Source organism: Sorangium sp. So ce1014 (assembly GCF_051521505.1).
Classification (GTDB): domain Bacteria; phylum Myxococcota_A; class Polyangia; order Polyangiales; family Polyangiaceae; genus Sorangium.
In genome coordinates this window covers 6,094,900-6,210,242 of record NZ_CP150356.1, presented here as the reverse complement: position 1 = coordinate 6,210,242, position 115,343 = coordinate 6,094,900, and the positions used below count along the sequence as shown (strand labels likewise).

Below are 115,343 nucleotides of genomic sequence, written 5' to 3'. Positions count from 1 at the left end.
CAGAAGCCGAGGCAGCTCGCCGTGTCCGCGCAATCGGGGCAGCCGCAGCTCTCGGGGACCTGGGCGAGGATCGTGCACCGCCCGTCCGGGCTGCCGCCGAAGCAGCCGAAGCCGAGCGAGCCGCCGGCGCCGGCGACCGTCGCCGCCGTGGTCGTCGAGGTCGCGTCGGCCGCCGGGTTGCTCGAGCAGCCGCCGCTCACGGCGAACCCGACGACGAGGGAGGAGGTGAGGAGGGCAAGAAAGGCGCGCATGCCCGACAGCATCTCTCCCGCGAGCGCGTCACGTCAACACCGCGCGTCGTCAGGAGCGGTCAACGGAATGCAACGTCCCTGTCCGCCGTCTTCGCGCGGACGATGGCGCGCTCGCGGACAAGGAAATCGCGCACCGCAGCGTCGAGGCGCGGATGCGCGAGGTGGTGGGCGCTGTGGGTGATGCTCGGCGCGAATCCGCGTACGAGCTTGTGCGACCCGCCCGCGCCCGGCTCGAAGCGGCGCAGTCCCCGGGCGATGCAGTCCTCGACCGGATGATAATAGCAGACGTTGAAATGCAGGAAGGGGCGCTCCTCCGAAGCGCCCCAGTAACGGCCGTAGAGCGTCGTCGGCCCGGCGAGGTTGAGCGCGCCCGCGATGGGCCGTTTGCCGTCCCGCGCGAGGACGATCTCGACGCCTCCCCGGCCCCCGGCGCGCTCCCCGGAGGAGCGGAGCCGGGCCGCGATCTCCTCGAAGAAGGCGCGGTTCAGGTACTGCCGGCCCCAGGCGAACTTCTCCACCGTGGAGGCGTAGTAGCCGAACATCACGTCCACGATCTCGGGCGTGATCTCGGCGCCGCGCAGCGTCTCGATCGACAGGCCCTGCTTCGAGACCTCGCGCATCTCGCGCCGGATCTGGTGCCGCCTCTTCGCGTTGAAGCGCGCGAGGAAGTCGTCGAGCGTCCCATACCCCTCGTTCTCGAACTGGAACTGGATGCCGCAGCGGTGCGCCATCGCCGCGCCGGAGAGGGCGGCGGCCTCGTCCTCGGTCGGGAACAGGACGTGGGCGCCCGAGATGCGGCTCCGCGCGACGAGCTGGCGGAGCGTCTCGGCGAACACCTCGAGGAGCGCCGGCCGGTCCTCCGGGCGGCGCACGAGCAGGCGCGGCGACGTGGCGGGCGTGAACGGCACCGCCACGACGAGCTTCGGGTAGTACGGCGCGCCGAGCTGGTGGGACGCCGACGCCCAGCCTTGATCGAAGACGAACTCGCCCTCGCTGTTGTCCTTGAGGTACGCGGGCGCGGCGGCGAGCAGGACGCCCTCGGCCCGGAGCGTGATGTGGTGCGGCAGCCAGCCCGCCTCCTCGCCCACGCACCCCGTCCGCTCCAGCGCGTCGAACCACGCCCAGGAGAGGAACGGCGCCTCGCCCGCGCCGTCGAGCCCGTCCCACTCGCTCTCCGGGATCTCGCGGATGGCGCTGTGGACGTGCGCTTCAAGCTCCATGGTCGATCATCGCAGCGTGGGTCGCGCCGCCCGACCGGCCGGTGAGCTCCTGGATCGACCGCGCGCCGGAGCGCGCCACGAGGTCGGACAGCCCGCGCGCGATCGCGGCGGGGAGGAGGGGGCCGCCGTAGATGAAGCCGGTGTAGAGCTGCACGAGGTCGGCGCCCGCCTTGAGCTGGTCCATCGCGTGCTCGGCCGACTCGATGCCGCCGGCGCCGATCACCGTGACGCCGTTCCCGAGGCGCGCGCGGATCCGCCGCACCATCGCGAGCGAGCGCTGCCGGAGCGGCGGGCCGCTCAGCCCGCCCGCGCCCATCGCCTCGACGGCCGCCGCGCCCGTCGCGAGCCCGTCGCGCCGCACGGTGGTGTTCGTCGCGATGACGCCGGCGAGGCCGACCTCCTCGACGACGGCGAGCAGCGCCTCGAGCTCCTCGTCGCCGAGGTCCGGGGCGACCTTGATGAGCAGCGGCAGCGGCGCCCCGGCGCCGCGGTTCTCCCGCGCGATCGCCGAGAGGAGCGCCCGCGCGATCGCCGGCCCCTGCATGGCCCGGAGGTCCTTCGTGTTCGGCGACGAGACGTTGATCACGACGAAGTCGGCCGCGCGCCGCACCTCCCGGAAGCTCGCGAGGTAGTCCTCGATCGCGGGCTCGATCGGATCGAGCGGCGCGACGCGGGACTTGCCGATCGAGATGCCCACCGGCACGCCGACGGCCGCCGCGCCGCCGCGGCCCTGGAGCCGCTCGGTGACGCGCGCGGCGCCCTGGTTCGGGAACCCGAGCCGGTTGATGAGCGCCCGGTCGGCCGGCAGCCGGAAGAGGTTCGGCGGCGGGTTCTCGGCCTGGGGCTGCGCCGTGACGGTCCCGAGCTCGACGAAGCCGAAGCCCAGGGCGGCGAGCGCGCGCGCCCGGCGGGCGTCCTTGTCGAAGCCGCCCGCCAGGCCGAGCGGGGAGGGGAAGTCGAGCCCCAGGGCGCGCACAGCGATGCGCCCGTCGGGGGGCGCGAGGCGGGCGCGCACGAGGGCGCGGAGCGGGGCCGCGTGCTCGAGCGGGGCGAGCGCGAGCATGCCGAGCTCGTGCGCCAGGCGGGGCGGGAGCGCGAAGAGGAGCGGTCGGACGAGGCGGTACATCGGGGCGCGTCTCCGTTGCGTGCGCGGCGCCGGAGGGGCCGGCGCGCGGCGCGGCGGTGGGCGATACCACGACGCACCGGCCGCGTGTGCCGCCATCTGGGGAGGCGCGGGAGGCGCGCGAGGCGCGCGAGGGGACGCGACGCGGGCGCGGGCGCGATCCGGGCGAGCGCGCGCCGGGCGAGGCGCGTGCCGGCTCTGCTAGACTCGGCGCCCCCATGACGGCCCCCGAGATCCTCGATCGCCCAGGCGATCCCAAGCCATCGACCGACCTTGGCGAGCGCTTCGCGAAGAGCGCGGACGAGATGTCGGTGCTGCGAGAGCGCGGCGTCGCGGCCGCGCGCGACCTCTGCGCCTTCATCGATCGCGCGCCGACGCCGTACCACGCCGTCCGCGAGGTCGCCTCGCGGCTCGCGGGGGCCGGGTTCTCGGAGCTCGGGGAGCGCGACGCGTGGGCGATCGCTCCGGGCGATCGCCGCTTCGTCATCCGGGGCGGGTCGACGATCGTCGCGTTCGTCGCCGGGGTCGAGCACCCGGCGCTGGGCGGCTTCCGCATCCTCGGCGCGCACACCGACTCGCCGAACCTCCGGGTGAAGCCGAGCGCCGAGCTCTCGCGGAGCGGCTACCAGCAGCTCGGGGTCGAGGTCTACGGCGGCGTGCTGTACTCGACCTGGCTCGACCGCGATCTCAGCGTGGCCGGCCGCGTCCACCTCCGCAGGGACGGCCGGATCGAGCGCCACCTCGTCGACCTCGGCCGCCCCGTCGCGCGCATCCCGAACCTGGCGATCCACCTGAGCCGCGGGGTCAACTCCGAGGGGCTCGTGCTCAACGCGCAGAAGCACCTCGTCCCCGTGATCGGCCTCGGCCGGGAGGCCGATCTGCGCGCCCTGCTCGCGCGCGCGGTCGACGCGCCGCGCGACGCCATCCTCGGCTTCGATCTCTGCCTGTACGACACGCTCAAGGCGTCGCTCGGCGGGCTCGCCGACGAGTTCGTCTTTGCATCCCGGCTGGACAACCTCGCGAGCTGTCACGCCGCGACCACCGCGCTGATCGGCGCGGGCGCTGCTGGCGCGGCGACGCGGGTCGTCGCGCTCTACGACCACGAGGAGTGCGGCAGCCGGAGCGCGGTGGGGGCGGCGGGCAGCGTGCTGCGCGACGTGCTCGCGCGGATCGTCGACGCGTACCCGGCGCGCGAGCCGCAGGCGTTCGCCCGGGCGATGGCGGGCTCGCTGCTCCTCTCGGCGGACATGGCCCACGCGGTGCACCCGAACTACGCCGACCAGCACGAGCCGCGCCACGCCCCGCAGATCAACCGCGGGCTCGTCATCAAGTCGAACGCGAACCAGTCCTACGCCACCGACGGCGCGACGGCCGCCGCGCTCGAGGCGCTCTGCCACGACGCCGGCTACGCCCCGCAGCGCTTCGTCGTGCGCAGCGACCTCCCGTGCGGCAGCACGATCGGCCCGATCACCGCGGCCGCGCTCGGGATCGCCACGGCCGACGTCGGCGCCCCGATGCTGAGCATGCACTCCTGCCGCGAGATGGCCGGCACGCTCGACGTGCACCTCGCGATCGAGACCTACCGCCGCGCCCTCGCCTGAGCGCGGCGCCTAGCGGTTGTCCTGGGAGAGGAGCGTGAAGCCGATCAGCTTGTAGAGCAGGCGCGCGCCGACGTTGCCGTCCCAGTCGTCCTGGTCGTCCTTGGGGGCGACCTCGTTCAGGTCGAAGCCCACGATGCGCCGCCCGCTCTTGTGGATGCGCCCGATCAGCGCGACGGCCTGCTGGAACGACAGGCCTCCGGGCACGGGCGTGCCGGTGCTCGGGCACAGCGTCGGATCGAGCCCGTCGATGTCGAAGGTCACGTAGACGTCGTCCGGGAGATCCTCCACGATCGCGTCGGCGATCAGGTGGAACGGCTCCCCCTCGAAGAGCCGATCGGCGATCGCGGCGTCGACGTGGGCGACCACGCGTCCGTTCGACGCGCGGATGAACCTGAGCTCGTCCTCGCTCATGTCGCGCAGCCCGACCTGGACGATCCGCGAGATCTTCGGGTGGCGGGTCGCGACGTTGTGCATGATCGAAGCGTGGGAGTCGGTGAATCCCTCGTACGCGTCGCGCAGGTCGGCGTGCGCGTCGACGTGGAGGATCCCCATTCCGGGGTAACGCTCGGCGTGCGCCGCGATCGTGCCGTAGGGCGCGGAGTGGTCGCCGCCGACGACCCCGACGATCTTGCCCCGCTCCATCCATCGCATGGCGAGCTCGGCGACGCGCTCGTTCAGCCGGCGCGACAGCGCGTTGACCGCCGCGAGGCGCGCCTCGAGGTCCCGGTCGCCGGCGACCGCTCCCTGGGCCGTGATCACCGGCTCGGCCGCCGCGCACGCCTCGGCGTTCCAGCGCACGATGTCGGGGTCGACGTCGAGCATCGAGATGCCCTGCTCGTACGGCCTGCCCGTGTGCAGGTCGAAGAGGTCGACCTGCCGGCTGGCCCGCAGGATCGCCGACGGCCCCTTGGCGGCGCCGCGGCGGTAGGACACCGTCGGCTCCCAGGGCACCGGGATGAGGACCACCCGAGCGTCCTCGGCCGCGTGTGGCAGCCCGTAGATCCCGTGGCCAACCGCAGGACCGTTCGGATCGAAACCGAGAGGGGATGAGCTCACGCGGCCACGTTGGCGGTTCGCGACAAGGTCGTCAAGCGCGAGCCTCGCCCGCCAAACGCGCGGCGGAGCGCGGCGGAGCGCTCCGCCTCACGCTCCGCAGAGCACCCGCGGAGCGCCTTCCACACCCGGGCTCGCCGGCGCGAGGTGCGTAGAGGTGATCGCACCGAGCGCGGGACATCGTGGTGAAACACGGGTGTCGTGCGCGACGCCGCGAAGCGCCCGTCGGAATGCAACTTGGGGGCTTCCAGCACCGACGAAATGGGGTACGAAGGGTGCCCAGACGATGGATGACGGGCCTCCGCGCCCGTTCGGATCGGCCAGCGCCGCGGCGCGCTGCCGGTCGATCCGGCGCGCGGGCCCATCGCACCCTGAAGAACAGCCATGCTCCGGTACCGCGCCGATATCAAGACGCTCCTCTTCGTCGCGACGTATTTCGCCCTCGTGGCGGTGCAATGGGTCTACGCGCCGCGCCCGCTCTGGCTCGCGATTCCGCTCCTCGCGATGACCTGCGCGTTCTCGTTCCTCGGCGCTGTCGCGACTCACAACTCGGTCCATTGCCCCGTCTTCCGGCGGCGCTGGATGAACCGCGCGTTCCAGGTCGCGCTCACGCTCAGCTACGGGCACCCGGTCAGCGCCTACGTCCCCGGACACAACCTCAGCCACCACAAGTACACGCAGTCCCGGCGCGACGTGATGCGGACGACGAAGGTGCGCTATCGGTGGAACCTGCTGAACGGGCTCCTCTTCATGAGCCGCGTGGTCCGGGACATCCTGCCCGCCGACATGCGCTACTTCAAGGCGATGTACCGGCGCAACCCGCCGTGGTTCCGGCAGATGCTCCTCGAGTCGGCGGTGTTCCTCGGCGCGATGGGCGCCCTCCTCGCGCTCGACTGGCAGAAGTTCGTCCTCTACGTGCTGATCCCGCACCAGTACGCCGCGTGGGGGATCGTCACCATGAACTACCTCCAGCACGACGGCTGCGACGAGGACAGCCAGCACGACCACTCGCGCAACTTCGTCGGCCGGCTGGTCAACTGGTGGACGTACAACAACGGCTTCCACTCCATCCATCACATGGAGCCCGGCCTCCACTGGAGCCTCTTGCCGGCCGAGCACGCGAGGCGCGTGGCGCCGTTCATCCACCCGAACCTCGACCAGCCCTCGCTCCCCGCCTACCTGCTCCGCACCTTCGTCTGGCCCGGAAAGCGCCTGCGCTACGACGGCGCCCCGGTCGTGCTCCCGCAGGAAGAGCCTGACGAGGAGTGGATCCCCGGCCCGAAGGAGACGCCGGGCGACGTCTCGCTGGGCGCGATCGCGCCGAGCTGACGCCCGGTCTCCTGTCCTTCACGCGCAGGACACCCTGCGGCGTGGGCGAGGGCCGCGGTGACCGCGGCCTCGCCATCCCTGGATACGTTCGAAGAGGCACCTTGCGGCCACGACCGGGAGCCCCGGGTCGTGGACGGCGCAAGCGTGCAGGGCTGGCCCGGCGCCTCGGCACCGGGCTCTCGCCTCCCCCGGGTCAGCGCGGCTGATTCTCGCGCGGCTGGTCTCCCCGCGACTCGCCGCCCCGGCGACCGATCTCGGCCATGTGCTGGCGATCGCCGCTCACGGCCTCGCCCCCCTTGCGTCCGATCTCGGCCATGTGGGCCCGGTCCTGGCTCACGCGCTCGCCGCCCCGGCGCCCGATCTCGGCCATGTGCTTGCGGTTCTGGCTGACGACCTCACCGCCCTTCTTGCCGGCGGCGCGGGCCTCGTCGCGCGTGAACTCGTGGGCCGTGCCCTTCTCGTGGGCTGCCTTCCCGCCCTTGCTGGCGATCTTGCGCTGACGCTCCTCATCCATGGCGGCGAACCCACGCTGCTGCCGCTCAATTGCCCTCTGCGTCGCTGACGAAGGCGGGGGCTCGCTCGGCGAGGCCCCTTTCTCCTCCTGGTCCTCCTCACTCCTGGAAATCATCCCACGATCATCCATGCTCGCCATCATCCTCTCCTTACGGTTGGCTCGCTCGATTCAGGTCTCCGAACGGGGCCTGCGAGCCGGTCGGGGGCGGCGCTTTCCGTCCCCGGCCGGTCCGGGCGAGGCCGGCGATGTCCGCCCCCTCCCGGTATCGGTCAGGGATCCAGCGTTCGCCATCCCCTCCCGGTGCCGATCGGGAAGCGGCGTTCACCGCCTCCCTCCCAGCTGCGGAAAGGCCGACAGGCCCTTTCCGCGGGGGCCTGTTGTACCGGGCGGAACAACGTCAAGCGGGCTGAAGGTTGGGACGCGACGAATTGGGGGGAAGCTCACCAGAGATGCTTTTGGAAATCGAGGTGAGCCTGGAAATACCGAGAATGTCGTGCTCCCGCCGCGCGTCATGCCCTCTTGGCGAAGTCCCGCATGAACGCCGTGAGGCGCTCCACCGACTCGACAGAGACTGCGTTGTAGATCGAAACCCGGATACCCCCGGTCGACCTGTGTCCGGCGAGGCCCACCATACCCTCCTTTGCCGCCTCGGCGACGAAGCGTTTTTCCATCTCCTCGCTGGCCAGCCGGAACACCACGTTCATGAACGAACGGCTCTCCTTCTCGACCGGAGCCCGGAAAATCTCCGGATGTGCGTCGAGGGTTTCGTACAGCAGCTCACCCTTCTTGCGATTCCGTCGCTCGACCTCTTCGAGCCCACCGATCTCAAGCGTATACGCGAGCACGTTGCGCATGAGGTAGATTGCGAATGTCGGAGGTGTGTTGTAGAGCGAGTTGTTGGCTGCGTAAGTGGCATAACGGAAAATGACAGGAATGTCTTTTCGCCCGCTGTCAACGACGTCCTTCCGGGCGATCACGACCGTGATCCCGCTCGGCCCGATGTTCTTCTGGGCGCCGGCGTAAACCAGGGCAAACCTGGAGATATCCATCTTGCGCCACAGGATGTCGGACGACATATCGGCGACGAGCGGCACGTCGCCCGTTTCAGGCAGCCAGTGCCACTGCGTCCCGAACAGCGTGTTGTTCGTCGTCATGTGGACGTAGGCGGCGTCCGGATCGAGCGAGAGCTCGCTCTGGTGGGGGACGCGGGTGTAGCGCTTGTCGACGGCGGTGCTCGCGGCGACGCGGACGGTCCCGACGCGCTTCGCCTCGTCCAGGGCCTTCTCGGACCAGCCGCCGGTCAGGAGGTAGTCGGCGCTCCTGCCGGGCGGCAGGAGGTTCATCGGCACGACCGCGAACTGCATCGCCGCGCCGCCCTGCATGAACAGCACGTGGTAGTCGTCCGAGAGGCCGAGCAGCTGCCGGAGCAGCGAGATCGCCTCTTTGTGCACCGCCTCGAATGCCTTGCCGCGGTGGCTGTGCTCCATGATCGACATGCCCGTCCCCTCGAAGTCGAGGAGCTCGCGCTGAGCGCGCTCGAGGGCGGGAAGAGGGAGCCCGGCAGGGCCGGCGTTGAAGTTGTGGACGCGCGCCATGGTGCTTCTCCTGAGGTTCAAGTCGGCGGTTCCTGATGCCGCCGCCGCGGCCGTATACCACGGGGGACGCCGGCTCCGCCCGGGCGAGCCGAGCAAGGGCCCGGGCGCGGCGGCCAGGGCCGCGCCGAGCTCCGCGTCTCGACGCCTGCCCGGGGCCGCGATCTGGGCTAAATTCACCGCTCCGGAGGCGAACGATGCTGGTGACCCGCGAAGAGATGGTGTTCGATTTCCAGGGCGCCAAGCTCGATCCCGTCAAGGACAAGGACGTGATCGTCTGGGCCGTCCAGCAGTTCCTCTACGGAGAGATCACCGGCGTCCAGATCGGCCACTGGCTGTACAACGCCCCGGATCTGGAGTCCGCGCGCTTCCTCGCGCGCCAGGCCGTCGAGGAGTTCCAGCACGTCGGCAACTTCCTCCGCATCCTCGAGATCCTCGGCGCGCCGCCGGAGAAGGCCGCCTGGAGCGTGCGCTTCCTCGCGACCGGCCTCATGGGCGGCGACTGGTCCGAGCACGTCGCCCTCGAGATGGCGCTCGGCGAGGGCCTCGTCCTCCAGGCGTTCTACGCGATGATCGACACCGTGGACGAGCCGGAGATCGTCGCGATCCTGAAGCGCGGCGTGCGGCAGGAGGAGCGCCACGTCGACTTCGGCGAGCGGCAGACGAGGAAGGCGATCGCGGGCAGGCCCGCGCTCCGGCGGCGGCTGCTCGGCCTCGCGCTCGTGTCGCTCTGGGGCGTGTCGCGGCTCGACGCGTTCATGAAGAAGCGCCTGCCGAAGGACCACCCGGCGCTGAAGCGCCTGCCCGATCTGGTCCGTCACTCGGTGCGGATCGCGGAGCTCCGGCTGACGCGCATCGGCCTGACCGACGCGCCGATCTCGTCGATGTCGGCCGCCCGCAAGCTCGCGCTCGTGGCGGAGGCGTACGCGGGCAAGCTCGTGTTCGGGCTCGCGTCGTGGGTGCTCTCGGTGCTCCTCTTGCCGCTCCGGCTGCTCGGCCTCGCGGGGCCGAAGCGGCTGACGGACACGTACCTGAGCGATCCGCTCGTCGTGGGCGTCGGCCGGCTCGGCGCCGCGGCGGAGGACGACCCGAGCGACGCCGGCGAGCAGGCGGGTCCAGGCGGCTCCCCGGCGGGGCACGGCGCGGCGGCGCGGGCCTGAGCGCGAGGGAGCGCGGGTGATCGACGACGAGGACGAGCGAGCCGCCGGCGACGGGGCGCCCGGCGCAGCGGCGACCGCCGGCGCGACGCGGGGCTTCCTCCCCGCTTCCCGGGAGCTGCCGCTCTTCGCCGAGCTGCCCGAGCTCTCGGGGCGGATCCCGTGGCGTCCCCTCGCGCACGCGCCGACGCCGGTCGTCCCCTGCGCTGCGATCGAGGGCTACCTCGGCCGCGGGGGCGTCTGGGTCAAGCGCGACGACGTGATCTCGCCGCTCTACGGCGGCAACAAGGTGCGGCGCTTCGAGTTCTTGCTCGCCGACGCGGAGCGGCGCGGGGCGCGGACGCTCGTCACGGTCGGCGGGCTCGCGTCGACGCAGGTCATGGCCACGGCCCTCTTCGGTCGGGCGCTCGGCTTCGCCGTCACCGCGGTCCTGTTCGACCAGCCGATCACCCGGTTCGGCCGCAGCGCGCTCCTCGCCGACGCGGCCAGCGGCGCGGAGCTCGTCCACGGCGGCGGGTACGCGACCACCGCGCTCCGGGCGATCCGGGCGCTGCGCCGGGCCGAGCGGCCCTACTTCATCCTGCCCGGCGCCTCGGCCGCGCTCCCGTGCCTCGGCTATGTCGACGCCATGCTCGAGCTCGCCGAGCAGGTCCGGCGCGGCGAGGCGCCGCGTCCCGATCGCATCGTCGTCCCCTCGGGGACGGGCGGGACGCTGGCGGGGCTCGCGCTCGGCGCGGCGATGCTCGGCTGGCCGACCACGATCGTGGGCGTGCGCATCACCGAGCGCGTCGCCTCGAACCGCGCCGTCGTCCGGTACGAGATCCGCAACATGAAGCGCCTCCTCGCCCGGCGCGCGCCGCGCTTCACCGGGCGGCGGCTCCCGCCTGTCCGCTTTGCGATCGATCACCGCGCGATCGGCCCCGGCTACGGCGCGCCGACCCCCGCGTCGATCGCCGCGATCCCCGAGGTGGAGCGGCTGATCGGCGTGCCGGGGGAGGTCACGTACAGCGCCAAGGCGCTCGCCGCGCTGCGCGAGATCGGCCGGGAGCACCCGGGGGAGACGATCCTCCTCTGGCAGACGCTCTCGAGCGCGCGCCCGCCGCTCGCGGAGGGCGGCGCCGCGGCGCTTCCGCCCGCGTTCGCGAGGTGCTTCGAGGGGGACGTCGCGTACTGAGGCGCGGCGCGCGGCGGCGCGCGCCGGCTCACTTCACGTGCAGGCTGTTCACGAGCTTGTCGAAGTCGGCGCGCGCCGCGGTGACCGTCTTCTCGGGGCCGGTCATCTTGAAGAACCAGGGATCGCCGGAGGGCATCTCGGCGATGGCGCCGAGCATGGCGTAGCTCGACTTCGGATCCTGGGCGGGCATGCCGGGCATCCCGGAGCCGGCGAACGTCCCTTTGACCTCGACGACCGTGACCTTGATGTCCTTGACCTTGAGCTCGGTGCGCTTCGGAGAGTCGTCGCTCTTCTGGGAGAACTGGCCGACCCAGCGCGTGATGTTCGCGTCCACGCTGCCGCCGGCCTGGCTGATGCTGAGCTCGGCGTCCTCGGTGTCGCCCGCGGCGCGCTTGATCTTGTACGTGGCCTTGCGCATCGAGTTGGGGTTCGGCGCGCTCTCGAAGCTCGCGGGGGCGTCCCAGGCGAGCTCGCCCGCGGCCGCCTGCTGGCCGCCGGCGGGCGCCGGGGCGGGCGCCGCGGGCTTGCTTGTCGCCGGCGGCTCGGGCGCCGACGTGGCCGTCGGCTCGGGGGTCTTCGAGCACGCCGCGGCGAGCGCGGCGACGAGCGGCAGGACCATGGCGGAGCGGAGCTTGATCATCGTGGGGTGCCTCGGCGTGGGTTCGCCGCGACTGTAGTCGCCGCGCCCGGAGCCTCAAGCCGGATCGGATCTGCGAGGGCGCTTCCAGCGCTCCGGACGGAGGCGCTGTCGGTCGTGCAGCCGCGCGCGCCGCCGTGATACCACCAAAATTCATGGAGCCCACCTTCCGGCGCGCCTTCAACGCGGCCTTCGGCCCGTCGATCTACGCGGACATCCTGGGCCGCCTCGAGCGGCGGCTCGGCTGCTCGATCCCGTTCCGCGTCGCCGAGACGCCGCTGTTCCTGCCGGGCAGGCTGCGCGAGAACCTCGAGCGCTCCGCGACGGAGATCGTCCAGCAGATCTCGCGCCCGGCGCTCATCGAGCAGATGAAGCGGGCCATCCCCGCGCACCTCGACGTCCCCGGCATGGACGCGCTCCCCAACTGCGCGCAGGTGGACTTCGCGATCGTGCGCGGCCCGGACGGCGAGCTCGAGGGCAAGGTGGTCGAGCTGCAGGCGTTCCCGTCGCTGTACGCGCTCATGCTCGTGCAGACCGAGATCATGGCCGAGGTGCTCGCCGGGATGCCCGGGCTCGACCGTCGCTGGTCGTGCTGCTTCGGGGGCCGGAGCCGCGACGACGTCGTCGCGCAGCTGCGCCGCGCGATCCTCGCGGGCGAGCCCGAGGAGTCGGTGGTGCTGCTCGATCTCGCGCCGGAGCAGCAGAAGACCTACCCGGATTTCGTGGCGACGAAGCTCCTCGTCGGCGTCGACGCCGTCTGCCCGACGGCGCTCGTCCGGGAGAGAAACCGGCTGTTCCGCCGCGTGGACGGGCGGCTCGTCCCCGTCCGCCGGCTGTACAACCGCGTCGTGTTCGACGAGCTCGAGTCGAAGCGCGTCGAGCTCCCGTTCCGGTACGACGAGCCGCTCGACGTCACGTGGTGCTCGCACCCGAACTGGTACTGGACCTGGTCGAAGTACACGCTGCCTTACCTCGATCATCCGGCGGTCCCGCGGGCGCGGACCCTGAGCGCGCTCGACGGTGTGCCTCCGGATCTCGAGCGCTACGTGCTCAAGCCGCTGTTCTCCTTCGCGGGCTCCGGGGTGAAGGTCGACGTCACGCCCGAGCACATCGCGGCCATCCCGGAGGGGGAGCGCTCGAGGTGGCTGCTCCAGGAGAAGATCGCGTACGAGCCGGCGCTGATGATGCCTGACGGGACCGGGGTGAAGGCCGAGGTCCGGATGATGTTCCTGCGCGCGCCGGACGAGCCCGAGCTCTCGCTCGCGCTGAACCTGGTGCGGCTATCGCGCGGGAAGATGCTCGGGGTCGATCAGAACCGGGATCTGACCTGGGTGGGCGGCACGGTGGGGATCTGGCCGGTCGACTGAGGTCGCGCGTCAGGCGTGGAGCGCGAGCTGCCACGCGCCGAGGACGAGCCCGGCCGCGGTCGCGCCCAGCGCGACCTGGACGAGGGGGCCGCGCGGCGAGGGCCGGTTGCGCAGCGACAGGCCGGCGACGAGCCCGATCCCGGCGCCGCTGATCAGGCCGAAGACGTGCGCGCCGAGGTCGGCGCGCGGGCTCGCGCCGAGGGCGCCGAGGAGAGAGAGGCCTCCCACGAGCGGCGCGACGAGCTGGAGGAGATGGCGCTTCTCGCCGCTGTCCCTGTCGTGCGCGCGGTCGAGCATGAGCTGCGTGGCGGCGAGCAGCCCGATCGCGCCGAACACCGCGGTGGAGGCGCCGATCGAGGCGTGGTGGTGACCGAGGCTCTGGTGCCAGAGCGCGTTCGCGAGGTTCCCGATCGTGCCCGAGGCGACGAGGGCGAGCGCGGTGCCGCCCGGCCCGAGGCGGCGCTGCACGGCGGACGCGAAGATCGTCCCGGAGATGACGTTGCCGATCACGTGGGCCGAGTCGGCGTGCAGCGTGAGCGCGGTGATGGCGCGCCACGGCTCGGGTCCCACGACGAGGTCGGCGACGGAGGCGCCGCGCTGGAACAGGCGCCCGCCGCCGCTCGCGGGGCCGGTGACGAGGAAGAAGAAGAGGGCGAGCGCGGCGAACGCGACGCCGGCGACCATGGACGGCGGGTGGCGCGGGCGCTCGCGCGGGCGGCGCGGAGGCCAGTCGCGGTTCTCCGCTTCGTACCGATCGATCGAGCTTGCGGCGAAGGCGTAGTCCTCGTCGCGCACGAGGAGCACCCAGCCTGCCTGGGTGTAACGCACCGCGTGCCAAAGCTCGCTCGACTGAAGGACGAGGGCCCATTCGCGGACCTTGCGTTCGGGCGTGACGGGCCCGATGGCCGTGAGCCCGAGCCCGTGGTTTTCGCCCTCTCCGCCGGGGGCATCGCTGTTCTCGACCATCGCCGCCCTCTCGCCGCGCGCCGGTGGCAGGATCGCGATCGGGACGAACCGCTCGCCAGCAGCATCTCGAGCACCCATACGGTCTTGTTCGCCCACGGCGGGTTCCTCCACGGTTGGTTGACCCCAGGTCGACGAAACCTGCGGATGAGGCTGGAGGCTGTCAACGCCGCCGCTCGGGGAGCCCGACCGCCTCTGTCCCGGCGTGCCCCGCGCGGCCGGACCCTTGTGCGCGCGGCGCAGCGGTGGCAGTGCGTGGCTGTGTCGACAGCCATCACGCAGGGCATCCGGGTTACCGTCTCGACGGTGTACGTCCCCACGCAGTCATCCCCGACGGAGCATCGCTACGTCTTTGCCTACACCGTGCGGATTGCGAACGAAGGCACCGAGCCTGCCCAGCTGAGGACGCGGCACTGGATCATCACGCACGGCAGCGGGAAGGTGGAGGAGGTGCGCGGCCCCGGGGTGGTTGGCCAGCAGCCCTCGCTCAAGCCTGGTGAGCACTTCGAGTACACGAGCGGCTGTGTGCTCGAGACCCCTCGCGGCACGATGCGCGGCACCTACCAGATGCACCGCCCTGACGGCCGCGTCTTCGACGCCGAGATCGCGCCCTTCACCCTCGCGATGCCGCACTCGCTGAACTGACCCTCGCCAGCCGGGGAGCGCCAGCGGGGAGGGGACCCGCGCGCGCGGGCACCCCCTCCTTGCTGGCTCGGTCGCCTCCGAGCTACCCGACAGCCGCCGGCTCCACCGCCGCCCCGCTCACCTTCGGCTTCTCGGCGTCTCCCCCGCTCGCCGCCGTGAACTTGAACGTGAAGTCGTCTCCCTCGAAGTCGATCGCCACGTTCCCCCCGTTCTCGAGGGCCCCGAAGAGCAGCTCATCCCCGAGCCGGCGCTTGATCTCGTTCTCGATGACGCGCCCGAGCGGCCGCGCCCCGTTCGCCGGATCGTACCCGCGCGTCGCCAGCTCGGCCCGCGCCCGATCGGTCACCTCGACGGTGACCGACTTGTCGGCGAGCATCGCCGCGAGCTCGCCGATGAACTTGTCGACGATGCTCCCCATCACCGACGGATCCAGCGGCCGGAACATGATGCGCGCGTCCAGCCGGTTCCTGAACTCCGGGCTGAACGTGTTCTTGTAGGCCCTGTCGTCGTCGCCCGCCGTGCCCCGCTCGCCGAAGCCGACCCGCGATTGCGAGAGCTCCCGCGCGCCCACGTTGCTCGTCATGATCAGCACCATGTGGCGGAAGTCGCTCTTCTTGCCGTTGTTGTCGGTCAGCGTGCCGTGGTCCATCACCTGGAGCAGGACCTGGAACACGTCCGGGTGCGCCTTCTCGATCTCGTCGAGCAGGAGCACCGCGTGCGGCGTCTTCGCCGCCGCCTCCGTCAGCAGGCCGCCGCGATCGAACCCGACGTAGCCGGGCGGCGCGCCGATGAGCCGGGAGACGGTGTGGCGCTCCTGGTACTCGCTCATGTCGAAGCGCAGGAAGCCGATGCCGAGCGCCTTGGCGAGCTGCTTCGCGAGCTCGGTCTTGCCGACGCCGGTCGGGCCCGAGAACAGGAACGAGCCGATCGGCTTCTCCGGCGCGCGCAGCCCCGCGCGCGACAGCTTGATCGCGGACGCGAGCTGCTTCACCGCCTCGTCCTGGCCGAAGATCACCGAGCGCAGCGACCCCTCGAGATCCTTGAGCTGCGCCTTGTCCGAGGTCGACACCTGGCGCGGCGGGATCTGCGCCATCTTCGCGATGACGAGCTCGATGTCCGCGCTCTCCACCTTGTAGCCGTCGCCGTGGCGCAGGCGCGCCGCGGCGCCCGCCTCGTCGAGCAGATCGATCGCCTTGTCGGGCAGCCGGCGATCCTGGAGGTAGCGCGCCGACAGCTTGGCCGCGGCCTCGATCGCGTCGGGCGTGTACGTGACCTTGTGGAACTCCTCGTAGCGCTTCTGCAGGCCCTTCAGGATCTGCGTCGTCTCGTCGACCGAGGGCTCGGGCACCTCGATGCGCTGGAAGCGCCGGGCGAGCGCGCTGTCGCGCTCGAGGTGGCCGCGGTACTCCTGGAACGTTGTCGCGCCGATGCAGCGCAGGCGGCCCGACGTCAGCGCGGGCTTGAGCAGGTTCGAGGCGTCCATCGTCCCGCCGCTCGCGGCGCCCGCGCCGATGATCGTGTGGATCTCGTCGATGAACAGGACCGAGCCCGGCTGCTTCTCCAGCGCGCGCAGCACCGCCTTGAGGCGGTTCTCGAAGTCGCCGCGGTACTTCGTGCCGGCGAGGAGCGCGCCCATGTCGAGCGCGTAGACGGTCGCGTCCTTGAGCGGCGCGGGCACCTCCTTCTTCTCGATCCGCTGCGCGAGCCCCTCCACGATCGCCGTCTTGCCGACGCCGGCGTCGCCGATGAGGAGGGGGTTGTTCTTGCGCCGCCGCGCGAGCACCTGGATCGTGCGGGAGACCTCGTTCTCGCGGCCGACCAGCGGATCGATGCGCCCCTCGGCCGCCTCCTTGTTGAGGTTCATCGTGAACGCGGCGAGCGGGTCCTTGATCGACTGCGCGTTGCCGGGCTCGCCGCCCTCCTCCGACGACTCCTCGCGGAGGCTGTCGTCCTGGCCGGTCTTCGAGATGCCGTGCGACATGTAGTTCACGACGTCGAAGCGGCTGATGCCCTGCTCGCCGAGGAGGGTCACGGCCTGGCAGTCGCGCTCGGCGAACATCGCGACGAGCACGTTCGCCCCCTTGAGCTCCTTCTTGCCCGAGGACTGCACGTGCATCGCGGCGCGGCCGACCACGCGCTGGAACCCGAGCGAGAGCGTCGGGCTCGTGTCCGCGTCGTCCGGCAGCGCCTCGATCTCCTCGTCGAGGAAGCGCTCCAGCTTCTTCTTGAGCAGCGGGGCGTCGCCCCCCGCGTGCCGGAGCACCTCGGCCGTCTCCTCGTCGAAGAGCAGCGCGTAGAGCAGGTGCTCGATGGTCACGAACTCGTGCCGGCGGCGCGAGGCCTCCCGGGTGGCGAGCGAAAAGGCGATCTCAACTTCGGGGCTGATGCGCATGGTCATTCCGGCTCGGCGGTCAACCGAAGGGGCATTCCGTGCTCCTTGGCGAAGTCCTGGACTTGGGCGACCTTGGTCTCCGCGACATCCTTCGTGTACACGCCCGCGATCCCGTGGCCGCGGTGGTGCACGCTCAGCATGATGTGCGTGGCCTCCGTCTCGGTGCGGTGGAAGAACTTCATCAAGACAAGCACGACGAACTCCATCGTCGTGTAGTCGTCGTTGTGGAACACGACCTTGTAGCGGCGGGCCTTCTCGACCTTCCGTTCCCGCTCCGTCGCGAGGTCGCCCTGCTTGTCTTCTCTTTCCTCAGGATCGTTCGGCATAAATCCGTCGGGAAGGATAGCAAGCCCCCCGCCTCCGCGAGCGGCCGACGAAGGAGGCTCCCGCTCGCGCAAGCATGCTCCGCCGGAACGTGTTCCGCCACGCGCGGCCCTGGATTTTCCGTCCGCCGTGGCGTTCTGGATCCGGGGCCGCTCAGGGGCCGCTTAGAAGGCTTGTCGGGTCCGCCCGGAGGCGCCGCCGGGGTCGCCCGGCAGGGCGCCGTCCCCTGGCGGGCGCGCGGGCGCGGGGGGTCACGCGGTCACAGCAGCGACGGGGTGGCGCCGAGGTCGACCTCGACGGGCGTGAGGCCCCAGATGTCGCGCGCGTACTCGCGCACCGTGCGGTCGGAGGAGAACTCGCCCACGCGGGCGATGTTGAGCGTGGACTTGCGCAGCCAGCCCTTCCGGTCGTTGTAGGCCGCGTCCACCTCGCGCTGGCAGGCGGAGTAGGCCTTGAAGTCGGCGAGCATCATGTACTCGTCCCGGCCGAGCAGCCGGTCGAGCAGGGGCTGGAAGAGCTCCCGGTACTCCGGGGAGAAGAAGCCGGACGAGATGAGCTCGATCACCTCGCGGAGCTCCGGGTCGGCCGCGACGGCGTCGCGCCCCTCGAAGTGCGCATGGCGGCGGGCGATCACCTCGTCGGCGGTCAGGCCGAACAGGAAGAAGTTCTCCGGCCCCACCGCGTCGCGGATCTCGATGTTGGCGCCGTCGAGCGTGCCGACGGTGAGCGCGCCGTTCAGCGCGAGCTTCATGTTGCCGGTGCCCGACGCCTCCATGCCCGCGGTCGAGATCTGCTCGGAGATGTCGGCGGCCGGGATGATGCGCTCGGCCAGCGAGACGCGATAGTTCGGCATGAACACGACCCGCAGCCCGGTGTGGCGGCGGTCGCCGTTCACGACGTAGGCGACGGCGTGGATGAACTTGATGATGAGCTTCGCCTGCCGGTAGCCGGGGGCCGCCTTGGCGCCGAAGATGAAGGTCCGCGGCGTCACCTGCTCGCCGCGCTTCTGGCGCAGGTAGAGCGCGACGATGTGGAGCGCGTTGAGCAGCTGGCGCTTGTACTCGTGGAGGCGCTTGATCTGGACGTCGAAGAGCGAGGAGGGGTCGACGCTGATGTCGAGCTCATGCGCGATGATCTTCGCGAGCTCCTCCTTGTTCTCGCGCTTCACCCGGGCGATCCGCTCGATGAACTCCGGATCGCCGAGGTGGCCCTCGAGCTCGCGCAGCCGCTCGAACTCCGTCACCCAGCGCGGGCCGACCTTCTCGGTGACGAGCGCGGCGAGCGCGGGGTTGCAGGCGAGCAGCCACCGCCGGAACGTGACGCCGTTGGTCTTGTTGTTGAACCGCTCGGGCCAGAGGTCGTAGAAGTCGCGCAGCAGGTCGCGCTTGACGAGCTCGGAGTGGAGCTTGGCCACGCCGTTCACCGAGTGCGAGCCGACGACCGCGAGGTGGGCCATGCGCACGTGGCGCTCGTGCCCCTCCTCGACGAGCGACATCCTCGCGACGCGATCGTGGTCCTGCGGGTGGGCGTCCATGACCTCGCGCAAGAACCGCCGGTTGATCTCGTAGATGATCTCGAGGTGCCGCGGCAGGAGCCGCTCGAAGAGCGCGACGGGCCAGCGCTCGAGCGCCTCGGGCAGGAGCGTGTGGTTCGTGTACCCGAAGGACGCGGTCGTCTGCTTCCACGCGTCCTCCCAGGTGAGGAGGTGGTCGTCGACGAGGACGCGCATCAGCTCGGCGATCGCGATGGCGGGGTGCGTGTCGTTCAGCTGGATCGCGTTCTTCTCGGCGAAGCGCGAGAAGTCCGGGTGGACCCGGTTGTAGCGGTTCACGATGTCGGCGATGGAGCAGGCGACGAAGAAGTACTCCTGCCGCAGGCGCAGCTCCTTGCCCTTGTCGAAGTTGTCGTTCGGGTAGAGGACCTTGGAGATGACCTCCGACTGGTTCTTCTCGTGGACGGCGTGCACGTAGTCGCCGGCGTTGAAGAGCTCGAAGTCGAACTCCTCGCCCGCGCGGGCGGACCACAGCCGGAGGGTGTTCACGGTGTTCGACTTGTAGCCCGCGATGGGCGTGTCGAAGGGGACGCCGATGACCTGCTCGGAGGGGCGCCAGATCACGCGGAAGCCGCCGCGCTTGTCGGGGACGCGCTCGGTGTAGCCGCCGAACGAGACCGGGACGGCGTGCTCGGGGCGCTCGACCTCCCAGGGGTTGCCGAAGCGGAGCCACTCGTCGGCGCGCTCGACCTGGTAGCCGTCGCGGATGACCTGCTCGAAGATGCCGAACTCGTACCGGATGCCGTACCCGTAGGTGGGCAGGCCGATGGTGGCCATGGAGTCGAGGAAGCACGCGGCGAGCCGCCCGAGGCCGCCGTTGCCGAGCCCGGCGTCGGGCTCCTGGTCGGCGAGCTCGTCGAGGTTGAGGCCGAGCTCGCCGAGGACGGTCTTGTAGCTGTCGTAGATGTCGAGCGCCTGCAGGTTGGCGACGAGCGCTCGGCCGAGGAGGAACTCTGCGGAGAGGTAGTACCCGCGCTTGACGTCCTGCTCGTAGTAGGTGTGCTGGGTCTTGGTCCACCGGTCGACGAGGCGATCGCGCACCGAGAGGGCGAGGGCGACGTACCGGTCGAACGGCGTGGCGGAGAGGGATTCCCGGGCGCGCGAGTAGTGGAGGTGGTCAGCGAAGGCGCGGCGGAGCGCCACCGGGTGCATGCCGGTGCGGGCGTCCGGCGCCTGGGTTCCGCGGAAAAAAGCGGCGGGGGCGTCTCGCTGAGGGGTGTCTCGCTGGGCGGGGGTTTCTCTCTGACGGTTGGGATCGACGTCGATCGGGTTGGCCATGGCGGCGCACTTTAGACGGATCCGGGCCGAGCTGGTGGGCTGCGCGACGGGCTCGGGTGAGGTTCCGTCGGGTCTGTGGATTGCGGACCGCTCCTGGTCGCCGGTGTGCTAGGAGCGCTGGCGGCCCGGCGACCTCGTGCGCCACGCGAACGTCGCCAGCCGGAGCCTCTGGAGATCGGCGGATGGTCCACGGAGAGCGGGCTGGGCGAGGCGGCGGCGGGGCGTTCGCGCTCGCGGGGGCGGTCGCGCTCGCCGGGGTGCTGGGGCTGCTCTGCGCGGGCTGCGATGAGCGGTCCGGGGTGAGCCCGGCGGCGAAGGCGGCGAAGAAGGAGCTCGGCGAGGCGTGCGCGGACGGCGCGGAGTGCGCGTCGTCGGTCTGCGCTGCGATCGGGGGCGTCTGCTCGACGGGCTGCCGGGTCGACCGGGAGTGCGGCGCGGGGTCCGTGTGCCGTTCGCGCGACGACGGTCCGGGCGGCGTGTGCAGCAGGCCGCAGGGCCGGGCGCTCGGCGAGGCGTGCATGACGGCGGTCGAGTGCCAGCACGGGCGGTGCCTGCACCGGACCGGCGCGCTGGATCAGCCGGGGCACTGCTCGGCGTACTGCGACAGCGCTGAGGATTGCCCGGCGGGCCTGAAGGCCTGCGAGGAGACCGCGGACAGCGCGGGCCGGAAGATGTGCCTCCCCTGAGAGGCTGCGGGCGCGGGGCGGTGAGCTCCCTGGCCGCCGCGCCAAAACCGCTCACGCCGCCGCGCGGACGGGCGGCAGGCGGAACGCGGCGCCCTCGGAGCGGCTGCGCCGGCGGAAGGCGCCCGGCGCCTCGCCCGTGTGCCGCTTGAACGCGCGGCTGAACGCGAACTCCGAGTCGTACCCGACCTCGGCCGCGACGGCGGCCAGCGAGCCGTCGCCCTCGGCGAGCAGCTCGGCCGCCCGCTGCATGCGGAGCTCGGCGAGGTAGCGGAGCGGCGGGACGCCGAGCTCGGCCAGGAAACGCCGCGCGAGCGCGGCGCGGGAGAGGCCCGCCGCCTTCGCGAGCGCCTCGAGGGTCCAGCGCTCCGCCGGCTTCTCCTGCATGAGCCGGAGCACGCGCGCGACGCGCCGATCGAAGGCGCCCGCCGCGCGCCCTGCGCGCGCGCGCTGCTCATGGCAGTGCAGCGTGTAGGCGAGCAACGGCTCGAGGAGCGAGCGCGCCAGCCGAGCCTGCCCGGGGGAAGGATCCGCGAGCGCGGCGCGCAGCAGGCTCACGATGGCCGAGAGCCCCGGCGCGCACCGCACCTCGCCGGCGGCGAGGTGGACCACGGGCGCGAGCGAGGCGAGCGCCCCGACGGGCGCGGCGGTGTAGGTGGCCGAGAGCAGCTCCGCCGGCGCGGGAGCGGCGCCGGGCGGCGGCGCGACGCAGCGGAGGCTCTGCTCGCAGGGCGCCGCGCCGCGCGGGCCGAACCCGAGGAGCACGAGGTCGCCAGGATCGAGCGGGAGGACGCGCTCCCCGTCCTGCGACAGGCGAAAAGAGCCTTGCACGACGACGTGGAGGCTCGGCGGATCACCCGCGCCCACACGAAGGGGCGTCCCAGGATGCGCAGGATGCCGGGAGACCGCCACGCCGCGGGGAAGGTGCCGCTCCACGTCGTCCGCCATGCCGCAGGGTTGCCGCGCCGAGGCCGCTCGTCCAGCGCTCGTTCGCGGGTCGAGACGCGCGGGTATGACTCCGCGCTTCGCGGTCATGGCGCGCGGGCGGGGGCGGCCGGAAGCTCGGGGCCATGATGCGCTTCGATGCGACGCCGAACGAAGAACAGCTGCTCCCCCGCGCGCTGCCCGAGGAGGTCCGCAGGAGCCTCCTCAGGAGCCGGACCCTCCTGATCTTCGGGGAGATCACCAGCGAGCTGGCGCAGACGACGACGGCGCAGCTGCTCGCCCTCGCGAACGAGAGCGAGGAGCCGATCCGGATCCTCATCCACTCGCCGGGAGGGCACGTGGAGTCGGGGGATACGATCTACGACGTGATTCGCTTCATCCGGCCCGAGGTCAAGGTGATCGGCACCGGGTGGGTCGCCAGCGCGGGCGCGCTGATCTTCGTCGCCGCGCGGAGGGAGCACCGGTTCGCGCTCCCGAACACGCGCTTCCTGTTGCACCAGCCGCTCGGCGGTGTGCGCGGCCCCGCGTCGGACATCGAGATCGAGGCGGCCCAGATCCTGGCCGCGCGCGATCGGCTCAACCGCATCTTCGCCGAGGCGACCGGGCAGGAGCCCGCGAAGATCGCGCAGGAGACCGACCGTAACCTGTGGATGACGGCGCGCGAGGCCCAGGCGTACGGCCTCGTGCATCGCGTGATCGAGAGCGCGCTGGAGGTCTGACCGTCCGACCGCACCCCGGCAGCCTCGCGGCTCAGCGCTGGCAGCCCCCGAGGAGGGACGCTCCGAGCAGATCGAGCTGCTCGACCGCGCGCTGCGGCCGGCGCGCGCGCCGGCCCGCGTCCGCCGCCGGGGCGGCGTCCCGGGAGGTCGCTCCCCGCGCGAGCTCCTCGCGGAGCGCCACGAGCTCGCGCGCGGGCAGCGTGCTCGTGTCGGTCACGAGCCGCGCTCCATCACGGTAGCCGGTCCACACCGTGTAACCGTTCCGTGTGACCTCGATACCGAACCTCGGGCCATAATCCGTGATCTCGTAGCTGCGTCCCAGGGCGAGAAAGCTCCACTTCTTCATCGCGACCGTCTCGCCAGTGTCCATCGAGGCGGCTCTACCGGCCAACAAACCCGGTCGTGGTCTCATCGCCCAGGGCAGCTCCGCCCTCGCCGCCGCGCGCGCAGGAGCAAGCCGCCGGCCGCGGCCAGGCAGCTCAGGAGCACGCCGGCGCGCCCCCCGCCCGAGGCCTCGCAGGAGCAGCCGCTACCGGCGCTCGACTCGGCCGCGCCCGCGCCCTCCGCGCTCCCACCGGCGCTCGTCCCGCTCCCACCCGCGCCCGCGGTGCCGCCGGGGCCCGCGCCGGACTCGCACGAGTCCGCGGCGTCGAGGAAGCTCGCCGTCCCCGGCCAGAGCTCGGGGCAGGTCCGGCCTGTCGAGCTCTCGCCCCCGCAGTCCGGCGGCGGGCCGCAGAGGCGGTCGAGCGTCATGAGCGGCGAGAACGTCTTGCCGCCGTCCGTGGAGACGCCCGCGGTGAAGCCGTCCAGGGGCTCGTCGGCGCACGCGAAGAGGCCCTGTGGCGTCCAGGTCAGGCAGCGGACGCCGAGCTGCCCCACCTGGGTGAACTCCAGGGTCGCCGTCGGCGCCACCCACAGGCCGTCCATGTCGCTGCCGACCGCGATCCTCGTCCCGTCGGGCGAGAGGGCGAGGCCGAGGAGGCTCACCGCCTGGAACACCTCGCGCCAGGTGACGCCCCCGTCCTCCGAGACCAGCAGGGCGTCCGCGCCGTCGCCGTCGCGGCGCACATACACGACGTCGGGATCCTCCGGGTCCACCGCGCCGAGATACGGCAGGTGGCGATCGTCGCTGCCAGGGACGTCGAGCTCCTCCCAGGTCGCGCCGCGATCGTCCGAGCGCCGCACGATCCCCTGGAACGTGGGTCCGTTCCGGCGCCCGCTCACGTAGATGCGCCGCGGATCGCTCGGCGCGCTGTCCAGGGTCACGCCGAGGAACGTGCTCGGGAAATCGGCCCCGGCCTGGGTCCACGTCCTCCCGTCGTCCTTCGACTCCCAGACCTGGGTCAAGATCGCGTCGCCGGCCATGACGCTGGAGCCGAGCAGGAGGACGCTCGCGGGGTCCGCGCGGTCGATCGACAGATCGACGATGTTGCGCTGGGCGAGCGGGCCCTCGGCGAACTGCCAATCGCAGCCGCGGTCGTGCGTCGCGCTCAGCCCGTCGAAGAGCCCGGCGAGGATCGAGCCGTCGCCGGTGACGACCATCATGGGATCCTCGAAGCCGCTGTAGCCGATGGCCGTTTCACAGATCCATGACCACCGCTCGCCGCCGTCGCGCGTGACGAGGGCGCCGTAGGTCGCGCGGACGACGATGTGGTCGGGATCGGCGGGATCGACGAGGATCTGGCCGGCGGAGGGGTATCGACCGTTGGCGAGCGCGGGCGCCGCGGCGGAGAGGGCCAACCACGCCGCGGCGGCCCCGAGCCCCAGAGCGAAGCGGTTCATCGAAGGGAGGTTCATCCATCCTCCTGCGCAGCGCAACGCTTCGACAGGAGGTCCCGAGGCGCGGCGCCGGGCCGGGGAGATCCGCTGTTTTCATCGGGCGGCGACCCGCGGCTCTGCTGCGCGACGGCCGGGAGCGGCGCCCCCGGGCCGTCGCGCGCCGGACGCGCGCTACTGCCGCCGGAACCGCTGGTTCGTTCCGCTGTTGCACGTGTACTGGATGAAGCTGGCGCCGTCGGCGGTGCTGGCCCCCGAGACGTCCACGCACTTTCCGCTGTTGACCGAGCGCAGCGAGACGACGCCGTCGCCGCGGTCGATGAGATCCCACTTCTGGCTGTTCTTGCTGGCGTCGCAATCGGACTGCGTGATGTTCGCCCTGTTGTTCCGGCTGGACCCCCGCACGTCGAGGCACTTTCCGCTGTTCACGTTCTTCACGACCGCCGTGGTGCCGCTGAGGGTCTCGATCTGCCACTGCTGGTCGCCCGCCCCGGTACACGGCCGCTGGACGACGGTGGCGCCGTTGTCCAGGCTCGCCGCGTTGACGCCCATGCATTTGCCGGAATGGAGGACCGTCAGGCTCTGGCCGGTGGTACCGGCGCCGCCGTCATCGCCCGGATCGCCCGGATCGCCGGGGTCGCCGGGATCGCCCGTGCCGCCGGTGCCGCCCAGGCCGGAGATCTGGACCGCTGCGCCCGTGGGCGATACCGAGAGGAGCTTCAGCGTCGCGTTCGTCCCGAAGAGCTGATGAGAAGCGCCGACCGCGAGCGGCGCGTCCCTGAAATTCCCGCCCGGGACCATGTCGAGGAGGTGCGCCCGGCCGCTCTCTCGCGCCTGCGTGAAGAACGCATGGATGAGGACGCCGCGTCCGGAGCTGTTGCGCGAGTCGATGACGTTCGTCGCCGCCGGCTGGCGGAACTCCACCTGATACATGATGTCGTTCGGGCCCTTGACGCGCAGGAGCTGGATCCCGGTGCTCGCCTCGGTCATCGGGGCGAGCGTATAGGTTCCATCGCCGGCTGCCGTCATGACCTGCGACGACGGGATCCACCCGAGGTTCGCCTTGTAGTTGGCGTTGAAGTGCTGCTTCCCGCCGTTGCCCATCGGGTCGAACGGATCGCCGTACTCGTCGAAGGTGCACTCGTTGCTCATGGTCACCGTCGCCCCTCCGTTGCGGCACGTCCGCGAGGAGGCGTGCCACAGGCCGAAGTTGTGGCCGAGCTCGTGCACGACGACCTCGGGCCAGAGGCCGGCGATCCAGGTGGCGCTGCCGGGCTGCGCGCCCATGCCGGCATACCCGCAATCCATCTTCCCCATGATCATGAAGTGCTGGTACGCGCCGAGGTCGAAGCCGGCGTTCCGCGCCGCGGTCTTCGCCTCGTTCTGCCACCGGTTGTAGTCATCGCACTTGCCGAAGGGGATGTTGAACGGGCCGGCGACGTCGTACTCGAGCTGCATCTTGCCGAACGAGGAGCCCGCCAGGTGGGTCGCCGCGCCGGCCATGGTGTTGCGCACGTCCTGCTCCGTGCCGAGCGTCTGGCCGCCGTCGAACTGCACGCGCAGCACAAGGACGCGCTTGGTCCCGGTCGTGACGAGCGCGCTCGTCAGCTCGCCGATCCCCTCGGCCGGCCGCATCACGTCGACGACAATCGCGCCGTCGTCGCCCTCGGTGCCGAACACGTCCACCGGTGAGCCGCTGGCCGTGCGCCAGTCGATCGCCGACTCGTCGCCGGGCGACGCCGTCGTCGTCAGCGCGTCCAGGTTGAGGCGCACGAACACCCCGTCTTCCCGCTCCAGCATGTACCGCGCCTCGCCGTTGGCGACGGCGACGGTCAGCGTGCCGGAGGCGGTGGGGGTCGGCCCCGCTTCCTCGTCACCGGCGTCGATGCTCAGGCAGCCGGGCGCGAACGCGCACGCTGCGGTGAGGGCAACGGTGGAGAGGTGTGACTTGAAGCGCTGCATGGGATCTTCCTTTCCTGGCTCGGTCCGATACGCCCGTCGCCTCCGGAGGTCGGAGAGCGCCGCGCCATCCCCCCGGAGGAGCCTGGGCGCGGCGCGACGGAGCGCTGCCAAGGAGAGGCCGCAAGCGCCGCCAGCCTCTCCGCTGCTGATGTAACTTGACGGCCAACCCGCTCGTCGCGTGGCGCGACAGTCGCTCGCGATCGTCACGCCACGTTGCCGTCAAGACACCCTCGCGAGTGCCTTTCCCATCAAAGCAAATTGGCGGCCACATTCGTGCTCCCGGCTTGACACGGGCAGCTCGCCTCTCTCGGTGGAACAATCACGTGGGGGCGGCCGATGATCCAATCAGATATGATGTTTGCGTGACTGGCATGGATCGCGAGAGATCCTGAATGGACATGAAAACACCACCCAGCGTCAGCGCGTGATCTGACGCAGGGCGCTTGTGCTCGGCCGATCGAGCGATCTGGGCCGGCATTTTTGCGCTCTTTGTCGCGTGGGTGGCAATCCGTGGTCGAGGGTGAACGCGTGAGTCCTCCAGTGAGAGCACCGGAGTCGGTGTGGGTCTACTGGCGCACTCAGGGCTCGACGCACGACACGGCGCCTCTACCGTCGCTCGCTGGCTCGCTGGCTCGCTGGCTCGCTGGCTCGCTGGCTCGCTGGCTCGCTGGCTCCGCCGCCGCCGCCGCCGCCGCCGCCGCCGCCGCTGGTATAGATGCGCGCATGACCCTCCTCCAAGACGTCATCGCCGCGCTGGAGTCGATCGCCCCGCTCCGATTCGCCGAGCCCTGGGACAACGTGGGCCTCCTGGCGGGCGACCCGGCGCGGCCCGCGTCGGCGGCGCTCCTCGCCATCGACTACACCCCCGAGGTTGCCCGGGAGGCGCGCGATCTCGGCTGTGATCTCGTCGTCGCCTACCATCCGCCGCTCTTCGAGGCCGTGAAGCGCGTCGTCGCGCCGAGCCCCGTCTTCGCGGCGATCCGCGACGGCATCGCGCTGTACTCGCCCCACACCGCGCTCGACGTCGCCGAGGGCGGCACCAACGACGTCCTGGCGGACGCGCTCGGGATGTCCGGGGAACGCGCGCCGCTCAGGCGGGCGCCGTCGAAAGCGTGGCAGCACAAGCTCGTCGTCTTCGTCCCGGAGGATCACGTCGACGCCGTGGCCGACGCCCTCGCCGAGGCGGGCGCGGGCCGGATCGGCGGGTACTCGCGCTGCAGCTTCCGCACGGTCGGGACGGGCACGTTCCTCGGCGAGGAGGGCACGAACCCCACCGTGGGCGAGAAGGGCCGGCTCGAGCGCGTCACCGAGGTGCGGCTGGAGATGGTGTTTCCGCGCCACCGGACCGAGGCGGTCCTGCAGGCGATGCGCGCCGCGCACCCCTACGAGGAGGTGGCGTTCGATCTCGTCGAGCTCGCCGTCGAGCCGCTGCGGGCCGGCATCGGCCGGATCGGGCCGCTCGCCGGCGCCGCGCCGGTCGGCGAGCTGCTCGGCCGCATCAAGGAGGCGCTGGGGGTCGACGCGCTGCTCGTGGCCGGCCCCGAGGAGCGCGCCGTCTCCCGCGCGGCGACGTGCGCCGGCGCGGGCGGCGCGCTCCTCGACGACGCGATCGCGCAGGGCGCCGAGCTCTACCTGACCGGCGAGCTGCGTCACCACGACGCCCTGCGCGCGGCGGGCGCGGGCGTCACCGTGGTGTGCGCGCTGCACTCGAACAGCGAGCGCGCCGCGCTGAAGCGCCTGGCCGAGCGCCTCCGCGCCGAGCTGCCGTCGCTCCGCGTCGAGCTCAGCGCGCGCGATCGGGATCCGTTCTCGATCCGCTGACGGCGCGGTGCACCCGGGAAAGGGGAACGCGGAGAGAACCGGTAAGTCTGGCTGCCCCTCCGGGACGGCCGCTCGGACCCGTGAAGGCACTGGACGAGGCGCGCACCCGCGAACAGCCTGCTCGCCCCATGCGCGACGATGCCACGCCTCCTGCCCGCGACCTGCGCGCGGATGACCCGGGCGCGGAGCCCGATGTGCCCTCGCCCGGCCTGCGCCGCGGCGGCGGCGTCTGGTCGACGCTCCGCGACGCGGTGAGCGGCGGCGGGCACGACTTCACCAAGGGCTCCATCGACCGGGCGATCGTCCTGCTCGCGATCCCCATGGTCATGGAGATGCTCATGGAGTCGCTCTTCGTCGTGGTCGACGTCTTCTGGGTGTCGCGCCTCGGCGCCGACGCGGTCGCCGCCGTCGGGCTCACGGAGTCGCTCCTCGCGGTGGTGTACGCCCTCGGGCTCGGTCTCTCGGTCGCCGCGTCCTCGACGGTCGCGCGGCGGGTCGGCGAGGGGCGCCACGAGGAGGCGGCCGCCATGGCGGGGCAGGCGATCCTGCTCGGGCTCGTCGCCTCGCTGCCCATCGCGGCGGCCGGCGGGCTGCTCGCGTCGCGGCTGCTCGAGGCGATGGGGGCGACCGCCGGGGTGATCGCGACCGGCACGCCGTTCGCCTCGATCATGCTGCTCGGCAACGCGACGATCCTGATGCTGTTCGTCATGAACGCGATCTTCCGCGGGGCCGGCGACGCGGCGCTGTCGATGCGGGTGCTCTGGCTCTCGAACGCGCTGAACATGGCGCTCGGCCCGTGCTTCATCTTCGGCCTCGGTCCGTTCCCGGAGCTCGGCGTGACCGGCGCGGCGGTCGGGACGACGCTCGGCCGCGGGACCGGCGTCGCGCTGCAGGTCTTCCTGCTCGCGCGCGGCGGCGGTCGCGTGAAGGTGAAGGCGCGGCACCTCGTCCCCGATCCGAGGGCGCTCGCGGCGCTGCTCCGCCTCTTCGCGAACGGCGCCTTGCAGGCGCTCATCGGCACGGCGAGCTGGATCGGCATGGTGCGCATCCTGGCCCCGTTCGGGAGCGCGGTGCTCGCCGGCTACACGATCGGGATGCGGGTCATCGCGTTCGCGATCCTGCCGGCGTTCGGGCTCGCGAACGCCGCCGCGACGATGGTGGGGCAGAACCTCGGGGCCGGGCGCCCCGAGCGGGCCGAGGCCGCCGTCTACCGCGCGGGCCTCTGGACCACGGTCATGCTCGGCGCGGTCGGCCTTGTCTTCGCGGTGGCCGCCGGCGCGATCGTCGGCGCGTTCACGGACGACGTCGAGGTGCTCCGGGCCGGCACGCAGACGCTGCGGATCGTGGCGTGCGGGTTCCTGTTCTACGGCTTCGGCATCGTGTTCACGCAGGCGTTCAACGGCGCCGGCGACACGTGGACGCCCACGATGCTGAACTTCGCCTGCTTCTGGCTCTGGGAGATCCCGCTCGGCTGGGGGCTCTCGCGCGCCGCGGGGATCGGCTCGGCGGGCGTGCCCATCGCGATCGCCGTGGCGTTCTCGACGCTCGCGGTCGCGGGCTGGCTCATGTTCCGCCGCGGCGCCTGGAAGCAGCGCCGCGTCTGATCTGAGGGGCGTTACCGCAGGCGGCGTCTGCAGAGCCGGAACGGGAGGAAGTGGAGCGGTGTCAAAGATCGCCCCCCTGAGTCACGAATCCCAGCGGACACGGACGTCGGGGTAGCGGGAGACGAGCTCGTCCTTGCTCACCAGCTCGGCGTTGTGATCCATGGCCGTGGCGATGATCACCCGGTCGATAGGATCGCGATGCAGATCGGGCAGAGCTGCCGACTTGGCCGCGATCTGCGGAGTCAGCGGAAGCAGGACAAGACCCGCCTGCTCAATCGCCTTCGTGAAGAAGTCCTCGACAGAGACCGGAAGCACGATGCGCCCCTTCTTTGCAAGCCAGGCAACCTCCAGGCAGGAGACCGAGGCGACGCCGACAGGGCCGGGCTCGTGCTCGATGAGCGCCTTCGTCTTGGAAGGAAGCGCCTCGGCGGTGCCTTGGATCCACCAGAGCCAGGTGTGCGTGTCGAGGACGATCACGCGTCGTTCATGCTCCAATCAGGCTCATCGAGGGCAGGGGTGATCACGTCGCCCAGGATCTGGAGCCCAGACAGCTCCGCCGGGGGCCGGCGCACCGCGGTCGGCGACGAGGGCGGTTCTTCGAGAACCAGAAAGATCGCCTCGACTCGCGTGCGAGGAGGGAGGACAGGCATTTCCTTCAGCCGGCCCTGGTCGTCGGTCTCGAGGAGCGCTCGGTGCGCTTGCATGCCTGGACGGTAGCACGGCCGCGCGAGAGCGCCGATCCGCCGCCGCGCCGGAGCCGCTACCGCGCGGGGCGCGAGAGCCAGGCGTCGATGAGCTGGCGGGCGATGCTGAGCGGCGGCGGCAGCAGCGGGAGCGCGTCGCGGTGGAACCAGCGCGCGTCCTCGAGCTCGCGCGTGTCGACGCGGAGCTCGCCGCCCGTGTAGCGCGCGGTGAAGCCGACCATGATCTGGTGAGGGAAGGGCCACGGCTGGCTGCCGAAATAGGCGACGTCGGCGATGTCGACGCCCGTCTCCTCGTGGACCTCGCGCGCGACGCACGCCTCCAGCGTCTCGCCGGGCTCGACGAAGCCGGCCACGAGGCCGTACATGCCCGCAGGGAACCGCGCCTGCCGCGTCATGAGCAGGCGCGGGCCGTCCTCGACGAGCACGATCGTCGCAGGCGTGATCCGGGGGAAGTAGTTGCTCGCGCAGCGGCCGCAGCGCTTGACCCGCTCGTCCTGCCCGCCCTCGAGCTCGGCGCCGCACGCCGCGCAGTACTGGTGCGCCCTGTCCCAGTGCTGCACCTGGTACGCCGTGCCCGCCAGGTCGAACAGCTCCGGATCGATGCGCCCGTGGAGCCGCCGCAGCGAGACATAGGCGTGCCCCTCGGGCGCCGGCGAGCCCGGCGCGAGCTCCGCGGAGCGGCAGGGACGCCCATCGAGCTCGCCGAGCGGCTGGTCGCGCACGACGAGGACCCCGAGCCGGGCGAGATCGGCCGCGACGGGGACGTCGAACTCGCCGCCGCCGTCGGCCGGCACGCGCGCGCGGACGAGGAGCTCGTCGCCGTGGAACGCGAACCACGCGATCTCGGCGGGCGGCGCGCCCGGGCGGCCGATCCCGGGGCGGAAACGGGGGGGCGGCATGGCGTCAGGCCCGCCCGCGGACCCGCGCGGGCTCCGCTGCGAGGGCCTGCGCTGCGCGATGTCCGCCTGCTGGAGAGCCGATCGGGTGCATGCGGGAGAGCTTAGCGCCTCGGGCGGGCGCGCGGGGCGCGGGGCGAGGGCTCACGCGGGGCCGGCGAGCGTCGCGGCCCAGGCGAGCGCGACGAAGGCGACCTCGACGTCGTTCTTCCTGGGGACGAGGCGCTTCGTCTCGATGCCCTCGCCGGCGTGGAGGGGGAGCTGCTCCAGCGCGGAGAGCTCGGCGCCCTGGGCCGCATGGAGGTCGCGGAGCGCGGCGTCCGCCTCGGTCCACTCCTGGCGCGCGCGCTCGAGCTTCGCGGTGGCCTTGTCGCGCTGGGTCCCGGCGCGCCGGGCTGTGTCCCGGCCGGCGACGAGCCCGAGCAGCGCGGCGCCCACCGCGCCGGGGAGCGCGGCCACCTCGGCCTCGGCCTGGTCGTACCGCGCCTTCGCGGCGGCGATGCGCTCGCCGAGGCGCGCGATCCTGGGCGCGAACCGCCCGATCACCTGCTGCTGCTCGGCGGCGGCGAGGCGGGCCGCGGCGGCGCGGCAGCGGGCGGCGAACGCCTCGAGCGGCTCGCCCTCCGCCTGCGCCAGCCCGAGCTCCCGGTGGACGGCCACGGCGGCCTCGGTCGTGCGGTAGACGTGCTCCCGGAGCGCGCGCGCCGCGGCCTGCGCCGCGGTGCGCTTCGCGAGCGGGGCGGGCAGCTCGGCGAAGCGGGCGCCCGCCACGGGCGATGGGGAGAGCAGCGAGGGGTCGAGCCGGGTGACGCGCGAGAGATCCGGCTTGCCGTCGGGCAGCAGCGGGGCGGCGAGGAGCTGGCTCCGGTTGAGGGCGACGCCGAGCTTCGTGTCGCGCAGGTGAGCGATCACGGAGGCGGCCACCCAGGGGATGTAGCGGAAGCCCTCCGGAGCGACGGCAGGGGCGTGCGCGTAGAGGCTCCGCCAGCCCTCGGGCGGTGGCGGGGGCGCCGGCGCTGCCGGGGGCGGGGCCGCCGGCGCGGGGGCGCCAGCGTCCGCACGAGCGGCCCCGCTGCGCCGCGCGGGCAGCGGGGTGGAGGGCGCGTGGCGCGGGTCGAGGAGGACCGTGCCGCCCGGACCCACGGGCGCGCGCCGGGCTGGGCTCGACGGACCGTGGGCAGCGCGTGTCGGATCTGGGGAAGCACGCGCCGGATCCAGAGAATCGTCTGTCGAATTTAGGTAATTACGCCTCGGATCCAGAGAATCGTCTGTCGAATTTAGGTAATTACGCCTCGGATCCAGAGAATCATCTGTAGAATCTGGGTGAACACGCCTGTGATCCAGAGAATTGTCTGTAAATTCTGGGTAATCGCGCCTCGGATCCAGAGAATCATCTGTAGAATCTGGGTGAACACGCCTCGGATCCAGAGAATCGCGTGTCGGAGCGGGCGCTTCCGGAGGAGGGGAGAGGCTCCGGACGAGGCGGCCGACCTCGCGCCGGGTGACCGGGCCGCGCAGCCACGACAGGCTGAACCGCGTCTCGGCGAGGAACGCCGGCGGCTGCCTGTGGACGTCGCGCACGAAGAACGTGCGCGGGGGGAGCGCCTTCAGCGTGGCCGAGAGGGCCGCGGCCGCGACGCCGCCGGCGCCCCCGTCCGCGCCCGAGAGCCCCTCGACGACGCGCTCGCGGTCGGCGTCGGTCTGGAGCCGGCCCACGAACCACGCGCCGGCGTTCGAGAGCGCCTTGTAGTCGAGGTCCATCGGGTTCTGCGTGGCGAGGACGACGCCGACCCCGAAGGCGCGCGCCTGCTTCAGGAGCGCGAGCAGCGGCCGCTTGGTGGGCGGGTTCGCCGGGTGCGGGGGCAAGAAACCGAAGACCTCGTCGAAGACCACGAGCGCGCGCAGGTCGCTCGTGCCGGAGAGGCCGCGCACCCACGAGAGCAGCTGATCGAACAGCAGCCCGAGGACGAGGAGCCGCTCGTCGTCGTCGAGGTGCGCGACGCTGACGATCACCGCTGGGGTCTTGCCGCCGCCGCTGCCGGCCTGCGGCGCGAGCCACGCCGCGACGTCGAGCGGCGCGCCCTTGCGCCACGTGGCGAACGTGGGGGAGGCGAGCAGGGTGTTGAGCTCGCGCGCGAGCGCCTGCCGCTCCTTCGGGGCGAAGAACTCGTCCACGGCGAGGGCGCCCACCGCGGCGATCGGCGGCGCGGCGAGGTCGGCGAGCAGCGCCTCGAGCCCGGCGGCCCGCCGCGCGCGCAGCCGCCGCTCGGCGAGGTGCGCGAGCAGGACGTGCTCGCGGCTCCGCGCCGGATCCGGGTCGCGGCCGACGAGCCGGAGCAGGAGCGACAGCGAGGCCGAGAGCGCCTCGCGGGCGGCCTCCTCGTCCTCGTCCCACAGCGACGAGGGCGCCTCGAGCGCCGACAGCACGTGGATCGGCTCGCCCGCCGTGGTGCCCGGCGTGAGCAGGCGCGGCGCCATGCAGGCGCGGAGCGCAGCGACGTCGGCCGGCCCGAGGCCCGAGGAGGCGAGCCCCGCGCGCCACCGCGCCGCCAGCTCGGCGGCGACGTCGGCGGTCGAGCGGCCGTCGCGCGCGGCGGCGGAGGGGTCGATCCACGGCTCGAACTCGGCCGGCGAGAGGCCGGGGAAGGTGAAGAGCAGGTTGGGGAGGTCGCCCTTCACGTCGACCATGAGCACGGGGACGCCCGAGCGGAGCGCCTCCTCGACGAGCACCATGACGAGCCCGGTCTTGCCGCTGCCGGTCATGCCGACGACCACGCCGTGGGTCACGAGGTGGTGCGCGGGGAGCTCGAGCGGGCGCGCGTCAGCGGCGCCGGGATCACCCGACAGCGGGCGGGAGCGGCCCAGGGCGAAGGGGCGGGTCGGCATGAGGGCGCGCTCGTGCCATGGCGGGAGGGCTGTCGCAATGCTGGACGGGGGCGGGGAGGGCCTTGCAGGGCAGGGGATGGGCCGGCGATCGCGCCGGATGGGGTACGCTCGCCCGAGCCAACGCAGCACGAGGTGCCATGTCGTCGATCACCCTGGACGTCCCTGATGATGAAGCATGGTGGCGCGACCCTACCTGAGAATCTCGCCCTCTCTTGCGTCCTGTGCAACAAGCCCAAAGGGACCGATCTGGCTTCCATCGATGGGGAGACCGGGGAGCTCACGGCCTTGTTCAACCCGCGGCGGGACGCGTGAAGCGATCATTTCGAGGTGCATGGCGAGGAGTTCGTCTCGAAGTCCGCCGTGGCACGGGTGACGGTGCGCCTGCTCCAGCTCAACCACCCGCGCCGGCTCTCGGAGCGACGGCTGTTGGTCGCGGCGGGGTTGCTTCCAGCGGCGAGGTAGCTGTCAGGAGCGATCGCGCGACGGCGGTCGCGGGAGCGGTCGCTGGAGGCGCCGGCTTGTTTGTTGAGCCCGGTGGGTCGCAGCCATAGGCTCGTGTCCACGGGAGCAGGTGCATGAGGACGAAGCGCGTGCGTGGCGTTCGGCGGAGCAGCGCAGGGCTCGCCATGATGGTGGTGCTCGCCTCGGGCTGCGCTGGGCCGGCGCGGGTGCAGCCTCCTCCGTCGAAGACGCCTGCTGCTGGGGTCACGTCGCCCCCGCCGTCGTCGTGCCCGGCGGCGGCGGGCAAGCCGGTGTTCTGCCTGCCGGCCGAGGGCGGGCAGTTCGTGGTGGGGCTGCCGCGGGGGCACGGCTGGGAGCGGGGCGACTGGGTGCGGCTGTCGCAGGAGCCACCGGGGCTGACGGCGGCGCGGCCGGTCGCGATCGCGGTGCTCGTGGAGGCGCTCGCGGACGCGGCACGGGTGAGCGTGCTGCACCAGACCGACGCGCGGCTCGACGGAGCCGGTGCCGGCAAGATTGGGAAGGAGGAGCGGCCTCAGCTCGGGAAGCACGTGGGCCGGGTGCTGAAGGTCGACGGCGGGCGGGTGCAGCTCGGCGTGGGAAAGGCGGACGGCGCGGTCGAGGGTGACGTCTACACGGTGCGGTCGGCGCGGGACGCGAACGAGATCGTGGGCCGTTTGCAGGTCAAGGAGCTCGGGGAGCTGCACGCGTGGGCGGTGGCGCTCGACGGTGAGCCCGCGCGCGAGGGGCAGCCGGTCGTTTATCTCCGCGCGGCGGACGAGGGGGTGCTCGGCATCAATGCGCCGGTGTCGATCCTCGTCGTGAACTTCGATCCGGCCGACGAGCAGGACACCCGTGAGGCGAAGGCGGGGAGGGGATTCGCGAAGCAGCTCGCGAACGAGCTCGGGAATGCGGCGGCTGGGCTGGAGGGGCTGTCGGTGCGCTACGAGGGCAGCCAGCGGGTGCGGGTGGACCGGTCGGACGAGGAGGGGCACGCGGAGGCGCGGGCGATCGGCAAGCGGTTCGGGGCGCACATCGTGGTGTGGGGCTCGATGCGCTGCGACAAGGCGGGCTGCGCGCTGCCGCGGTTCACGGTGGTGGAGCCGGAGCGTCTGAAGCGGGCGGCGTACAGGGGGAACGAGGTGCGGGGGAGCTTCGACGACGCCGGGTTCACCCTGAAGGGCGCGCGGCCGCTGGAGCCGGTGGCGCTGGCGGCGGCGATCCTGGGATCGGTGGCGTACGACGCCCAGCGGTATGCCGACGCACGCGTGTATCTCGGCAAGGCGCTGAGCCAGGGGGTGCTTCAGGGCGAGGACGAGCTGCGGGGGCGACACTCGCTGGCCTATGCCCTGTACACTGAGGGGCAGACGGTGGCGGCACGAGAGCAGGCCAACGTGCTGATGAAACGTGCGCGGACGGCGGGCGCAGCGCGCTGGGAGCAGTCGGGGCGCGCGGAGCTGGCGCGCATCGACGGCCGGGAGGGCAAGGTCGACGCCGCGCGGGCGCACCTCGGAGCAATACGGCAGTGGTCCGAAGGGGCCGGAGACGAGGAACTGTTCGGGTTTGCGCTGCACCAGCTCGCGTGGCTGGAAGCGCAGCAGGGGCGAGTGGACGAGGCGCGCAAGCAGTACGAAAAGTCGCTGGCGCTCAGGCGGCGCATCGGGGATGTGCAGGGGGAGGCGTCGACGCTGCACCAGCTCGCAGTACTGGAAGCGCAGCAGGGGCGAGTGGACGAGGCGCGCAAGCAGTACGAAAAGTCACTGGCGCTGTCGCGGCGCATCGGGAATGTGCAGGGGGAGGCGTCGACGCTACACAATCTCGCGGTACTGGAAGCGCAGCAGGGGCGCGTGGACGAGGCGCGCAAGCAGTACGAAAAGTCGCTGGAGCTCAAGCGGCGCATCGGGAATGTGCAGGGGGAGGCGTCGACGCTGCACGAGCTCGCTCGGCTGGAAGCGCAGCAGGGGCGAGTGGACGAGGCGCGCAAGCAGTACGAAAAGTCGCTGGAGCTCACGCGGCGCATCGGGGATGTGGAGGGGGTGGCGGCGACGCTGCACCAGCTCGCGGGGTTTGCAGCGCAGCAGGGGCGAGTGGACGAGGCGCGCAAGCAGTACAAAAAGTCGCTGGAGCTGTCGCGGCGCATCGGGGATGCGCAGGGGGAGGCGGCGACGCTGCACCAGCTCGCTGGGCTGGAAGCGCAGCAGGGGCGAGTGGACGAGGCGCTCAAGCAGTACGAAAAGTCACTGGAGCTCAATCGGCGCATCGGGGATATGGCGGGTGAGCTCGCTACCCAAATCAATATGGCCGTGCTCGACTTCCGCAGCGGGCGGCGCAACGAGGCCCGGCGACACCTCGAAGAGACCCTCGAGCGGGCGCGTGCCCTCCGCCACGCCGAGTACGAGGTTCGGTGCCTCGACTGGCTGGGGATCTTCGACCGTGACGAGGGCAAGCACGCGAGCGCCCGCGCGCGGTGGACCGCGGCCCTCGCCCTCTACCGCGGTCTCCGGATGCCCCGCGAGGTGAAGGAGCTCGAGGAGCAGCTCGCCTCGCTCCCGCCCTGACGACCAGACCGCTGCGGCAGTCCCGCGCGCCTCCGACCGCCACGGAGCCACGCCTGCCGCCCTTGGCTCCGCGGCCAGCCCAGCGCGGCCGATCGCCGAGGCCGCGCGTCCCTGCGGGCGGTTGCCGGCGCCGCGGGCGCAGCCTGCGCGCGGCGAGCGAATCTGGGGAGAAAACGACGATCGGACGTCGAGCGTGTCTCAGGTGGTAGGATCAACGCATGAACGCGGACGACATCCGGGCCTACAAGAAGCGCTGGGAGAGGGTCGTGGAGGTCGAGCAGGCAGAGCTCGCGGCGATGTCTCCGGCCGAAAAATTCCGCGACCTCGCCATGCTCATGGGCGTGGCCCGGGGACTGGATAGCTCGACCGACGCGGACAAAGACGTGGAACAGGTGCGCCGGCGCTGGAACCTGCTCGCGGAGCGCCTTGGTGTCTGAGTTGCGCTCGCTGGCGGAGCTCGAGGGCGCGGTACGCGCGCTCCTCGCGTGGTCGGAGGCGTCCCGCGTCCCCATGCTGATCATCGGCGGGGTCGCGGTGTCGATCCTGAGCAAGCCCCGCACGACGAGAGACGTGGATGTCGTCGCGTGGCTTCCGGACCACGACGAGTGGCCCGCCTTCCTGGCCGATGGGGAGCGGCATGGAATCGTTCCCCGCATCCCGGATGCGCTGGGGTTCGCCCTCAGCTACCGCGTCCTTCTCCTTCGACACGACCGCTCCGGCGTTCCGATCGACCTCTCGATGGGCGCCCTGCCGTTCGAGGAGAACGCGGTTCGTCGCGCAGTTCCGACGGATCTAGGCGCCCTTCGCGTTCCGCTTCCCATGCCCGAGGATCTCCTCGTCATGAAGGCCGTGGCCCATCGCTCGCGGGACATGGTGGACATCGAATCCATCCTGAGCGCGCATGCCGATGTCGACGAGAAGTGGGTTGTCTCGACGGTTCGTGAGTTCGCCGAGGCGCTGGACTCGCCGGAGCTCGTGACCGATCTCGTGAAGTTGCTCCGCCAGCGGACACCGACGAAGGTGAAAAAGAAGACTCGTCCTCGCAAGCGATGATGCGTCGCGGGGACTTGATGGAGCGCAGCTCCGGCAAGCTCGTCGATCCGGAGGCTGCGCTGGCGACCGCTGAGGTTGACCAGCGCCAGGAGCGCTGCTGGAGCGGGGCGTCCTGCGCGACCGCCGCGCTCGATCAGCTTGGCTCCGCAGATTGCTTGTTGAGCCCGGTGGGTCGCAGCCGTAGGCTCGTGTCCACGGGAGCAGGTGCATGGGGACGAAGCGCGTGCGTGGCGTTCGGCGGAGCGGCGCAGGGCTCGCCATGGCGGTGTTGCTCGCCTCGGGCTGCGCTGTGTCGGCGCCGGTGCAGCCTGCGCCGTCGAAGCCGCCTGCCGCTGTGGCCGCGTCGCCGCCGCCGTCGCTGTGCCCGGCCGCGGCGGGCCAGCCGGTGTTCTGCCTGCTGGCCGAAGGCGGGCAGTTCGTGGTGGGGCTGCCGCGGGGCCACGGCTGGGAGCGGGGCGACTGGGTGCGGCTGTCGCAGCAGCCACCGGGGCTGACGGCGGCACGGCCGGTGGCGATCGCGGTGCTCGTGGAGGCGTTCGCGGACGCGGCGCGGGTGAGCGTGCTGCACCAGACCGACGCGCGGCTCGACGGCGCCGGCGCCGGCAAGATCGGCAAGGAGGAGCGGGCGCAGCTCGGCAAGCACGTGGGCCGGGTGCTTCGGGTCGACGGCGGGCGGGTGCAGCTCGGCGTGGGAAAGGCGGACGGCGCGGTCGAGGGCGACGTCTACACGGTGCGGTCGGCGCGGGACGCGAACGAGATCGTGGGCCGCATGCAGGTCAAGGAGCTCGGGGAGCTGCACGCGTGGGCGGTGGCGCTCGATGGCGAGCCCGCGCGCGAGGGGCAACCCGTCGTGTACCTCCGCGCGGCGGACGAGGGGGTGCTCGGCGCCAGCGCGCCGGTGTCCATCCTTGTCGTGAACTTCGATCCGGCGGACGAGCAGGACACGCGGGAGGCGAAGGCGGGGAGGGGATTCGCGAAGCAGCTCGCGAACGAGCTCGGGAATGCGGCGGCTGGGCTGGAGGGGCTGACGGTGCGCTATGAGGGCAGCCAGCGGGTGCGGGTGGACCGGTCGGACGAGGAGGGTCACGCGGAGGCGCGGGCGATCGGCAAGCGGTTCGGGGCGCACATCGTGGTGTGGGGCTCGATGCGCTGCGACAAGGCGGGCTGCGCGCTGCCGCGGTTCACGGTGGTGGAGCCGGAGCGGCTGGAGCGGGCGGCGTACAGGGGGAACGAGGTGAGGGGGAGCTTCGACGACGCCGGGTTCACCCTGAAGGGCGCGCGGCCGCTGGAGCCTGTGGCGCTGGCGGCGGCGATCCTGGGGTCGGTGGCGTACGACGCCCAGCGGTATGCCGACGCACGCGTGTACCTCGGCAAGGCGCTGAGCCAGGGGGTGCTGCAGGGCGAGGACGAGCTGCGGGGGCGACGGTCGCTGGCTTATGCCCTGTACACCGAGGGGCAGACGGTGGCGGCGCGGGAGCAGGCCAACGTGCTGATGAAACGTGCGCGGACCGCGGGCGCAGCGCACTGGGAGCAATCGGGGCGCGCTCAGCTGGCGCTCATCGATGTCCGGGAAGGTAAGGTCGACGCGGCGCGGGCGCACCTCGGAGCCCTGCGGCAGTGGTCAGAAGCGACCGGGAACGAGCGATGGCTGGCGTTTGCGCTCAACGAGTTCGCCTCACTGGACGCGCAGCAGGGGCGAGTGGACGAGGCGCGCAAGCAGTACGACAAGTCGCTGGAGCTATCGCGGCGTATCGGGGATGTGCAGGCGCAGGCGGCGACGCTGCAGGCGCTGGCGGTGCTGGACGCGCAGCAGGGGCGAGTGGACGAGGCGCGCAAGCAGCTCGAAAAGTCGCTGGAGCTATCGCGGCGCATCGGGGGTGTGCAGGGGGAGGCGGCGACGCTGAATGCGCTGGCGGCGCTGGACACGCAGCAGGGGCGAGTGGACGAGGCGCGCAAGCAGTTCGAAAAGTCGCTGGACCTCAGGCGGCGCATCGGGGATGCGTCAGGGGAGGCGGCGACGCTGCACAACCTCGCGGCGCTGGAAGCGCAGCAGGGGCGAGTGGGCGAGGCGCGCGAGCAGTACGAAAAGTCGCTGGAGCTCAAGCGGCGCATCGGGAATGTGCAGGGGGAGCTCGCCACGCGCATCGACATGGCCGTGCTCGACTTCCGTGGCGGCCGGCGCGACGAAGCCCGGCGACACCTCGAAGAGACTCTCGAGCGGGCACGTGTCCGCCGCTACGCCGAGTACGAGGCCCAATGTCTAAGCTGGTTGGGTATCTTCGACCGTGTCGAGGGCAAGCACACAAGCGCCCGCGCGCGGTTGACCGCAGCCATCGCCCTCTACCGCGTTCTCCAGATGTCCCGCGAGGTGAAGGAGCTCGAGGAGCAGCTCGCCTCGCTCCCGCCGTGAAGATCAGACCGCCGCAGCAGCCCTGCGCGCCACCGACCGCCGCGGAGCCACGCCCACCGCCCCCGGGCTCCGCGGCCAGCCCAGCGCGGCCGATCGCCGAGGCCGCGCGTCCCTGCGGGCGGCTGCCGGCGCCAGGTAGCGCACTTCCCACGCTCCAGAAGGTCGGTTAGCCTGCTCTCCGCTGCCCGGATAGCGCAGGATCGCGCCCGGTCGCCGGACCCTCCTCTGGACCGCCACGTGACCGACGTCCCTTCCCACCCGACGCCCGCCGACTCGCCTTCTCCCGAGCACGGCAACGCCACACCAGGCGAAGCGGGACAGCACGCGTTCGACGCCTTCCTCTCCTATAGCTGGGCCGACAAACCCATCGCCCGCGCGCTCCACAAGCGGCTGGTCGACGCCGGCCTCCGTGTCTGGATCGACGATCAGCAGATCCCGATCGGCGCCAACCTCACCGCGGCGATCGAGAAAGGCCTCGAGAGCAGCCGGCACCTCATCGTCCTCGTCTCGCGCGCCTCGCTCGACTCCGGCTGGGCCACGGTGGAGCGCCACGTCGCGCTCTTCTCCGACCCCGACGCGCGCCACGGCGTGATCCTGCCCGTCCTGCTCGAGGACATCGCCCCGCTCCCGCCGGCGCTGCGCATCCGCCGATGGGTCCGATTGCACGGTGAGGCCGGCCTCGACGCGCTCGTCCCCGAGCTCCTGGCCGCGATCCGCGGCGCGGCCAGCGCCCCGGCGCCCGCGGCTGCCCCGAAGCCCGCGCCGAAAGCGGCCCCGGCCTCCCCGCAGCCCGCGCCGGAGCCGCGCAGCAAGCGCGCGCTTTTGTGGACCGCGCGCGCACTCGCCGCGGCGTCGGCGCTCGCGCCGCTCGTGCATCACAGCCACCCCGACCCGATCATCCGGCAGTGCGCCTCGCTCGTCGCCCCTGCGGTCCTGGCGGCGACCATCGGGATCGAGCTCACGTTCCACCATTACCGCCTCGCGGTCGCGGAGCTCGCAGCGCTGGCGCTCGTGCTGCTCTACGCCGCGCGCATGCCGGAGCCCCCGCCTCCACCGAAGCCGGCACCCGAGCTTCCGAGCACGCCCGCACCGTCCGCAGGCCCCGGCGGGGGTGACCTCGCAGCCGACGCCGGGCCCGATGCCGCTGCGCTGGATTCCGGCGCGCCCGGCCAGCCGCTCACGCCGGGAACGACTCCACCGCGCCCGAAGGGCACCAGCGCCCTGGCCAGCGCCGCGGACGCGGGGGTCACGGTGGATCCCATGAAGTTCGCGACCTCCGGGTGGGCGACCTGCCATGGCCAACGCTGCACGCTGGACATCGGGAATCGCCGTCTCCCGCAGGGCACCACCCGCGCGTGCCTGTCGCCCGCAAGCCCGCAGCCCGAGCTCGCGGGCTTGCGGGCGACGTGCCGTATCGACGGGTCAGGCCCCGGCTGCATCCGCGATGACCGGGTGGCGACCGTGACGTTGAAGACGCCCATCACGTGGTCTCTCTGCACCCCATGACCTCGCGCGCACCGCGGATATCGCATCTGATGCATCCCACGCGGACCCCTGCTCTCCTCGCCATTGCGCTCCACCTCGCCTGTGCAGGAGCGCCCTCCGGCGCCACCGTCCCATCGACCCCATCCGCGCGGCGGCCTCCGGTGCTGGCGACCGCTCCCTTGGCCGCGCCCACCCCGGCCGCCGCCGGGCCGAGCCTCCGCGCGCGCGGCGACCACCTCTTCCTCACGGCGCCGCCGGACCGCTACAAGCGCGGAGAGCTCCTCTATGTGCTCGACCCCCAGCCCCTGCACAACGACACACGCCTGCGCATCGGCCTCGTCCAGGTCGTCTCGGCGGTCGAGAACACGGTGACATGGTATTGCCGTCCCAGGAGCCCTGTCGACGCAGCGCTCGCCGGACAGGGCTTGCCCGTCGCAGACTTCAAGTCCGACACGCGGCTCCGCGCGGGCAAGTGCTGGGGTGGCTACGACGCGCCGGGGAGCGCGGCCCAGGCAGGCACGGCCGTGGACCTGTCGCTCAACCTGGGACCGGGCGACGGTGTTCGCTCCCACGACCTCTACGAGGTGCTCGGCGAGCCGGTCGTCGACCGTGACGGGCGCGCCGTGCTCGGGTTCGAGCCGCTCGGACATTGCACGGTGCTCCCGTTCGAGGGCACGACGCTCACCTCGCTGTGCCGCATCGACCGCGCGGTCTCGCCGAAGTTCGACGCGAAGGCGATGGCGCGCCCTGGCTTCGTGAAGCTCCTTCAAGAGGCGCCGCCGGACGCCCCCTGAGAGATGGAGAGGGGAGCGCCCTGCACCGCGTGCAGGGGATGAGGATCCCACGGCGAAGCCCACGCTGAGCGCACGCGTTGCCGCTCGCCCCCGCAGCCCCCGCGACCGCGTTCCGTTACCCCCGCATTTCGCCGCCTCCGCCGCCGACGCCCCCCATCTTCGTGCCAAAAAAGGTGTGGGCGCGGCTATAGTGTGCCGATGGAGGTCGGGCCATCGAAGCCGGATGCCCCCGCGTCAACGGCGGGCATCCCAGCGATAGGCGAGATCTTCGCGCAGAAATACCGCCTCGAGCGCAGCCTCGGCCGAGGCGCCATGGGCGCCATCTTCGCCGCGGAGCACATCTCGCTGCGCCAGCGCGTGGCCGTCAAGTTCCTCCTCCCCCGCACGATGACGCTGCCCGGCGCCAGCGCCCGCTTCCTGCGCGAGGCGCGCGCCGCGGCGGCGATCCGGAGCGAGCACGTCGCCCGCGTCATCGACGTCGGCACGGCCGAGCTCGGCATCCCCTACCTCGTCATGGAGTACCTGCGCGGCCGCGATCTCCAGCAGGAGCTCGACTCGCGCGGCCCCTTGCCCGTGTCCGAGGCGGTCGATTACGTGATCCAGGGCTGCGAGGCCGTCGCCGAGGCGCACGCGCGAGACATCATCCACCGGGACCTGAAGCCGGGGAATCTCTTCCTCACGACCGGCGCGACCGGCGCGCCCATCGTCAAGGTGCTCGATTTCGGCCTCTCCAAGTCGGCAGCCCCCGAGGACGACGGCAAGCTCACGGCGTCCGAGATGATGCTCGGCTCCCCTTGCTACATGTCGCCGGAGCAGGTGCGGTGCTCGAAGCACGTCGACGCGCGCACCGATCTCTGGTCGCTCGGCATCATTCTTTATCAGCTCCTGACGGCGCGGTTTCCCTTCGATGCGTCCAAGCTCTCGGCGCTCTTCGTCGCCATCGTGACGCAGGCGCCCACGCCGCCGCGGGTGCACCGGATGGATCTGCCGGCCCAGCTCGAGGACATCATCCTGCGCTGCCTCGAGAAAGAGCCGGAGCTGCGCGTCCAGAGCGTGGCGGAGCTCTCCCGCGAGCTCGCGCCGTTCGGTACGGAGCACTCTGCCCGCGCTCTGGCGCAGATCGCGGCGATCGCCCGGGGCAGGGCCTTTCCTTCGTCACGACCCCTCGGACCCCCGGGCGACGGCGTCGCGAGCACGCTCCCGGCCGCGGCCAACGACCCCCAGGGCGCGTCGTCGACCCTGCCGCAGCCGGACGCCGACCCAGGGACGGGCGCAGGGCGAGGTGCCTGCTCGACGGTGGTCGCGCCCGGCTGCGGCGACCACCTGACCACCCTGCCCAGCGAGGGCACCCTGGTCGTCGCCCGCTCCAGCAGCGACGCCGCGTCCGGGGCGTCCTGCTCGCTCCCCAGCGTGACCGTCGATGACGGGACTCCCCTGAAGATGGCGCGGAACAGCGGCCCCACGCTGCCCGCGGAGCAGGACAGCAGACCCACGCTGAAGATGGCGCGGAACGACCGACCCTCGCCCGGGATGGCCCCCGAGGAAGGCCCCACGCTGACGATGGCACGGGCCTCCGAGGACGGCCCCACGCTGGCGATGGCGCAGGACGGCCCCACGCTGGCGATGGCGCGCGAGGACGGCCCCACGCTGAAGGCGGCCTCCGAGGACGGCCCCACGCTGGCGATGGCGCGCGAGGACGGCCCCACGCTGGCGATGGCGCGCGAGGACGGCCCCACGCTGAAGGTGGCCTCCGAGGACGGCCCCACGCTGGCGATGGCGCGCGACGATGGCCCCACGCTGAAGGTGGCCTCCGAGGACGGCCCCACGCTGAAGGTGGCCTCCGAGGACGGCCCCACGCTGACGATGGCGCGCGACGATGGCCCCACGCTGACGATGGCGCGCGACGATGGCCCCACGCTGCCATGGCGCTACCGGTTGCTCGCGTCGCGCGCACCATCCGACGTCGACGAGAGCGCCGGGAGCATGCCCGTCGTGACCGAGAGCCACCCCGGCCAGCAGAGCTCCCTCATGCTGCGCAAGCGCAGCCGCGCGGGCGTGCGGATCGTGGCGGCCGCCGCCCTGACCGCCGCGGCCGCGTTCGGGGCGACGCTCTGGTCCCGCAGCGCACAGAACGTCGTCCCGTCGTCCAGCCAGGGCTCACCGGCGCCCGCCCTGGCCCCCGTGCTCAACGTCGCGGGCGAGCTCGAGCCCCCGCCAAGCACCACGGCGTCGGCCCCCGCAGAGCCCGGCGGCCCGGCGGGCGTGGCGCAGCCCCCTCCCGACCCCGACGCGGCCGACGCGGCGGCCCCGTCGCCGCCCGCCGCGCCTTCCGCCGCTCCTTCCGCCGCTCCATCCGCGCCCAGGGCTCCCGACCCCCCGCCGCACAGGGGGTGGCGTCCCCCGGTGCGCCCGGCCCAGAGCGCTGCGAACCCGCCGAAGGGGTCGGCTCCCTCGGAAATCAAGATCGACAGGTAGCTGAGCTGCCAGACCCTGAGCACAAAAGGGAGACCCCATGGCGAAGAAGAAGCTCTCGGCCCGCGCCACCCGGCGCGAAAGCGATCGCACGTCGGCGAAGCTCACCCGCGACATCGAGCGGCTCGCGCTGCTCGAGCCGGGCCACTCCCCCGGGCGCGCCATCGCGCTCGACGCGGCCTCGCAGGTCGAGGTGGCCGCGCGGTCGATCCCGTGCCCGCGATGCCGCGGCGCCCTCCGCATGGAGGACCACACGGCCGAGACGCTCGACGGCGTCCGCCTCCGCGTCGCGCAGGTCGCCTGCAGCGCGTGCGGCGCGCGCCGAAAGCTCTACTTCCGGCTCGGCGCCGCCTCCCTCAACTAGCCCTGCCCGCGCCCGCGCCCCGCCTCAGTACCGCGGAATGCTCTCGTCGATGTGGATCGACCACGCGTCGATGCCGCCCTGGAGCGAGGCGACGCGCTCGTGGCCGAGCTTCTCGAGGATCGCGGCGGCCGAGAGGCTCCGGACGCCGTGGTGGCAGTACGCTACGACCAGCGCGCCCTCGGCGGGCGCGACCTCGTCCGCGCGCTCGGCGAGCTCGTTCAGCGGGATCAGCGTGCTGTCCGGCAGCGCGGCGATCTCGTGCTCGCCGGGCGTACGCACGTCGAGGAGGACCACGGGCTCCCTCGCCTTCAGCTTCAGAAAGAGCTCTTTCACGGAAATCTGCTGGACCATGGTCTGCTCGCGATCGCCCCCGGGATGATGCCGTGAACGCCTCTACCTATCCAAAGAGCTCCCCGGGAACAACCGCCTCTCACCTCGCCGCCCGCTCCCTGACGAGCGCCGCGACCACCCCCACGAGCTCCGCCGGATCCAGCGGCTTCGCGACGTGCGCCTGGTACCCCGCGCCGAGCGCCCGCGCCTGGTCCTCGGCCCGCGCCAGCGCGCTCAGCGCGACGGCCGGCGTTGCGCCCCCGCGCGCCTCGTCGAGGCCCCGCATCCGGCGGATGAGCTGGAAGCCGTCCTCGCCCGGCATCCCGAGGTCGCTGACGAGGACGTCGGGCCGCTCCCGCTCCAGCGTCGCCATCGCCTCGGCGGCCGACGCCGCCGTCGTGACGCTCGCCGCGCACTCCTCCAGCACGCGCTGGGCGACCTCGCGCGCGTCGGGCTGGTCGTCGACCACAAGCACCCGCACGCCGGTGAGATCGGCCGCCGGGTAGTCGGCCAGCGCCTCGGCGCGCGCCGAGGTGGCCCGCTGCGTCGCGCCGGGCGCCCGCTGCGAGACGCCGGCGAGCGGCAGCCTCACCGTGAACGTCGCGCCCCGGCCCTCGCCCGGGCTCGCGACCCCCACCGTGCCGCCGTGCAGCTCGACAAGGTGCTTCACGACCGAGAGCCCGATGCCGAGCCCGCCGTGCTTCCTCGTCGAGGACGCGTCCGCCTGCCGGAAGCGCTCGAACAGGTGCGGCAGGAACTGCGGGGCGATGCCCGGGCCGGTGTCGGTCACCGACAGCTCGGCGTGCGCCCCGGCGCGCCGCAGCGCGACGTCGATCCGACCGCCCGCCGGCGTGAACTTCACGGCGTTCGACAGGAGGTTCCAGGCGACCTGGTGGATCCGCGCAGGGTCGCCCCGGAGCGAGCTCGCCTCGGGATCGACGCTCGCGTGGATCGCGATCCCCTTGGCCTCGGCCGCGAGCTTGATCGCCTCGAGCGCGCTCTGGAGCACCCCCTGCAGATCGACCGGCTGGACGTCGAGCCGCAGCTTCCCCGACACGATCCGGCTCATGTCGAGCAGCTCGGAGACCATGTCGGCCTGGAGCCGCGCGTTGCGCTCGATGACCTCGAGCCCCCGCGCGAGCGCCTGCGGCTCCGGCGCCCGGCTCCGCAGGATGCGCGCCCAGCCCAGGATGGCGTTGATGGGCGAGCGCAGCTCGTGCGAGAGCGTCGCGACGAAGTCGTCCTTGACCCGGCTCACGCGCTCCGCCTCGTCACGGGCGGCGCGCTCGCTCTCGAGCAGCTTCTGGCGCTCCTCCGCGGCCTGCCACTCCGCGGTGATCTCCTCGGTGATCCCCAGGAACGACTCCACCGCGCCGTCGGGCCCGAGCTCGGGGATGAAGCGCGTCCGGCACCTCCGCTCGCCCAGGCTGAACTCGATCCGTTGCGGCTTGCCCGTCCTCGCCGCCTCGCCGCAGGCGACGTCGCTGGCCTCGCACATCTCCTTCGGGAGCCAGGTCTCGGAGCCGTGTTTGCCGAGGAAGTGCTCGGGCGGGAGCCCGGTCATCGCCTCGATGGCGGACGTCGCGAACGTGCACCGCATCTCCGGGTCGAGCCGGAAGATCACGTCGGGCAAGCTCGCCATCAGCGACGTGAGCTGCCGCTCGCGCCGGCGGAGCTCGTCCTCCAGGCGCTCGCGCTCGGCGATGACCCGCCGCGCGTCGTCGAGCGCCGCGCGGAGCCGGCGCTCGCTCTCGCGCAGCGCCTCTTCCGTGCGCTTGAGCCGGCTGATGTCCAGACAGAGGCCGACCCAGGAGGTGATCTCGCCCCGCTCGTCGCGGATCGGGACGGCCCGGTCGAGGACAGGGTGAACGGCGCCGTCCGCGCCCAGACAACGGAGCTCTTCCTCGAACGGCTCGCCCGTCCGCAGGCACCGCGCGAAGATCGCCATTTTGTGCCGGTCGTCGGGGTGGAGCGCGTCGAGCCACCCGTCCTCCGAGCACTGCGCCTGGGTCATCCCCGTCATGCGCAGAAACGCCTCGCTGGCATAGACGTTCCGGCCCTCGAGATCGCTGACCCAGACGCCGTAATCGATGGACTCCCCGATGGCGCGAAAGGCCCGCTCGCTCTGCCGGAACGCCTCCTCCGCGCGCCGGAGCGGCGTCATGTCGAGCGCGAGCACGAAGCCGCCGTCATCGAACCGCCCCGGGGGCAGCAGACAGCCGCTCACGAGCATCTTGATCGGCGTGCCGTCGGGCCGCACATGCGTCCTCTCGAAGGGCGTGAACGTCCACCCGCTCGACAGGAGCTCCGCCCGGGCACGGTCGTCGGCGGGGCGCTCCTCCGGCGGCAGGTCGGCATCCCAGCGGACCAGGCCGGCCGCGAGATCCTCCCGCGAGTGGCCCACGAGCCGCAGATACGCGTCGTTCGCCTCGACGATCCGCCCGTCAGGCATCCAGAACGCCATCGGGGCCATGTTGCTGTAGAAGAGCTTCCGCAGCCGGGCCTCGCTCTCCGCCAGCGCCTGCTCCGCCGCGAGCGCCCGCTCCTCCGCGCGCCTCCGCGCGGTGATGTCCTCGACGAACACCACCGCGCGATACGGCTGGTCCAGGGCGTCACGGACGAAGACGCCAGTCACCTGGAGCGAGCGGACGCCTCCGTCCCTGCAGCGCCAGCGCATCTCGAACGTGAGCTCCTCGGCGTCGGCGTCGAGCAGCGCGCTCCACGCGGCCTGCGCGCCTGCCCGGTCCTCCGGCAGGGCCAGATCGAGCAGCTTCTTCCCGAGCAACTCCCGCTCCGCGTAGCCCAGCAGCTGGCAGAGCGAGCTGCTGGCGCGCAGGATCCGCCCGCTCGGCGCGTCGACCTGCACGCTCCCCCTGCCGGACGATCGCATCGCCCAGGTTGGCTGTCCGGCGGTCTCCCCCATCGCTGTCCGTCCACTCTTCCGGCCTTCCGGCCACCGGCGCGCTCGACCTGTTCCCCGGACGTGCGCGCGCGGCTCCCCCGTTTCGTCCGGCCACGCTATCACGAACACGCCGGGGCGCGGCAGCATGGCCGCCGGATCGAGCGCAGGTCATCGGCTCACCCGCGCCACCCGCGCTGTCCCCGGAGTCCGTTCCGTCCGGGGCTCGCGCGGAGCCGGGGAATCCGACCGGGACAGGGAGGAGTTTGCTTGCATTTTTCCCTGGAACCAGGCTTCTGCAGGGTGCGCCCCCTTGACGGGCGTCCCAGCCGCCATGGATCAATCCGCTGCTCCGCTCCTCGCCCGCCTCCCGCCGTCGTCCCACGACTTCGTGGCCGACGATCTCTTGAACGGCTTCCTCGACTATGTCGCCGAGCGGGGACTCGAGCTCTACCCGGCGCAGGAGGAGGCCATCCTCGAGATCTTCGGCGGCAAGAACGTCATCCTCAACACCCCGACCGGCTCGGGCAAGTCGCTCGTCGCGGCCGCCATGCACTTCAAGGCGATGGCCGAGGGCATGAAGTCGTACTACACGTGCCCGATCAAGGCGCTCGTCAGCGAGAAGTTCTTCTCGCTCTGCAACGACTTCGGCCCCGAGAACGTGGGTATGTTGACCGGCGACGCGGCGGTGAACCGCGACGCGCCCATCCTCTGCTGCACCGCGGAGATCCTCGCGAACATCGCGCTCCGCGAGGGGGAGAAGGCGCTCTGTGACTACGTGGTCATGGACGAGTTCCACTACTACTCGGATCGCGACCGCGGGGCGGCCTGGCAGATCCCGCTGCTCACGCTGCCTCAGGCGAGGTACTTGCTCATGAGCGCCACGCTGGGAGGCACCGAGTTCTTCCAGGAGGAGATCACGCGGCTCACCGGCGAGCAGACCGCCGTCGTCAAGTCGACGGTGCGCCCGGTCCCGCTCGACTACGAGTACCGCGAGACGCCGCTCCACGAGACGGTGGCGAACCTCGCCAAGAACGGCAAGGCGCCGATCTACATCGTGAGCTTCACCCAGCGGGCCTGCGCCGAGGAGGCGCAGAACCTGATGAGCCAGGACTACTGCACCAAGGAGGAGAAGCGGGCGATCCACGCCGCCCTCGCCGGGGTGAAGTTCTCGAGCCCTTATGGCCGCGAGGTGCAGCGCTTCGTCAGGCACGGCATCGGGCTCCACCACGCCGGGCTCTTGCCGAAGTACCGGCTCCTTGTCGAGAAGCTGGCGCAGCAGGGGCACCTCAAGATCATCTCGGGCACCGACACGCTCGGCGTCGGCGTCAACATCCCGATCCGCACGGTGCTGTTCACGAAGCTCTGCAAGTTCGACGGCGAGAAGACGGCCGTCCTGAGCGTGCGTGACTTCCAGCAGATCAGCGGCCGGGCTGGCCGGAAGGGGTTCGACACGCAGGGGAGCGTCGTGGCGCAGGCGCCGGAGCACGTCATCGAGAACATGAGGCTCGAGGCGAAGGCGGGGAGCGACCCGGCGAAGCGGCGGAAGATCGTCAAGAAGAAGCCGCCGGAGAAGGGCTATGTGCACTGGGATCGGGCGACGTTCGAGCGGCTGATCCAGTCGCCGCCCGAGCCGCTCGTGTCGCGGTTCCAGGTCACGCACGGCCTGCTGGTCAACGTGCTCGGCCGCGAGGAGGGCGGGTGTCGCGCGCTGAAGCGGCTCATCCGCAGCACGCACGACCGGCCCGCGGTCCGGCGGCAGCACGGCAAGACCGCGATGCTCCTCTTCCGCTCGCTCGTGGAGGCGCGCATCATCGAGTTCGTCCCGAGGGAGGACGGGCCTGGCAAGCGCATCCGCATCAACGCGGATCTCCAGGAGGACTTCTCGCTGAACCACGCGCTCTCGCTCTATGTCCTCGAGACGGTGGCCAAGCTGGACCCCGAGAGCGGCACGTATCCGCTCGATCTGCTCACGCTCGTCGAGTCGATCCTGGAGAACCCCGAGCTCATCCTGCAGAAGCAGCTCGATCGGGTGAAGACGGAGAAGCTCGCGGAGCTCAAGGCGGCGGGGGTGGAGTACGAGCAGCGGATGCAGGAGCTCGACAAGCTCGATTATCCGAAGCCGAACCGGGAGTTCATCTACGGGACGTTCAACGACTATGCGCGGCGGCACCCCTGGGTGGGGCAGGAGAACATCCGGCCGAAGGGCGTGGCGCGCGAGATGTACGAGCAATACCTGTCGTTCGGCGAGTACATCCGCGAGTACAACCTGGAGCGGGCGGAGGGGTTGCTCCTCCGGTACGTGTCCGAGGTGTACAAGGCGCTGGTCCAGACGGTGCCCGACTACGCGAAGGACAGCGACACGATCGAAATGATCGCCTATTTCCGGGCGCTCATCCGCGGCGTGGACTCGAGCTTGCTCGACGAGTGGGAGCGGCTGCGCGACCCGTCGTACCAGCCGCGCGCGGGGGCCTCGGGCACGGTCGAGCCGATCGCGTTCGACGTCACGCGCAACGTGAAGGAGTTCACGGTGCTCGTCAGGAACGAGCTGTTCTTCTTCCTGCGCGCGCTGTCCCGCCGCGACTACGAGGTGGCCGCCGAGATGGTCGAGGGCGAGGAGGCGCCCTGGACCGCCGACCGGCTGGAGGAGGCGCTCCGCGGATATCACGCGGAGCACGGCGCGATCCGCACCGACCCGGCGGCCCGGAGCCCGAGCAACACGATCATCCACCCCGCCGAGGACGGCGGCTCCTGGGCGGTCCAGCAGATCATCGCCGATCCGGACGACCACAACGACTGGATGCTCGACTGCAAGGTGGATCTCGAGCGCTCGCGCGACGCGGGGCGGCCGGTCATCGTGCTCCGGCGTATCGCGAGCTGACGGGCCTCGGGCCCACGCGGGCCCACGCGGGCGCACGCGCGGGTCCGCGTCGCCGAGGAGGCAGCGTCGCCGAAGAGGCAGCGCGCTCGATACGACGTGTCCTCCTACGACGTGTCCTCCACTGCTGCCTGATGCACGGGCTCATGGAGGAGAACGTGCACTTCGCGCACACGGCCCACAGGACCCGCCGCGGCGCGGCGGCCTGCGAATCGCATCTGCCCCGGCCGGAGGCATCCATGCAGAAGCTTGCACAGGTGAACAAGGACAAGGCCATCGACCTGCTCAACGAGCGGCTGACGTTCGAGCGCGCGAGCGTGAAGCTCTACGACTCCATCATGGAGAAGGTCGGCCGCACGGCTGAACCCGGCCTGCTGAACCTGCTCGGCCAGCTCAAGACCCACCGGGATCAGGAGAAGGAGCACGAGGAGTGGCTCGAGGCGCAGATCCGCGCGCTCGGCGGGGACGCGCACGCCGAGACCGAGATGTCGCGGCTGATCGCGATCGAGTCGCAAGGCATCGAGCAGGTGGTGCTCGACGGGGATCAGAACCCGACCCACCTCTTCCACGCGCTGCTCACCGCGGAGCTCGTCGACAACGCCGGCTGGGAGCTCCTGCTGGAGCTCGCCGACGAGGCGGACGACGGCGAGGCGAGGGACGCGCTCCGGCGCCGCCTGCACGAGGAGGAGGACCACCTCATCCTCACGCGCGAGGTCGTCGAGCGGCTCACGCGCAAGGAGCTGCTCGGGCCGCCGGACGAGGCCATCGCGGCGGCGCATCCGACGTGACCGACCCGGCGCCGGGCGGCGCGCGCCCTCGGGATCAGCCCCGGCGCGGGGCGGCGCGGGGCGAGGCGCCGCGCTTCGGTTTCTCCGCGGCGGGGGCGGCCTTGTCGCCGCCGCCGCGCGCCTTGACCCTCCTGGCCGTCTTGGCGGCGGCCGGCTTTGCGGCGCCGGCCCTGACCGGCTTGGCGGCGTCCGGCCTGGCGGAGGCGGCCCTGGCCGGCTTCGCAGCGCCGGCCCTGGCCGGCTTGGCGGCGTCCGGCTTTGCGGCGCCGGCCCTGGCCGGCTTGGCCGCTGGCGCGGCGGCCGGCTTCCGGGTGGCCCAGATCTTCTGGATGTAAGCGGTCGCGTCCGGCGTCTTGCAGCTCGTCTCGCCGTGATCGACGTCGACCTTGCCGATGCGCCTCGCCGCCGTGAGCGCCTTTCCCCGCAGCGGCTCGCTCCGCGAGCCGATGCTGATGAGCGCGCTGTTCATCGCTTCCCGGGCGCGGTTCCCGGCCTCGTGGATCGACGCCTCGAGCACCGAGAGCCGCTCCTCGAACAGGCTGTCGGGCAGCGACGGGTCCCCGGTCGCGAGCGCGCCGAGGAGCGTCCAGCCCGCCCGGCCGACCCACTCGTCGTCCGATGCGGTCCAGCGCTCCATCGCCGCGCGGGCGAACGGGGTCTTCGCGGCGATGTGCTTCACGAAGAGATCGACGAGGAGCGGCGAGCGCAGGCCGTCGAGCCACGCCTCGAGCTGGTCCCGGGTGAAGCGCCCCGGATCGGCGATCGCCGCCGCCAGCGTCCGCGCGTCGGAGTTGCCCGTCGCCCAGAGCGCCTCGGCGAGCTCGTGATCGCGCTTGATCCGCTTCTCCAGCGTGTTCATGTGAGCGAAGCTCACGCCGAAGAGCGGCTCGGTCGCGCCGTGGCGCCGGTAGACTTTCCGGTTCTGCTCGGTGCCGAGCCGCTCGAGCTCGCGCATCACCTCGGTGAAATTCATGGCTCTCACCTAACCTTTCTGCCCATTACGCGCTCGCACCAACTTTTTTCGCGCAAACCGCTTCGGGGGGCGAGCTTGTCGACGCGGCACGGGGCGCGCCCGCGGCGTTGACCCTGTGCGTCGCGCCGGCGGGCCTGGACGCTGCGGGCGGCCGTCGCGACCGTCGCCGCGCCGTGCTACCTGTGCGCTCCGCGACGGGTTCGACCGCGATGGCGAGCAGCGGTACTCTCCCGGAAGGAGCGACGCATGGCCTTTGAGCGCGACACATCGCTCGTCCCGATCCGGCCGCCGGGCGAGGACGAGCTGCCGTACGACGACGGAGAGCCGATGGAGTCTCAACGGCACCGCAAGCAGATGGACCTCCTCATCGAGGTGCTGGAGCTATCCTGGAAAGATCGCGACGACGTCTTCGTCAGCGGCAACATGGCCATCTACTTCAGCGAGCTCCAGGCGAAGAAGAACGACTTTCGCGGGCCGGACGTCTTCGTTGTGCTCGACACCGTGAGGCGCGAGCGCAAGTCCTGGGTCGTCTGGCAGGAGGACGGCAGGACGCCCGACGTCGTGATCGAGCTGCTCTCCGAGACCACCGAGAAGGTCGACCGCACCGACAAGATGCGGATCTACGCCAAGCTCCTGCGCGTGCCCGAGTACTACCTGTTCGATCCGTTCACGGGCGTCCTCGAGGCGTATGCGCTCGATCTCGCCACGATGTCCTACGCGCCCGTCGCGCCCGGCGCGAACGGCGACGTGGTGAGCCGGCGGCTGCACCTCGGGCTCGGCGTCCGCCGCGGCACCTTCCATCACCTCGAGGTCGACTGGCTGCGCTGGCTCGACGCCGAGGGGCGTGTGCTGCCCACGGGCGAGGAGCAGGCGCGCGCCGCCGACGAGCGGGCGCGCGCGGCGCAGGACGAGGCGAAGCTGCTCGCCGCCCGGCTGGCCGAGTACGAGCAGCGGTTCGGCAAGCTGCCCGGCGGCGAATCGCGCTAGCCCCGTCGAGCCCGCCCGCCCCAGGCCGCGCTCACCCCTTCAGCCGCTGCGAGGCGCGCCTCGGGCGCGGGCCCACGGAGAGCGGGCCCGCGGAGCCCCCGTCCCCCCCGCCCGGGCCGAGCAGCGCCCGGCGCACCAGGGCGCCCCGCTCCTCGGCCACCCGGACCTTCTCCTCGAAGTGGGCCCTCACGTGCAGCTGGTTCCGCTCCGCCGCGCGCATCGCCATCCGGCGCGCCAGCGCCGCGCTGTCCTCGATCGTGCGGAGCGCGAACAGCGCCGCCGGCAGATCCGAAGGCAGGCCGCCGATGAGCGCGATCAGCGCCTCCACGCCCCCGGCCGACGCCCCGATCGTGATGATGTCGTGTCCTGGCACGGTGGGCCTCGTCGAGGAGATGGGGTTGTGAAAGAGGGAAGACGCGCCCCGTCGCAGCGTCGCTCACGCCGCCGGGCGCACCACGCGATCCATCGTGCTCAGCAGCGCGGCCATGCTGGCCGGCTTCTGGAGGAACGCCGCCGCCGAGAGCTCTTTCGCCGCCTGCCGGAGGTCCTCCGGCATCCGCGCCGAGAAGATCACGAGGGGCGGCCTCTCCGGCACCTCCTGGAGCCGCTCGACAAGCTCGGCCGTCGTCGCCCCCTTCACCGTCAGATCGAGCAGGGCGGCCTCGTAACGCCGCTCCGTCAGCGCGGCGATCGCCTGGTCCGCCGTGGAGGCCGACTCCACCTCGTAGCCGGCCATCCCGAGCATCTCGGCGAGCATATCGCTCGAGTCTCGATCGTCCTCGATCACGAGGATCTTCGCCCTGGTCGCCATGATCTCTTCTCCGGAGCCGCACGCAGGAGAGCCGCGCGTGCCCAGTGCATCAGTCGCGCGCGCCTCGATCCGGTATCAGGGGCAGCCTGATGGTGAAGGTTGCTCCCTTCCCCTCCGCGCTGCGCACGAAGATCTGGCCGCCATGCGCCTTGACGATCTCCCTGCAAATGAAGAGCCCGAGGCCCATCCCGCCGGCCGATGAGCCCCTGGGCCGCTCCACCTGGTAGAAGCTCGAGAACACGTGCGGCACGTCGGCCGCGGGGATCCCCGGGCCGTAGTCCTCCACGTCGAGCTCGGCGGCGCCGCCGGCGTGCCGCAGGCGCACATCGATCCTGGAGGAGCCGTCGGCGTACCGGAAGGCGTTGCCCAGCAGGTTCAAGAGGACCTGCTCCAGGCGCGCGGGGTCGCCGTTCACCACCATCGGCGCCGCCGCGCTGGAGGGCAGGTCGACGTGGATCTTCGGGGTCGGCGAGAGCGTCTGGGCGGCCTCCGCGGCGCGCGAGACCAGGGGGGCGAGCTCCACCTCCGAGAGCTTGAGCTCGAACTTTCCGGTCTGGATCCGGGTCGCGTTCACGAGATCGTCGACGAGCCGCTCGAGCCGCTCGGTCTGGGCGCGGGCGAGCGACGTGAAGCGGCCGAGGCGCGGGTCGCCGTCCGGCGGGAGGAGGGTGCTCAGCATGTCGAGGTAGCCGCGCAGGGGCACGAGCGGCGTGCGCAGCTCGTGGCTCGCCATCGCCATGAAGCGGTCCTGCAGCTTGCGGATGCTCCGCTCGGTGATGTCGCGGATGACGATCACGCCCTGCTCGACCGCGTCCTTGCCGGACGGGCCGCTCCCGCCGATGGGCTGGCCGGTGGCCTCGAAGTGCCGGGTCGTGCCGCCGGGGCCGGGGGCGGTGAACTCCATCTGGAAACCCTCGCCGCGCGCGGCCCGCTGCTCCGGTGTGTCCTGGTAGAGCACCGGCCGGCCCTTCTCGTCGTGCACCGTGAGGCGGCCCGCGCCGAACATCGCCTGGTAGGCCTCGTTCGTGAGCACCGGCCGCCCCGCGCCGTCGACCACGAGGAGCGCGTCCCCCATGCTGCGCAGGATCGCAGAGAGGCGCGCCCGCTCCACCTCGACCGGCGCGGCGAGCTCCTGGATCTCGCGGCTCCGCGCCTCCAGGTCGGCGTTCGTGGTGTTGAGCTCCTCGATCGTCGCCTGGAGCTCCTCGTTGACCGTCTCGAGCTCCTCGTTTGTCGCCTGGAACTCCTCGTTCAGCGTCTCGACCTCCTCCATGGCGGCCTGCGCCTCCTCGGTGGAGACCATCAGCTCCTCGTTCACGGCGCGGAGGTGCTCGTGCGCCGCCGTGAGCTCCTCGTTGGCCCGGAGCAGCCGCCGGTTCTGCTCGGTCAGCCGCAGGATCGCCGTATGGTCCTGCTCCTGGGCGGACTCCAGCCGGGCGAGCGCGGCGCCGAGGGCCTCGTTCTCGCGGCGCAGGCCCTCGCGCTCGGCGGTGGCGCGCTCGTCGGTCCGCTCGCGGTCGGCCTTCGCGGCCGCGAGCTCGGCCTGGAGCTGCGCGTCCCGGCCGAGGATCTGCTGGACCTGCTTCCGGCGCCGCACCGCCTCGGTGATGTCCTCGACAACGATCAGCGCGGCGTCGATCTTGCCGGGCTCGACCTCGGGGCGAGGCCCGTGGCAGGTGATCTGGAGGTACGACGGGTCGCCCGCGGACATCGGCTCGATGGCGACCTCGATCGGCTCCGACGACTCGCCCCGGAAGGCGGCCTCGATGGCGTCGAGCAGCGGCCGGTGGGGGACGGACTGCGCGAGGTGCACGAGATCCTGGCCGAGCGCCGTGCCGTGGATGTCGAGCAGGCGCCGCGCCGCGAAGTTGATCTCCAGGATGTCGTAGCGGCGGTCGACGAGGACGATCCCCACGCGGAAGCTCGAGAGCAGGGCGTCGATGGACATGCGGGCGCGCGGGAGCTCCTTCGGGAGGTCCTTGGGGATGCCGCGCAGGGGCAGGAGGGGGCTCTGGCCGCGGGGCGCGCGCCGGGGCGGCGTCGGGGCGGCGATGCTCGATGGGGGGACGAGGATGCGCTCTCCGCGGCGGACGTAGACCTTCTGGTGGAGGTCGTCGGCGACGAAGTACTCGCTCAGCGGGCTCGTTGTCTCGGCCTTGCCGAGCACGAGATAGCCGCCTTCCCGCAGCGAGAAGGCGAAGAGGTGCAGCGTGCGGCGCTGGAGCTCGCTCGTGAAGTAGATGAGCACGTTGCGGCACAGCACGAGATCGAGGTGCGGGAACGGGGCGCGCTGGCCGAGGTCGTGCTCGCCGAACACGGTGAGGCTGCGGATACGCTTCTTGACCTGGTACTGGCCGTCGATCGCGACGAAGTAGCGCTCCACGAGCTCGTGCGGCAGCTCCTCGACGCTTGTCGCACCGTAGATCCCGCGGCGGGCGAAGGCGACCGCGTCGACGTCGACGTCGGTCGCGAAGATGCGCACGTGGAAGGTGTCGAGCTCGTTGCCGAGCAGCTCGCTGACCAGGATGGCGAGCGAGTACGCCTCCTCCCCGGTGGCGCACCCGGCCGACCAGATCCGCAGCGACCTGCTGGCGCTCCGGGCGTGCGCGATGAGCGCGGGCAGGATCACCTCCCGGAGGTGCGCGAAGAGCTCCGGGTCGCGCATGAACTCGGTGACCTTGATCAGGAAGCTGTTGACCAGCCGCTGGTGCTCCTCGGGGCGCTCGGCGAGGTAATGCAGGTAGTCGTCGAGGGTGTCGGTGTTCGTGGCGGCCATCCTGCGCCGAAGCCTGCGCAGGATGGTCGCCTGCTTGTATTTCTTGAAATCGATCCCGCTCCGATCGCGCACGAGGTCGAGCAGCCCGTGAAGCTGGTCTTCGTCTTCCTGGCGGGGCTCGACGTACGACCCAGACAGGAGCTCGCCCACGATGGTCCCGATGCGGTCGAGCTCGGCCACGATGTCGACGGTTGTCGGGGCCAGCGACTCGGGCATGCCGCGGAACTTCGCTGTGTCGGGGTTCTCGATGACGACGGTGCCGCCGAATTTCTTGACGTGGCGGGCGCCGGCGGTGCCGTCGGAGCCGTTCCCGGTCAGGACGACGGCGATGAGGTTCTCGCCGAAGATCTCGGCCGCGGTGCGGAAGAGCGTGTCGACGGACGGCTTGGGCCGCGCGGCGGTCTCGGGCAGGAGCCGGAGCTCATGGTCGGTGATCTCGACGTCGCGGCCCGCGGGCACGACGTAGACGACGCCGTCCTCGAGCGGAGCGGCCGTCTCCACGGTGCGGACGGGCAGCTCGCTACGGCGGCGCAGGACGTCGCCGAGGTGGCTCTGCCGCCTGGGGTCGAGGTGCTGGGCGATCACGATCGGGGCCGGAAACGGGGTCGGCAAGGTGGAGACCAGCGTGCAGAGGGCCTCGATGCCCCCGGCCGAGCAGCCAACCACGACCAGCTGAGATCTGGAGCGGGCTTCGGTCATGAAAACGTCTCACATTTATACATGCGGGACGGGGCGCACGCCGCGATATGTGCGGTGAGGGACAGCCATTCAAGAGAGGGCGAGGGGAGCCGCGCGAGCGGCAAGCGAGCTGCGCGCTGGCGGTCCCCGTGCGAGCGCTACGCCAGGCAGCGGAACGTCGACGGCGCGGCCGGCAGCAGGTCGCCGACCGGCTCACCACGGCTCGGGGCGCAGGCGCCCGGATCGACGGCGACGACCTCCGCCGACTTGCTGCCGAGGCCGGCGCTGGGCGGCGTGACCCCGCGCGGGGCACCGGAGAGGGGCGCCGCGATCCGCTGAGCTGCCCAGGCGCAGCATCACAACCTCCGGCGACGCGGCGGCGCCGGGCAAGTGGGGACGGAGAACAGAGGAGAAACCGCTGTGTCCGCGGGGGCCTCTGTGGTTGAATCCATGGTTCATGGACCAGGGGGATGACGGAGGGCGGCGGGTCGCCGGGAGTGGACGCGGATGAGCCGGTTCACGACAGTCCTCCGGGGCGCCCACGAGCCGTCGCGGCTCCCGGAGGCGCTCCTCCGCGCGCTGGAGGAGCTCGTGACGAGCCTTGGAGAGACGCACTCCCTCGCCTTCACCGTGACCCGGAAGGAGGCGGGGACGGCGGACCGGACTCCGGCGGCGGAGTATGCCTCCGAGGGGGTCCGCTTCGTCCTCGAGGCGTCGCAGCGGCAGCGGTATTACCGGCTGGAGACGAGCGTCCTGCGCTCGGAGTTGCTCGATGCGGTCGCGCAGCTCGTCCGGGAGAGGCTCCCGCAGTACACCCTCGACGAGCTGATCGACCTGGCCGCCCGCGAGGTGGAGCGGACGCCGGTCCCGCTGGAGCTCCTCGCGGAGGTGGCGAGTCATGACGACGAGCTCGACGACCGGATCCCGGCGCTGTACGAGCGCGCGCTGCGGTCTCCCCGCCCCGAGGTGAGGGCCCAGGCGGCCTGGTGCACCTACGAGAACAGGGCCGGCTGGGCGCGGTTCGTCCCCATCCTGCAAGCCGCCCTCGAAGGGGAAGAAGAGGAGTCGGTCCGGGTGGACGTCACCACCGTGATCGACCTCTTGCAGACCGAGCTTCAGCGTGAAGAAGAGGAGCAGGTCCGCTGGAAGTACCCCGGGCTCGATCGCGTCGAGTACGACGTGACGAAGCGACGAGGGCTGTCCGCCGAGGAGCAGGGGTCACTCCGACAGGCGGTCGCCTTTCTCCGGATGCCGTACGGGATCTACTGGTGGTACTCCGAGCGGAGCCTGAACATGTCCCTGGAGAGCGCGCTCGAGTCGCTGCGCCACCTCGAGCGCTGGCGGGACGAGATCGAGCGTTCGTTCCAGTCCGAGGTCCCCTACGACCCCTCGGACCCCTTCATGAACGAGGACGGCATCCATCCGCTGGGGGCCTACGTCATCAGCAGCCAGTTCCTGTGGCATTATCACGAGTCGGACGAGGCGGAGCGCCATCTCCTCCGCTCCCTTCACCTGGCGGAGACGCTCATGACCCGCGGGCAGGCCGGAGCGGTCCCGGTCATGCCCCGCGTGCCCCTGAAGGAGCGGTATCTGGACGGCGTGTCGCGCGCCTACCACGATCCGCGCCTTTACGCGGTCAACCACTTCTACCTGGGAGAGCTCCACGAGCGGCGGGGCGCCCATGAGCAGGCCGCGCGCCACTACGCGCGCTTCGCGGAGCTCGAGCCCGATTTCTCCCCGAGGAACTCGTACGCCTCGCACCCGGACTACTACGATATCAAGAGGTTCTATCCGGGGACGGTCGAGGCGTATGGCAGGCTCGGGAACCTGTACCGGGACCACCTCGGGAATCCGGATGCGGCGCGACTCCACTACGAGAAGGCGCTGGAGCTGCCCCCGTCGCACCACACGCCGTACCGGGATTACGCGCTCCTCCTGCGCGAGGCAGACCCTCGCAGAGCGCTCGAGCTGGCGCGGGAGGAGGTCGAGACGCTCGCCTCCTATCCGGATCCCGATCCGAGCCCGGTCGCGAGGTGTCTGCCCGTCGAGCCCCGCGACGTTGTCGAGCGGTTCAACGAATGGCGCGCTCACCCGATGGCGCCCCGCGACGAGATCGACGCGGTGACGCGGTCGGTCCTCCGGTTCCTGAAGAACCTCTCCGCCGAGCCGTACCGGAGCGCGTACCGGAGCTGCGATGAGCTCGCGCAGCAGGTGGAGAGCGCCTCTTCGCGGGGCGCGTGACCCCCGGCGCTCGCCGTATCAGGGGCGCTCGTGCTCGCGCGCGAGCGCCCGGAAGCCCTCGTCCACGAGCTCGAGCAGCCCCTCCGTCGCGCCGCGGGCGATCCACGCCCTGTCGCGGCTCCGCGCCGATCTCGAGCGATCTCGGGCGAGGGAGCGCGCTCTATCCCAGGTACGGAGTCCATCCATCGCCATCGCCTCGGGCGGCGCCGAGGCCTCGGCGCGGCCGTCGCGCGCGGGCGCATCGCAGGAGACCGCTTTGCTGCGGACGCCGGAGCGGACACCGACGTTTCGGCGCGCGCGCCGGTCGGCTCGGGCGGATCGGCGCGTCCGCTGTCGTTGCCCGCCGGAGGACGCGCGAAGAGGCGGCCATCAAAGGATCCACGATGAACACCAAGGAACACGACAAGGTCGCGCTCATCACGGGCGCAAACCACGAGGGATCTCCCATTCCGGGAGCAGGGTCCGAGGGGGCTGGAGAAGGTGCGCTCTATCCACGAGCGGGAGTTCGCCGCCCGCTGAGCTCTCGCACCGGGGAGGACAGCCGTCCCTTCGCGTGGACGCGAACGCGCCTCGGAGAGAGCCCCGCGTCAAGGCGCACGCTGGCAGGCCACCGTTCAGGCGTGAGGCTCCCCCGACTCCCCGCGCCCCGCCTCGCGGAGCGCCGCCGGCAGCGCCGAGGCCACGGCGGCCCTGCACGCCTCCATCGAGGCGCGGAGCTCCTCGAGCGAAGGGCCGGGCGGATCGAGCGGCGGGTGCACGACGACCCGCAGGACGCCGGGCGCGGCGGCGTAACGGCTCTTCGGCTGGAGCGCGCCCGCGCCGACGAGCGTCACCGGCAAGACGCGCGCGCCCGCGACCGCGGCGACCCGGAAGGCGCCCAGCCGGAAAGGGAGGAGGCCGCCCGTCGCGCTCCGCGTGCCCTCCGGGAAGAACACCGTCGACCACCGCTGCATCAGGTTGCGCTGCGCCGCGCCGAGATCCGCGACGGCGCCGCGGGCGCGCCGGTCGACCGGCGTGTGGCCGTAGAGGCGCATGCCCCAGCCGAGCACCGGCACCCGGAACAGCGCGCGCTTCGCCAGGAAGCGGAACGGCGCGCGCCCCTGCAGCACCACGAGCAACGCGAGGATGTCGAGCGTGCTCTGGTGGTTCGCCGCGATCACGTAGCGCTCGCCCGGCCGCACGTGCAGGGCCCCCTCGGCCTCGACGCGCACGCCGACGAGCCAGAGCGCCCCGCGCGCCCAGACCACCGAGAGGCGATCGTGCATCCGCTGCCGCGGATCGAAGGGGAAGCAGAGCAGGCCGACCGGGAGCAGGACGACGAGGAACAGCATCGCCCAGGCGTGGGCGAGCGCCGTGCGCACGACCTCCACAGGACCGGCCGGCGCCACGGCAGCGCCCTCGCCCCCCGCCGCCATCACTTCGCGACCGGGGGAGCCTCCGGCCCGTCGAAGCGCGGGACGAAGCCCTCCACCGAGGCGAGCGTCTCGAGCAGCGTCACGTGGCGCAGGCGCGGGATCGCCACGTACGTCGGCACGCCGATGTCCTCCTCCGGGATCGCGATCGTCGCCGCCGCCGCGAGCTCCGCCACCGTCGCGCCGACGATCTGCGTCGTGCCCATGCTGCTCGGGCCGACCGACCGGAGCTCGCGCGGCAGATCGGCCCAGTACGCCCGCGGGGAGCCCTGGAACGCCGCCTCGACCGGGGGCCGCGGCCAGAACGTCGGCTCCGTGAGGCCGAGCTCCTCGACGAGCACCTCGCGCTCGGCGCGGACGTCGCGCGCCTCCTGCTCGTCGCCCAGCGCGTCGAACGCCTCGGCGAAGCGCTCGAGCGCCGTGACGAGCTGCGTCCGGTTGCCCGAGGCGCGGATGAGCTCGAGCGTCTCCCGGCCGTACGCCCTGAGCTCGCCGACGTCGCGGCCCAGGAGCGAGCGCGCGTGCATCCGGCCGACCCGGCCGAGCCCCACGGCGTACGCGTCGCCCGTCCCCGCCGAGCCGATCTCGACCGCCCGCTCGTAGGCGGCGAGCGCCTCCGGGAGCTGGCCCTGCACGAAGAACACGTCGCCGAGGTACCCCTCGGCCCAGCCGCGCCCCATGCCGATGCCCAGCACGCCGCTGAGATTGCACGCGTTGGCGAGCAGCACGCGCGCCCGCGCGAGGTGGCCCACGTGGAACTGATGCCGGCCCGCGTACATCGTGCCGACATACAGGTAGAGCCCGCTCAGGCCGTGCTCCTCGGCGTACGAGAGGAGCTGCGCGGTCGACCGGACGCCGAGATCCCAGTCGAACCGGCCCTCGGCGAGCACCGCGTAGTAGAACCACGTGCCGAGCAGCCGCACCGGGTCGCGCAGGCGCTCGGCGAGGCGCGCGGCGTCGGCGGCGCTCTGCTCGGCCTCGGCGTAGTAGCCCGCCTGGCTCAGCGCGACGCAGAGGATGCCGCGCGAGTGGCACAGCTCGATGTACTCGCCCGCCGCCTCCGCGAGCTCGCAGCCGCGGCGGAGCGGCTCGGTCGCCGGGCCCACCTTGCCGGCCGCGCACAGCGCGCGCCCGAGGATGTTCGCGGGCAGGCACTGGTACGGGCGGAGCTCGGGGCTCGCGCCGACGGCCTGGAGCGCCTTGCGGCTGTGCGCCACGGCGTCGGCGAACTCGCCGCGCACGTAGTGCACGCGCGACAGGGCGCTGGAGAGCGCCGCGGTGACGAGCGGCGTCTCCGGCAGCGCGCCCTGCGTGCGGCGGAGCAGATCGAGCGGCTCCGCCGTGCTGCCGAGCAGGCACGCGACGCGCGCGAGCTCGTGGGCGCAGCGGGCCCGGAGATCGATCCGCGCGGGGTCGAGCGGCAGCCGCTCGAGCAGCGCGAGCGCCTGCTTGAGCCGCCGGCTCGCGCCGTGCGGGTCCTGGAGGCGGTCGGCCTCGACCGCCGCGAGCAGGTACGTCTCCGCCGCGCGATCGAGCTCGCCGGCGCGCTCGACGTGGTGCGCGAGCGTCCCCGGATCGCCGCCGCGCAGCTCGATGCGCCGCGCGATGCGCCGGTGGACCTCGCCGCGCTCTTCGGGCGGCACGCGGGCGGAGAGCTGCTCGCGCGCCACGTCGTGCGAGAACGACGTGAGCCGCCCGTCCTCGCTCGTGCAGACATAGTGCGCGGCGGCGTCGCGCAGGGCGCTGTCGACCTGCGCCGGGTCGAAGAGGCCGAGCTCGACGAGGTCGTCGCGCAGGAACTGGCGGCCGATGAGCGCGGCGACGCCGAGGACCTGGACCGTGGTGGGGTCGAGCGCCTCGATGCTGCGGGAGAGGACGTCCGAGACCGAGGCGGGGGCGCGGTAGTGCGCGTCGGCGCGGGAGAGCTCGAGCGCGCCGCTCCGGCCGCGCTGCAGGAAGCCCTCGGTCTCCATGTTGCGGACGACCTGGATGTTGAAGAGGGGGTTGCCGGCGGCGAGCAGCGGGACGCGGCGGACGAGCTCCTGCACGAGGTCGTCGCCCGCGCCGCGGCCGAGCGCGGAGAGCAGCGCCCGGTTCGCCTCGGGCGGGAGCGGGCCGAGGTCGAGGCGCTCGACGTTCTTCCACGCGAGCCACCCCGCCGTGCGCGGGGTCATCGGCGACGAGCCGGGCGAGCCGCGCACCCCGGCCGAGGCCGGCGGGGGCAGGGTCGAGCCGGCCACGCTGCGCGCGCCCGGGAACGGCGGCCGGGCCGTGGCGAGCAGCAGGACCGGCATCTCGGCGAGGTGGTCCGAGATCCGCAGGAGGACGTCCTGCGTCGCCTCGTCGGCCCAGTGGACGTCCTCGATCGCGAGGACGACGGGGATCTCCTCGGAGATCGCGCCGAGCAGCCGCAGGAGGAGATCGGCGATCCAGCGCGTGCCGCCCGGGCCGATGGCGCCGCCCTCGTCGGCGAGCCCGACCGCGCGGATGAGCTCGGGGACGAGCCCCTGGAGCAGGGCGGCGTCGTCGGCGACCACGAGGCTGACAAGGCGGCGGATGCGGGCCGCGCGGCTGTCGGTGTGCCGCTCCAGCCAGAGCGCGACCTGCGTCAGCGCCTCGCGGATCGCGGAGTAGGGGACGAGCCCGGAGAGCTCGCGGCACCTGCCGTACGCGACGATGGCCGCGCCCGTCTGCTCGACGCTCCGGAGCAGCTCGGTGACGAGGCGGCTCTTGCCGACGCCCGTGTCGCCGACCACCACGGCCGGCCGCGGCTCGCCGAGCACCGCGCTCTGGAGGAGCTCCGTGAGCCGGCCGAGCTCGATCTCGCGGCCGATGAACGGCGCGTCGTCGAGGGCGTCGGGCGCGGCGGCGTCGCGCTCGCGCTCGGCCGCCTCGGCGGCCGGGGGCTGCGAGGTGCCGTGGAGCGTGACGTAGTAGAGCTCCTTGAGCCGCGCGCAGAGCCGGGCCGCGCTCGAGGAGCGCCGCGCGGGGTCGCGGTGCATGAGCTCCTCGACAAGCGCGACGACGGGCGCCGGCGTCTCCGGGGCGACGTGGGCGAGCGGCACGAGGGTGCCGTAGACCTTCTGGTTGATGACGCTGTCGACGGTGCCGTCCGCGAACGGGAGGCGGCCGGCGAGCAGCTCGTAGAGCACGACGCCGACCGCGTAGAGGTCCATGCGGGGGCTCGGGCGACCGAGCGCGCCCCGCTTCAGGCACTCGGGCGCGAGGTAGGCGATGGTGCCCGCGTTGACGCGGACGTGCTCGGGTTGAAAGCTCACCGTGAGCGTGGCCAGGCCGAAGTCGAGGATCTTGAGCCGGGGCTCGTACGGATCGGTGAGGACGATGTTGCTCGGCTTGAGGTCGAGGTGCAGCACGTTGAGCGCGTGGCAGTGGGCGAGCGCCTCGGCCACGCGGCGCGCGATGCGCAGGGCCTCGATCGTATCGAGCGGACCCATCCGCGCGAGGTACCGGTCGAGCGTCTCGCCCCGCACGAGCTCCATCGCGAGGTAGAGGCCGATGCCGTCGAGGACGCCGTACGAGGAGAGCTTCACGAGCGACGGATGGCGCAGCCGGAGCAGCGCCTCGATCTCGTTCTGCTGGGCGAAGAGCTGCCCGACGTTCTGGGCGCTCACTTCCTTGAAGATCTTGATGGCGGCGTCGTTCCCGGACTCGTCGTGGCCGCGGAACACGGCGCCGAATCCGCCCTCGCCGAGCGGCTCGTCGATCGTGTACTCGCCAATCCTGGCGCCGCGCTCGATCAAGGGACCGCCGACCATCGCTCCTGCCCTTCCGAGTACTCCGTCATCGCTCGCAGAAGCCTCATGATACTCCGGACGCGGCGCCGTGACGCCGCGCAATGGCCCTCTTCACGGCCATTTGGCGCCTCGGGGCGCGTCGCGCCTCGACGGCTTGCTGCATCGCGCGTGTCTGGACAAGAAACGTGCGTGTCACGCTGGGGCAGCAATTCTGGTGCTCACCGGGATCTTCGCGCCCCGCGCGCGCTCGCGCGGTGACAGGGAAAGTGAGCCCGCATCCAGAGTTGCGCTTCGACCCCAGGATCGGGGCCGGAAATGACGACGGCGGCGACCCCCTTCAGGAGGGGGACCGCCGCCGCGTCCGGACTCAAACCGTTCCGGGGATCAGGTCCCGCCGCTGGCCGAGCCGCTGACGCTCGCGCTCGCCTTGATGTTGACGTCGATCGAGGCCGTCGCGCTGGCCGACGCGTCGACCGCGGCGGCGACGCAGGCGACCGCCTTGCCGCCGGCCTGGAGCGCCGCGTCCTTGACCTCGACGCCGGCCTTGCCGACGCCGGACACCGCCGCCGCCAGCTTCTTGCCGGTCCCGAGCTGGACCTTCGCGATCGCCGGGAGCGACGTCCGGAGCGCCGCGATGAGCTTCTGCGCGTCGGCGTTCACCTTGCCGTTCGCCACGATGCGGACGTTCGGCGGATCACACGACGCCGTGCCGGCGGTCTTCGCCGTGCACTGCATCTGGCAGCTCGGGTCGATGCTCGGGGGCTTGAAATCGCCCGAGCACTTCGGCTCCTTGATCTCGGCGCTGCAGCCGCCCGAGCACGAGCCCGAGCACTTGGCCGCCGCCTTGATCTCGCAGGAGCCCGAGCAGGAGCCCTCACAGGTGCCGGAGCAGGTGCCCTCGGCCTTGGCGTCGCACTTGCCGTCGCAGGTGCCCGCGCAGGCCGCGCCCTTCGATTCCTTGCCGTCGCACTTGCCGTCGCACTTGCCGCCGCAGGTGCCCTTGAAGCCGACGTCGCACTTGCCCGAGCAGCTCGCGTTGCAGGTGCCGGAGCACGCCGCGCCGGCCTCGACGCTGCACTTGCCCTTGCACTCGGCGTCGCACTTGCCGCTGATCTCGCCGCCCTCACAGCTCGCCTCGAGCTTGCCGGGCTGCACCGGCGAGCCGCAGTCGCCGAGGCACTTCTGCATGGCGGTGACGTCGGCGTAGCACTTCGGCGGCTCGATCTGGACCGCGAGCTTCGCCTCGGCGTTCGCCTTGACAGCGGCGTTCACCTTGGCCGAGACCGCGTTGCAGACCTTCTCGGCGCCCTTGCCGCCGCCCGCGTCGGCCTTGAGGTCGGCGTCGCTCATGCCGAGATCCTTGCCGAGCTTGCCGCACGAGGCGATGAGGTCCGCCTCCATGTCCACCGTGAGCTTGTCGAGCGAGGCCGCGGCCTCCAGGAAGCCCTTGATCTTGCCCTGGACATCGGCGCCGCCCTCGAACTTGAGGTCGGCAATGCCGCCGTTCTTCAGCTCCTCGCAGCCGCCCGCGGCGGACGCCAGGTCACCGGCGGGCCCGGGCAGGCTGTCAGCGCCGGGGATCCCCTTGCCACCACAGTTCACGAGGAGAGGCGAAGCCAGCCCGAGCAGGGCCACGGGCATCGCAAACAACTTCCATCGATTGACGCTCATCTCTGAAACCCTCCGGCACCTCGATGGGTACCCCTTGGGGCGCGGACCCTACACCAACGACCGCGACCTTGAAAGCCGGGACAGCCGCGATCCTGCGCGGCCGTCGCTCGCAATGCCGAGCAGCCCCCGCACTCCGGGCCCCAGCGATAGAGCGCCCTATTGCCCCAAGTCACGATGGCTGTAAAGAAACAAGCGGAGAGCGCCGAGCGGCGAACTCCGTTGACACCGGTGGACGCCGCGTGATGTCGACCGCCGCGGCGCTCCCCCCGGCGCGCCGCTACTCGTCGTCGTCGAAGGGGAGGGGGAGCTGCGCGAGCGGGCGCGCGCCGACCGTGGGCCCGCCCTTCTTCTCGAAGAGCGCCTGCTCGCGCGCGATGTCGGTCTCGACGAGCTCCTGGTTGTCGTAGGCGAACGCGAGCGCGTCGAGCACGCGCGCGGGCCCGAGGTTCGGGTAGCGCTTGAGCAGCGTCTCGACCGACGCGCCGCCGCGGTGCCACGCCCAGAGCCGCCGGACCGGGACGCGCGATCCGGCGACGTGCGGGCTGCCGGCGAGCACCTGGGTGTCGCACCGAACGTGAGGGTGGGGAACGCGGATTCGCGGGAGCACCGGCGCGGCCATCGCGCTGCGGAGCCTAGTACCGGTCGCGATCGGATGGAAGGGCGCCGCGAGCCGGCGGGCACGCTCGGCGCCGCCCGGCGCTCCGCCCGCACGCCCGCGCGTCGTTGTCGTCAGAGGCGTCGTGGCGCGCCGTTCGGCCTTCCGCCGGCGCGATCGGAGCTAGCCTACGCCGCGGAGGCGCGCGAGCATCGTGCCCGTCGTCACCGACCGGAGCTCATCCACCATGACCCAAGCCGAGAAGAACCCGCTTCGCGAAGGAATGCCCGAGGAGCGAACCGCCTCGCCGGCGGCGCTCGTCATCTTTGGCGCCTCGGGCGACCTGACCCGGCGCAAGCTGCTGCCCGCGGTCTACAACCTGGCGCTCAGCCGGCTCCTGACCGGCGGCTTCGCCGTGGTCGGCGTGGCGCGGCGTCCGAAACCGGATTTCGCCCAGGAGATGCGCGAGGCGGTCGGGAAGTACTCGCGGCGCCCGCTCGAGGAGGCCGCCTGGAGCGAGCTGGAGAAGGGCATCAGCTACGTCCAGGGGGCGTTCGACGAGCCCGAGACCTACACGCGGCTCGCCGCGGAGCTCGAGCGGCTCGACGCCGAGCGCGGCACCCGCAAGAACCGGGTCTTCTACCTGGCCGTCGCGCCCGACCAGTTCGCGCCCATCGTGCGCGGCCTGCGCGCGGCGAACCTCGTCGCGCCGCCGTCGCACGAGAAGGACGCGCCGTTCCAGCACGTGGTCGTCGAGAAGCCGTTCGGCGAGGACCTGGCGAGCGCCCGCACCCTCAACCGCGACCTGCTCGCCCACCTCGCCGAGTCGCAGATCTACCGGATCGACCACTACCTCGGGAAGGAGACGGTCCAGAACCTCCTCGTCCTCCGGTACGGCAACACGATCTTCGAGCCGCTCTGGTCGCGGCAGCACGTCGATCACGTGCAGATCACGGTGGCCGAGGAGATCGGCGTCGAGGGCCGCGGCAAGTTCTACGAGAAGGTCGGCATCACGCGGGACATCGTGCAGAACCACGCGCTCCAGCTGCTCACGCTGGTCGCGATGGAGCCGCCGTCGTCGTGGGACGCGGACGCGGTGCGCGACGAGAAGGTGAAGGTGCTGCGGACGCTCCGGCCGATCGAGGGGTCGGACGTGCTGTCGTCGACGGTACGTGGCCAGTACGCGCCCGGCATGGTGCGCGGCGAGAAGGTCCCCGGCTACACCGAGGAGCCCGACGTGGCGAAGGACTCGAAGACCGAGACCTACGTCGCGATGAAGCTCCACCTGGACAGCTGGCGCTGGGGCGGCGTGCCGTTTTACCTGCGCGCCGGCAAGCGGCTGGCGAAGCGGGTGGCCGAGGTGGTGCTGCATTTCAAGCCGCTGCCGCACGGCCTGTTCAAGGGCGCCCCCGGCGCCACCGACGAGCCGAACGCGCTCGTGATGCGCCTCCAGCCCGACGAGGGCATCTCGCTCCGGTTCGCGGCGAAGATCCCTGGCAGCGGCATCGCGATCCGCGGCGTGACGATGGACTTCCGGTACGGCGCGGCGTTCGGCTCCAGCACGCCCGAGGCCTACGAGCGGCTCCTGCTCGACGCGCTGCGCGGCGACGCCACGCTGTTCACGCGCGCCGACGAGGTCGAGGCGCAGTGGGGCTTCGTCGATCCGATCTTCGAGGGGTGGGGGACGCAGAACGCGCCGATCGCGCGCTACGCCGCGGGCACCTGGGGCCCGCCGGAGGCCGACGCCCTGGTCGAGCCGACGGCCGATCCGTGCGGCTCGCGCGGCGACCGCAAGCCCTCGGAGCGGGCCTGGAGGCGGCCGTGAGCGCGGAGCGCATCGCCGCGGTGATCAAGCGGGTCGAGGCGGAGCTCGCCGAGTTCTGGTCGGCGCCCGACGAGTCGCGGCCGGAGCCGGCCCCGAAGACGCGCGCGTCGACGATGAACTTCGTCGCGGTGGGCAGCCGCGCCGAGGTCGAGCGCCTGAAGGAGCAGGCCGAGGAGCTCGCCGAGACGCACGCGGGCCGGACGCTGCTCATCACGCTCGACGACCGGCTCGATCCGCTGAGCGTCCAGGCCGACTGGTCGGCCACGTGCCGCCGCGCCGGGGAGGTGCCGATCTGCTACGACCGCGTGGAGCTGACGTTCGGGGTGGCCGCCGCCGAGCGCGTCGCGTCGGTGGTGAGCGCGCTGACGATCTCCGACGTGGCCGTGATCGTCGAGCTCGCGCCGGGCGCGCCGAACGTGCTCGGCGACGCGCTCGCGCCGATCTGCGATCGGCTTGTGTTCGACTCGGCCGAGACGTGCATCGAGCGCATCGCGGAGGTGGCGCGCGAGACGAGGGCGCCGCTCGCGGACCGGGCGTATGTGCGGACGTTCTCGTTCCGCGAGCTCGTGGCCCGGTTCTTCGACGACATGCCGGAGGCGTGCCGCGCGATCCGGCGGGTGGAGATCGCGCGCAGCGCGGGGTCGAAGCCGGATCCGGCGGCGCTGTTCCTCGGCTGGATGGGCTCGCGGCTCGGATGGACGTTCGTCTCGCGTGGGCCGGGGCAATCCGGCGGAGCCGGCGTGGTCGGCCGCGCCCGCGCGGCGGACGGCGCGCCGATCGAGATCGCGCTGGTCGACGGGCCGCCGGCGGAGGAGCAGGCGTGGCGGCGGATCGACGGCGTGCGCCTCTGGACGTCGCTGCGCGGTGAGCCGCTCGCGCTCGGGTGCGTGCGGCTCGACAAGGCGCCCGCCACGGTGCGGTGGACGATGGAGGGGGCGCGGTCGGCCGAGCACCTCCACCCGCTCGGCTACCGCGACGAGACGTGGGTGCTGACGAAGACGATCGACTCGCTGGAGGGCGATCGGCTGCTGCGCGAGGCGGTGCTCGCCGCCGCGGCGTGGAGCGCCCTCTGAGCAGGCCCGGAGCAGAAGTAGATGAGGAGGACCGAGATGAACGGTGGTGGTGAGGAGACGTGCGTCGCGGCGGACGCGGCGGAGCTCGCGCGCCTCGGGGCGGAGCTCATGGCGCGCGCGATCTCGGCGGCGATCGAGGCGCGCGGCGTCGCGCGGATCGCGCTGTCCGGCGGGAGCACGCCGTCGGATGCGTACCAGCGGCTCGCGGCGCTGTCGCTCCCGTGGGCGCAGACCGAGTGGTTCTGGGTGGACGAGCGCGCGGTCGCGCCCGACCATCCCCGCTCGAACTACGGCGCCGCGCGCCGGGATCTCGCGGCGGCGCGCATCCCGGACGAGCGCTTCTTCCGGATGGAGGGGGAGGCGCCCGATCTCGCCGGGGCCGCGGCGCGCTACGAGCAGCTCCTGCGCGCGCGCTTCGGGGTCGCGTCCGCGGTGGCGTTCGACCTGATGACGCTGGGGATCGGCGACGACGCGCACACGGCGTCGCTCTTCCCCGGGACGGGCGCGGTCGGCATCGACGATCGCCTGGTGGCCGCGATCCCGGCGCAGCCGGACAAGGGGCTGGAGCCGCGGCTCACGCTGACGGCCCCGGTGATCCGCGAGGCGCGGTTGAAGCTGCTCCTCGCGCGCGGGGCGAGCAAGCGCGCGGTCCTGGAGCAGGCGGCGCGGACGGGGCCGGCCGACGAGGTGCCGGCGCGCGTCGTGCGCGGCGGGGCCGGACGCCTCGTCTGGCTGCTCGACGCGGCGGCGGCGCCGGCCGGGTAGGCAGCGCCCGGGCTCGCCCGGCGCTTGCGCTCAGGGCTTCCTGGACGACGCGCCGGGCCGGGGCGCCCCGTCGGTCTGCGCGGCGAGCTCCTTCGCGAAGGTGAGCGCGCCCCGGACGCCGACGAGGGGATCGGTGACCACCGCGACGGGCACCCCCTCGAGGAGCGACGCGAGGCGGCCCTTCTTCAGGAAGGACTTCATGAACAGCTCGCGCCGGGCGGTGACGAGGTTCCTCGCGATGTTGCCGAGGACGAAGACCCCGCCGAGCGCGAGCTCGCGCAGGGCGAGGTTGCCCGCCTCGGCGCCGTAGATCTCGACGAACAGGTCGACCGCGCGCGCGGCGGGCCGGAACGCGCGCGCGAGCCCGAGCTCGGAGATCGCCGCGTTGCGGTCGCCCTCGGCGAGGCGGCGCTCGATCGCGCGCGGCACGCGGGCGGCGCGGGCGGCGAAGAAGTCGAAGAGGGCGCCGAGCCCGTCGCCCGAGAGGACCCGCTCGTAGCTCACGTGATCCGGGTACCGCTCGGCGAGGAACTGCCACACCTCGATCTCGAGGGCGGAGCGCGGGGCGAAGTCGGCGTGACCTCCCTCGGTCGGGAGCGTCAGGTGGCGGGCGCCGTCCCAGATGAGCCGGGCCTCGCCGAGCCCGGTGCCGGCGGCGATGACGGCCAGGTTGTTCCCCTTCGGCCGCGGCCGGTGCTCGGTGAGCGGCGTGATGGCGGCGCGGGGGATGTGCAGGCAGCCCCGGGCGCCGACCACGAGGTCGTTCACGAGCAGGACGCGCGCGACCTTGAGCCGGCGCGACAGCTCGCGCTCCGCGAGGCGCCAGGGCAGGTTCGTGACGGTGGCGGCGTGGTCCTTGATGGGGCCGGCGACGCCGAGCACGGCGACCGCGGGGTGGGGCGCGTCGCTGCGGACGAGGAAGGGGAGGGCGATCTCCTCGAAGCTCGCGTGCTCGCGGCTGCGGAAGACCGCCTCCGAGAGCGGCTTGCCGCCGGAGACGTCGTAGAGCGCGAGCCGGGTGTTCGTGCCTCCGATGTCGCCGACGAGCAGCGACGGGGCCACGGTTTTCTTGGTCCTTGCCACGCGGGCGCCCTGCCAGCGCCCTGCGTCGGCGGCAAGGCGATCCGTCATCGGGCGAGCGCGGCCGAGGCGATCGTCTCGAGCGGCCCTCGGGCCTCGAGCGATCGCACCGGCGCCGGCGCCCCGTGGTTCACGAGGCCCCTCGACGATGTCCCGCCTTGACCGGGGCCCCGCCTCCGGTCGAGAGTGCCGGCGTGCAGCGGCTGTTCCCCGCGCTCCTGGTCGCGCTTGCCGGCCTCGTCTCTCCCGCCGGCCCAGCGTTCGCCGAGGCGGCGCCGGGCGCGCTCGCGCAGCTCTCGCCGTCGCCTGCGCCCGCGCAGCTCGCGCAGGGCGCGCCCGCGCCGCCGTCGCAGCAGCGCGCGCCGCCGCCGCCGCCGCGCGCGCCGGTGACGCCGCCGCTGCGCGCGCCCGCGCCGGTCGTCTCCGCGCCGCCATCCGCCACGCAGGTCGCGCCGCGATCCGGGCAGGTCACGCCGGCGCCGCCCGCGCCGGCCACCTCCGCGCCGCCGGCGCAGCTCGCGCCGGCGTCGGCGTCGGCGCGAGCTGCGCCCACGCAGGCCGCGTCGGCGCCGCCCGCGCCGGTCACCTCCGCGCCGCCGGCGCAGCTCGCGCCCGCTCAGGTCGCCTCCGCGCCGGCGCAGCTCGCGCCCGCGCCGGAGTCCGCCGAGGCCGCGTCGGAGGCGGCGGCGCAGCTCGCGCCCGCGCCGCCTCCGCCCGTGCAGCCGCCGCTCGTGCACGTCGCGCCGTCGCCCGCGCCGGCCCCGTCGCCGGTCGCGCAGGTCGTGCTGGCGCCCGCGCGACCGGCGCCGCCCGCGCCCGCGCCGCCAGCTTCGAGCGCTGACCCGGGCGAGCCGCCCGCGCCCGACCCCCAGCCACCGCCTCCGACGGCCGAGCAGCCCGAGGCGCGCGTCGAGCTGCTCGGCCGCACGGTGTTCGCCGTCCGTGTGCACCGGGGCAGCCTCTCTCCTCCGGAGCGCGCCCGCGAGGCGGCGAAGGTGCTGGAGCGCGCCGCCCAGGAGAAGCAGGTCCCCGAGGTCCGCGTCGACGAGCAGGCGGGCGTGGCGATCGTCTACGTCGGCGAGAGCCCGCTCATCCACCTCGGGCCCGAGGACGCCGTCGTGGCGGGCAACGCCACGGTCTCCGTGCACGCCGCCGCGGTCGCCGCCACGGTGCGCGACGTCCTCGCCAAGGAGCACAGCCGGAGCCGCCTCGCGACGAGCGTGTTCTCGTTCTCGCTGCTCATCTTCTCGGGGCTGATCGCGCTGCTCCTGCTCCGCAAGGTCGGCGAGCTCGTCGAGCGGGCGCGCGCCTGGGTCGCCGAGCATCCGGAGCGGCTCCCGGCGCTGCACGTCCGTGGCATCGAGATGCTCCGGCCCGCCGCGTCCCAGGGCGCGCTCTCGGTCGCGCTCGGCGCCGCCGGCATCCTCGTCCGGGTGGGCATCGCCTACATCTGGATCCTCTTCGCGCTCTCCCTGTTCGAGTCCACGCGCAACTACAGCCAGAAGCTCACCGGCTTCGTGCTCGCGCCGATGTCGGATCTCATGGGGCGCATCGCGCGGAGCGTCCCCGTGCTCGTGCTCGCGATCCTCGCGACGCTCGCGGTCATCGTCGTCATCCGCTTCGTGGGGCTGTTCTTCGGGAGCGTCAGCCGGGGCGAGACGTCGCTCGGGTGGCTCCCCTCCGACCTGGCGGTCGCGACCGGGGTCCTCGTCCGCTTCGGCATCCTCGTGGCCGCGCTGCTCCTCGCGGCGCCGCTCATCACGGGCACCGACGAGGGGGCGATCACGCGGGTCGGCTTCGTGGTGCTCGCGTCGGCCGGGCTCGCCGCCACGCCGCTCATCGCCTCGGCGGCCGTCGGCCTCTCGGTCATCTTCGGGCGGCGCCTGCGCGTCGGCGACGTCGCCGACGTGGGCGGCCGGTCCGGGCGGGTCCGCGAGCTGACGCTGCTCGAGGCGCGCCTCGAGGACGAGGACGGGTGCGTCGTGCGCGTGCCCCACCTGCTCAGCCTGTTCCATCCGACGCGCGTCCGCGGCCGGCCTCCCCTCGTGGCCCTCGAGATCAGCGTCGACCCCTCCGCCGATCTCGAGCGGGTGCGCGAGCTGCTCCTGAAGACGGGCTCGGGCCTCGGCAGCCGCGCCCGCGCCGTGCTCGTCGCGATCGACGACGGGGGCGCGCACTTCCGGGCCACGATGGCCTGCGACGGCGACGACGTGCGCAGCCGCTGGCTCACCGCCGTGGCGCAGGCGCTGCTCGCCGCGGGCATCCCGCTCGGGCGCGCGCCTGTGCCCTCCGGCGCCGCGCCGCGCAGCGCGCCGCGGGACCGGGGCGCGGCCTCGTGAACGCCATCTGGCTGCTGATGGGGCTCCTCGTGCTGTCGTACCTCGGCAGCTCGCTCGTCAGCGGCCGCGTGCTGCGGGGCATCGGCCTCCCCTCGGGCGCCGAGTACGTGGTGCTCGGCTTCGTGCTCGGGCCCTCGGCGCTCGGGCTGCTCGAGCCCTCGTCGCTCGCCGCGTTCGAGCCCGTGGCGGGCGTCGCGCTCGGCTGGCTCGCGATGGTCGTCGGCCTCGATTTCGGCTTCGTCGGCAACCGCCGTGTCCGTCCGTCGCGCATGGCGCTCGGCGTGCTGATGAGCCTCTTGACCGGCGGCGCGGTGGCCGCCGCGGTGTGGTTCGCGGCGGCCCGCGGCGCGCCGTCGCTGGAGCCCGGCGACCGGGTGCTGCTCGCGGCGGGCGTGGGCGCCGTCTCCGCCGAGACGACGCGGCACGCCGTGCTCTGGGTCACGCAGCGCTACAGCGCGAGCGGCAGGCTCTCGGACCTCATCGCCGACATCGCCGACTGCGACGACCTCGGGCCGCTGCTCATGATGGGCGGCGCGTTCGCGCTCGTCCCGCAGGCGACGGGCCACTGGCCGCTCCCGTTCTGGGGGTGGACGATCGTCACGGCGCTCATCGGCGTGGTGCTCGGGCTCGTCGCGGTCGTGCTCCTCGGCAGCGATTTCCGCCTGATCCAGAGCTGGGGCGTGCTGCTCGGCACGTCGCTGCTGACGATCGGCACGAGCGCCCGGGTCGGCCTGTCGCCGCTCTTCGCGACGTTCGCGATGGGCGTGACCATCGCCGCGATCTCCCGGCACCGCGAGGAGATCGTCGCGATGGTCGCGCCGACCGAGCGGCCGGTCATCCTGCCGGCGCTGCTGCTCGCGGGCGCGTACGTGAGCCCGAAGGCGGCGCCGTTCCTGCCCTGGATCGTGGCGATCGCGCTCGCGGCGCGGGTCGCTGGCAAGCTCGGGACGGGCCTCGTCTTCCGGGTCATGTCGCCGGACGCTCGCGGCACGTCGCCGTGGCTCGGCCTGGGGCTGCTCTCGTCCGGCGCGGTGGCCATGAGCGTCGGCCTCGCCTTCGCGCTGCGCTTTCCGGGCCCGGTCGGGCACACGGTCCTCTTCGCCGCGGCGGCCGCGGCCGTGTTCGGCGAGGTCGTCGGGCCGCAGGCGCTGCGCGCCACGCTCCGCAAGGCCGGCGAGCTCGCCGTGCCCGAGCGGGAGTCGCTCTTCTTCGGCCGCGGGCTGGCCCGCGCCGCGCGAGGCGCCCCGCTGGGCGACGGGGATGCCCCGCCGTCGTCTGCGGCCAGGCGGGGGGAGGGGTAGGAGGTGTCACCGTGAGCGCTGCAGCACTTCCTGACGCTGGGCCCGTTTCGCCCGCCGGGCCCGCCGCGCCCGCCGGGCCTGCCGAGCCACAAGGCGCGCCTGCGGCCCGCCATCACGGGTCGGCCCCCAAGGGGCCGCTGAACCACCTCACGCACGCGGTCGCGCTGGTGATCCTGTTCGGGGTGCTCTACGCGACGACGCGCGCGGTCCCGCACGACCACGGGCTGGCGGGCACCATCGCCTCGATCGGCTTCCTCCTGCTCGCCGGCACGCTCGCGAGCGAGCTCGTCGAGCCGCTCCGCCTGCCGCACCTCTCGGGCTACATCCTCGCGGGCGTCATCGCGGGGCCGCACGTCCTCAAGCTCGTCGATCACCACGCCGTCGAGGAGATCTCCCGGGTCAACACGCTGGCGCTGGCGCTCATCGCGCTCGCCGGCGGGGCCGAGCTCCGGATCGAGATCGTCAAGAAGAGCCTGAAGAGCCTCCTCTTGCACAACGTCGTCCAGACCGTCCTCGTCTTCGTGGCGATGACCGGCGTGTTCTACGCCGCGCGCTCGCTCGTCCCGTTCGCCGCCGATCTCTCGACGACCGCGGCGCTCGGCGTGGCGATCCTCTGGGGCGTGATCTCGGTCACCCGCAGCCCTTCGGCCGTGCTCGGCATCCTCTCGCAGACGCGCGCGACGGGGCCTGTCGCGATGAACACGCTCGCGTTCGTGATGACGTCGGACATCGTCGTCATCGTCGTGACGGCGATCGCGCTCTCCACGGTGCGGCCGCTCATCGAGCCGGGCACGACGATGTCCATGCACGAGATCGAGCTGCTCGGGCGCGAGATCCTCGGGAGTATCTCGATCGGCACGACCCTCGGGCTCGCGCTCGCGGCCTACATGCGGCTCATCGGCCGGCAGCTGATCCTTGTGTTCGTGGCGCTCGGCTTCGGCGCCACGGAGGTGCTGCGTTACCTCCGCTTCGACGCGCTGCTCGTGTTCGTGGTCGCCGGGTTCGTCGTCGCGAACCTGTCGAAGCAGGGCGAGAAGCTGGTGCACGCCGTCGAGGACGCCGCGAGCGTGGTGTTCGTGCTGTTCTTCGCGACCGCGGGCGCGCACCTCGACTTGCCGCTGCTCCGGCTGATGTGGCCTGTCGCGCTGCTCTTCGGCGTGTCGCGCGCCCTCGTGACGTTCGTGGCGAGCCGGATCGGCAACCGGCTCGCGGACGACCCGCCGGTGCTCCGGAAGTGGGCCTGGTGCGGGCTGGTGTCGCAGGCCGGGCTCACGCTGGGCATCAGCCTGACGATCGAGCGCGCGTTCCCGAGCCTGGGCGCCGGCTTCCGCGCGCTCGTCGTGGGGTGCGTGGCGCTGAACGAGGTGGTCGGTCCGATCCTCTTCAAATACGCGCTCGACCGCGCCGGCGAGACGGCCGTCGAGGCCTCGCGCGGGTCGCTGCCGAACATCGGGCGCCACGGGTGATCTGCGGCCGGCTCACGGGGTGAACCGGAGCGAGTAGCTCACCACGGTGGGGCCTTTCCTCGGCTTGAGGAAGTCGATCTGCTCGAAGACGCCGACGACGCACGTCGTGAACGCCTCGCCCTTGAGCGCCGTCCGTGGCTTGCGCACCTCGGCCTTGCCGCCGTCCTTCTCGATGCGCAGGTCGATCCCGAAGTCGCCGGCCTTCGCCGGGTCCTCCGCGAGCGCGAAGCAGCGGCGGAAGTCGTCGAAGTGGGGGGCGACCGAGCGCTTGATCGGCTCCTTGGTGAAGTCGTCGTGCGGCCCGCCGCCGATGTGCATGCCGATGTTCGCGACCTTCACCTTCGGCAGCGGCGCGGCGTCGGCCGGGGCCACCGGGTCGGCCGCGGCGCTGGCGGTGGGGGCGGCGGGCGCGGCGGAGGCTGCGGCGCTCGCCCCGGGCGCGGCAGAGGCCGTGGGAGCTGCGCTCGCGGCTGCGGAGGGCGGCGGCGGCGCGGCGCTCGGGGGCGCGGATTGCGTCGCCGCAGTCGGGGGCGCGACGCTGCGGTCGGTGCGCTCGCTCGGGGGCGTGGTGCGGGGCGAGCAGCCTGCTGCCGCGGCGGCGAAGGCGAGGGGAGCAGAGAGCGCGAGGAGGAACGGAGCGGGACGGCGCATGATGGCGCGCGAATCTACTGCGGCTCGCGGCGATCCAGGAAGCGCGGACGGCGCGGTGCGCCTTGGCGCCTTTGCGTTTTTTCTGTTCTCTCTCTACTGCCCCGTCGCCTCCCGCCGCTTCCGCACCGCGTCGTTGTGCTCGTCCAGGCTCTCGCTGAACCTGTGGCGACCCCCGCCGGCCGCCACGAAGTAGAGGTACCTCGTCGCCGCCGGCGCGAGCACGGCCGCGATCGACGGCGCCCCTGGGTTGGCGATCGGCCCGGGCGGCAGCCCCGGGTGCGCGTAGGTGCTGTAGCGGTTCCTCGGGTCGCGCACCACGGCGGGCGTGGGCTTGCCGCCCCACTCGGCGCACGACGGCGCGTGCTCGGGCCACGCGACGCAGCCGTAGAGCGCCGTCGCGTCGGACTGCAGCCGCCGCGAGCGGAACGCAGGATCGAGGAGCCGGTTCAGGAACACGCTCGCGATGAGCGGCCGCTCCTCCGCGACGACCGCCTCCTTCTCGACGATGGAGGCGAGCGTCAGCACCTCGCGGCGACCCCAGCCGAGCGTCGCCTGGAGCGCGGCGAGCCCGTCCTTGCTCTCGCCCGCGAGCGCGCTCCAGCGCCGGTCGGACTCGGCGACGAGGCGCTTCGCGACCTCGCGCGCGTCGGTGTCCAGCGCGAGCTCGTACGTCGCCGGAAAGAGGTACCCCTCCGCGCTCTCGGCCCCCACGGCGCCGCCGCGCTCGATGCCGAGCGCGTCCAGGAACGCGCCGTCCGCGGTCGCGGCGAGGAACGTCTTCCTGCCGGCGACGTGCAGCTTCTCCAGCCGGGCCGCGACGTCGAAGCGGTTCCAGCCCTCGGGGATCGTGACCTTCGCCGTGGGACGCCCCTCCGCGCGCGTGAGCAGCTGCCGCAGCTCCCGCGGCGTCGCGCCCTCGAAGAGCAGGTGCGGGCCCGGCACGAACCCCTCGGTGCCGCCGGTGGCGCCGAGGTACAGCGCCATCGCGCGCTCGCTCTCCACGAGCCCCTCGGCCCAGAGGAGCGAGGCCGCCTCGCCCGCGTCGAGCCCCTCCGGCCAGTTGATCTCCACGACGCGCCCCCGGTCCGGGGCCCTCATGCGACCGAAGCCGATCATCAGCGCGAACAGCGCCGCGCCCGCCGCCGCGAGCGCGCCCGCGAGCCCGAGGAGCAGCGCCCGCCCGCGCTTCGGCCAGGGCCGCGCCGGGCGCCGCGACGCCGGCGCGCGCTGCCCCGCGCCGCGCGCGCGCCGCGCAGGGGTGGTCTTCCGGGTCGACGGCGAGGGCTCGCGCGGGGGCGAGCCCTGCGCGCCGTCGCCACCCGTCCTTCGGTTTCCCGGCCGGCTCGCCTTAGGTCGAACGCCCACCGCCGGGAGTCAAAACCCGAAAGCCCGACCCGCGTCAACGCCCGGACTGCGGCGCGCGCGGCTGGCCGGCGCCGGCGTTCTCCACGCCGCCGCCGCCGCCCGCCCCGGGCCGCGCGTCAGCGGGCGAGATCGAAGGCGTCCGCCTCGTTGCGGCGGACGGCGGCCTTGCCCTCGCGGGACTTCGCCGGGGCCGGCAGCGCCGCCGGGGCCTGCGCGAAGCCGCCCGGCTTCGCGGGGGCGGCCGGCGGCGGCGTGGCGAAGCCCGTGTCGGCCCGCTCCAGCGCGGCGAGCTGGCCCTCGAAATCGGACGCCACGTCCTTCGCGCGGCTCGTCGGCGCGCTGCGCTTCGCCTTGTCGGCCGCGCTCCGCAGCGACCGCTGCTGCGCGTCGAGCTTGCTGCGCGCCTCGTCGAGCCGACCCTGCTCGAACAGGAAGTTGGCCTGCTTCAGCGTCGCCGCCGTCTCGCTGCGCTGCACGCGCCCCGCGACGAGCGCGTCGAGCTCGCTCGCGTCGGCGTCGCGGTCCGCGATCGCGACGCCGAGCGTGCCCTCGCACCGGGCGTCGGTCTTCGCGACGAGGTCCCGGTAAGCGAGGCCGACGTCGGCGATCCGAGACTCGCCGCGCCCGTCGCCGCCGAGGCCGTCGAGGCGCACCTTGAGCAGCACCGTCTTCACCTCCGCCGCCGCGAACGCGCCGAGCGGCACGATGACCTGGTCGCCGGCCCGTCGGAACGAGCGATCGAAGACCCGATCGAGCGTGACGCCGGGCGCGAGAGCGATCGCGAGCTCCGCGCCGTTCGCGATGGTGGCGGTGAGCTGCTCGGCCTCCGCCTCGAAGATGCGCGCGAGCGCGGCGTCGTTCTCGACGAAGTAGTGCCGGCCGTTCGAGTCGAGCGCGATCGCCGACAGGATCTTCTCGTTGTAGTCGACGTCGACCCCGATGGTCGTGATGCTCACGCCGCGATCGCGCGCCCGCTGCGCCATCGCGCGGAAGCCGGGGAGGTCGCGGACCCCGTGGTTGGCGTCGCCGTCGCTGAGGACGAGCATCCGGCTCACGCCGCCGCCCGTCTGTCCGAGCAGCGAGAGGCCCTCCTCGATGCCGCAGGAGATGCACGTGTCGCCGCCGAGCGAGATGCCGCGGACGCCCGCGAGGATGCGGCCGCGCGTGTCCGGCCCGACGGTCGTGGGCGGGACGACCACGGTCGTCCTCGTGTCGAAGGTGACCACCGACACGACGTCGCCGTCGTTCATGCGGCTCACGGCGGTCGTCGCCGCCTGGACGGCGTTGGCGAGGCGGGTGCCCTTCATCGAGCCGGAGCGATCGATGACCAGCGAGAGGCTCGCCTGCGCCTGCGTCTTCGTGGGCGACCCGTCGCTGCGGACCTCGAAGCTCAGGAACGTCTCCTGCGCCGAGCGGGGGAGGCGGGCGTGACCGACGCGCCCCTCCAGCATCAGCCTGGATCCGGCGGTGAAGCGGCTCGGGTCGACCGCGGCCACGGCGCCGCCCGCCACCTCCGGGACCACGCGGGGCGGCTCGGCGGTCACCTCGGTGGCCACCTCCGTCGCGTCCCGGCCCCCGGACGGGGCGAGCGAGTAGACCGAGAGGCTCGTGAACATCATGCCGAGGGCGGAGAACAGGGCGACATGGGTCGGCTTCATGGCTCCTCCAGAGAACTGCCTGCGCCCCTCGATCTTACGCCCTTACGCCGGGCTCACGGCGGCGGGACCGCAGGCGTGAGCCCTTCTACGTCGTCGGGCCCGGAACGATCTGACGGCTCCACGGTCGGCCGGATCCCGGCGGCGCGGAGGGCGCTCCAGGGCGGGATGCTCCCGATGAGGACGAGCACGGCGTCGCAGGGGTGCGCCATCGCCCCCGACGGCGAGGCGAGGGTCGCCACGAGCGCGCCGCGCGGATCTCCGGCGAGCGCGGCGACGTCGGTCTCGAACCGGAGCGAGAGGCGGGACGCGGCTGCAAGTCGTCGTATCTCCTCGATATTTCGCGTCTTCCCGCGCCTGAACCCGCCGCCGCGATAGACGACGGTGACCTCGGTGGCCGGCTGGCGGGACAGCGCGATGGCGGCCTCCATGGCGACGTCGCCGAGCCCGACGATCAGCACCCGGCTGCCGGCGAGGCTCCGCGCATCGGCGAGGTGGTAGTACACGCGTCCCTCCACCTCGGGGGACAGCGCGCACGGAAGGCGGCGCGGCGAGCCGCGCTGGCCGAGGGCGAGCAGCACGCGTCGCGCCCGGCGCTCGGTGCGCGGCCCGCCGTCGCGCGGCTCGGTGACGACGACGAAGCCTGGCGGGGCCTCGCCGGCGGAGCGCGTGTCGTCGCGCGTGTCGCCGGAGCCGAGGCGCGTGACCGACACCATCCGGGTATCTTGCAGGATGGGGAGCCGCTCCTTGCGCACGATGCGGAGCCAGTGGGAGAGGAGCTCCTCCTTTGTCGACTCCTTCAGCCACAGCTTCCCGGTCATGGGCAGGTCGAGCGGCTGATCGAAGACCAGCTTGCCGCGCGGGAAGCTCTGGATGCTCTGCGCCACGCTGCCCTGCTCGATCACCTCGAACGAGAGGCCGAGCTCCTTGGCGCGCAGCGCGGCGCTGATCCCGGCGGGCCCGGCGCCGACGATGATCAGATCGAGCCCGGGGCCGCGCGGACCGGCCTGCCGCAGGTCCTCCGCGACGCGCGTCGCCGCGTGCGCGCCCTGGTGGATGGCGTTCTTGATGAGGGGGAGGCCGGTGACGTCGCCGGCGAGGTACAGGCCCGGCACGTCGAGGCTCCCGAGGTCGTCGCCGAGGCGCGGGCGATCGGCGATGGGCGCGCCGCCCTCGATGGTGAGCGACCCGTTGGGGCAGCGCTGCTCGCACAGGGTGAGGCCGCAGCACGCCTCGGGGCGGGCCACGACGGCGACGTACCGCTCGATGGCGAGCACGTCGTACGGGCACGCGTCGACGCACGCGTAGCAGCCGAGGCAGGTGGTCGTGTCGATGCGGGGAAGGCGCACGCGCGCCGCGGGGCGCAGCATCGCCTCGGCGGCCGAGGCCGCCTCGGCGGCCGAGGCGTCGCGCGAAGGCCGCCGCGCGCGCCGCGCGTGGACGCCGCGGGTGCCCGCAAACGCGAGGGCGGCGGCGGCGAGGCCGGCGCCCATCCAGAGCAGCGCGCGGCCGGGGGGCAGCGCGCTGCCGGGGGGAGCGTTCCCGTGGGGCGCCGCGCCCGTCACGACCGGCAAGGCCGCGGCGGCGTCGCGCGCCGCGTCCCACGCGAGGGCGCGGTCCTCGGTGTGCTGGCCGCTGCAGACGCCGCTGCTGCTGCGGCCGCCGCTGCTGCTGCCGCGGTCGGCGCGGAGGATGGCGGCGTCCTCGGGGAGGGCGGGGCGGTGCTCGTCGAAGCAGGTGATCGGCCGGGCGTCGCCGAGCGGCGCCTGCGCCGCCACGAGGCAGCGCGCGATCGGGTCGCGCGGCGCGGCGAGGTCGTGGCACGGCGTGCAGCTCCCGGCGGTGACGATCGCGACGGTGGTCGGCTGGCTCGGGCGGAAGGCCGTTGGCGGGAGCTCCACCTCGACGCCCGGCGCGAAGCGCGCCGGCGGCCTCGAGGGGTCGAACACGACGCCCTGGTCTCCGCGGTGGATCGGGTGGCATGTGGCGCAGCCCAGCGCGCCGCTCGCGAGCAGCTGCGCGTGGCTCCTGCGGGTGGACCCGTGGTCGCCGTGGCACCCCGCGCAGGCCTGGTCCAGGCGCGCGCCCGCGGCGGCTTCGCGCGGGGCGGCGGCTTCGCGCGGCGCGCCCGCTTCGCGCGGTGCGGCGGCGCCGCGCGGCGCGGCCGCTTCGCGCGGGGCGGAGGGCGCCTGCTCGACGTGGCACGACGCGCACGCGAGCTGCGCGCGCGTGTGGGGCAGCGAGAGCGGCCCCGGCGCCGCGTGCCCCCCCGGCGGCGGGAAGAGCAGCGCCGCCGCGCCGGTCGCGACGGCGCCGGCCAGCGTGGCCGGCAGCACGCCGCGGAAGCGGGTGACGTCGGAGGTCGACTCGGCGCGGCGCGCGGCGCGTCCGCGGACGACCTCCCGCGGCTGGGCGGCGCGCTGGCGTGGATCCGACAGGTCGGCGCGGTAGAGCGTCCTCGATGGGTCGGGCGAGCGCGGCGCCTCCTCCGCGGCGCCGCCGGACGGCGCCTCCGTCCCGCTCCCCCGGCCGCTCGGGCTAGAGGATCGTGACATTCAGTCGATAGAAGAAGGTCGCGTCGGGGACGAGCTCTGCGGCCCTGACCCTCACATGGTAGGTGCCCTCGGCCAGGTCGGTGACCGACGCGGAGGAGCAATAGCCGAGCCCCGAGTCCTCGTCCGATGCGAGCACGGCGGCCCCGTCGTCGCCCAGGATCTCGATGTAGCTGTCGAGCCGCCCGGTCATGCAGGCCTCGGTGCCGTTGTCGCTGACGGTCGCGATCAGGGTCGAGCTCGGTCCGGGCACGCTCACGGCGACCACGTCGACGTCGCCTGCCGGCGAGATCTCCGCGAGCCACGGGGCGGCGTGGGCGCCGGCCTGCGCCGGCGTGTTGTTGGGCTCCGTCTCGTCGAGCTCGAAGCGGCACGCGGCGCTGCACCCGTCGCCGGGCGTCGTGTTGCCGTCGTCGCATTGCTCGCCCTCGGTCGCGACTCCGTCACCGCAGACCTCCGGGACGAGCGTCACGATGAGCCGGTAGGGAGCCCCCTGGTCGGCGGCGACGTTCGCCGTGACGCGGACGTAGTAGTCGCCCGCCGGGAGCCCCGGCGCCACGGCGCGGGCGCAGTGGCCGACGCCCCCGAACTCGCGTCGCACGAGCAGCGCGCCGCTCTCGTCCAGGATTTCGATCGCGGTGTCGAGCCGGCCGTTGAGGCAGTCGGAGCTCGTGATGTCGGAGGTCTCCGCGATGAGCACCGTGGGGCCGCTCGGCACGGTGACGCGCACGACGTCCACGTCATCCGGCGGATCGATGGAGGCGAAGAACGGGACCGCGTGGGGGTTGGCCGAGGCGATGGCGTTGTTCGGCTCGGTCTCGGTCGCCTCGAGCCGGCAGTCGTCGGTGCACCCGTCATCCGGCTGACCGACGAGGTTGTCGCACTCCTCGGCCGGATCCTGAATGCGGTCGCCGCAGACCGTCTCGCGGCTCCTCACGCCGAGCTCGAACGCGCCGGTCTGCCCCTCGTCCGCCGCGCCTGCGACGACCACATAGAACGCATCGCCCTCGCGGACGGGGACGGTGAGTCGGTTCTCGATGCCCGCGCCGGCGCTGACGCCGCCGCAATGGAGCTCCGTCGCGGCGTCGTCGCAGGCGCCGCGCAGCACGGCCAGGAGCGCGGCGTCGGTCCCCGGGGTCAGCACCACGTCGAGGAACCCGGTGGTGGTCGCCGTGAACGTGTAGGCGACGCCCGGGAGCCCCGTCGTGCACCCTCCCTCGACGGCCGCGTGGCCGCTGATGTCGCCGGTGACGAACGCGGGATCCGGCAGCGCCACCGGGGCGGCGCACAGGTCCGCGCAGGCCGCCGCGCACTCCGGATCGGCGCAGTCGGCGCTGCCGTCGCCGTCGTTGTCGCGGCCGTCCTGGCACCCCTCGACGCCCGCGCAGCCCGACGTGTCGACGGTGCACTCGTCGCTGCACCCGAGCTGGCCGCTCTCGAAGCCGAAGCTCTGGCACGTGGCGTTCCTGACATCGGGCCCGTCGCACGCCTCGTCCAGCTCGGCGGCGCCGTCGCCGCAGGCGGCGGGCGCGGCGCCGCCGCCTCCTTCGTTGCCGCCCCCGCCGCCGCCCTCACCGCCGGCGGCCCCGGTTCCGCCGGCGGGAGACGGCCTCGGCCGGTTGTCGTCGTCTCCGCCGCACGCCGCCGCGGCGACCGCCGCGGCGGAGAGCAGGGCGATTGCCGTGATGCCGCGGCTCACTCGGAATCGGGACATGAATACGTGATCTCCCAGTCCTGCACCTGAACACCGCCTCCGCCCGTGCTCGTCGGATTGAGCCTCATCTGGACCTCGAGGTACTCGGTCCGGGCGTCCGGGAGCTCTTCCAGCACGTCGAACAGATCGACCGCGCACGGCGGCGCCGAGCTCTCATCGCAGATCCGTGTGTCGGTCGGCGCCGCTTGCGCGGTGGCGGCGAGCCGCACCGTCGCCCCGCTGAGATCGTCGGGATCGTCGGCCGATCGCACGAAGAACTCGACGCTCGAGTCGCCCGGCGTCGCCGTCCTGTACCTGAGGTACCCCCACTGGGTCTTGGTCCCCGGCGGGCAGACGCCGTGGTAGCGCTCCCAGCTCGTGGTGATGGGCGTGAGGCTCGTGGTCACGCACGGGACGGTCGCGCGGACCTTCCCTGGGCTGTCGCGGAGATCGGCGCACGTCTGCGGGCAGAGCTTGACGCTCGTGTTCGTCGCGTCGGCGAAGTACCAGCCGCTGCCGCAACTGCCCAGCCCGGCGGGCCGGGGCGTGAGGGTGGTCTCGGTGCCGGCGCCGTCCACATGCACGACGGACACCGAGGTGGGATCCGCGACGCCGGCGAGGGGGACCGTCACGTCGCAGGGGAGCGCCTCTCCGCGGATCGAGACGAGCGCGTCGAGGAGGCTGCCTTGCAGCGTCGTGCCTGCGGTGAGGTTGTACGCCTGTCCGCCGCCGCGAGCGGCGATGTTGTTGATGATCTCCGCGTTCGAGTTGCCGAAGCCCACCGCGTGCACGCGGACGCCGTTGTTCTCGAAGGCGTTTCCCGCCAGGTCCCCGATGTGGTTCGGGACGGTGTCGCAGTGCGACGGGATGCCGTCGGTCACGAACACGACCGCGACCTCCTCCTCGGGGTGGGCGGTCTTGTAGTTGATCGCCCAGGTCGTGGCGCCGTCGAGCGCCGGGTACATCGGCGTATCGCCGTAGGCCGTCGGGAAATTGATGAACGCCTGCAGGAGCTTGAGCTCTTGCTGATCTCCCATCATCGCGGATTGCTCGGTCAACCTGTCGGCTGCGGCGCCGTTGAACGGGACGAGCGGCAGCGCACAGCCCTCGCCGCCGGGGTCCGGGCATTCGGGGTTGTTGTCGCAAGGGCCGGGGTTGGCGTGCGGCCAGAACCGGAACGCGACGCCAAGCCCCGCCGACGCCGGATCGCGGAAGAACTCCCTGAGGGCCTCGCGCGCCGGGTTCCATCGGGAGCCGCTCACGTCGTCTCCCGACGAGTTCTGCACCATCGAGGTGGATCGATCGAGCGCCACGAACAGGGTGGCCGGCCTGATCAGCGAGACGCTGGCCGTGGCGATGCAGCCCGGCGACTCGCACATGGCCGATTGATAGATGCTCCCGTTGTTGGCGCACTGGCACTCGGCGATGTGCCCCGGGCCCGGCGGGTTGACGATGAGCTCCACGCCGTCGGCGACGCCCGTGCAGCCGGCCACGCTGATGCACTCGCCCGGGGCGATCGGCTGCGCGGTCGTGCAGGCGAGGGTGCCGCCGCTCGGGCTGCAGGAGTCGAGGACCTGGCTCGGGGCCGAGGAGGGGAGCTGGCCCGCGCCCGCGGCGTAGCGGTGAATCGCGATGCCCGCGGGGGCCGGCATGTTGCCGCGGTTACAGACCGGGACCGTCCCGCCGCAGGGCACGCCGACCGTGAGATCCACGTTGCTGCACGCGGGGTTCGTCTGGTTCGGCAGGTAGGCCTTGCAGAGGCCCCGTTGCTGGTCTGGATCGGTGCTGCAGGTGGAGCCGCACAGCTGCTCGACAAGGTCGACGCACGTGGCGTCCCAGTAATTTGTCGGTGGGGCGCACGTCTTCCCAGGGCACTCGGTAGCCACGAGATCGACGCACTCTGAGCTCCAGGTCCCCGCGCACTTGCCGTCGGTACTGACGCTTTCCGGCGGGCACACGCCGCTGAGCGGCCTGCAACGTCGCGGGGTGCCGGGCAGCACCATAGGGCAGGTGAAGTTCATTCCGAAGACGGTCTCGCACTGCGCGGTCGACGTGCACCTGAAGTCGCAGCAGAGCGGGTTGGCCGCGCAGATGTTGGCGATGCACGGGTCACCGCACGTCGCGGTCATGTGGGTCGCGATGCCGGGGGTATCCTCGCAGGCGTCATGCCCGCAGTCGGCCGGGATGGTCGTCTGGGTGCAGCAGTTCGGGTTCGCCTCGCAGACCTTCGCGACGCAGCCGCTGCAGGTCGACAGGAGCGAGAGGCCCGTCTCGCACGGATTGTGGGCGCACGCGCCCTGCGCGGGGTGCTCGCAGTACTGGTCGAACTGGCAATCCTCGCTGGTCGTGCAGGGCTGGTGCGTGCCCTGCCGCGCGACGCCCTCGGGCAGCTCGTTGATGTCCCCGACCGACCACGTGTACGTGGTGCCGACCCCCGAGAGATCGATGGGCCCCCCGTCCGGCACCTCCTCGAACGACTGGCACGACGGATCGCACGGGTTTGTCGCGCAGAGACCCGCGTCGGAAGCCTCCGAGTTGGCGAGCGGGCGCGGATACCCGCTCTCGCCGCTCCCGCGCGGCGAAGGTCCGAGCGGCGACCTCCGCATCGTCATCGTCCCCTCGCACTTTCCGTAGCGCCCGTCCTCGCACCGGCGGATCCCGTCCATGCATGTCAGCACGCCTTCGTGCTCACCGACGGTGATGTGACACTCCACCTCTTCACCGTCGACGCACGGGTCACCCGTGCCCGTCCCCCCATCGGGTCCGCCCGTCCCGTCCTGCGGCCCCGGGGGGCCGCTGTCGTCTCCGCTGCACGCCCCGGCGATCACCGCCGACGCCGTGAGCAGCGTGACCAGCAGCAGCGCTCTCGGCGCCCACGCCTCGGCGGAGCCTGATCCGAAGAGCGCTCCCATCCACTTGGTCGAGGGACCAGCCATCAGCTTTTCTACCTTCCACTGGGGTGGTGTCGGGAAAATTGTACCTGGGCGTTGAAGGCAAAGTCCAGGCCTCTCGCCCGCGCGCTGTCTGCCGCGAAAAAGGCGGCCGCTGCGCCGAGGCGCGGACGGCGCCGCGCGCGTCGCTGCGCGCAAGGCACAAAGAAATGCCGTGCCTCGCAACGATTGCATAGCGCGTCAGAGGCGCTGTCGGCCGACCGCGGCGCGCGTCGCGGGCCGCGCGCGGCGCCTGAGGCCGTGTGGGGCGGCGTGCGCGCGCTCCCGGTCCGCCGCGCGCTCATCGGGGCACGCTCGCCGCCGTGATCGCGTGGAGCACGAGCAGCGCGGCGGCGACGCCGAACGTGAGGATGTGCGCCGGCAGCCCGCCGCGGAGGGCGCCGAGGAGCGCCCGCTGGGCCGGGAGCGCGCGCAGCTCCACGGCGATCCGGATGAGCTCCGCCAGGCCGGCCAGGCGCTCTGCGCCGCGCCCTTCGAGGACGGCGTCGATGCGGGCGCGCAGCGCGCGCTCCTCCTCGCGCAGCCCGCGCCCCGAGGCGAGGAGCGCGAGCGGGCCGAGGGGGCTCTTCAGGTAGGGCACGAGGACCTTCTCGACGATCTTCTTGACCAGATCGCTGCGCCCGCTCACCTCGCGGTAGAAGCGGTCGAGGAGCTCGCGGCGGGCGGCGGCGAAGTCCTCCGGGAGCGCGGCGGTGCGCTCGATCCGGGCGAGGCGCCGCGGCGCGAGCCGGTACGCGAGCGCCGTGAAGGCGCCGGCCGCCGCGGTCGCCCAGAAGGCGAGGTGCAGCGCCGCGCCGAGCGTAGGGCGGCCGGACCGCGGCCACGGCGCGTGCGCGAGCGCGAGGCCGGCCGTGACGAGGCCGATCGCGAGATGCCCGGACAGCTGCGGGCGCAGCCGGCTCCGGACGGGCGCGGCGTCGCCCGCCTCGTCGGCTGCTCCGCCGCGCCGCCTGGGCCGCATCCACAGCCGCCGCCCCGCGCGCTTCGGGACGGCGTACAAGAGCAGCAGCGCGATCCCCACGGCCGCGGCGACGCCCGCCCAGAGCGCGGCGCCCTCGCCCGGCCGCGCCCCGCCGTGGGCGTGCGCCGACAGCCCCGCCGCGCCGAGCCCTGCCGCCGCGATCGCGCTCCCGGCGAGGAGCGCCGCGTCGCCCCGCTGCCCTGCGGAGCGTTCCTGCTCGCGCCGCGCCCCGCCGAGCAGATCGCGCACGTCGGCGATCTCCTCCGCCGGATTCACGCGGAAGATCGACCCTGTGGGGCAGGCCTTCACGCACGCGGGGCCGTCGTGCTCGCGGCACAGATCGCACTTGACGGCGAGGTCCGGAAAGCCCGCGCCGCCCGGGCGCGGCGCGGCGGTGGGGCGCGGCGCGATCGCGATGTTCTCCCAGGCGCACGCCTTGGCGCAGGCGCCGCAGCCGGTGCAGAGCGCGTCGCGGATGAACACCTCGCCCCCCGTGTCCTTGCCGATGGCGCCGGTCGGGCACTCGATCATGCAGGCGGGGCTCTCGCAGTGCTGGCAGGAGTTCGGCAGGAGCAGGCTCCGCGGCGCCTCCTGCAGCGGGCCCGGCGCGATGTCGTCCACCCGCGCGTGCACCTTGTCGCCGCGGCGGACGAGCCGCGAGACCCCGTGCACGTCGGCGCAGGACCACGCGCAGTGCCCGCAGCGCGCGCATGTATCGAGGTCGATGACCAGGAGGGACCGCGCGACCTGGAGGCGATAGAGGTCCCGGAAGACATGCGCCGTGTCGTTGCGCGCCTGCCCGGCGACGATCGCCTCCTGGGCGGCGTGCTGCTCGCCGGTGATGCGCCGGAGTCGCGGGATCAGATCAGGGTGCCTCCGCGCGAGCCCGGCGAACGTCTTCGACGGTACCGACAGGAGCGCCGCGGCGCCGCTGGCCACGGCGCTCGCCGCCCGGCAGCGACCCTCGTCGAGCTCCACGTCTCCGAAGAAATCGCCCCGGGTGAGGTACGCGCGCACATGAATCCGATCTCCGTCCTCGGTTTGAATTTGCACCATCCCGTCGGCGAGGAGCCACAGTTCGGTCGCGGGATCCCCGGCACGATAGATGGCCTGACCGCGCTCGAAGCGACGATGACTCACCGCGTCAAGGAGGATCTCGATGTCCTCTGGATCGAGATCGCGCGTGAAGGCAAGGGTGCTGAGGAGGTCGCGTGTGGCGCTCCTCCGCAGGCCGCGCTCGAGCTTCTCGGCGACCTCGGCCTTGCCGGAGCGGCCGGCCGCGCGGCGGAACAGGTGGACCGGAATCTCCGCGAGCACGCTGGGCGCGAGCGCGACCGCGGTGGTCCTGCGCGACATCCCCACGACCGCCTCCTCCCCGAGGACATCGCCTACAGCGGCGGTGCGCACCTCCGTATCGCGATCGTCTCCGCGGCGTGTCGCGCGCAGGGCGATGCGCCCGGAAGCGACGACGAAGAACGCATCGCCCGCGTCGCCGGCGCGATAGACGACCTCGTCGGTCGAGGGGGAGCGGAGCCTACCTGCCTCGGCGATCTCGCGCCGGGCGCGCTCGTCGAGGCCTCGCAGCAAGGGGGCGTTGAACACCCCCGGCGGCCAGGCGCCGGGGCGCTCGCGCGCCGCGCCGCGCGCATCGACGTCACTGTGGTCCGATGAGGGCATCAGCAGGGCTCCCGTCCGCCGAGCACAGCCGGAGACGCGGCGCCCGGCGCGCGACTCGCTTCATACCATCGCGCATCAGCTGTCGTAAGGGACGACATGGTCTTACTTCACGTTGGAACGTTCGCGAGTGCTCGCGAGCGCTCGCGAGCACTCGAACGACTGGAAAAAAAGGATGAGCGCCCCGAAAAAGCCTTGACACCTAAGCCGATCATAGTGAATATCCATCCTGCTAGACTCGGCATCTTCGGCGCCAGGGTTCGTTTGATGGTTCAGCATGAAATGACTAGCATCTGTTCCAGAGTGCACATGCAAGGTCATTCAAACCAACGAGGTAGAAGTATGAGCAGGCGCACGACGAGTTTGGCTGTTGCATCCCTGGCTGCCGCGTCTTTCATCATGTTGGGTTCGGCGTCCGCGAGCGCCAAGGACCACGCGGACTGGGCCCTCGATTTCATCGACAACTCGGCCAGCAATGAGTTCGCCGGCACGGACGAGAAGTGCTTCATGACCTGGGAGGAGCCGCAGGTCATGAGCGTCGATGGAGCGACCGTCGAGGTGCCGGCCTGGTCCGGCAGAACCAAGGGCGCGTGCTTCTTCATTCTGTCGCTGCAGAAGGCGAAGGGGTACTCGGAGAGCGATATTCGCAAAATCTGGGGCGTGTATGGCCTTACGTCCGATAACCTCTTCGACTGGATCAACATGAGCCCGGCGACCGGCGCGCCCCCGCCCTCTCCAGATGACGAGACGTCCTTCCGCCGCGTCAACAGGGCGCTCGACATCCAGAAGGGTGATGTCCTCGCCATCGGCGCCACCTCCACCTACGCCGGTCACACGGTGATCATCGCGGGCCCGGCCAGGGAGATCTTCCCGCAGATCCTGCCGCGTTACTCGGGTACGAGGCAGTACGCCGTGCCGATCGTGGACTCGACCTCCTCGTCGCACGGGTGCCTCGCCCCGGCGGCGGACCCGGAGAAGGATTACTCGGACAGCCGGTGGGACGGGCCGTGCACCGGCGGCCACATGGAGGCGGGGGCCGGGACGGCCACCATGCGCGTGTACACCGACTCGATCACGGGCCTCCTGCTCGGCTACACGTGGAGCGTCACGTCGTCGACGACGAGCTACTACTCCCCCCTGACGCGGCCCTACCGGATCGGCAGGTTGTTCAAGCTGCCCGAGCCGGCCTCGACCGAGCCGCCCCCGCCCCCTCCCTGATCGCCGGGGACGCTCTTCACGATCACGGCGAGCTGAGCCCTTCAGCTCCCGACCAGCGAAGCCCTTACCCCGCGGGCCGGGGTAGGGGCTCGCCCCTTTTTGTTCGCCCGTTCGCCGAGCGGCCTGCCTCGCCGGTTGCTCCATCGCGGTGACCTCGGCTCAGGGGATCTCGATCTCGGCGCGCGCGAGCTCGACGATCTCGAGGCGCCCGAGCATCGACTCCGCGACCAGCGGGCCGGACGGCCTGAGGCCGCGCCGCGCCTGCTCTCGCTCGTACCCGGCGAAGGCGCGGATCAGGAAGGGGGGAAACGCCCGGAAGAGCAGCCTCGCCTCGGCCCGGAGCGGGCCGCGAAGGGCGCCGGCCGGGAGCTCGTACGTGTACCGGATCGGCACGCCGGGCGGCACGGAGCGCGTATCGATGATCGCGTCCGGCCCCCTGACGACGCCGCGGCTCGCGTCCAGCGCCCCGACGGGGAAATAGATCTCCAGAAAGGCGTTCGGTCCCGTGAGGTTCGAGCCGCACGCGCCGGTGTCTGGATCGTAGTCGCCGTCCGCGTATCGGTCGGCGTGGTGCAGCCCCTGGCCGGGCCCGGGCCGGCAGCTGCCGTCCGCGGCCACGACACCGATGCAGCGGACGCAGCGCAGAAACCCGTTCTGGAAGTTGATGAGCCCTCGCCCACGGAACGAGGTGCCGCCGAGCCGCGGAGGTGGGTCCCAGAGGGGGACATCCGGCCCGTCGCGCACGTCCGCCCCGAACAACCCCCCTTGAGCGCCCGCCGGCCCGAAGGGGTTGTTCGCGTCTGGATGGGTGGTCACCCGGGTGAACACCTTGTCTCTCAGGTCCTCCTCTGCGCGGTCGACCCGGCCGACCTCGTAGATCACCCGCCGATCTCGGTCCCTGACCACGAGGTGAACCCAGATCTCGCGCTCCTGGCTGAAGCCGGCCGGCACCTTGTGCCCCGCGCCGGTGTTCTCGATCTCGATCGGGATCTCGAGGCGGCTTCCGGCCGCGCCGGCGCGTCGCGCGGCGCCGAGCTCGAAGCGGAACGTGCGGCGGAGCAGCAGATCGCGGCGGCGGCGGGCGCTGGCAGGGATGCCGTGCACATCGAGCGACGGCTCGTCGATGAGCGCCTCCGGGAACTCGTCCGACAGCGGCACATCCACGCCAGAGAAGTAGTGGGTCACGACGTCCGCCGGAGCGGTGGAGTGATCCGCGATCCGGCCCCGCGGCCGCGCCCCCGGCGGGCGCGGGGCGAAGCGCGTGCCGGGCGGGCACCCAGGATCCGGCGCCGCCGCCGGCGCGGCGCCCGCCGGGAGCGCTTCGCAGACGCCCGGGTAGGTGCTCATGTGGCAGTCCTGGCAGCTCGCGGCGGTGCGGCCGGCGCGCTCCTCGGATCTCGCCCACTCCGACCACTCGGTGTAGGCGTTGCGCAGCCGCTTGAAGTGCTCGCCCCGCGCCGCGGCGAGGCTGTCGCTGCCGAAGAGGCGCACGTCGTGACAGGCCCCGCAGAACTCGCTCGAGCGCAGGTACGCCCTGGCGCTCGCCGACGGGCGGCCGTGCACGACGGGGTCGTCGGCGCCCGCCGGCCTCGCCGGCGACGTCCCGGCGCGCCGGTCGGCGCCCGGGCCGCCGGGGAGCAGCAGCTCCTCGGGGCGGAGGTCGTAGCCGCTGTTCGCGATCCCGAACAGGCCGCGCGCGTCCTCGGGGCGCGCCGCGAAGACGGCGCCGGTCACGAAGGACGTCCACGTCGCGTTGCCCTGGTACCCGGGGCGCCCGCGCGGGCCGACAGGGCCGTGCACCTGATGGCAGAAGCCGCAGGAGATCCCCTCCATGCCGCGGCGGGTGAGCAGGTCGCGCACGGGGAGGCGCGTGCGGGGATCGCCGCCGGGGCGGCCGTCCCACGCGGGCATGGCGGCGTCGAGGTTCTCCGCCGGGCTGTGGCAGTTCACGCACCAGTGCTCGCCGCCCGAGCCGGTCACCACGACGCCGCTGCGCCTGTCGCGGCAGACGCGCGCGGGATCGGCCTTGCGCAGGATGCCCGCGCCGTTCGGGCAGTCGGCGTCGCGCCCGACCTGCTCCTCGATGAGGCTCTCCAGCGCGTTGAAGAGCGGGCTCTTCACCGCGTGCGCCATCACCGAGCGGCGCCACTCCGCGGCCTGGCGGCCGTGGCACGCCGCGCAGTCCTCCGCGGCCGTCTGCGCCTGCGCGAGCGGCACGACCGGCGCCACGGAGACCGCCTGCGGCGCCGCCGGCCCGGGCGCGGCCCGCGAGAGCGCGAGCGCGGCCGACGCGATCAGCGCGCCGGCGCCGAGCGGCGCGAGCCGCCACAGCCGCGCCGCGGCGCCGGCGGGCCCGGGCGGCGGCGGGCGGCGGGCGCGCGGCTCGCCTCGCGGCGCGCGCGGCGCGGCGCCGGCGCTCGCCTGGGCCGCCGCGCCGGCGCGGCGGGAGGTCCGGGCGAGCTGCGCCGGCCGCGCCGGCGGGTCCTCCTCGAGGAACCCGCTCAGCGTGTCCGCGATCGCCTCGGCGCGCGGCGGCCGCTGCGCAGGGTCCGGATGGAGCAGCCGCAAGACGTGGCCCTGCAGGCCCGCGGGCAGCGACGTCGCGACGCTCTCGACGAACGGCGGGGGCTCGCGGCGAGCGGCCTCGCCGAGCGCGTGCCGCAGGCCTGCGCCCGCGAACGGGTGCTCGCCTGCGAGCAGGCGGTAGAGCACGAGCCCGAGCGCGTACCGGTTCGCGGCGCTGTCCCAGACCGCGCCGTCGGCCTGCGCGGGCGGCGTCCAGAGCGGCGGGATCTCCGAGGACACCCGCGCTCCCTCGGCGCGGGGCGCCGAGCCGCCGCCGCCGCTCACCGACGCCCCGACGAGCGCCGCGACGAGCGCGCTCGCGGGCAGCGTCACCTGGCCTGCGTCGTCCACGAGGAGCGCGTCGGGGGAGAGCGGCCCGGGGAACAGGCTGGCCCGCTCGCAGGCGGCGAGCGCGCGGGCGATCGGGAGGGCGAGCCGGAGCGCCTCCTGGAACGGGAAGGGCCCGCGCCGCGCGCGCATCCGATCCGCGAGGGGGGTGCCCGCGAGCCTCCGCACGAGCCAGACGCGCGCGCCGACCGGGCTCGCGGCGGCGGCCGCGCCCTCGGCCGGCGCGGCGATGCCGCCGTCGATGAAGCCGCCGATCCCTGCGCTGCCGAGCTCCAGGAGACGCGCCGCGACGGCCTCGCGCTCGGGCCCTGCCGGGCCGCCCCGGTCCGCCTCGTCGAGCCGCCACAGCTCCTCGGCCGCGCCGCAGCGTGAGCGCGTTGCGCAGCCCACGGCCGGGAGGGGCGCGCCTTCCGCGTAGCCCGCCTGCTCCGGCGACGCTCTCCTCACCGCGCCCCCACCGGCGGGGCCGGCGTCGCGGCGCTGGAGGGCGGCTCCGGCGCGCCGCTCGTCGAGCGCATCGCGCAGGTCCCGAGGCCCGCGAGCCCCGACAGCGCCACGATGATGGCGATCGCGAGCCCGGCCGGGACGTCGCGCTTCCGGTCGATCTGCTCGACGAGCGCGATCGTGTCGGCGCGCGGCGCGCCCGCTCCGCCGGTGACGCGCGCTGCTCCCGCCGCGCTGGCGCGGTCGTGGTCTCCGGCGCGGTGCGGCGTGCTCGCGCGGTCGTGGTCTCCGGCGCGGTGCGGCGTGCTCGCGCGGTCGTGGCTGCCGGCGCGGTGCGGCGTGCTCGCGCGGTCGTGACTGCCGGCCGCGCGCTCACCGCTCGCCGTGCCGCGCGGCGCGATCGCGGCGGTCTGGAACGGCTCCAGCCGATCCACGACGTCCTGCGCGAGATACGGACGGTCCTCGGGCGCCTTCTCGAGCAGCTGGAAGAGCAGCTGCTCGATGCCGCGGGGAAGCCCGTTCCGCACGTCGTCACCGAGCGGCGGGGGCTCTGCCGTGCACTGCAGGTTGAGCAGCTCCCGCGGTGAGGCCGACTGGAACGGCGGGAGCCCGGAGAGCGCCTCGTACAGGATGAGCCCGAGGCAGTAGAGATCCGACCGGTGATCGATGGAGCGCGCGTCGATCTGCTCCGGGCTCATGTACTGCAGGGTCCCGACGCTCTGCGTGTTGGTCTGGTTCATCGCCTCGACGACCTTGGCGATGCCGAAGTCCATCACCTTCACGCTGCCGTCCTTCTGCACCATGATGTTCTCGGGCTTGAGATCGCGGTGGATCACGGGCGGCTTCTGTCCGTGGGCCGCCGCGAGGGCGCTGGCCACGCAGGCCGTGATCCGCACCGCTTCCGGCCAGGGGAGGCGGCCGGCGGCGCCGAGGAGGGACCGCAGCGTCTGGCCGTCCAGGTACTCGAGCACCATCACGAGCTCGCCGGAGGCCTCGATGCTGGCGAGGCTCCGGACGATGTTCGGGTGCTCGAGGTGCGCGAGGATCTGCATCTCGTTCAGGAAGAGCCGCCGCCCCTGCTCGCTCCGGGCGAGCTCCGGGCGGAGCACCTTCAGCGCGACGCGCCGGCGCGACAGGCGCTCTTCGCCCTCGTACACCTTGCCCATCCCCCCCTCGCCGACGAGGCGTCGAACGAGGTACTCGCCGATCTGGTCCATGCGCGCCGTCTCCTCTCCCCGGCCGGGGCGTCTCTTCTACGTGCGAGCGGTGCCAATGGCTTACACCCGATTTCGTGTCCGGTGGTAGAACTGGCCTTCATGCACCCACGTCGGGCGTCGCTCGCCCGAGCCGCGATCCTGGCGCTCGCGGTCTCGGCCTGCTCGCGGACCGCGGCGGAGCCGGACCCGGAGCCGCCGCCGGCCGTCTCCGGCGCGCCGGCCGTCGCGCCGCTCGCGTGGGACGTCCCGGGGAGCTGGGCGGCGCTCGAGGCGCCGCGCGCCGGCCCGCGCAAGGCGCTTTACAAGGTGCCGAGAGCGGCGGACGACAAGGACGACGTCGAGGTGCAGGTCTTCTCGTTCGGCATGGGGAGCCAAGGGGACGTCGAGGCGAATTTCAGGGAGTGGTTCGCGCAGTTCGACGGCGACGTCGGTGCGAAGGCGAGGCGCGACTCGTTCGAGGTTCGCGGCATGCGCGTCGAGCTTGTCGAGGTGGCCGGCACCTACAAGATCCCGCTCGGGCCTCAGGCGGGCGCCCGCAGGCGCTCGCCCGTGGAGATGGTGAAGGACGGCTACCGGCTCCTCGGCGCGGCGGTGAGGACCCCCGATCGCGGCACCTGGTTCTTCAGGATGGTCGGCCCGGACGAGACGGTGCAGTCGGCGCGCTCGGCGTTCCGGAGCCTGCTCGAGTCGCTGCGGTAGGCGGCTGCGGCGGTCGCGCGGCCGCGCGCATCCCCGCGCGCCGGGCCGCGCGGCGCTCGCGGGGCGCGCGGCGCGCGTGATACGTTGCGCGCCATGGATGACCGAAAGCGCGATGTCCGCTCGCCGGCCGAGATCTTCCGCGTCGAGGCGGAGGCCGAGGCGGAGCAGAACCGGCTTTGCGATGAGAGCAAGCACCAGCTCGCCAACCGCTGTCCGGAGTGCGGCAACCTGGGCAGCATGGAGCTGGTCGACGGGCTCATGCGCTGCATCGACTGCGACGAGGTCGTGGCCGCAACCCGCCAGCTGTCCGGCTTCGGCCGCCGCTGAAGCGCTTGTGCGCTTGCGTCACGGCGAATAAGCGCCAAGGTGCCAAGGTGCGCAGGTAGAAAGCGTGCCGGACAGAAGTCTTCGGGCGAATTTCTTTCCTGATGATTTTCGCTCGAAGCCGTGACTATTCTGCGACTCTTGGCGCTCTCGCGCCCAGGTCAGTTTTTCGCCCCAGACGCGGTGCACGGAAGTACAGGCTGGTCAGCCAGCCGGGGCGTGAACAGCCAGACTGAAGTGTTGAAGGAGCTGGAGATGAAGCAGATCGCAGCGGAAAGCTCGGACCACTCGCCACGGGAGACAAGCCAGGGATCCCGGGCGACGACGGCACGAGGCGCGAGCGGAGGACTGCTCATCCTGATGATCGAAGACAGCGCGATCGCGAGCTTTGGTCCCACACAAGAGAGTGAGTTGGCCAACGGCAGGCGCTGGCCCCGTCCGAAGCGCTGACGCTCGGCGCCCGGAGCGCTTTCCGTTCCAGCGGTCCCAGGGGAGCGCACGTCACCGCGTCGTGACGCGATGCGTTATTGTTCCTGACGGGGCCTCTTACCCTGCGTGGCTGGTTTCGTTTTCGCGGCGCTTCGCGCCGAACCCCGCATCCGCTCGGCGCTCGCAGCTCTTCGTGAGCCCAGCGCAGGCGGCCGGCCTTCGGACGGCTGGGTTGCCGTTTTTTCGCCCGCTCCGCTGAATCGTGGCACCTCGTCGGTGTGAACACCCGGGGAACGACGCGGAAAACCATGGTCCTGGCGCTCGCCGTCGCCATCTTCGGCGGGGCGGCGCTCGGTTGCAGCGATCCGAGCGAGGCGATCGCGCGGATCGCCCGGGAAGAGGCGCCCGCGCTGAGCCGCGCGGCCCAGGGGCGGCCGGGCGGCGGGGCAGAGGGGCAAGCGAGCGCAGCGGCGCAGGACGGCGAGGCGCGGTCGGTCGACGGCGCTGCCGTGGAGGATGGCCGGAGCGACGCAGATCGCCTCGGCGCGGCGCGTGCGGCCCGTGGCCCGGCGCGGGAGCGGCGCCGCAGGTCGGGGTCGGCCCTCGAGGCGCGCGCCGCGGAGGGCGCGGGGCGCCCGGCGCAAGGCGGCGCTGCTGACGAGGGCGCGCCCGCGGCGCCCGAGCTCCAGGTGATGCGGCTCGTCGTCTCGAAGGGCATCTCCGGCCGGGAGCCGGTCGAGCCGGCGACCTCGTTCGCGAGCGCGGAGATCGACCGCCTCTACGCCTTCGTCGAGCTCTCGAACAAGGACCTGGCCGTCTCGGAGATACGCGTCGTCTTCACGCCGCCCGACGGGAGCGCACCGCTGCGCATCCCCCTGGCGGTCGGCGCGCAGCGGCGCTTTCGCACCTGGGCGGCCACGCGGAAGGCGCGCGCGGCGGGGCTCTGGTCGGTGACGGTCAGCGACGCGGCGGGCAAGGAGCTCGCGCGCGCCTCGTTCACGATCACGACGTAGGAGGCGCCCGTGGCTCGCATGTTGCGCTCGCACCCCGCCTTGCTCCGGCGCGCCTGTCGCGCCGCCGTCCTCGTCCTCGCGCTCGCTGCGGGAGGCTGCGTCTCCCGCGTCGCCCGGGAGCCCGACGCCGCCGGGCCGCGGCGCTCGCTCGCGCTCGCTCGCGCTCTCGGCGAGCAGGTGGAGCTCGACTTCTGGGTGCCCGATGGACCCGCGGCCAGGGTGCTGTCGCTGCAGGTCCCGGAGAGCACCGAGGACGATCCCTCCGACGTCGAGCCGGCCGGCGCCGATCCGCTCGCGCTCGTTCGGTCGCGGGGCGCGACGTCGGCGGAGGCCGACGAGGAGCGCCGCTACGTGGTCCTGCCCGGCGTCGATCTGGCGCCCGCCGTGGAGCAGAAGGTCGCGGAGATCGCCTGCGCTTACCATCGGCGGACCGGAAAGGAGCTCGTGGTCACGAGCGGCACGCGAGATCCCGCGCGGCAGGCCGAGGCGATGCACGATCTCTTCCGGCACGGCGCCGATGTCCTCGGCCTCTACAAGGACAAGACGGCGGCGCGCGAGATCAAGGGCACCTACGAGGAGGAGCTCTCGGACGAGCAGCCCTCCGAGGCCGTGATCGCGGCCCTCGAGCGGGTGATCCGCGCCCAGATCGACCGCGGCGTGTTCATCTCGGCGCACCTCAGGGAGGGCGCGGTCGACATCCGGAACCGGGACATGACGCAGGCCGAGAAGCGCGCGTTTCTCGATGGGGTCGACGAGGTCGGGGGCGTGCTCGCGCTCGAGGAGTCGCGGCCGCCCCACTACCATCTGCAGATCGATTGATCCCGGGACACGAGCGGCCCGCGCGCGGCGGCCGCGATCACTCGTCGTTGAACCTGACGATGTCTCCGGAGTCGGTGTTCGTCCAGTAGACGCCTGTCCCGTCCGCGGCGATGCCCGTCGGGCCCCTCTGACCCGTCGCGATGATCTCCGCATCGGCGGCGTTGTCCTTGCGAATCCGGTAGACGCTCCCCGCCGCCCTGACGGTGACGTAGAGATGGTCCCCGTGCGCGGCGATCCCGGTGGGAGGGCTCGACAGGTCGTCGAGGAGGGGCACCGGGGCGTCGCCGTCCGATGGGCTCCGCGGATACCGCAACACGTTGGTCTGGATGAGCCAGTAGAGGTTGGCTTCGTCCAGCACGAGCAGGCCCGGCTCCGCGGGGCCCGTGAAGAGCAGCTCCGCGTCGGCGCTGTCGCTCGTGTTGTCGACCCAAAGCGTGTTGTCGGCGCGATTGGTCCAGTAAACGACGGCGCCGTCGGCCGCGACCCCGACGGGCGCGCCGCCCGCCGTCAGATCCTTCCGGTTGCCGCCACCCTTGGGGATCCAGCTGATGCGGTGGCCGCTGGGGCGAGCGCCGTAGATGTTGTCGGCGCTGAGCGCGATCTCCGTCACGTCGCCGCAGGCGGCCCACACAAACTCCCCACCAGCCGCCGGAAACTGCGCTGTCTTCGGCAGCTTCCACAGCTTGTCCGGCTCCCCCTTGCCGCCCTCGCAGTCGCCGGTGAACGTCTGGTCGGTGCTCGACCAGTAGATGTGCGTCGTGTCCAGGGCGATGACCCCGGGCGCCTCGCTGGAAGGCGCGAGCAGGTCGACGACCTCCGGGTCATCCTTGATCTGCTTCCGGAGCGCGCCGCCCTGGCTCCGGTCGTCGCTCGCGTTGGTCCAGTAGATCGCCTCCTCGTCGAGCGCGATGCCCAGAGGCGTCGCCTGGCTGCTGGCGATCACGATCAGCGGGGTCACCTCGCGATCCTCGATCCCCGCGATCTCCGCGCACCCCTGGAGGCCCGGCGCGAACGCGAGCGCGAGCACCACGGCAGAGCTCCTCGACCTTCGCATCACCACTGGCCTCCGAGCGTCACGCGCCCCCCGTCCGATGCGACGCTCGGCGAGAGCCAGACGCGCTCGCTCGCGACGGGCTTCTCCGGCGACCGCGACATCAGCACCATCGCGACGCCGGCGCCGAGGCAAACGAGACCAGCGCCGGCCGCGATGTTCGACACCATCGCGGTCGACCGGGCGCTCTCGTTCGCCTCGACGTCCGCGCGGCTACAGAGGAAGTTGCCGCTGCAGCCCACCTCGACGTCCCCGGCTTCCTGGATCGCCATGATCCCGAACACCGCGCCCACGCCGATCCCGGCGAGCCCGACGCCGCCGGCGACGAAGCCGAGCGCGCGCAGCGGGCTGCCGGTCGCCCCGGGCTTCGCAGCCTCCGGCCGGACGACCGGCGCTGGCAGGGCAGCGGGCGCGGCCTTCGCCTGCGCCTGCGCGGCGGCGTCCGCGAGCGGCGGGATGACCACCCGCGGCGTGCTGGGACCGGGATCGAGCGTCACCTGTTGCGACCACGGCTGCTTGCCCGGCGCCCTGGCCTCGATCGTCGCCGTGCCCGGATCCACGGGGATGCCCGTGCCGGTGGCCGCGGCGGCGCTCAGCTCCTTGCCGTTCAGCGTGATCGCCATCCCAGGCGCCGCCTGCGCGACCTCCAGGACGAGGCGCGTCAGACGGGCTTCCAGCTCGGACGCGCGCTTGTCCGCGAACTGGGAGCGGTCCTGCTGCCCGGCGCTCGCCGCGAGCGCGGACGCCTCCTTGAACTCGGCCCACGCGCTGGCCGTCTTGCCCTCCTTCTCGTGGCAGACCGCCAGGTTCAGCAGCGTCCCGACCGTGGGATCCACGCGCTGGCTCTCGGCGAGCTTGGGGCACGCCTCCTGGAGCCTGTCCTCGTCCATGAGCTTCTTCCCGTCCTGGAACAACCCCTCGGCGAGCGCCTTGTCCGCCGCCGTCGGCTGGGCCCAGAGCGGCGAGGTCAGGCTCATCCCGGAGAGCAGCGCGAGCCCTGCGCCCGCGTGTCGTGCTCGAAACGATCTCAATGGCGGCTCCTCAGCATATCGTCCTCGCTGGTCGACCGCGGTGGTCGCGGCAGGGTACCTGGCTTGATCGGCGCGCCGGAGGCGGTCGCCATCGGGCGCGCGCCGGTCGCTGCGCCGCTCGCGGAGGCCGCGCCCGGCGCCGCGACCGACGGCGCCGCGCTCGCCGCGGCGATCGTGGCGCCGGGCTCCGCGGCCGGCGCGCTCGGCGCAGCAGCCGGCGCGCTCGGCGCAGCGACCGGCGCGCCGGAGCCCGGCGCCGCGGCGGGCGAGCCGGGGCCGAGCGCGCCGCTGCCGAGGCGCTCGGGCTCGCCCGCCGCGGCGGCGCTCGGCGCCTGAGGCGCCAAGCGCGTGCTCCCGACCAGCCACACGCCCGCGCCGGCCACGCAGGCGAGCAGCGCGCCCACGCCGGCGGCCACGAGCAGCTTGCGCCGCGATCGGCGGCGGAAGCCCGTGTGCGTCCACGAGGCACCGGACAGCCGGTCGCTGTCCTCGGCCGCCCTCGAGTTGAGCAGCGACTGTCCGGCCGGCGACGCCGCGCCGATCGCGCTCTGGATGCGCGAGGTCGAGAGCTTCGCGAAGCTCGATCCGAGCGGATCGAGCGCCTGCGCGAGCTTGCCGACGTTGGCGTAGCGAGCGCTCACGTCGCGCTCCAGGCAGCGCGCGACGATCCGCTCCAGCATGGCGGGCGCGTCGCTGCGCTTGTCGCGCAGCCGCGGCACCGGCTGGTGCAGGATGTTCGCCATCACCGCGGCGACCGTCTCGCCCTGGAACGGCTGCTCGCCCGTCACCAGCGTGTGGAGAAGCACACCGAACGACCACACGTCGGCGCGCCCGTCGACGGTCCTCGGGGCCATCATCTGCTCGGGCGACATGTACCCGGGTGAGCCCATCACCTGCTTCGTCGACGTGAGCCCCGGCTCCGCGGGCGAGTCGAGCCCTTGTCCCTTCGAGATGCCGAAATCGAGGACCTTGATGTGCCGTGTCCCGTCCGTGTGCTCGGCGAGGAACAGATTCGATGGCTTGATGTCCCGGTGCACGACGCCGGCCGCATGCGCCTCGGCCACCGCCTCCAGCGCCTGCAATACGTAGTCGACAGCGTCCTGGATGGGCAGCGGGCCGTGCGTGTCGATGACCTGCTGGAGATCGAGGCCGCTCAGGAACTCCATCACCATGAAGGGCACGCCGCTCTCCGTGGTGCCGACGTCGAACACGCGCGCGACGTGCTCGCCTTGCAGGCGGGCGGCCGTGCGCGCCTCTCGCAGGAAGCGCGTGACGGCCTCCTGGTTCGTGAGCGCGTCCTGGCGCAGGATCTTGATGGCGACCTGCTGGTCGAGATCCTCGTTGCGCGCCGCGAGCACGACGCCCATTCCGCCGATGGCCACGACCCGCTCGACGCGGTATTTGGCCGCGATGAGCTCTCCGGGCTGGGCCAGCGGTGCGAGGAGCTGCGCGGTGCGGTCGGGGGTCACGGCTGGCGCTCAAGCCTACATGAACGGATTCGGTTTTCCGAGAGCCGCGCGAGCCCGAGCCCCCTTTGTCACGCGCCGGCAGGTTTCGGCGCGGCAGGAGCGCTGCCCGCCGGCGTCATGGGCGCTCTCGGGGCGCCATCGCGCTGCCATCCTTCTGCGGCTGACCTGTCAACCGCGCGGGAAGAGGCCGTGCCTGCCGGCCGTCCGGAGCTCGTCCAGACCGGCCTGCATCCGCGCGACGACCTGCGCGAACGCGCGCTCCACCTCGTCCGGGTCGTCCGCGGCCTCTCTCGGGAGGCCGAGGTGCAGCGGGCGGAGCACGCGTGTGTGAATCTTCACCGGCAGGGGCACATGGGGGATCGGGATGCCGACGATGAGCCCCCACGGCAGCGCGAGGCCTAGCGGCGCGACGTTCGAGCGCGCGAGCTGGGGGAGGCGGAGCCACTCGGCCACCCTGCGGCCATCCGTGGCGATGTAGAGCGATTGGTGCGCGCCCACGCTCACGATCGGCACGATCGGCACGCCCTCGCGGATGGCGAGCCGGACGAAGCCGCGGCGCCGGCCGAAGCGGATCGTGTACTGCGCCGACGTGGGCTTGCAGGCGTCGAGATCGCCGCCGGGGAAGACCAGCACCGCCGCGCCCCGGGCGAGCGCCCGCCGCGCGTTCTCCGGGCTCGCGGCGATGGCCCCGCAGGCGTTGAGCCAGGCGCCGGCCTTCGGGACGTTGAACGGGAGGTCGTGCATCAGCCCGTAGGCCAGGCGCGAGGGCCCATAAAGGCGCCAGAACGCCGTCATGTGGCAGTACATGTCCGGCATTCCCGTCATCGCGTTGTGGTTGCTGACGGCGAGGAAGGGGCCGTCGGGCAGCTCCTCTTCGAGCTCGGTCTCGCAGCGGAAGTAGTCGTCGTAGAGGAAGCCGAGCAGCGGGAGCACGCGGGCGATGAACGCCGGGTCGCGCGCGTCGAGGTCGTCCGGGCGCGCGCGCTCGCGGCCCTTGGCCGAGAACGCGGCGATTGCGTCCCTCACGAGGTCGAGGCTGGGGCGGGGCTCTTTTGACAGGATCAGCACCGTGCCCCGGTGCCCTAGCCTGCGGCGCGACCGAGGGGAAGCGGTTCGTCCAGGGCGCCTGCCGCCGGGCTACCGGCGCGCCGTCGCTGCCCGCGCTGGTCCCCCGCGGCGCGGCGGCGCGACGAGGCGCCGCCGCGCCGCCGCGCCGTGCCGGAGCGGCGCCGCCGGGCCGGTCACTGGACGTCGCGGCAGCACCGGAAGCTGGTCTCGTAGAATCGGAACGCGTCCGCGTGCGCCGGGTTCGTGGAGCTGCACCGCGGCTTCGCGCCGCCGAAGCAGCCGGACCAGTAACAGCCCTTGAGGACATGAGGGTACTCGTTGACGTGGTATCGGGTGCGCACCACCCACTCCTCGACGTTCCCTGTCATGTCGTAGACGCCGAAGGCGCTCACGCATCCCGGCCGCGAGCCGCTCGGCGCGGCCTGGTAGAGCGCCTGGACCTCGGCGAGCGCCTCGTCGGAAGGCCAGGTGTTGAGCGTCCGCTCGTCCGGCGCGATCCACGTCTTGTTGTCGTTGCAGCGCTCGGCTTCGTGGGTGTTTCCATACGGATAGACGAACGCCTCGGGGCCCTGGCACGCCGTGTCCCACTCGTCCTCGGTGCAGAGCCGCTTGCCGCGCTCATCGCACCAGACGTGCGCCGAGACGGCGCTCTCCATCACGAGCGGCAGCGCGCCTTCGATGTTCGGCGCCTCGAAGCGATCGATGCAGTATCCCTCGACCTCCACCATGTCGAGCGGGCACGGCCCTTCGGGCAGCGTGTCGAGCGGTAAGTCCTGTTCGTCGATTCCGCCGCTGCCTCCCCCCGCGCCGCCTTCTCCGGCGCCGCCCTCGCCGGCGCCGCCGGCTCCTCCAGCGCCGCCGCTGCCGGCGAGCGTCACGGAGGTTGACGAGGACGACGACGTCGCAGCTGCCCCCCCGCCGCCCGAGGCGTCGTCCTCGGAGCCGAGGCCCCCGGTGCAGGAAGCGCTGAAGAGGGATGCGAGCCCGAGAAGCGAGGCGATCCGAACGGCGAGAGCTCCAGGGCGCATGGCGGGCTCCTCATCGACCAGGGTGGCAGAGCGGCGCTCTCTCGTCGAGCGCGCGCGGCTCTCCGCCATGATCCGTTGCGTCAAATCGTCCTCGATACCGACCTTCGTCCTCCGCCTTCCTCCTTCAGTTCGCTGTACCGCCGTGCCAGACGCTGCAGAGCGCCGCGCTAGAGGCGGATCTTGCAGCGGAGGATCGCGCTCGGGGTGACACGCGCGGCGGTCAACCGGCTCGCGCGCGCGTCGACGCGAACCTGGACCGCCACCGAGCCCGCGAGCGCGCGGCTCGCCAGGTCGCGCGCGAGCAGACCCACGGCGCCGGTCAGGTGCGACATCGCGGCAGAACCGGCCAGCAGAGAGCACGGGATGGATCCAGATAGATCCATCCCGATCGCGGCGTCCGTGCCTTCGCGCTGGATCGCCCCCGTGCCTTTGAGCTTCAGCGCCCCGGCGGCGACCTCCACCGCGCTCAGCGCGATGCGCCGGCGGTCGCCCGAGATGTGTGCGTCCGCCTTGACGGTGGTGGTGTCGCCGAAGAGGAGCCCGTCGAGCTCCCTGGGGTGGGGCAGGGTGAAGCCCTTCACCGTGAGCGCGATCGGGCCCTCGAGCGGCGCCTCGGACAGGGCCGTCCGATCCGCCCCGGCCGCGAGCCGCAGCTCGAACGTGCCGGAGACGACCATCGTCGAGGCGCCGACGTCCACGCCAAGGAGCGCGCCCAGGGCGGAGAGCGGCGTCGGCGCGAGCTCGATCGAGGCGCTCGGCGAGGGCAGCGGCCGGAGCTCGGCCCGGAGCGGCGCGGAGGGGACGTCCTCGCCGCCGAAGCCCAGGGCGATGGAGGTTGCGCCGATCGACCAGGCGATGTCGGTGCGCGCCACCTCCTTGCCGGCGACCAGCACGCGCGCCTGCTTCAGGACGCCGACCTCCGGCCGCGGCGCGCCCGGCGGCGGCGCTGCGGCGCCCTGGACCGAGCCGGCCGCGCGCCGCAGGAGGGAGGCATCCGTCAGCGCGAGCACCTCCGGCCCCCCGTCGCGATCCCGTAGACCGAGGCGGACGCGGCCCGTGGTGAGCGGCAACGCCGACGCGCGCGGGCCGTGCTGCGCGACCCAGGCTGGCAGGCCCTCCAGGGCGTCGACCCCCACGAGGGTGAGCTCGACCCCGTCCGCCGTGATCCCCGCGGGCGCGAGCTCGCGCAGCGCGATCGTGGTGCGCGCCACCGTGCCCGAGAGGCCGCGCACCCCGAGCAGCGAGAAGCGCGCGTCGCGCAGGCGGACCGCGTGGAGGCCGACGTCGATCGCGCCCGGATCCAGCGCGACGCCGCGCGCGCGGGCCTCGGCGACGATGTGCCGGCGGAGCGCGGGCGGACCGAGCACGAGGAGCGCGGCGACGGCCGCCGCGACGACCGCGACGACGACGACGAGCGCCGCGATCACGGCGCGGCGGCGCCGCTTGCCGCGCGGCGCGCCGCCGCTGTCACCCGGGCCGCTGTCGCCGGGGGCACGCGGCGCACCGCCGCTGTCACCCGGGCCGCTGTCGCCGGGGGCACGCGGCGCGCCGTCGCTGTCGCCGGGGGCACGCGGCGCGCCGTCGCTGTCGCCGGGGGCACGCGGCGCGCCGTCGCTGTCGCCGGGGGCACGCGGCGCGGCGAGCGGCGCCACCGCGTCGGGGTCAGGGGAGGGGCAAGAGGAGGGCACCACGAAGTGGAATTCCTGTAGCGTCGTTTCAGCGCGCTCGCGAGCGCTTCGCGCGGCGCCAGCGCGCTTGCGGCCGGGCCCTCGGCTGCGCTACGGGTCACAGGAGCCGCCCGTCGTCGTTCCCGTTCCGCGGAGCCCGGTATGAAGATCACCATCATCGCGAGCGGGAGCGGAGGCAACGCCACGCTGTTCGCCTCCCGGGGCACGCGGGTCCTCGTGGACGCGGGCGTCGGGCCCCGGGTGCTCGAGCAGTGCCTCTCGGCGGCGGGCGCGGGCGGCGCGCTCGGCTGGGCGCCCGACGCGATCGTGATCACGCACGCGCACGCCGACCACGTCGGCGTGGCCGCCAAATACAACAAGAAGCACAAGATCCCGATCTACGCCTCGGAGGCGACCGCGCGCGCCGCGGAGCTCGGCGACCCGGCGCGCGTCCGGAGCTTCTCGCCGCGCGAGCCGTTCGCGATCGGCGCGCTCACCTTCTCGCCGAGGCCGCTGCCGCACGACGCGGCGCAGGTCGCGCTCGTCGTCGACGACGGCGCGCGGCGGGCCGCGCTCGTGACCGATCTCGGGGAGGTCCCGCCGGGGCTCCTGGAGCACGTCGCCGGCTGCGATGTGCTGATGCTCGAGTCGAACTACGACGCCGACCTGCTCGAGGCCGGCCCCTACCCGCAGCACCTCAAGCGCAGGATCCGCTCGGCGCGGGGCCACCTGGCGAACGCGCAGGCGTGCGCGCTGCTCGCGGCGCTGCCCGGCGGCACGCACACGGTCGCGCTGATGCACCTCTCCGAGGTCAACAACCGCCCGGATCTCGCGCTCGACGCCGCCCGCGACGCGCTCCTCGGCAGGCGCACGCGCCTCCTCGCCGCGCCGCCGCGGGGGCCGCTCGTCCTCGACACGGCGCCGCCGGCCCCGCCGCCCGGCGCGGCGCGCTCGGCGCTCGGCGCGCCGGCCCCCCCGCGCCAGCTCGGCCTGTTTCCGGGGATGTAGCGCGGCGCGCCGGCCGGGGGACGTCGCGAGGTCCCGCGCCGGGCGAGCGTCAGATCCCCTCGAGCCGGACCTTCTGGCCCGCGACGACGCCGTTGCGCCGCGCCCAGCCGGCGTTCAGCTCGAGGACGTACGTCGAGGGACAGGCGACGTCGAAGTTCGAGTCGTTGAGCGTCGGGGTGTTCTCCTCGATACCGACGATCGTTCCATCGCTGTCGATGAACAGCATGTCGAGCGGGATGCAGGTGTTGTGCATCCAGAACGAGTGATTTCTCCGCTGCTGGAAGACGAAGAGCATCCCGCGGTTCTCCGCCATGCTCTTTCTGTACATGAGCCCGCGGGCGCGCTCTTGCTCCTTCCGCGCGATCTCGACGAGCACGTCGGGGGCCTTGGCCTCGAGGAACATCACCTTGCCGGTCGCGAGCTGGAACGGGCCGGTCGGGTCGTCGGGGCACGCCGGATCCGGGCCGGCCTTCGGGGGCGGTCGCGCCGGCGTTGGCGGGGTCGCGTCGATGCAGCGGCCGGCGCCCGGCGCCTCGGCCACGGCGGGCGGCGTCCCGGCCGGGGGCGGCGCGACGTCGTGGGCGGGGACGTCGACCGCGTCGCCGCGGGGCGTGGCCGGGAGCGGCTCGTCGACGCGGCGCTCGCACGCGCCGAGGGCGACCGCGAGCAGCAGCGCGCCCAGGACGGGAGCGAGCGGGGCGAGCGGGGCGAGCGAGGCGAGCGAGGCGAGCGAGGACGGACGGGTCGCGAGGGCGCAGCGCGAGCTCATGGCGCTTCCTACCACGGCGCCGCTCGTCCTTGACCGCTGGACCGCGACGCGCGAAATCGTTGCCCGATGATCGCTCGACCCCTCGCCATTCAGTCCGTCGCCACGCTCGCCGCGCTGGCGATCCTCGCCGGATGTTCGAAGACCCCGGAGCCCACGGCCGAAGAATCGCCGAAGCCGAAGACGACGACGCCGGCGTCGACGGGGCTGGCCGGAGGCAAGACGGAGAAGACAGAGAAGGAGCGCCCCACGCCGCAGCGGCGCAAGGTCACCGCGAAGCCGGTCGCCGAGGTCAAGCCCAGCGAGGACGACCCGGTGAAGGGCAAGTGGACGCTCGAGGACGCCACCAAGGGGCTCCCGGCGGGCAAGGCGCTGACCGCGTCGATCGAGACCGATCTCGGCACGCTGTCCTGCAAGCTGTTCGACGACAAGGCGCCGATCACGGTGGCCAACTTCGTCGGCCTGGCGCGCGGGATCAGGCCCTGGAAGACGCCCGAGGGCGCCTGGGAGAAGAAGCCCGCCTACGACGGGACGATCTTCCACCGCGTCATCAAGGGATTCATGATCCAGGGCGGCGACGCGAAGAAGAACGGCACCGGCGAGGCCGGCTACGTGATCCCCGACGAGGTCTGGGAGGACGGTAGCCACGACCGCGCGGGCCTCCTGTGCATGGCGAACCGCGGCAAGAACACGAACTCCGCGCAGTTCTTCATCACCGACGCCGCGGCGTTCCACCTCGACAACGGCTACACGATCTTCGGTGAGTGCGGGCCCGAGGAGCTCGTCCACAAGCTCGCCAGCGTCGAGGTCAAGGGCGAACGCCCGGCCAACCCGCCAGTCATCAAGAAGGTGACGATCACCCGGCAGTGACCGCGTCCCGGCGCTCGGCGCGCCGAGCTCGCGCTCCCGCCGCCGCGCGGCGAGGGGCCGAGCTCGGCAGGGAGGTGGCTACTGGCAGTCGCTCGCCTCGCCGGGCGACGGCGAGGACGCGATGAAGCTGACGTCGAGCCACTCGCTCGTCTCGTCGTGCCCGCTGATACCGTTGCCTTCGGTCAGGAGCTCGCCGATCTCGCGATCGTCACAGCGGACGAGGCTCTCCCCGTCGCCGGGGGCCGCGGCGGGCCGCTGGCTGTTGCGCGCGGTGTCGTCGGCATAGCCCCTCTTCCCTGTCTTGTAGGCCATCGCCGAGTTCCCCAGCTCCTCACCCCAGATGACGTAGTCGACGTCCTTGAGCGGGCTGCCTTCCGTCCCGTCCCACTCGAAGAGGATCACCATCTCCCCACTGTCGGTGAGCAGCCCGCCGGCTTGCGCCCCGAGGGCGCCGTTCGTTGGCGCGAGCATGGGCGGCACGTCGCCCCCCCCGCAGGGGATGGCCGTCTCGTCAAGCGCGAAATCGGCGCACCGATCGAACTCGAGCTCGAACCCCTCGTCGCTCGCGAGCACGAGGTGTGCCCCTGGGTTGATCATGGTCCCGGGAGGGAACTGGACGAGGAAGTCCGTCCCTGCGCTGCCGACGGGCGCCCAGGGTTCACCCTCGGCGAGGGCATAATAAACGGTGTTGTCCGAAAGGTAGTAGTTGGTGAGGTCGACCGCGGCCTCGGTGGGGTTCCAGATCTCGATGAACTCGGCCGCTCCAGGCCGGACGACGACCTCCGAGATCAGCAGGTGGCCTGCGGGCTCCCCGGGGACCGCGCCGCCGCCGCCGCCGTCTCCGCCGCCCGCGCCGCCGCCGCCACCCGCGCCGCCGCTGCCGCCGCCGCCGGCCTCACCGCCGCCGCCGCCTTCGCCCGTGCTGCTCGAGGTGGTGCTGGAAGAGCTCGCCCCGCCTCCTCCGGTCGCGTCGTCGTCGCCGCCGCAAGCCATGAGGTGAGCGAGCGTCAGAGGGGAAGCCGCGAGGAGTGCGATACTGAGCAGGTTGCGCTTGTGCATTGTTGAGAGATACATCAGAGCGCTGGCCAACAGGCAAGTGGGATTGCAGCCTGGGGGAAAGGATCCACCTCTCGCGATCCCGTCAGGACGCTGCTCGCTCTGCCAAAGGCGTGGCGGGCGCGCGAGGAATCGATAGCATGACGCCATGCGACGCTGCTTCTCGCTCTTCCTGACACTTCTCTGCGTACCGCTCCCTGGGCTGGGCCTCGCCGTCGGTTGCGGACAGACAGTCATCGTCGATGATCCATCCGCGGACGGCGGGGGTGGCCAGGCCGGCGCGCCCCCCGTCCCGGGGGTCGGGGGAGGCGGCGCGGGCGCGGGAACGGACCCGCTCGAGGAGTACGAGGACCCCGGCTGTCCCGACACGGGGCCGCCGCTCACGGATTTCGAGTGCGATCCCTACGATCAGTCGAGCGGCTTTTGCGCCCCCGGAGAGGGGTGCTTCATCTTCGTGCAGTATCCGGACGAGCCGTGCGGGCAAGAAATCTACGGCGCCTTTTGCGCGCCGGCCGGCTCCGGCGGGCAGGGCGATCCGTGCTGGGACGGGTGCGGCGCCGGGTTCGCCTGTGTCGTGACCGGCTCGGGCACGCAGTGCGTGGGGCTCTGCGCGCTCAGCGGCGACGACAACTGCGGTCCGGGGCTCGTGTGCGAGCCGATCGACGTCGAGGGGATCGGCGGATGCCTGTGACGAAGCGCTCCGTGGATCAGCTCGCGCATCGGAGGTTGGCCCTGGCGCTGGTCCTGCTCGGGATCGCCTCCGGCGGCGCCGCGCTCTCGGGGGGGTGCGGGGCGCGGACGGGGCTGAACATCCCGCCGCCCGCGCCGGAGTGCGAGGTGGACGCCGACTGCCCCGGGGCCAAGGACCTCTGCGAGCCGGTGGTCTGTCAGCTCTTCGAGGCGGGGCAGCCCGACGGCGGCGCGGCGCCCTCCCCCGAGGGCGCGCCGGGCGGCGCGGCGAGCCGGCGCGGCGGGACGTGCGTCGCGCTGACGCCGGTCGACTGCGACGACGACGACCCGTGCACCAGCGACACCTGCGAGCGCGCGACCGGGGCGTGCAGCTACGGGCCGTCGACGCTCGACATCGACGGCGACGGCTTCCGCGCGCCGCTGCCCGGCACGATCCCCGGCGAACCGCTCGCGTGCGGCGACGACTGCGACGACTCGAGCGCCGCGGCCTTCCCCGGCGGGCAGGAGATCTGCGACGGGGTCGACAACGACTGTGACGGCACGGTCGACAACGGGGCGCGCTTCGTGCCGCGCGACGCCGACGCGACCCGCATCTCGGGCGACATCGCGCCGGCCGGCTCCGGCGGCCTCGCCTGGAGCGGGACCTCGTATGCGGCGCTCTACACCGGGACCGCGCGGGGCTTCAACCTGTACCGCTCGATGATCAGCGCCGACGGAGAGCCGCTCGCGCCGGGCGAGGAGATCATCACGCCGAAGAACGGCGACGCCTCCGGCGGGCCGATCGTGTGGGTCGGCGATCGGTACGGCGCCGCCTGGCAGGACCGGCGCGACGGCGACTACGAGGTGTACTTTTCCCTGCTCGACGAGAGCGGCGAGAAGGTGGAGGGCGGCGATCGGCGGCTCACGAACGCCCCCGGCTTCTCGGTCAACGTCGCGCTCACGTGGAACGACGCGGAGTTCATCCCCGTCTGGCAGGACGAACGCAACGGCACCTTCGACCTGTTCGCCCAGCGCATCGACATCGACGGCAACCTGATCGGCGACAACGTCCAGCTCACCGACGCATCGCTCGGCTTGCCGAACGAGGCGCCCGCCGCGGCGGCGGGCCAGGGCGGCATCGGCGTCGCGTGGTCCACGGGCGACGCGGTCACCCACCTCATCCAGTTCCGGACGTTCGACGCCGAGCTCGAGCCGACCTCGGAGGTCGTCACGCTCACGAGCGGCGAGACCGACGCGGTCTATCCGACGGTGGTGTGGAACCGCGACCGCTACGTCATCGCGTGGTACGACAAGTCGGCGAGCCCCAAGGGCATCTATGCCGCCGCGGTCTCGGAGGACGGTGAGATCCTCGCGCAGCCCACGGCCATCTCGAACCCTGGGTCGTTCCGCTCCCGGTATCCGTTCCTGCGCCCGCTCGGCGATCGGCTGCTCGCGATCTACTCGGACGATCGCGATCAGAACGACGGCTACGAGCTCTACGCGGTCACGGTGAACGCGGCGCTCGCGCCGATCAGCGCCGAGCAGCGGCTCACCTTCGCGCGCCGCGACAGCATCGGCCCGGTCGCGACGTTCGGGCCGGAGGGCGACGTGGGCATCCTCTTCCGCGACGATCGCGAGGGCGGCGAGCACCACGTCTTCTTCACCCGGCTCGCCTGCATCGCGGGCGACTGACGGCCCCGCGGCCGAGCGCGTGCCGGCCTCGCGGCCGAGCGCGGCGTCGGTCCGGTGCCGCGCTCAGCCCCGGGTCGGCAGGCGGCGCAGCCGGAAGGGGCCGGCGCGGTGGACCTTGCCCGGCAGCGGGCGGCCGATGACCTGCTCGGCGACGTTGCCCGCCTCGATGAGCTTGTCGAGATCGACGCCGGTCCGGACGCCCATCCCGTGGAGCATGAACACGAGATCCTCGGTCGCCATGTTGCCGGCCGCGCCCGGCGCGTACGGGCAGCCACCCACGCCCGCCACCGACGCGTCGAAGTCGCGCACGCCGAGCTCCAGGCCGATCAGGATGTTCGCGAGCGCCGTGCCCCGCGTGTCGTGCAGGTGGAGCGCGAACCGCTCGGGCGGCATCGCGTCCAGGAAGCGGCGGACGATGTCATGCGTCTGCCGCGGCGTGCCGATGCCGATCGTGTCGCCGAGCGAGACCTGGTAGCACCCGAGCTCGATGAGGCGCTCCGCGATGCGCACGACGCGGGCGGGATCGACGTCGCCCTCGTACGGGCAGCCCCACACGGTCGAGACGTAGGCGCGCACGGCGACGCCCGCCTCGCGCGCCGGAGGGACGATCTCCGAGAACACCGAGAGCGTGTCGTCGATCGACTTGTTGATGTTGGCGCGGTTGTGCGCCTCGCTCGCGCTCAGGAAGACGGCGATCTCGCCCAGGCCCACCGCGAGCGCGCGCTCGAGGCCGCGCGCGTTCGGGCACAGGGCGCTGAAGGTCACGCCAGGCTCGGCCGAGAGCGTCCTCGCGAGCTCCTCGGCGTCGGCGAGCTGCGGGACCCACTTCGGCGAGACGAAGCTCGTGATCTCGATCCGGCGGAGGCCGGCGGCGACGAGCGCCGCGATGAGCCGCCGCTTGCCCTCGAGCGAGATCATCGCCGCCTCGTTCTGGAGCCCGTCCCGCGGGCTCACCTCGTAGATCGAGACCTCGTCGGCGACGCG

The 115,343-nt window shown here is 72.7% G+C and carries 86 protein-coding genes and 1 pseudogene (2 of these 87 only partly in view); 38 read left to right on the top strand and 49 right to left on the bottom strand.

Going from position 1 to position 115,343, the window contains the following annotated elements; genetic code table 11:
* The 3 genes in view from WME75_RS23360 to WME75_RS23350 are tightly spaced (at most 59 nt apart) and all read right to left on the bottom strand, a layout consistent with a single transcriptional unit that may run on beyond the window.
* Positions 1–251 carry the 5' portion of a hypothetical protein gene (locus WME75_RS23360; RefSeq protein ID WP_437494687.1) on the bottom strand. Its footprint begins 448 nt before the window's first position, so only the first 251 of its 699 coding nucleotides appear in the window; the start codon lies at positions 249–251; its stop codon lies beyond the left edge, outside the window.
* 59 nt (positions 252–310) lie between these two features.
* Positions 311–1,471 (bottom strand): GNAT family N-acetyltransferase, encoded by a 1,161-nt coding sequence (locus WME75_RS23355; RefSeq protein WP_437494685.1) that lies wholly within the window; start codon positions 1,469–1,471, stop codon positions 311–313.
* Positions 1,461–2,597, bottom strand: coding sequence for a quinone-dependent dihydroorotate dehydrogenase (locus WME75_RS23350; protein ID WP_437494683.1), 1,137 nt, complete (start codon positions 2,595–2,597; stop codon positions 1,461–1,463). Before WME75_RS23350 ends, WME75_RS23355 begins: the two co-directional genes overlap by 11 nt.
* A 302-nt stretch (positions 2,598–2,899) precedes the next feature.
* Between WME75_RS23350 and WME75_RS23345 the strand changes: the two genes are divergently transcribed.
* Positions 2,900–4,195: a M18 family aminopeptidase gene (locus tag WME75_RS23345; RefSeq protein ID WP_437494905.1), complete on the top strand. Its 1,296-nt coding sequence runs from the start codon at positions 2,900–2,902 to the stop codon at positions 4,193–4,195.
* 9 nt (positions 4,196–4,204) lie between these two features.
* Here WME75_RS23345 and WME75_RS23340 read toward each other — a convergent pair whose 3' ends face one another.
* Positions 4,205–5,251: an agmatinase family protein gene (locus WME75_RS23340; RefSeq protein WP_437494681.1), complete on the bottom strand. Its 1,047-nt coding sequence runs from the start codon at positions 5,249–5,251 to the stop codon at positions 4,205–4,207.
* A 381-nt stretch (positions 5,252–5,632) separates the two neighbouring features.
* Between WME75_RS23340 and WME75_RS23335 the strand changes: the two genes are divergently transcribed.
* Positions 5,633–6,577 carry a fatty acid desaturase family protein gene (locus WME75_RS23335; protein WP_437494679.1) on the top strand — a complete coding sequence of 315 codons (945 nt, stop codon included), beginning with the start codon at positions 5,633–5,635 and terminating at the stop codon, positions 6,575–6,577.
* Positions 6,578–6,770: 193 nt separating this feature from the next.
* Here WME75_RS23335 and WME75_RS23330 read toward each other — a convergent pair whose 3' ends face one another.
* Positions 6,771–7,091: a KGG domain-containing protein gene (locus WME75_RS23330; protein ID WP_020737259.1), complete on the bottom strand. Its 321-nt coding sequence runs from the start codon at positions 7,089–7,091 to the stop codon at positions 6,771–6,773.
* Between the two features lie 509 nt (positions 7,092–7,600).
* Positions 7,601–8,686 carry a 3-phosphoserine/phosphohydroxythreonine transaminase gene (gene serC, locus WME75_RS23325; protein WP_437494903.1) on the bottom strand — a complete coding sequence of 362 codons (1,086 nt, stop codon included), beginning with the start codon at positions 8,684–8,686 and terminating at the stop codon, positions 7,601–7,603.
* Between the two features lie 194 nt (positions 8,687–8,880).
* Between serC and WME75_RS23320 the strand changes: the two genes are divergently transcribed.
* Together WME75_RS23320 and WME75_RS23315 are read left to right on the top strand one after the other, a co-directional pair.
* Positions 8,881–9,843 carry a ferritin-like domain-containing protein gene (locus tag WME75_RS23320; RefSeq protein WP_437494678.1) on the top strand — a complete coding sequence of 321 codons (963 nt, stop codon included), beginning with the start codon at positions 8,881–8,883 and terminating at the stop codon, positions 9,841–9,843.
* A 16-nt stretch (positions 9,844–9,859) separates the two neighbouring features.
* The gene (locus WME75_RS23315) at positions 9,860–11,014 is read left to right on the top strand and encodes a 1-aminocyclopropane-1-carboxylate deaminase/D-cysteine desulfhydrase (RefSeq protein WP_437494676.1); all 1,155 of its coding nucleotides are present in this window, start codon (positions 9,860–9,862) and stop codon (positions 11,012–11,014) included.
* A gap of 28 nt (positions 11,015–11,042) precedes the next feature.
* Here WME75_RS23315 and WME75_RS23310 read toward each other — a convergent pair whose 3' ends face one another.
* Entirely contained in the window at positions 11,043–11,654 is a 612-nt protein-coding gene (locus tag WME75_RS23310; protein ID WP_437494674.1) for a hypothetical protein, read from the bottom strand.
* Between the two features lie 152 nt (positions 11,655–11,806).
* Between WME75_RS23310 and WME75_RS23305 the strand changes: the two genes are divergently transcribed.
* Positions 11,807–13,018 (top strand): hypothetical protein, encoded by a 1,212-nt coding sequence (locus tag WME75_RS23305; RefSeq protein ID WP_437494672.1) that lies wholly within the window; start codon positions 11,807–11,809, stop codon positions 13,016–13,018.
* Positions 13,019–13,027: 9 nt separating this feature from the next.
* On the opposite strand, the gene WME75_RS23300 is transcribed toward WME75_RS23305, so the two are convergent.
* Complete coding sequence (locus WME75_RS23300; protein ID WP_437494670.1) at positions 13,028–14,062, bottom strand: rhomboid family intramembrane serine protease; 1,035 nt, start codon at positions 14,060–14,062, stop codon at positions 13,028–13,030.
* Between the two features lie 180 nt (positions 14,063–14,242).
* Between WME75_RS23300 and apaG the strand changes: the two genes are divergently transcribed.
* Positions 14,243–14,626 carry a Co2+/Mg2+ efflux protein ApaG gene (apaG, locus tag WME75_RS23295; protein ID WP_437494901.1) on the top strand — a complete coding sequence of 128 codons (384 nt, stop codon included), beginning with the start codon at positions 14,243–14,245 and terminating at the stop codon, positions 14,624–14,626.
* An 82-nt stretch (positions 14,627–14,708) separates the two neighbouring features.
* Here the strand turns inward: apaG and clpA are convergent, their stop codons facing one another.
* The 3 genes from clpA to WME75_RS23280 form a co-directional block, all read right to left on the bottom strand.
* Positions 14,709–17,024 (bottom strand): ATP-dependent Clp protease ATP-binding subunit ClpA, encoded by a 2,316-nt coding sequence (clpA, locus tag WME75_RS23290; RefSeq protein WP_437494668.1) that lies wholly within the window; start codon positions 17,022–17,024, stop codon positions 14,709–14,711.
* On the bottom strand, positions 17,021–17,344 hold the full coding sequence (gene clpS, locus WME75_RS23285; protein WP_437494666.1) for an ATP-dependent Clp protease adapter ClpS: 324 nt from the start codon (positions 17,342–17,344) through the stop codon (positions 17,021–17,023). The genes clpA and clpS overlap by 4 nt, the downstream gene beginning before the upstream one ends.
* A gap of 257 nt (positions 17,345–17,601) precedes the next feature.
* Complete coding sequence (locus WME75_RS23280; protein ID WP_437494664.1) at positions 17,602–20,172, bottom strand: glycogen/starch/alpha-glucan phosphorylase; 2,571 nt, start codon at positions 20,170–20,172, stop codon at positions 17,602–17,604.
* A 182-nt stretch (positions 20,173–20,354) separates the two neighbouring features.
* On the opposite strand from WME75_RS23280, the gene WME75_RS23275 reads away from it, so the two are divergent.
* Positions 20,355–20,858, top strand: a complete 504-nt coding sequence (locus WME75_RS23275; protein ID WP_437494662.1) for a hypothetical protein — start codon at positions 20,355–20,357, stop codon at positions 20,856–20,858.
* Between the two features lie 51 nt (positions 20,859–20,909).
* Here WME75_RS23275 and WME75_RS23270 read toward each other — a convergent pair whose 3' ends face one another.
* Positions 20,910–21,803, bottom strand: a complete 894-nt coding sequence (locus WME75_RS23270; protein ID WP_437494660.1) for an AraC family transcriptional regulator — start codon at positions 21,801–21,803, stop codon at positions 20,910–20,912.
* Positions 21,804–21,925: 122 nt separating this feature from the next.
* On the opposite strand from WME75_RS23270, the gene WME75_RS23265 reads away from it, so the two are divergent.
* Positions 21,926–22,519 carry an ATP-dependent Clp protease proteolytic subunit gene (locus WME75_RS23265; protein WP_437494658.1) on the top strand — a complete coding sequence of 198 codons (594 nt, stop codon included), beginning with the start codon at positions 21,926–21,928 and terminating at the stop codon, positions 22,517–22,519.
* Positions 22,520–22,550: 31 nt separating this feature from the next.
* Here WME75_RS23265 and WME75_RS23260 read toward each other — a convergent pair whose 3' ends face one another.
* The 3 genes from WME75_RS23260 to WME75_RS23250 form a co-directional block, all read right to left on the bottom strand.
* Positions 22,551–22,889, bottom strand: a complete 339-nt coding sequence (locus tag WME75_RS23260; RefSeq protein ID WP_437494657.1) for a hypothetical protein — start codon at positions 22,887–22,889, stop codon at positions 22,551–22,553.
* 38 nt (positions 22,890–22,927) lie between these two features.
* Positions 22,928–24,316: a WD40/YVTN/BNR-like repeat-containing protein gene (locus WME75_RS23255; RefSeq protein WP_437494655.1), complete on the bottom strand. Its 1,389-nt coding sequence runs from the start codon at positions 24,314–24,316 to the stop codon at positions 22,928–22,930.
* A gap of 153 nt (positions 24,317–24,469) precedes the next feature.
* Positions 24,470–26,257, bottom strand: a complete 1,788-nt coding sequence (locus WME75_RS23250; protein ID WP_437494653.1) for an RICIN domain-containing protein — start codon at positions 26,255–26,257, stop codon at positions 24,470–24,472.
* 723 nt (positions 26,258–26,980) lie between these two features.
* On the opposite strand from WME75_RS23250, the gene WME75_RS23245 reads away from it, so the two are divergent.
* Entirely contained in the window at positions 26,981–28,078 is a 1,098-nt protein-coding gene (locus tag WME75_RS23245; protein WP_437494651.1) for a Nif3-like dinuclear metal center hexameric protein, read from the top strand.
* Positions 28,079–28,206: 128 nt separating this feature from the next.
* Positions 28,207–29,682, top strand: a complete 1,476-nt coding sequence (locus WME75_RS23240; protein ID WP_437494649.1) for an MATE family efflux transporter — start codon at positions 28,207–28,209, stop codon at positions 29,680–29,682.
* An 81-nt stretch (positions 29,683–29,763) separates the two neighbouring features.
* On the opposite strand, the gene WME75_RS23235 is transcribed toward WME75_RS23240, so the two are convergent.
* The 4 genes from WME75_RS23235 to WME75_RS23220 form a co-directional block, all read right to left on the bottom strand.
* Positions 29,764–30,159, bottom strand: a complete 396-nt coding sequence (locus tag WME75_RS23235) for a type II toxin-antitoxin system VapC family toxin (RefSeq protein ID WP_437494647.1) — start codon at positions 30,157–30,159, stop codon at positions 29,764–29,766.
* Positions 30,156–30,386 carry a hypothetical protein gene (locus tag WME75_RS23230; RefSeq protein ID WP_437494645.1) on the bottom strand — a complete coding sequence of 77 codons (231 nt, stop codon included), beginning with the start codon at positions 30,384–30,386 and terminating at the stop codon, positions 30,156–30,158. Before WME75_RS23230 ends, WME75_RS23235 begins: the two co-directional genes overlap by 4 nt.
* 56 nt (positions 30,387–30,442) lie before the next feature.
* The gene (gene nudC / locus WME75_RS23225) at positions 30,443–31,285 is read right to left on the bottom strand and encodes an NAD(+) diphosphatase (protein WP_437494643.1); all 843 of its coding nucleotides are present in this window, start codon (positions 31,283–31,285) and stop codon (positions 30,443–30,445) included.
* Positions 31,286–31,426: 141 nt separating this feature from the next.
* Positions 31,427–34,168, bottom strand: coding sequence for a helicase HerA-like domain-containing protein (locus WME75_RS23220; protein WP_437494641.1), 2,742 nt, complete (start codon positions 34,166–34,168; stop codon positions 31,427–31,429).
* A gap of 575 nt (positions 34,169–34,743) precedes the next feature.
* On the opposite strand from WME75_RS23220, the gene WME75_RS23215 reads away from it, so the two are divergent.
* The 8 genes from WME75_RS23215 to WME75_RS23180 all read left to right on the top strand — a co-directional run bounded on the left by WME75_RS23215 (position 34,744) and on the right by WME75_RS23180 (position 45,763).
* Positions 34,744–37,185, top strand: a complete 2,442-nt coding sequence (locus tag WME75_RS23215; protein ID WP_437494639.1) for a tetratricopeptide repeat protein — start codon at positions 34,744–34,746, stop codon at positions 37,183–37,185.
* A gap of 218 nt (positions 37,186–37,403) precedes the next feature.
* On the top strand, positions 37,404–37,622 hold the full coding sequence (locus tag WME75_RS23210; protein ID WP_437494637.1) for a hypothetical protein: 219 nt from the start codon (positions 37,404–37,406) through the stop codon (positions 37,620–37,622).
* A 73-nt stretch (positions 37,623–37,695) separates the two neighbouring features.
* Complete coding sequence (locus WME75_RS23205; protein ID WP_437494635.1) at positions 37,696–38,238, top strand: nucleotidyl transferase AbiEii/AbiGii toxin family protein; 543 nt, start codon at positions 37,696–37,698, stop codon at positions 38,236–38,238.
* A gap of 259 nt (positions 38,239–38,497) precedes the next feature.
* Positions 38,498–40,648: a tetratricopeptide repeat protein gene (locus WME75_RS23200; RefSeq protein ID WP_437494633.1), complete on the top strand. Its 2,151-nt coding sequence runs from the start codon at positions 38,498–38,500 to the stop codon at positions 40,646–40,648.
* Between the two features lie 237 nt (positions 40,649–40,885).
* On the top strand, positions 40,886–42,154 hold the full coding sequence (locus tag WME75_RS23195; protein ID WP_437494631.1) for a toll/interleukin-1 receptor domain-containing protein: 1,269 nt from the start codon (positions 40,886–40,888) through the stop codon (positions 42,152–42,154).
* Between the two features lie 158 nt (positions 42,155–42,312).
* Positions 42,313–42,927, top strand: coding sequence for a hypothetical protein (locus tag WME75_RS23190; protein WP_437494629.1), 615 nt, complete (start codon positions 42,313–42,315; stop codon positions 42,925–42,927).
* 198 nt (positions 42,928–43,125) lie between these two features.
* Positions 43,126–45,402 carry a serine/threonine-protein kinase gene (locus WME75_RS23185; protein ID WP_437494627.1) on the top strand — a complete coding sequence of 759 codons (2,277 nt, stop codon included), beginning with the start codon at positions 43,126–43,128 and terminating at the stop codon, positions 45,400–45,402.
* 37 nt (positions 45,403–45,439) lie between these two features.
* Positions 45,440–45,763 carry a hypothetical protein gene (locus tag WME75_RS23180; RefSeq protein ID WP_437494625.1) on the top strand — a complete coding sequence of 108 codons (324 nt, stop codon included), beginning with the start codon at positions 45,440–45,442 and terminating at the stop codon, positions 45,761–45,763.
* Between the two features lie 24 nt (positions 45,764–45,787).
* Here WME75_RS23180 and WME75_RS23175 read toward each other — a convergent pair whose 3' ends face one another.
* On the bottom strand, positions 45,788–46,114 hold the full coding sequence (locus WME75_RS23175; protein ID WP_437494623.1) for a rhodanese-like domain-containing protein: 327 nt from the start codon (positions 46,112–46,114) through the stop codon (positions 45,788–45,790).
* A gap of 79 nt (positions 46,115–46,193) precedes the next feature.
* Complete coding sequence (locus tag WME75_RS23170) at positions 46,194–48,983, bottom strand: PAS domain-containing hybrid sensor histidine kinase/response regulator (RefSeq protein ID WP_437494621.1); 2,790 nt, start codon at positions 48,981–48,983, stop codon at positions 46,194–46,196.
* A 343-nt stretch (positions 48,984–49,326) separates the two neighbouring features.
* On the opposite strand from WME75_RS23170, the gene WME75_RS23165 reads away from it, so the two are divergent.
* Both WME75_RS23165 and WME75_RS23160 read left to right on the top strand, forming a co-directional pair.
* A complete protein-coding gene (locus tag WME75_RS23165; RefSeq protein ID WP_437494619.1) occupies positions 49,327–51,873 on the top strand; it encodes a DEAD/DEAH box helicase in 2,547 nt (848 codons plus the stop codon).
* A gap of 236 nt (positions 51,874–52,109) precedes the next feature.
* On the top strand, positions 52,110–52,658 hold the full coding sequence (locus WME75_RS23160; RefSeq protein WP_437494617.1) for a DUF892 family protein: 549 nt from the start codon (positions 52,110–52,112) through the stop codon (positions 52,656–52,658).
* A 322-nt stretch (positions 52,659–52,980) separates the two neighbouring features.
* Here the strand turns inward: WME75_RS23160 and WME75_RS23155 are convergent.
* Positions 52,981–53,631 (bottom strand): annotated as a pseudogene (locus tag WME75_RS23155) (DNA alkylation repair protein); the annotation flags it as partial.
* Positions 53,632–53,877: 246 nt separating this feature from the next.
* On the opposite strand from WME75_RS23155, the gene WME75_RS23150 reads away from it, so the two are divergent.
* Positions 53,878–54,618, top strand: coding sequence for a Uma2 family endonuclease (locus tag WME75_RS23150; protein ID WP_437494615.1), 741 nt, complete (start codon positions 53,878–53,880; stop codon positions 54,616–54,618).
* A 31-nt stretch (positions 54,619–54,649) separates the two neighbouring features.
* Here WME75_RS23150 and WME75_RS23145 read toward each other — a convergent pair whose 3' ends face one another.
* The 3 genes from WME75_RS23145 to WME75_RS23135 all read right to left on the bottom strand — a co-directional run bounded on the left by WME75_RS23145 (position 54,650) and on the right by WME75_RS23135 (position 58,904).
* Positions 54,650–54,991: a chemotaxis protein CheB gene (locus WME75_RS23145; protein ID WP_437494613.1), complete on the bottom strand. Its 342-nt coding sequence runs from the start codon at positions 54,989–54,991 to the stop codon at positions 54,650–54,652.
* Positions 54,992–55,054: 63 nt separating this feature from the next.
* On the bottom strand, positions 55,055–55,429 hold the full coding sequence (locus tag WME75_RS23140) for a response regulator transcription factor (RefSeq protein WP_437494611.1): 375 nt from the start codon (positions 55,427–55,429) through the stop codon (positions 55,055–55,057).
* Between the two features lie 49 nt (positions 55,430–55,478).
* On the bottom strand, positions 55,479–58,904 hold the full coding sequence (locus tag WME75_RS23135) for a CheR family methyltransferase (protein WP_437494610.1): 3,426 nt from the start codon (positions 58,902–58,904) through the stop codon (positions 55,479–55,481).
* 486 nt (positions 58,905–59,390) lie between these two features.
* Here WME75_RS23135 and WME75_RS23130 point away from each other — a divergent pair, with 486 nt between their 5' ends.
* Positions 59,391–61,124 carry a hypothetical protein gene (locus WME75_RS23130; protein WP_437494608.1) on the top strand — a complete coding sequence of 578 codons (1,734 nt, stop codon included), beginning with the start codon at positions 59,391–59,393 and terminating at the stop codon, positions 61,122–61,124.
* Between the two features lie 18 nt (positions 61,125–61,142).
* On the opposite strand, the gene WME75_RS23125 is transcribed toward WME75_RS23130, so the two are convergent.
* From WME75_RS23125 to WME75_RS23105, 5 genes are all read right to left on the bottom strand, one after another.
* Positions 61,143–61,310 carry a hypothetical protein gene (locus WME75_RS23125; protein ID WP_437494607.1) on the bottom strand — a complete coding sequence of 56 codons (168 nt, stop codon included), beginning with the start codon at positions 61,308–61,310 and terminating at the stop codon, positions 61,143–61,145.
* A 428-nt stretch (positions 61,311–61,738) separates the two neighbouring features.
* The gene (locus WME75_RS23120; protein WP_437494605.1) at positions 61,739–62,512 is read right to left on the bottom strand and encodes a lysophospholipid acyltransferase family protein; all 774 of its coding nucleotides are present in this window, start codon (positions 62,510–62,512) and stop codon (positions 61,739–61,741) included.
* Between the two features lie 26 nt (positions 62,513–62,538).
* Entirely contained in the window at positions 62,539–66,312 is a 3,774-nt protein-coding gene (locus WME75_RS23115; RefSeq protein ID WP_437494603.1) for a serine/threonine-protein kinase, read from the bottom strand.
* A gap of 363 nt (positions 66,313–66,675) precedes the next feature.
* Complete coding sequence (locus tag WME75_RS23110) at positions 66,676–67,962, bottom strand: hypothetical protein (RefSeq protein ID WP_437494601.1); 1,287 nt, start codon at positions 67,960–67,962, stop codon at positions 66,676–66,678.
* Positions 67,963–68,239: 277 nt separating this feature from the next.
* Entirely contained in the window at positions 68,240–68,569 is a 330-nt protein-coding gene (locus WME75_RS23105) for a DUF433 domain-containing protein (protein ID WP_437494599.1), read from the bottom strand.
* 235 nt (positions 68,570–68,804) lie between these two features.
* On the opposite strand from WME75_RS23105, the gene zwf reads away from it, so the two are divergent.
* The 3 genes from zwf to pgl are packed head-to-tail and all read left to right on the top strand — an operon-like array spanning position 68,805 to position 72,220.
* Positions 68,805–70,382 carry a glucose-6-phosphate dehydrogenase gene (zwf, locus tag WME75_RS23100; RefSeq protein WP_437494598.1) on the top strand — a complete coding sequence of 526 codons (1,578 nt, stop codon included), beginning with the start codon at positions 68,805–68,807 and terminating at the stop codon, positions 70,380–70,382.
* Positions 70,379–71,455 (top strand): glucose-6-phosphate dehydrogenase assembly protein OpcA, encoded by a 1,077-nt coding sequence (locus WME75_RS23095; RefSeq protein WP_437494596.1) that lies wholly within the window; start codon positions 70,379–70,381, stop codon positions 71,453–71,455. The genes zwf and WME75_RS23095 overlap by 4 nt, the downstream gene beginning before the upstream one ends.
* 21 nt (positions 71,456–71,476) lie before the next feature.
* A complete protein-coding gene (pgl, locus tag WME75_RS23090; protein ID WP_437494594.1) occupies positions 71,477–72,220 on the top strand; it encodes a 6-phosphogluconolactonase in 744 nt (247 codons plus the stop codon).
* A gap of 30 nt (positions 72,221–72,250) precedes the next feature.
* Here the strand turns inward: pgl and WME75_RS23085 are convergent, their stop codons facing one another.
* Positions 72,251–73,351, bottom strand: coding sequence for a glucokinase (locus tag WME75_RS23085; RefSeq protein WP_437494592.1), 1,101 nt, complete (start codon positions 73,349–73,351; stop codon positions 72,251–72,253).
* Positions 73,352–73,494: 143 nt separating this feature from the next.
* Between WME75_RS23085 and WME75_RS23080 the strand changes: the two genes are divergently transcribed.
* From WME75_RS23080 to WME75_RS23070, 3 genes are read left to right on the top strand one after another with little or no spacing between them, the layout of a single operon-like run.
* On the top strand, positions 73,495–75,639 hold the full coding sequence (locus WME75_RS23080) for a mechanosensitive ion channel domain-containing protein (RefSeq protein ID WP_437494590.1): 2,145 nt from the start codon (positions 73,495–73,497) through the stop codon (positions 75,637–75,639).
* On the top strand, positions 75,636–76,940 hold the full coding sequence (locus WME75_RS23075; RefSeq protein WP_437494588.1) for a cation:proton antiporter: 1,305 nt from the start codon (positions 75,636–75,638) through the stop codon (positions 76,938–76,940). The genes WME75_RS23080 and WME75_RS23075 overlap by 4 nt, the downstream gene beginning before the upstream one ends.
* A gap of 11 nt (positions 76,941–76,951) precedes the next feature.
* Complete coding sequence (locus tag WME75_RS23070) at positions 76,952–78,406, top strand: cation:proton antiporter (protein WP_437494586.1); 1,455 nt, start codon at positions 76,952–76,954, stop codon at positions 78,404–78,406.
* A 12-nt stretch (positions 78,407–78,418) separates the two neighbouring features.
* Here the strand turns inward: WME75_RS23070 and WME75_RS23065 are convergent, their stop codons facing one another.
* The 7 genes from WME75_RS23065 to WME75_RS23035 all read right to left on the bottom strand — a co-directional run bounded on the left by WME75_RS23065 (position 78,419) and on the right by WME75_RS23035 (position 91,911).
* Positions 78,419–79,057, bottom strand: coding sequence for a hypothetical protein (locus tag WME75_RS23065; RefSeq protein ID WP_437494584.1), 639 nt, complete (start codon positions 79,055–79,057; stop codon positions 78,419–78,421).
* A 93-nt stretch (positions 79,058–79,150) separates the two neighbouring features.
* Positions 79,151–80,422, bottom strand: coding sequence for an endolytic transglycosylase MltG (gene mltG / locus WME75_RS23060; protein WP_437494582.1), 1,272 nt, complete (start codon positions 80,420–80,422; stop codon positions 79,151–79,153).
* Positions 80,423–80,538: 116 nt separating this feature from the next.
* Positions 80,539–82,080 (bottom strand): vWA domain-containing protein, encoded by a 1,542-nt coding sequence (locus WME75_RS23055; protein ID WP_437494580.1) that lies wholly within the window; start codon positions 82,078–82,080, stop codon positions 80,539–80,541.
* A 53-nt stretch (positions 82,081–82,133) separates the two neighbouring features.
* On the bottom strand, positions 82,134–84,632 hold the full coding sequence (locus WME75_RS23050; protein ID WP_437494578.1) for an NAD(P)-binding domain-containing protein: 2,499 nt from the start codon (positions 84,630–84,632) through the stop codon (positions 82,134–82,136).
* Positions 84,616–86,343 (bottom strand): DUF4215 domain-containing protein, encoded by a 1,728-nt coding sequence (locus tag WME75_RS23045; protein WP_437494576.1) that lies wholly within the window; start codon positions 86,341–86,343, stop codon positions 84,616–84,618. Before WME75_RS23045 ends, WME75_RS23050 begins: the two co-directional genes overlap by 17 nt.
* Positions 86,325–89,258, bottom strand: a complete 2,934-nt coding sequence (locus tag WME75_RS23040; RefSeq protein WP_437494574.1) for a vWA domain-containing protein — start codon at positions 89,256–89,258, stop codon at positions 86,325–86,327. The genes WME75_RS23045 and WME75_RS23040 overlap by 19 nt, the downstream gene beginning before the upstream one ends.
* Positions 89,259–89,553: 295 nt before the next feature.
* Positions 89,554–91,911 carry a cyclic nucleotide-binding domain-containing protein gene (locus tag WME75_RS23035; protein ID WP_437494572.1) on the bottom strand — a complete coding sequence of 786 codons (2,358 nt, stop codon included), beginning with the start codon at positions 91,909–91,911 and terminating at the stop codon, positions 89,554–89,556.
* Between the two features lie 396 nt (positions 91,912–92,307).
* On the opposite strand from WME75_RS23035, the gene WME75_RS23030 reads away from it, so the two are divergent.
* Positions 92,308–93,126: a hypothetical protein gene (locus tag WME75_RS23030; RefSeq protein ID WP_437494570.1), complete on the top strand. Its 819-nt coding sequence runs from the start codon at positions 92,308–92,310 to the stop codon at positions 93,124–93,126.
* A 159-nt stretch (positions 93,127–93,285) separates the two neighbouring features.
* On the opposite strand, the gene WME75_RS23025 is transcribed toward WME75_RS23030, so the two are convergent.
* Together WME75_RS23025 and WME75_RS23020 are read right to left on the bottom strand one after the other, a co-directional pair.
* Positions 93,286–96,486, bottom strand: coding sequence for a hypothetical protein (locus WME75_RS23025; RefSeq protein WP_437494569.1), 3,201 nt, complete (start codon positions 96,484–96,486; stop codon positions 93,286–93,288).
* A complete protein-coding gene (locus tag WME75_RS23020) occupies positions 96,483–97,700 on the bottom strand; it encodes a serine/threonine protein kinase (RefSeq protein WP_437494567.1) in 1,218 nt (405 codons plus the stop codon). The genes WME75_RS23025 and WME75_RS23020 overlap by 4 nt, the downstream gene beginning before the upstream one ends.
* A 99-nt stretch (positions 97,701–97,799) precedes the next feature.
* Between WME75_RS23020 and WME75_RS23015 the strand changes: the two genes are divergently transcribed.
* The 5 genes from WME75_RS23015 to WME75_RS22995 all read left to right on the top strand — a co-directional run bounded on the left by WME75_RS23015 (position 97,800) and on the right by WME75_RS22995 (position 100,984).
* Positions 97,800–98,399, top strand: a complete 600-nt coding sequence (locus WME75_RS23015) for a hypothetical protein (RefSeq protein ID WP_437494565.1) — start codon at positions 97,800–97,802, stop codon at positions 98,397–98,399.
* A 93-nt stretch (positions 98,400–98,492) separates the two neighbouring features.
* Positions 98,493–98,726: a hypothetical protein gene (locus WME75_RS23010; protein WP_437494563.1), complete on the top strand. Its 234-nt coding sequence runs from the start codon at positions 98,493–98,495 to the stop codon at positions 98,724–98,726.
* Between the two features lie 252 nt (positions 98,727–98,978).
* On the top strand, positions 98,979–99,173 hold the full coding sequence (locus WME75_RS23005; protein ID WP_437494561.1) for a hypothetical protein: 195 nt from the start codon (positions 98,979–98,981) through the stop codon (positions 99,171–99,173).
* Positions 99,174–99,460: 287 nt separating this feature from the next.
* Positions 99,461–100,165: a DUF2914 domain-containing protein gene (locus WME75_RS23000; protein ID WP_437494559.1), complete on the top strand. Its 705-nt coding sequence runs from the start codon at positions 99,461–99,463 to the stop codon at positions 100,163–100,165.
* Between the two features lie 18 nt (positions 100,166–100,183).
* On the top strand, positions 100,184–100,984 hold the full coding sequence (locus WME75_RS22995; RefSeq protein WP_437494899.1) for a hypothetical protein: 801 nt from the start codon (positions 100,184–100,186) through the stop codon (positions 100,982–100,984).
* 37 nt (positions 100,985–101,021) lie between these two features.
* Here the strand turns inward: WME75_RS22995 and WME75_RS22990 are convergent, their stop codons facing one another.
* The 6 genes from WME75_RS22990 to WME75_RS22965 form a co-directional block, all read right to left on the bottom strand.
* A complete protein-coding gene (locus WME75_RS22990) occupies positions 101,022–102,038 on the bottom strand; it encodes a hypothetical protein (RefSeq protein ID WP_437494557.1) in 1,017 nt (338 codons plus the stop codon).
* Positions 102,038–103,066 (bottom strand): hypothetical protein, encoded by a 1,029-nt coding sequence (locus WME75_RS22985; protein ID WP_437494555.1) that lies wholly within the window; start codon positions 103,064–103,066, stop codon positions 102,038–102,040. The genes WME75_RS22990 and WME75_RS22985 overlap by 1 nt, the downstream gene beginning before the upstream one ends.
* Positions 103,063–104,535, bottom strand: coding sequence for a serine/threonine-protein kinase (locus WME75_RS22980; RefSeq protein ID WP_437494553.1), 1,473 nt, complete (start codon positions 104,533–104,535; stop codon positions 103,063–103,065). Before WME75_RS22980 ends, WME75_RS22985 begins: the two co-directional genes overlap by 4 nt.
* A gap of 168 nt (positions 104,536–104,703) precedes the next feature.
* On the bottom strand, positions 104,704–105,561 hold the full coding sequence (locus WME75_RS22975) for a 1-acyl-sn-glycerol-3-phosphate acyltransferase (protein ID WP_437494551.1): 858 nt from the start codon (positions 105,559–105,561) through the stop codon (positions 104,704–104,706).
* 215 nt (positions 105,562–105,776) lie between these two features.
* The gene (locus WME75_RS22970; protein ID WP_437494549.1) at positions 105,777–106,631 is read right to left on the bottom strand and encodes a formylglycine-generating enzyme family protein; all 855 of its coding nucleotides are present in this window, start codon (positions 106,629–106,631) and stop codon (positions 105,777–105,779) included.
* A 167-nt stretch (positions 106,632–106,798) separates the two neighbouring features.
* Positions 106,799–108,322 (bottom strand): hypothetical protein, encoded by a 1,524-nt coding sequence (locus WME75_RS22965; RefSeq protein WP_437494547.1) that lies wholly within the window; start codon positions 108,320–108,322, stop codon positions 106,799–106,801.
* 138 nt (positions 108,323–108,460) lie between these two features.
* Here WME75_RS22965 and WME75_RS22960 point away from each other — a divergent pair, with 138 nt between their 5' ends.
* Positions 108,461–109,306, top strand: a complete 846-nt coding sequence (locus WME75_RS22960; RefSeq protein WP_437494545.1) for an MBL fold metallo-hydrolase — start codon at positions 108,461–108,463, stop codon at positions 109,304–109,306.
* A 49-nt stretch (positions 109,307–109,355) separates the two neighbouring features.
* Here the strand turns inward: WME75_RS22960 and WME75_RS22955 are convergent, their stop codons facing one another.
* Complete coding sequence (locus WME75_RS22955) at positions 109,356–110,075, bottom strand: DUF192 domain-containing protein (protein ID WP_437494543.1); 720 nt, start codon at positions 110,073–110,075, stop codon at positions 109,356–109,358.
* Positions 110,076–110,141: 66 nt separating this feature from the next.
* Between WME75_RS22955 and WME75_RS22950 the strand changes: the two genes are divergently transcribed.
* Positions 110,142–110,942 (top strand): peptidylprolyl isomerase, encoded by an 801-nt coding sequence (locus WME75_RS22950; RefSeq protein ID WP_437494541.1) that lies wholly within the window; start codon positions 110,142–110,144, stop codon positions 110,940–110,942.
* A gap of 78 nt (positions 110,943–111,020) precedes the next feature.
* On the opposite strand, the gene WME75_RS22945 is transcribed toward WME75_RS22950, so the two are convergent.
* Entirely contained in the window at positions 111,021–112,001 is a 981-nt protein-coding gene (locus WME75_RS22945) for a lamin tail domain-containing protein (protein WP_437494539.1), read from the bottom strand.
* Between the two features lie 145 nt (positions 112,002–112,146).
* On the opposite strand from WME75_RS22945, the gene WME75_RS22940 reads away from it, so the two are divergent.
* Complete coding sequence (locus WME75_RS22940) at positions 112,147–112,689, top strand: hypothetical protein (protein ID WP_437494538.1); 543 nt, start codon at positions 112,147–112,149, stop codon at positions 112,687–112,689.
* A complete protein-coding gene (locus WME75_RS22935) occupies positions 112,680–114,359 on the top strand; it encodes a putative metal-binding motif-containing protein (RefSeq protein ID WP_437494536.1) in 1,680 nt (559 codons plus the stop codon). The genes WME75_RS22940 and WME75_RS22935 overlap by 10 nt, the downstream gene beginning before the upstream one ends.
* 63 nt (positions 114,360–114,422) lie before the next feature.
* Here WME75_RS22935 and WME75_RS22930 read toward each other — a convergent pair whose 3' ends face one another.
* Positions 114,423–115,343, bottom strand: the 3' portion of a protein-coding gene (locus WME75_RS22930; protein WP_437494534.1) for a hydroxymethylglutaryl-CoA lyase. It continues 66 nt past the right edge of the window; 921 of the gene's 987 nt are visible here — the last part of the coding sequence; its start codon lies beyond the right edge, outside the window; its stop codon occupies positions 114,423–114,425.

What these genes read in the sequence shown, in the direction of transcription:
- WME75_RS23355 (WP_437494685.1), bottom strand. Translation starts at nt 1,471, where the DNA reads ATGGAGCTTGAAGCGCACGTCCACAGCGCCATCCGCGAGATCCCGGAG.
- WME75_RS23350 (WP_437494683.1), bottom strand. Translation starts at nt 2,597, where the DNA reads ATGTACCGCCTCGTCCGACCGCTCCTCTTCGCGCTCCCGCCCCGCCTG.
- WME75_RS23345 (WP_437494905.1), top strand. Translation starts at nt 2,900, where the DNA reads ATGTCGGTGCTGCGAGAGCGCGGCGTCGCGGCCGCGCGCGACCTCTGC.
- WME75_RS23335 (WP_437494679.1), top strand. Translation starts at nt 5,633, where the DNA reads ATGCTCCGGTACCGCGCCGATATCAAGACGCTCCTCTTCGTCGCGACG.
- WME75_RS23330 (WP_020737259.1), bottom strand. Translation starts at nt 7,091, where the DNA reads ATGGATGAGGAGCGTCAGCGCAAGATCGCCAGCAAGGGCGGGAAGGCA.
- serC (WP_437494903.1), bottom strand. Translation starts at nt 8,686, where the DNA reads ATGGCGCGCGTCCACAACTTCAACGCCGGCCCTGCCGGGCTCCCTCTT.
- WME75_RS23320 (WP_437494678.1), top strand. Translation starts at nt 8,881, where the DNA reads ATGCTGGTGACCCGCGAAGAGATGGTGTTCGATTTCCAGGGCGCCAAG.
- WME75_RS23310 (WP_437494674.1), bottom strand. Translation starts at nt 11,654, where the DNA reads ATGATCAAGCTCCGCTCCGCCATGGTCCTGCCGCTCGTCGCCGCGCTC.
- WME75_RS23305 (WP_437494672.1), top strand. Translation starts at nt 11,807, where the DNA reads ATGGAGCCCACCTTCCGGCGCGCCTTCAACGCGGCCTTCGGCCCGTCG.
- WME75_RS23300 (WP_437494670.1), bottom strand. Translation starts at nt 14,062, where the DNA reads ATGGGTGCTCGAGATGCTGCTGGCGAGCGGTTCGTCCCGATCGCGATC.
- clpA (WP_437494668.1), bottom strand. Translation starts at nt 17,024, where the DNA reads ATGACCATGCGCATCAGCCCCGAAGTTGAGATCGCCTTTTCGCTCGCC.
- clpS (WP_437494666.1), bottom strand. Translation starts at nt 17,344, where the DNA reads ATGCCGAACGATCCTGAGGAAAGAGAAGACAAGCAGGGCGACCTCGCG.
- WME75_RS23280 (WP_437494664.1), bottom strand. Translation starts at nt 20,172, where the DNA reads ATGGCCAACCCGATCGACGTCGATCCCAACCGTCAGAGAGAAACCCCC.
- WME75_RS23275 (WP_437494662.1), top strand. Translation starts at nt 20,355, where the DNA reads ATGGTCCACGGAGAGCGGGCTGGGCGAGGCGGCGGCGGGGCGTTCGCG.
- WME75_RS23270 (WP_437494660.1), bottom strand. Translation starts at nt 21,803, where the DNA reads ATGGCGGACGACGTGGAGCGGCACCTTCCCCGCGGCGTGGCGGTCTCC.
- WME75_RS23265 (WP_437494658.1), top strand. Translation starts at nt 21,926, where the DNA reads ATGATGCGCTTCGATGCGACGCCGAACGAAGAACAGCTGCTCCCCCGC.
- WME75_RS23260 (WP_437494657.1), bottom strand. Translation starts at nt 22,889, where the DNA reads ATGGACACTGGCGAGACGGTCGCGATGAAGAAGTGGAGCTTTCTCGCC.
- WME75_RS23255 (WP_437494655.1), bottom strand. Translation starts at nt 24,316, where the DNA reads ATGAACCTCCCTTCGATGAACCGCTTCGCTCTGGGGCTCGGGGCCGCC.
- WME75_RS23250 (WP_437494653.1), bottom strand. Translation starts at nt 26,257, where the DNA reads ATGCAGCGCTTCAAGTCACACCTCTCCACCGTTGCCCTCACCGCAGCG.
- WME75_RS23245 (WP_437494651.1), top strand. Translation starts at nt 26,981, where the DNA reads ATGACCCTCCTCCAAGACGTCATCGCCGCGCTGGAGTCGATCGCCCCG.
- WME75_RS23240 (WP_437494649.1), top strand. Translation starts at nt 28,207, where the DNA reads ATGCGCGACGATGCCACGCCTCCTGCCCGCGACCTGCGCGCGGATGAC.
- WME75_RS23230 (WP_437494645.1), bottom strand. Translation starts at nt 30,386, where the DNA reads ATGCAAGCGCACCGAGCGCTCCTCGAGACCGACGACCAGGGCCGGCTG.
- nudC (WP_437494643.1), bottom strand. Translation starts at nt 31,285, where the DNA reads ATGCCGCCCCCCCGTTTCCGCCCCGGGATCGGCCGCCCGGGCGCGCCG.
- WME75_RS23220 (WP_437494641.1), bottom strand. Translation starts at nt 34,168, where the DNA reads ATGCCGACCCGCCCCTTCGCCCTGGGCCGCTCCCGCCCGCTGTCGGGT.
- WME75_RS23215 (WP_437494639.1), top strand. Translation starts at nt 34,744, where the DNA reads ATGAGGACGAAGCGCGTGCGTGGCGTTCGGCGGAGCAGCGCAGGGCTC.
- WME75_RS23210 (WP_437494637.1), top strand. Translation starts at nt 37,404, where the DNA reads ATGAACGCGGACGACATCCGGGCCTACAAGAAGCGCTGGGAGAGGGTC.
- WME75_RS23205 (WP_437494635.1), top strand. Translation starts at nt 37,696, where the DNA reads ATGCTGATCATCGGCGGGGTCGCGGTGTCGATCCTGAGCAAGCCCCGC.
- WME75_RS23200 (WP_437494633.1), top strand. Translation starts at nt 38,498, where the DNA reads ATGGCGGTGTTGCTCGCCTCGGGCTGCGCTGTGTCGGCGCCGGTGCAG.
- WME75_RS23185 (WP_437494627.1), top strand. Translation starts at nt 43,126, where the DNA reads ATGGAGGTCGGGCCATCGAAGCCGGATGCCCCCGCGTCAACGGCGGGC.
- WME75_RS23180 (WP_437494625.1), top strand. Translation starts at nt 45,440, where the DNA reads ATGGCGAAGAAGAAGCTCTCGGCCCGCGCCACCCGGCGCGAAAGCGAT.
- WME75_RS23175 (WP_437494623.1), bottom strand. Translation starts at nt 46,114, where the DNA reads ATGGTCCAGCAGATTTCCGTGAAAGAGCTCTTTCTGAAGCTGAAGGCG.
- WME75_RS23170 (WP_437494621.1), bottom strand. Translation starts at nt 48,983, where the DNA reads ATGCGATCGTCCGGCAGGGGGAGCGTGCAGGTCGACGCGCCGAGCGGG.
- WME75_RS23165 (WP_437494619.1), top strand. Translation starts at nt 49,327, where the DNA reads ATGGATCAATCCGCTGCTCCGCTCCTCGCCCGCCTCCCGCCGTCGTCC.
- WME75_RS23160 (WP_437494617.1), top strand. Translation starts at nt 52,110, where the DNA reads ATGCAGAAGCTTGCACAGGTGAACAAGGACAAGGCCATCGACCTGCTC.
- WME75_RS23150 (WP_437494615.1), top strand. Translation starts at nt 53,878, where the DNA reads ATGGCCTTTGAGCGCGACACATCGCTCGTCCCGATCCGGCCGCCGGGC.
- WME75_RS23140 (WP_437494611.1), bottom strand. Translation starts at nt 55,429, where the DNA reads ATGGCGACCAGGGCGAAGATCCTCGTGATCGAGGACGATCGAGACTCG.
- WME75_RS23135 (WP_437494610.1), bottom strand. Translation starts at nt 58,904, where the DNA reads ATGACCGAAGCCCGCTCCAGATCTCAGCTGGTCGTGGTTGGCTGCTCG.
- WME75_RS23130 (WP_437494608.1), top strand. Translation starts at nt 59,391, where the DNA reads ATGAGCCGGTTCACGACAGTCCTCCGGGGCGCCCACGAGCCGTCGCGG.
- WME75_RS23125 (WP_437494607.1), bottom strand. Translation starts at nt 61,310, where the DNA reads ATGGATGGACTCCGTACCTGGGATAGAGCGCGCTCCCTCGCCCGAGAT.
- WME75_RS23115 (WP_437494603.1), bottom strand. Translation starts at nt 66,312, where the DNA reads ATGGTCGGCGGTCCCTTGATCGAGCGCGGCGCCAGGATTGGCGAGTAC.
- WME75_RS23110 (WP_437494601.1), bottom strand. Translation starts at nt 67,962, where the DNA reads ATGAGCGTCAATCGATGGAAGTTGTTTGCGATGCCCGTGGCCCTGCTC.
- zwf (WP_437494598.1), top strand. Translation starts at nt 68,805, where the DNA reads ATGACCCAAGCCGAGAAGAACCCGCTTCGCGAAGGAATGCCCGAGGAG.
- pgl (WP_437494594.1), top strand. Translation starts at nt 71,477, where the DNA reads ATGAGGAGGACCGAGATGAACGGTGGTGGTGAGGAGACGTGCGTCGCG.
- WME75_RS23085 (WP_437494592.1), bottom strand. Translation starts at nt 73,351, where the DNA reads ATGACGGATCGCCTTGCCGCCGACGCAGGGCGCTGGCAGGGCGCCCGC.
- WME75_RS23065 (WP_437494584.1), bottom strand. Translation starts at nt 79,057, where the DNA reads ATGCGCCGTCCCGCTCCGTTCCTCCTCGCGCTCTCTGCTCCCCTCGCC.
- WME75_RS23055 (WP_437494580.1), bottom strand. Translation starts at nt 82,080, where the DNA reads ATGAAGCCGACCCATGTCGCCCTGTTCTCCGCCCTCGGCATGATGTTC.
- WME75_RS23050 (WP_437494578.1), bottom strand. Translation starts at nt 84,632, where the DNA reads ATGTCACGATCCTCTAGCCCGAGCGGCCGGGGGAGCGGGACGGAGGCG.
- WME75_RS23045 (WP_437494576.1), bottom strand. Translation starts at nt 86,343, where the DNA reads ATGTCCCGATTCCGAGTGAGCCGCGGCATCACGGCAATCGCCCTGCTC.
- WME75_RS23040 (WP_437494574.1), bottom strand. Translation starts at nt 89,258, where the DNA reads ATGGCTGGTCCCTCGACCAAGTGGATGGGAGCGCTCTTCGGATCAGGC.
- WME75_RS23035 (WP_437494572.1), bottom strand. Translation starts at nt 91,911, where the DNA reads ATGCCCTCATCGGACCACAGTGACGTCGATGCGCGCGGCGCGGCGCGC.
- WME75_RS23030 (WP_437494570.1), top strand. Translation starts at nt 92,308, where the DNA reads ATGTTGGGTTCGGCGTCCGCGAGCGCCAAGGACCACGCGGACTGGGCC.
- WME75_RS23020 (WP_437494567.1), bottom strand. Translation starts at nt 97,700, where the DNA reads ATGGACCAGATCGGCGAGTACCTCGTTCGACGCCTCGTCGGCGAGGGG.
- WME75_RS23015 (WP_437494565.1), top strand. Translation starts at nt 97,800, where the DNA reads ATGCACCCACGTCGGGCGTCGCTCGCCCGAGCCGCGATCCTGGCGCTC.
- WME75_RS23010 (WP_437494563.1), top strand. Translation starts at nt 98,493, where the DNA reads ATGGATGACCGAAAGCGCGATGTCCGCTCGCCGGCCGAGATCTTCCGC.
- WME75_RS23005 (WP_437494561.1), top strand. Translation starts at nt 98,979, where the DNA reads ATGAAGCAGATCGCAGCGGAAAGCTCGGACCACTCGCCACGGGAGACA.
- WME75_RS23000 (WP_437494559.1), top strand. Translation starts at nt 99,461, where the DNA reads ATGGTCCTGGCGCTCGCCGTCGCCATCTTCGGCGGGGCGGCGCTCGGT.
- WME75_RS22995 (WP_437494899.1), top strand. Translation starts at nt 100,184, where the DNA reads ATGTTGCGCTCGCACCCCGCCTTGCTCCGGCGCGCCTGTCGCGCCGCC.
- WME75_RS22990 (WP_437494557.1), bottom strand. Translation starts at nt 102,038, where the DNA reads ATGCGAAGGTCGAGGAGCTCTGCCGTGGTGCTCGCGCTCGCGTTCGCG.
- WME75_RS22970 (WP_437494549.1), bottom strand. Translation starts at nt 106,631, where the DNA reads ATGCGCCCTGGAGCTCTCGCCGTTCGGATCGCCTCGCTTCTCGGGCTC.
- WME75_RS22960 (WP_437494545.1), top strand. Translation starts at nt 108,461, where the DNA reads ATGAAGATCACCATCATCGCGAGCGGGAGCGGAGGCAACGCCACGCTG.
- WME75_RS22955 (WP_437494543.1), bottom strand. Translation starts at nt 110,075, where the DNA reads ATGAGCTCGCGCTGCGCCCTCGCGACCCGTCCGTCCTCGCTCGCCTCG.
- WME75_RS22950 (WP_437494541.1), top strand. Translation starts at nt 110,142, where the DNA reads ATGATCGCTCGACCCCTCGCCATTCAGTCCGTCGCCACGCTCGCCGCG.
- WME75_RS22945 (WP_437494539.1), bottom strand. Translation starts at nt 112,001, where the DNA reads ATGCACAAGCGCAACCTGCTCAGTATCGCACTCCTCGCGGCTTCCCCT.
- WME75_RS22940 (WP_437494538.1), top strand. Translation starts at nt 112,147, where the DNA reads ATGCGACGCTGCTTCTCGCTCTTCCTGACACTTCTCTGCGTACCGCTC.
- WME75_RS22935 (WP_437494536.1), top strand. Translation starts at nt 112,680, where the DNA reads ATGCCTGTGACGAAGCGCTCCGTGGATCAGCTCGCGCATCGGAGGTTG.